General features: G+C 64.5%; 103 protein-coding genes and 4 tRNA genes (2 of these 107 cut by a window edge). 53 read left to right on the top strand and 54 right to left on the bottom strand.

Features of this window, described 5'->3' with window-relative positions:
* Both purH and U0023_RS09640 read right to left on the bottom strand, forming a co-directional pair.
* Window positions 1–520, bottom strand: the 5' portion of a protein-coding gene (gene purH, locus U0023_RS09645; RefSeq protein ID WP_009493507.1) for a bifunctional phosphoribosylaminoimidazolecarboxamide formyltransferase/IMP cyclohydrolase. The gene continues 1073 nt to the left of window position 1, outside the view; 520 of the gene's 1593 nt are visible here — the first part of the coding sequence; its start codon is at window positions 518–520; the stop codon falls past the left edge of the window.
* 97 nt (window positions 521–617) lie between these two features.
* On the bottom strand, window positions 618–1448 hold the full coding sequence (locus U0023_RS09640) for a class I SAM-dependent methyltransferase (RefSeq protein WP_009493510.1): 831 nt from the start codon (window positions 1446–1448) through the stop codon (window positions 618–620).
* 195 nt (window positions 1449–1643) lie between these two features.
* Between U0023_RS09640 and U0023_RS09635 the strand changes: the two genes are divergently transcribed.
* Window positions 1644–2093, top strand: a complete 450-nt coding sequence (locus tag U0023_RS09635; RefSeq protein ID WP_009493512.1) for a cupin domain-containing protein — start codon at window positions 1644–1646, stop codon at window positions 2091–2093.
* 4 nt (window positions 2094–2097) lie between these two features.
* Here U0023_RS09635 and U0023_RS09630 read toward each other — a convergent pair whose 3' ends face one another.
* The 3 genes from U0023_RS09630 to htpX all read right to left on the bottom strand — a co-directional run bounded on the left by U0023_RS09630 (window position 2098) and on the right by htpX (window position 6219).
* Complete coding sequence (locus U0023_RS09630) at window positions 2098–3855, bottom strand: heparinase II/III family protein (RefSeq protein ID WP_009493514.1); 1758 nt, start codon at window positions 3853–3855, stop codon at window positions 2098–2100.
* Between the two features lie 86 nt (window positions 3856–3941).
* Window positions 3942–5255 (bottom strand): 16S rRNA (cytosine(967)-C(5))-methyltransferase RsmB, encoded by a 1314-nt coding sequence (rsmB, locus tag U0023_RS09625; RefSeq protein ID WP_009493516.1) that lies wholly within the window; start codon window positions 5253–5255, stop codon window positions 3942–3944.
* Window positions 5256–5268: 13 nt separating this feature from the next.
* Window positions 5269–6219, bottom strand: a complete 951-nt coding sequence (gene htpX / locus U0023_RS09620) for a zinc metalloprotease HtpX (protein WP_009493518.1) — start codon at window positions 6217–6219, stop codon at window positions 5269–5271.
* A 102-nt stretch (window positions 6220–6321) separates the two neighbouring features.
* Between htpX and U0023_RS09615 the strand changes: the two genes are divergently transcribed.
* From U0023_RS09615 to U0023_RS09600, 4 genes are all read left to right on the top strand, one after another.
* The gene (locus U0023_RS09615) at window positions 6322–6552 is read left to right on the top strand and encodes a DUF1674 domain-containing protein (protein ID WP_009493520.1); all 231 of its coding nucleotides are present in this window, start codon (window positions 6322–6324) and stop codon (window positions 6550–6552) included.
* Between the two features lie 138 nt (window positions 6553–6690).
* Complete coding sequence (locus tag U0023_RS09610) at window positions 6691–7101, top strand: carboxymuconolactone decarboxylase family protein (protein WP_407667413.1); 411 nt, start codon at window positions 6691–6693, stop codon at window positions 7099–7101.
* Window positions 7088–7966: a sigma-70 family RNA polymerase sigma factor gene (locus tag U0023_RS09605; protein WP_009493523.1), complete on the top strand. Its 879-nt coding sequence runs from the start codon at window positions 7088–7090 to the stop codon at window positions 7964–7966. The genes U0023_RS09610 and U0023_RS09605 overlap by 14 nt, the downstream gene beginning before the upstream one ends.
* A 98-nt stretch (window positions 7967–8064) precedes the next feature.
* Entirely contained in the window at window positions 8065–9375 is a 1311-nt protein-coding gene (locus U0023_RS09600) for a class I SAM-dependent methyltransferase (RefSeq protein ID WP_009493525.1), read from the top strand.
* 274 nt (window positions 9376–9649) lie between these two features.
* Here U0023_RS09600 and folD read toward each other — a convergent pair whose 3' ends face one another.
* From folD to U0023_RS09585, 3 genes are read right to left on the bottom strand one after another with little or no spacing between them, the layout of a single operon-like run.
* Window positions 9650–10555 carry a bifunctional methylenetetrahydrofolate dehydrogenase/methenyltetrahydrofolate cyclohydrolase FolD gene (gene folD, locus U0023_RS09595; RefSeq protein ID WP_009493527.1) on the bottom strand — a complete coding sequence of 302 codons (906 nt, stop codon included), beginning with the start codon at window positions 10553–10555 and terminating at the stop codon, window positions 9650–9652.
* Window positions 10552–10869, bottom strand: coding sequence for a DUF167 family protein (locus tag U0023_RS09590; protein ID WP_009493528.1), 318 nt, complete (start codon window positions 10867–10869; stop codon window positions 10552–10554). Before U0023_RS09590 ends, folD begins: the two co-directional genes overlap by 4 nt.
* Before the next feature lie 13 nt (window positions 10870–10882).
* Window positions 10883–11173 carry a YggT family protein gene (locus U0023_RS09585; RefSeq protein ID WP_009493530.1) on the bottom strand — a complete coding sequence of 97 codons (291 nt, stop codon included), beginning with the start codon at window positions 11171–11173 and terminating at the stop codon, window positions 10883–10885.
* Window positions 11174–11356: 183 nt separating this feature from the next.
* Here U0023_RS09585 and U0023_RS09580 point away from each other — a divergent pair.
* Window positions 11357–11432, top strand: a tRNA-Ala gene (locus U0023_RS09580).
* A gap of 114 nt (window positions 11433–11546) precedes the next feature.
* Here the strand turns inward: U0023_RS09580 and U0023_RS35525 are convergent.
* From U0023_RS35525 to U0023_RS09570, 3 genes are all read right to left on the bottom strand, one after another.
* The gene (locus U0023_RS35525) at window positions 11547–11951 is read right to left on the bottom strand and encodes an MAG6450 family protein (RefSeq protein WP_407667392.1); all 405 of its coding nucleotides are present in this window, start codon (window positions 11949–11951) and stop codon (window positions 11547–11549) included.
* Between the two features lies 1 nt (window position 11952).
* Complete coding sequence (locus U0023_RS09575; RefSeq protein ID WP_009493532.1) at window positions 11953–12420, bottom strand: Panacea domain-containing protein; 468 nt, start codon at window positions 12418–12420, stop codon at window positions 11953–11955.
* A gap of 248 nt (window positions 12421–12668) precedes the next feature.
* Entirely contained in the window at window positions 12669–14231 is a 1563-nt protein-coding gene (locus U0023_RS09570) for a hypothetical protein (protein WP_009493534.1), read from the bottom strand.
* Between the two features lie 269 nt (window positions 14232–14500).
* On the opposite strand from U0023_RS09570, the gene U0023_RS09565 reads away from it, so the two are divergent.
* The 3 genes from U0023_RS09565 (at window position 14501) to U0023_RS09555 (ending at window position 19817) form a co-directional block, all read left to right on the top strand.
* A complete protein-coding gene (locus U0023_RS09565; protein ID WP_009493536.1) occupies window positions 14501–15049 on the top strand; it encodes a recombinase family protein in 549 nt (182 codons plus the stop codon).
* A 2222-nt stretch (window positions 15050–17271) separates the two neighbouring features.
* The gene (locus U0023_RS09560; protein ID WP_009493545.1) at window positions 17272–18951 is read left to right on the top strand and encodes an IS1182 family transposase; all 1680 of its coding nucleotides are present in this window, start codon (window positions 17272–17274) and stop codon (window positions 18949–18951) included.
* A gap of 254 nt (window positions 18952–19205) precedes the next feature.
* Window positions 19206–19817, top strand: a complete 612-nt coding sequence (locus U0023_RS09555; protein WP_154661262.1) for a hypothetical protein — start codon at window positions 19206–19208, stop codon at window positions 19815–19817.
* A 1548-nt stretch (window positions 19818–21365) separates the two neighbouring features.
* Here U0023_RS09555 and U0023_RS09550 read toward each other — a convergent pair.
* Complete coding sequence (locus tag U0023_RS09550) at window positions 21366–22340, bottom strand: DUF4238 domain-containing protein (protein ID WP_009493551.1); 975 nt, start codon at window positions 22338–22340, stop codon at window positions 21366–21368.
* A 162-nt stretch (window positions 22341–22502) separates the two neighbouring features.
* Window positions 22503–23777 carry a hypothetical protein gene (locus U0023_RS09545; RefSeq protein ID WP_009493553.1) on the bottom strand — a complete coding sequence of 425 codons (1275 nt, stop codon included), beginning with the start codon at window positions 23775–23777 and terminating at the stop codon, window positions 22503–22505.
* A 451-nt stretch (window positions 23778–24228) separates the two neighbouring features.
* Here U0023_RS09545 and U0023_RS09540 point away from each other — a divergent pair, with 451 nt between their 5' ends.
* Window positions 24229–25092, top strand: a complete 864-nt coding sequence (locus tag U0023_RS09540; RefSeq protein WP_154661316.1) for a GIY-YIG nuclease family protein — start codon at window positions 24229–24231, stop codon at window positions 25090–25092.
* Here the strand turns inward: U0023_RS09540 and U0023_RS09535 are convergent.
* A complete protein-coding gene (locus U0023_RS09535) occupies window positions 25079–26401 on the bottom strand; it encodes a tyrosine-type recombinase/integrase (protein ID WP_009493559.1) in 1323 nt (440 codons plus the stop codon). The genes U0023_RS09540 and U0023_RS09535 overlap by 14 nt on opposite strands.
* 618 nt (window positions 26402–27019) lie before the next feature.
* Between U0023_RS09535 and U0023_RS09530 the strand changes: the two genes are divergently transcribed.
* Window positions 27020–27184 (top strand): hypothetical protein, encoded by a 165-nt coding sequence (locus U0023_RS09530; RefSeq protein WP_154661263.1) that lies wholly within the window; start codon window positions 27020–27022, stop codon window positions 27182–27184.
* 11 nt (window positions 27185–27195) lie between these two features.
* The gene (locus U0023_RS09525) at window positions 27196–28323 is read left to right on the top strand and encodes a calcium-binding protein (RefSeq protein WP_009493567.1); all 1128 of its coding nucleotides are present in this window, start codon (window positions 27196–27198) and stop codon (window positions 28321–28323) included.
* Window positions 28324–28525: 202 nt separating this feature from the next.
* On the opposite strand, the gene U0023_RS09520 is transcribed toward U0023_RS09525, so the two are convergent.
* Entirely contained in the window at window positions 28526–28834 is a 309-nt protein-coding gene (locus tag U0023_RS09520; protein WP_009493568.1) for a hypothetical protein, read from the bottom strand.
* A gap of 304 nt (window positions 28835–29138) precedes the next feature.
* On the opposite strand from U0023_RS09520, the gene U0023_RS09515 reads away from it, so the two are divergent.
* The gene (locus U0023_RS09515) at window positions 29139–29873 is read left to right on the top strand and encodes a hypothetical protein (protein WP_009493571.1); all 735 of its coding nucleotides are present in this window, start codon (window positions 29139–29141) and stop codon (window positions 29871–29873) included.
* A 167-nt stretch (window positions 29874–30040) separates the two neighbouring features.
* Here U0023_RS09515 and U0023_RS09510 read toward each other — a convergent pair whose 3' ends face one another.
* The 3 genes from U0023_RS09510 to U0023_RS09500 form a co-directional block, all read right to left on the bottom strand.
* A complete protein-coding gene (locus U0023_RS09510; protein ID WP_040639284.1) occupies window positions 30041–30328 on the bottom strand; it encodes a hypothetical protein in 288 nt (95 codons plus the stop codon).
* Between the two features lie 160 nt (window positions 30329–30488).
* Window positions 30489–30689, bottom strand: a complete 201-nt coding sequence (locus tag U0023_RS09505) for a hypothetical protein (RefSeq protein ID WP_009493573.1) — start codon at window positions 30687–30689, stop codon at window positions 30489–30491.
* Window positions 30690–30821: 132 nt separating this feature from the next.
* Window positions 30822–31394 carry a PRC-barrel domain-containing protein gene (locus U0023_RS09500; RefSeq protein ID WP_009493574.1) on the bottom strand — a complete coding sequence of 191 codons (573 nt, stop codon included), beginning with the start codon at window positions 31392–31394 and terminating at the stop codon, window positions 30822–30824.
* 256 nt (window positions 31395–31650) lie between these two features.
* Here U0023_RS09500 and U0023_RS09495 point away from each other — a divergent pair, with 256 nt between their 5' ends.
* Window positions 31651–31905, top strand: coding sequence for a hypothetical protein (locus tag U0023_RS09495; protein ID WP_040639285.1), 255 nt, complete (start codon window positions 31651–31653; stop codon window positions 31903–31905).
* Window positions 31906–31944: 39 nt separating this feature from the next.
* Here U0023_RS09495 and U0023_RS09490 read toward each other — a convergent pair whose 3' ends face one another.
* The 14 genes from U0023_RS09490 to aceA form a co-directional block, all read right to left on the bottom strand.
* On the bottom strand, window positions 31945–32283 hold the full coding sequence (locus U0023_RS09490; RefSeq protein WP_009493578.1) for a hypothetical protein: 339 nt from the start codon (window positions 32281–32283) through the stop codon (window positions 31945–31947).
* Between the two features lie 387 nt (window positions 32284–32670).
* Window positions 32671–33066 (bottom strand): YbaN family protein, encoded by a 396-nt coding sequence (locus U0023_RS09485; RefSeq protein WP_009493582.1) that lies wholly within the window; start codon window positions 33064–33066, stop codon window positions 32671–32673.
* A gap of 64 nt (window positions 33067–33130) precedes the next feature.
* A complete protein-coding gene (locus U0023_RS09480) occupies window positions 33131–34429 on the bottom strand; it encodes an amidase (RefSeq protein ID WP_009493583.1) in 1299 nt (432 codons plus the stop codon).
* Between the two features lie 99 nt (window positions 34430–34528).
* Window positions 34529–36667 (bottom strand): sensor histidine kinase, encoded by a 2139-nt coding sequence (locus tag U0023_RS09475; RefSeq protein ID WP_009493586.1) that lies wholly within the window; start codon window positions 36665–36667, stop codon window positions 34529–34531.
* Window positions 36668–37717: a sensor histidine kinase gene (locus tag U0023_RS09470; protein ID WP_009493587.1), complete on the bottom strand. Its 1050-nt coding sequence runs from the start codon at window positions 37715–37717 to the stop codon at window positions 36668–36670.
* Between the two features lie 8 nt (window positions 37718–37725).
* Window positions 37726–38175, bottom strand: coding sequence for a response regulator (locus U0023_RS09465; RefSeq protein ID WP_009493589.1), 450 nt, complete (start codon window positions 38173–38175; stop codon window positions 37726–37728).
* Entirely contained in the window at window positions 38176–40416 is a 2241-nt protein-coding gene (locus U0023_RS09460; RefSeq protein WP_009493591.1) for an ATP-binding protein, read from the bottom strand. It abuts the gene before it with no gap.
* Window positions 40413–40979, bottom strand: a complete 567-nt coding sequence (locus U0023_RS09455; RefSeq protein WP_009493593.1) for a biliverdin-producing heme oxygenase — start codon at window positions 40977–40979, stop codon at window positions 40413–40415. Before U0023_RS09455 ends, U0023_RS09460 begins: the two co-directional genes overlap by 4 nt.
* Window positions 40976–41731: an ABC transporter permease gene (locus U0023_RS09450; RefSeq protein ID WP_009493594.1), complete on the bottom strand. Its 756-nt coding sequence runs from the start codon at window positions 41729–41731 to the stop codon at window positions 40976–40978. Before U0023_RS09450 ends, U0023_RS09455 begins: the two co-directional genes overlap by 4 nt.
* Window positions 41728–42666: an ABC transporter ATP-binding protein gene (locus tag U0023_RS09445; RefSeq protein WP_009493597.1), complete on the bottom strand. Its 939-nt coding sequence runs from the start codon at window positions 42664–42666 to the stop codon at window positions 41728–41730. Before U0023_RS09445 ends, U0023_RS09450 begins: the two co-directional genes overlap by 4 nt.
* Entirely contained in the window at window positions 42663–43829 is a 1167-nt protein-coding gene (locus U0023_RS09440; RefSeq protein WP_040639533.1) for an ABC transporter permease, read from the bottom strand. Before U0023_RS09440 ends, U0023_RS09445 begins: the two co-directional genes overlap by 4 nt.
* Window positions 43830–44136: 307 nt before the next feature.
* Window positions 44137–45051: a glycine betaine ABC transporter substrate-binding protein OsmF gene (gene osmF, locus U0023_RS09435; protein ID WP_009493600.1), complete on the bottom strand. Its 915-nt coding sequence runs from the start codon at window positions 45049–45051 to the stop codon at window positions 44137–44139.
* Window positions 45052–45230: 179 nt separating this feature from the next.
* Entirely contained in the window at window positions 45231–45440 is a 210-nt protein-coding gene (locus tag U0023_RS09430) for a DUF4170 domain-containing protein (protein WP_040639534.1), read from the bottom strand.
* 38 nt (window positions 45441–45478) lie between these two features.
* Window positions 45479–46798 (bottom strand): isocitrate lyase, encoded by a 1320-nt coding sequence (aceA, locus tag U0023_RS09425; RefSeq protein ID WP_009493604.1) that lies wholly within the window; start codon window positions 46796–46798, stop codon window positions 45479–45481.
* Window positions 46799–46985: 187 nt separating this feature from the next.
* Here aceA and U0023_RS09420 point away from each other — a divergent pair, with 187 nt between their 5' ends.
* Window positions 46986–48419: a helix-turn-helix domain-containing protein gene (locus U0023_RS09420; RefSeq protein ID WP_009493607.1), complete on the top strand. Its 1434-nt coding sequence runs from the start codon at window positions 46986–46988 to the stop codon at window positions 48417–48419.
* Window positions 48420–48422: 3 nt separating this feature from the next.
* Here the strand turns inward: U0023_RS09420 and U0023_RS09415 are convergent, their stop codons facing one another.
* Window positions 48423–49163, bottom strand: a complete 741-nt coding sequence (locus tag U0023_RS09415; protein WP_009493610.1) for a glutamine amidotransferase — start codon at window positions 49161–49163, stop codon at window positions 48423–48425.
* A gap of 411 nt (window positions 49164–49574) precedes the next feature.
* On the opposite strand from U0023_RS09415, the gene U0023_RS09410 reads away from it, so the two are divergent.
* From U0023_RS09410 to U0023_RS09380, 7 genes are all read left to right on the top strand, one after another.
* Window positions 49575–49964 carry a response regulator gene (locus U0023_RS09410; protein ID WP_040639286.1) on the top strand — a complete coding sequence of 130 codons (390 nt, stop codon included), beginning with the start codon at window positions 49575–49577 and terminating at the stop codon, window positions 49962–49964.
* A 174-nt stretch (window positions 49965–50138) separates the two neighbouring features.
* A complete protein-coding gene (locus tag U0023_RS09405; RefSeq protein ID WP_009493614.1) occupies window positions 50139–53795 on the top strand; it encodes a FecR domain-containing protein in 3657 nt (1218 codons plus the stop codon).
* 1 nt (window position 53796) lies between these two features.
* Window positions 53797–55773, top strand: coding sequence for a CHASE2 domain-containing protein (locus U0023_RS09400; RefSeq protein WP_154661264.1), 1977 nt, complete (start codon window positions 53797–53799; stop codon window positions 55771–55773).
* 190 nt (window positions 55774–55963) lie between these two features.
* A complete protein-coding gene (locus U0023_RS09395; protein WP_009493618.1) occupies window positions 55964–56851 on the top strand; it encodes a cation diffusion facilitator family transporter in 888 nt (295 codons plus the stop codon).
* 215 nt (window positions 56852–57066) lie between these two features.
* Window positions 57067–58134 (top strand): tryptophan--tRNA ligase, encoded by a 1068-nt coding sequence (trpS, locus tag U0023_RS09390; protein WP_009493620.1) that lies wholly within the window; start codon window positions 57067–57069, stop codon window positions 58132–58134.
* 319 nt (window positions 58135–58453) lie between these two features.
* Window positions 58454–60151: a methyl-accepting chemotaxis protein gene (locus U0023_RS09385; protein ID WP_009493622.1), complete on the top strand. Its 1698-nt coding sequence runs from the start codon at window positions 58454–58456 to the stop codon at window positions 60149–60151.
* A 213-nt stretch (window positions 60152–60364) separates the two neighbouring features.
* Window positions 60365–62056, top strand: a complete 1692-nt coding sequence (locus tag U0023_RS09380) for a methyl-accepting chemotaxis protein (RefSeq protein ID WP_009493624.1) — start codon at window positions 60365–60367, stop codon at window positions 62054–62056.
* A 611-nt stretch (window positions 62057–62667) separates the two neighbouring features.
* Here the strand turns inward: U0023_RS09380 and U0023_RS09375 are convergent.
* The 7 genes from U0023_RS09375 to hemC form a co-directional block, all read right to left on the bottom strand.
* Window positions 62668–62742, bottom strand: a tRNA-Gly gene (locus tag U0023_RS09375).
* Window positions 62743–62765: 23 nt separating this feature from the next.
* A tRNA-Ala gene (locus U0023_RS09370) sits at window positions 62766–62841 on the bottom strand.
* Window positions 62842–62956: 115 nt separating this feature from the next.
* Window positions 62957–63032 (bottom strand) — tRNA-Thr (locus U0023_RS09365).
* Between the two features lie 79 nt (window positions 63033–63111).
* Window positions 63112–64707, bottom strand: a complete 1596-nt coding sequence (locus tag U0023_RS09360) for a heme biosynthesis protein HemY (protein WP_009493626.1) — start codon at window positions 64705–64707, stop codon at window positions 63112–63114.
* A 15-nt stretch (window positions 64708–64722) separates the two neighbouring features.
* Window positions 64723–66462 carry a hypothetical protein gene (locus U0023_RS09355; RefSeq protein ID WP_009493627.1) on the bottom strand — a complete coding sequence of 580 codons (1740 nt, stop codon included), beginning with the start codon at window positions 66460–66462 and terminating at the stop codon, window positions 64723–64725.
* A 207-nt stretch (window positions 66463–66669) separates the two neighbouring features.
* Window positions 66670–67368, bottom strand: coding sequence for a uroporphyrinogen-III synthase (locus tag U0023_RS09350; RefSeq protein WP_009493629.1), 699 nt, complete (start codon window positions 67366–67368; stop codon window positions 66670–66672).
* Complete coding sequence (gene hemC, locus U0023_RS09345; protein ID WP_009493632.1) at window positions 67365–68291, bottom strand: hydroxymethylbilane synthase; 927 nt, start codon at window positions 68289–68291, stop codon at window positions 67365–67367. Before hemC ends, U0023_RS09350 begins: the two co-directional genes overlap by 4 nt.
* A gap of 120 nt (window positions 68292–68411) precedes the next feature.
* On the opposite strand from hemC, the gene tsaD reads away from it, so the two are divergent.
* The 8 genes from tsaD (at window position 68412) to U0023_RS09305 (ending at window position 76412) form a co-directional block, all read left to right on the top strand.
* Window positions 68412–69467 (top strand): tRNA (adenosine(37)-N6)-threonylcarbamoyltransferase complex transferase subunit TsaD, encoded by a 1056-nt coding sequence (tsaD, locus tag U0023_RS09340; RefSeq protein WP_009493633.1) that lies wholly within the window; start codon window positions 68412–68414, stop codon window positions 69465–69467.
* 148 nt (window positions 69468–69615) lie between these two features.
* Window positions 69616–70611, top strand: a complete 996-nt coding sequence (locus U0023_RS09335) for an NAD(P)H-dependent glycerol-3-phosphate dehydrogenase (RefSeq protein WP_009493635.1) — start codon at window positions 69616–69618, stop codon at window positions 70609–70611.
* A 30-nt stretch (window positions 70612–70641) separates the two neighbouring features.
* Complete coding sequence (locus tag U0023_RS09330; RefSeq protein WP_009493637.1) at window positions 70642–71055, top strand: EVE domain-containing protein; 414 nt, start codon at window positions 70642–70644, stop codon at window positions 71053–71055.
* 169 nt (window positions 71056–71224) lie between these two features.
* Complete coding sequence (locus tag U0023_RS09325; RefSeq protein ID WP_009493640.1) at window positions 71225–71551, top strand: ATPase inhibitor subunit zeta; 327 nt, start codon at window positions 71225–71227, stop codon at window positions 71549–71551.
* Window positions 71552–71708: 157 nt separating this feature from the next.
* The gene (locus U0023_RS09320; protein WP_009493642.1) at window positions 71709–72002 is read left to right on the top strand and encodes a hypothetical protein; all 294 of its coding nucleotides are present in this window, start codon (window positions 71709–71711) and stop codon (window positions 72000–72002) included.
* Between the two features lie 233 nt (window positions 72003–72235).
* Complete coding sequence (gene acs, locus U0023_RS09315) at window positions 72236–74194, top strand: acetate--CoA ligase (protein WP_009493644.1); 1959 nt, start codon at window positions 72236–72238, stop codon at window positions 74192–74194.
* A gap of 239 nt (window positions 74195–74433) precedes the next feature.
* On the top strand, window positions 74434–74940 hold the full coding sequence (locus U0023_RS09310; protein ID WP_009493649.1) for a L,D-transpeptidase: 507 nt from the start codon (window positions 74434–74436) through the stop codon (window positions 74938–74940).
* Between the two features lie 92 nt (window positions 74941–75032).
* Complete coding sequence (locus U0023_RS09305; RefSeq protein WP_009493651.1) at window positions 75033–76412, top strand: MFS transporter; 1380 nt, start codon at window positions 75033–75035, stop codon at window positions 76410–76412.
* A 7-nt stretch (window positions 76413–76419) separates the two neighbouring features.
* On the opposite strand, the gene U0023_RS09300 is transcribed toward U0023_RS09305, so the two are convergent.
* The 3 genes from U0023_RS09300 to U0023_RS09290 form a co-directional block, all read right to left on the bottom strand.
* On the bottom strand, window positions 76420–76740 hold the full coding sequence (locus U0023_RS09300) for a heavy metal-binding domain-containing protein (protein WP_009493654.1): 321 nt from the start codon (window positions 76738–76740) through the stop codon (window positions 76420–76422).
* A 174-nt stretch (window positions 76741–76914) separates the two neighbouring features.
* The gene (locus tag U0023_RS09295; RefSeq protein WP_009493657.1) at window positions 76915–77958 is read right to left on the bottom strand and encodes an aldo/keto reductase; all 1044 of its coding nucleotides are present in this window, start codon (window positions 77956–77958) and stop codon (window positions 76915–76917) included.
* A 64-nt stretch (window positions 77959–78022) separates the two neighbouring features.
* Complete coding sequence (locus U0023_RS09290; RefSeq protein WP_009493658.1) at window positions 78023–78706, bottom strand: arylesterase; 684 nt, start codon at window positions 78704–78706, stop codon at window positions 78023–78025.
* A 65-nt stretch (window positions 78707–78771) separates the two neighbouring features.
* Between U0023_RS09290 and U0023_RS09285 the strand changes: the two genes are divergently transcribed.
* The 3 genes from U0023_RS09285 (at window position 78772) to U0023_RS09275 (ending at window position 83086) form a co-directional block, all read left to right on the top strand.
* Window positions 78772–79470, top strand: a complete 699-nt coding sequence (locus tag U0023_RS09285; protein ID WP_009493660.1) for an ABC transporter ATP-binding protein — start codon at window positions 78772–78774, stop codon at window positions 79468–79470.
* Between the two features lie 13 nt (window positions 79471–79483).
* Window positions 79484–82072, top strand: coding sequence for an ABC transporter permease (locus U0023_RS09280; RefSeq protein WP_009493663.1), 2589 nt, complete (start codon window positions 79484–79486; stop codon window positions 82070–82072).
* A gap of 231 nt (window positions 82073–82303) precedes the next feature.
* Complete coding sequence (locus U0023_RS09275; protein WP_009493665.1) at window positions 82304–83086, top strand: Bax inhibitor-1/YccA family protein; 783 nt, start codon at window positions 82304–82306, stop codon at window positions 83084–83086.
* Window positions 83087–83144: 58 nt separating this feature from the next.
* Here the strand turns inward: U0023_RS09275 and U0023_RS09270 are convergent, their stop codons facing one another.
* On the bottom strand, window positions 83145–84620 hold the full coding sequence (locus tag U0023_RS09270) for an MFS transporter (RefSeq protein WP_009493667.1): 1476 nt from the start codon (window positions 84618–84620) through the stop codon (window positions 83145–83147).
* Between the two features lie 113 nt (window positions 84621–84733).
* Here U0023_RS09270 and U0023_RS09265 point away from each other — a divergent pair, with 113 nt between their 5' ends.
* On the top strand, window positions 84734–85270 hold the full coding sequence (locus U0023_RS09265; protein ID WP_009493669.1) for a GNAT family N-acetyltransferase: 537 nt from the start codon (window positions 84734–84736) through the stop codon (window positions 85268–85270).
* Between the two features lie 8 nt (window positions 85271–85278).
* Window positions 85279–86523, top strand: a complete 1245-nt coding sequence (locus U0023_RS09260; RefSeq protein WP_009493671.1) for an MFS transporter — start codon at window positions 85279–85281, stop codon at window positions 86521–86523.
* Window positions 86524–86622: 99 nt separating this feature from the next.
* Here the strand turns inward: U0023_RS09260 and U0023_RS09255 are convergent, their stop codons facing one another.
* Window positions 86623–87003, bottom strand: a complete 381-nt coding sequence (locus U0023_RS09255; protein WP_009493673.1) for a DUF2794 domain-containing protein — start codon at window positions 87001–87003, stop codon at window positions 86623–86625.
* 513 nt (window positions 87004–87516) lie between these two features.
* Window positions 87517–88533 carry a zinc-binding alcohol dehydrogenase family protein gene (locus U0023_RS09250; protein WP_009493675.1) on the bottom strand — a complete coding sequence of 339 codons (1017 nt, stop codon included), beginning with the start codon at window positions 88531–88533 and terminating at the stop codon, window positions 87517–87519.
* 95 nt (window positions 88534–88628) lie between these two features.
* Here U0023_RS09250 and U0023_RS09245 point away from each other — a divergent pair, with 95 nt between their 5' ends.
* The 7 genes from U0023_RS09245 to U0023_RS09215 all read left to right on the top strand — a co-directional run bounded on the left by U0023_RS09245 (window position 88629) and on the right by U0023_RS09215 (window position 97302).
* A complete protein-coding gene (locus U0023_RS09245) occupies window positions 88629–88970 on the top strand; it encodes a winged helix-turn-helix transcriptional regulator (protein WP_009493677.1) in 342 nt (113 codons plus the stop codon).
* Window positions 88971–89087: 117 nt separating this feature from the next.
* Complete coding sequence (locus U0023_RS09240; protein ID WP_009493680.1) at window positions 89088–93911, top strand: NAD-glutamate dehydrogenase; 4824 nt, start codon at window positions 89088–89090, stop codon at window positions 93909–93911.
* Between the two features lie 151 nt (window positions 93912–94062).
* Entirely contained in the window at window positions 94063–94599 is a 537-nt protein-coding gene (thpR, locus tag U0023_RS09235; RefSeq protein WP_009493682.1) for an RNA 2',3'-cyclic phosphodiesterase, read from the top strand.
* A 36-nt stretch (window positions 94600–94635) separates the two neighbouring features.
* Window positions 94636–95226, top strand: a complete 591-nt coding sequence (locus U0023_RS09230) for a histidine phosphatase family protein (RefSeq protein ID WP_009493684.1) — start codon at window positions 94636–94638, stop codon at window positions 95224–95226.
* Window positions 95227–95509: 283 nt separating this feature from the next.
* Entirely contained in the window at window positions 95510–96526 is a 1017-nt protein-coding gene (locus U0023_RS09225) for a YeiH family protein (RefSeq protein WP_009493686.1), read from the top strand.
* A 65-nt stretch (window positions 96527–96591) separates the two neighbouring features.
* The gene (locus tag U0023_RS09220) at window positions 96592–96894 is read left to right on the top strand and encodes a 4a-hydroxytetrahydrobiopterin dehydratase (RefSeq protein ID WP_009493688.1); all 303 of its coding nucleotides are present in this window, start codon (window positions 96592–96594) and stop codon (window positions 96892–96894) included.
* 3 nt (window positions 96895–96897) lie between these two features.
* On the top strand, window positions 96898–97302 hold the full coding sequence (locus U0023_RS09215) for a GFA family protein (RefSeq protein WP_009493690.1): 405 nt from the start codon (window positions 96898–96900) through the stop codon (window positions 97300–97302).
* A gap of 6 nt (window positions 97303–97308) precedes the next feature.
* On the opposite strand, the gene U0023_RS09210 is transcribed toward U0023_RS09215, so the two are convergent.
* Complete coding sequence (locus tag U0023_RS09210) at window positions 97309–98094, bottom strand: SDR family NAD(P)-dependent oxidoreductase (RefSeq protein ID WP_009493692.1); 786 nt, start codon at window positions 98092–98094, stop codon at window positions 97309–97311.
* 81 nt (window positions 98095–98175) lie between these two features.
* Between U0023_RS09210 and U0023_RS09205 the strand changes: the two genes are divergently transcribed.
* The 3 genes from U0023_RS09205 to rlmN all read left to right on the top strand — a co-directional run bounded on the left by U0023_RS09205 (window position 98176) and on the right by rlmN (window position 101012).
* Window positions 98176–98562, top strand: a complete 387-nt coding sequence (locus U0023_RS09205; protein WP_009493694.1) for a YkvA family protein — start codon at window positions 98176–98178, stop codon at window positions 98560–98562.
* 300 nt (window positions 98563–98862) lie between these two features.
* Window positions 98863–99558, top strand: a complete 696-nt coding sequence (locus U0023_RS09200) for a hypothetical protein (protein ID WP_009493696.1) — start codon at window positions 98863–98865, stop codon at window positions 99556–99558.
* 140 nt (window positions 99559–99698) lie between these two features.
* On the top strand, window positions 99699–101012 hold the full coding sequence (gene rlmN / locus U0023_RS09195) for a 23S rRNA (adenine(2503)-C(2))-methyltransferase RlmN (protein WP_009493698.1): 1314 nt from the start codon (window positions 99699–99701) through the stop codon (window positions 101010–101012).
* A 171-nt stretch (window positions 101013–101183) separates the two neighbouring features.
* Here the strand turns inward: rlmN and U0023_RS09190 are convergent, their stop codons facing one another.
* Entirely contained in the window at window positions 101184–101690 is a 507-nt protein-coding gene (locus U0023_RS09190) for a hypothetical protein (protein ID WP_009493700.1), read from the bottom strand.
* Window positions 101691–101905: 215 nt separating this feature from the next.
* On the opposite strand from U0023_RS09190, the gene U0023_RS09185 reads away from it, so the two are divergent.
* From U0023_RS09185 to U0023_RS09165, 5 genes are all read left to right on the top strand, one after another.
* Window positions 101906–102823, top strand: coding sequence for a YiiG family protein (locus U0023_RS09185; RefSeq protein WP_009493701.1), 918 nt, complete (start codon window positions 101906–101908; stop codon window positions 102821–102823).
* A 98-nt stretch (window positions 102824–102921) separates the two neighbouring features.
* Window positions 102922–103278 carry a hypothetical protein gene (locus U0023_RS09180; protein ID WP_154661266.1) on the top strand — a complete coding sequence of 119 codons (357 nt, stop codon included), beginning with the start codon at window positions 102922–102924 and terminating at the stop codon, window positions 103276–103278.
* Entirely contained in the window at window positions 103275–103661 is a 387-nt protein-coding gene (locus U0023_RS09175; protein WP_009493705.1) for a hypothetical protein, read from the top strand. The genes U0023_RS09180 and U0023_RS09175 overlap by 4 nt, the downstream gene beginning before the upstream one ends.
* Complete coding sequence (locus tag U0023_RS09170) at window positions 103658–104080, top strand: hypothetical protein (protein ID WP_009493707.1); 423 nt, start codon at window positions 103658–103660, stop codon at window positions 104078–104080. The genes U0023_RS09175 and U0023_RS09170 overlap by 4 nt, the downstream gene beginning before the upstream one ends.
* A 7-nt stretch (window positions 104081–104087) precedes the next feature.
* Window positions 104088–104588 carry a hypothetical protein gene (locus U0023_RS09165; protein ID WP_009493709.1) on the top strand — a complete coding sequence of 167 codons (501 nt, stop codon included), beginning with the start codon at window positions 104088–104090 and terminating at the stop codon, window positions 104586–104588.
* A 791-nt stretch (window positions 104589–105379) separates the two neighbouring features.
* Here U0023_RS09165 and U0023_RS09160 read toward each other — a convergent pair.
* The gene (locus U0023_RS09160; protein ID WP_009490852.1) at window positions 105380–106021 is read right to left on the bottom strand and encodes a LysE family translocator; all 642 of its coding nucleotides are present in this window, start codon (window positions 106019–106021) and stop codon (window positions 105380–105382) included.
* A gap of 146 nt (window positions 106022–106167) precedes the next feature.
* Here U0023_RS09160 and U0023_RS09155 point away from each other — a divergent pair, with 146 nt between their 5' ends.
* Genes U0023_RS09155 through U0023_RS09145 form a run of 3 tightly spaced genes read left to right on the top strand, consistent with a single transcriptional unit; the run spans window position 106168 to window position 108205 of the window.
* Complete coding sequence (locus U0023_RS09155; protein ID WP_009490851.1) at window positions 106168–106773, top strand: LemA family protein; 606 nt, start codon at window positions 106168–106170, stop codon at window positions 106771–106773.
* Window positions 106774–106777: 4 nt separating this feature from the next.
* Window positions 106778–107593 (top strand): TPM domain-containing protein, encoded by an 816-nt coding sequence (locus U0023_RS09150; RefSeq protein ID WP_040638250.1) that lies wholly within the window; start codon window positions 106778–106780, stop codon window positions 107591–107593.
* Window positions 107594–108205, top strand: a complete 612-nt coding sequence (locus tag U0023_RS09145) for a TPM domain-containing protein (protein ID WP_009490849.1) — start codon at window positions 107594–107596, stop codon at window positions 108203–108205.
* Window positions 108206–108294: 89 nt separating this feature from the next.
* On the opposite strand, the gene U0023_RS09140 is transcribed toward U0023_RS09145, so the two are convergent.
* The 5 genes from U0023_RS09140 to U0023_RS09120 all read right to left on the bottom strand — a co-directional run.
* Window positions 108295–109032, bottom strand: coding sequence for a DUF1223 domain-containing protein (locus tag U0023_RS09140; RefSeq protein ID WP_040638343.1), 738 nt, complete (start codon window positions 109030–109032; stop codon window positions 108295–108297).
* 70 nt (window positions 109033–109102) lie between these two features.
* Window positions 109103–110035: a lipid A biosynthesis lauroyl acyltransferase gene (locus tag U0023_RS09135; RefSeq protein ID WP_040638249.1), complete on the bottom strand. Its 933-nt coding sequence runs from the start codon at window positions 110033–110035 to the stop codon at window positions 109103–109105.
* Window positions 110036–110166: 131 nt separating this feature from the next.
* Complete coding sequence (locus U0023_RS09130; RefSeq protein ID WP_009490846.1) at window positions 110167–111189, bottom strand: zinc-binding dehydrogenase; 1023 nt, start codon at window positions 111187–111189, stop codon at window positions 110167–110169.
* A 306-nt stretch (window positions 111190–111495) separates the two neighbouring features.
* Window positions 111496–112242, bottom strand: a complete 747-nt coding sequence (locus U0023_RS09125) for an SDR family NAD(P)-dependent oxidoreductase (protein WP_009490845.1) — start codon at window positions 112240–112242, stop codon at window positions 111496–111498.
* Between the two features lie 3 nt (window positions 112243–112245).
* Window positions 112246–112749, bottom strand: the final stretch of a protein-coding gene (locus U0023_RS09120; protein WP_009490844.1) for a beta-ketoacyl-ACP synthase. Its footprint extends 777 nt past the window's final position; the window shows 504 of its 1281 coding nt (coding positions 778–1281); the start codon falls outside the window, past its right edge; it ends in the stop codon at window positions 112246–112248.

The raw sequence follows: 112749 nt of genomic DNA, 5'->3' as shown, positions 1-112749 counted from the left end.
GCAGGGTATACGTGACCGAGCCGTCATGCTGGGCGAGGTCGTCCAGCACGGACGCGTAATCGGCGCCGTCCACCACCACGGCCACGTCGCCGTGGTTCTTGGCGGCGGCGCGGATCATCGCGGGACCGCCGATGTCGATGTTCTCGATGCAATCGTCGTAAGGCTTTCCGGCCGCGACCGTCGCCTCGAACGGATAGAGGTTCACCACCAGGAGATCGATGGGCTGGATGCCGTGGGCGAGCATGGCCGCCTGATGCTCGGGATTTTCACGGATGCCGAGCAGGCCGCCATGGACCGACGGGTGGAGCGTCTTCACGCGCCCGTCCATCATCTCGGGAAAGCCCGTGAGCTCGCTCACGTCCTTCACGGGCAGGCCCGCCTCGCTCAAGGTTTTGTGCGTGCCGCCGGTGGACACCAGCTCGATGCCCCGCTCGGAGAGCGCGCGGGCGAAGTCCACGAGACCCGACTTGTCGGATACGGAAAGCAGAGCGCGGGACACACGCTTCAGGTCGCTCGGCATGGCGGCCGCTCCATTCAAGGAAAAAGATGCGGGCGCGATACCACGGCTGCCTAAGGATGGGAACCTGTTGTGGCTGCAGGGGATGGATGTCCAGCCGTTATGGCCGTCCCTCCTGCCGGTGCCGCCCGTCAGGCACGATTCCGCGGCAGGCCAAGGCGGTGGCCGTGAAGGACCGGGGACCGTCGGGCTCGCCCGCCTCGTAGGCGGCACGCAAGGCTCGCTCGAAAGCTGCAAGGCGGCCGCCATCCAGACCAGTCACGTATTTCCCGAGAGGCGATTCCCCGTTTGCAATGGGACGCCAGAAATCCTCGAAGGTATCGAAATCCATGCGGATCGCGAGCTCCGTCTCCGTCACGTCCCGAAGGCCGGTTTTCTTCCAGAGCGTTTCCATCTCGCCCCGTCGCGTCAGCGGCTTGAAATAGTTTTCGCCACGTATCTTCGCCGCCGAAGGATCCAGAGCCGCTGCGGTATCCCAGAACATGCGCTGGACCGGCATGCCGCCGAAGCTGTCCCAGACGGCGGCGGCCACGACCCCGCCGGCTTTCGTCACCCGGCTCATCTCGCGCAGAGCCTGCTCCGATTCCGGGACGAAATGAAGAACGAGCAGAGCAAGAGCCCGGTCGAATGTGCGATCCTCGAACGGGAGCTCGCAGACATCCCCCTGGGCGATAGTAATTCGTGGGTCGGTGTTCCGCGCCCGTGAGGCTTCCACATAGACGTCGGAGTAATCGATCGCGTCGATGCGGGCGACGTTCGCCACCTGGGGAAGGGTGAAGGTCAGGCTGCCTGTGCCGCACCCGACATCGAGCACCCGCTCGCCCGCTTCGAGCCCTGCAAAGTCGAGGAACGGCCGGGCCAGCCTCCGGCTCCAGCGGCCCATGAGCCGTTCGTAGGCGTCGGCACTTTTCGCATGGAACTTGGAGGACATGAGCGGCTCCCATCGCAACGAGGGATCGGAACGCAACGCCGCCGGATCATACCAGAGCGGCAAGGCCTCTGGTGAGTGCTCTTGCGGGGATGTCCCGACGCTGCCGGGCCGATCTTACCCCGGATGCCCATTTGCGTGCGGAATCGCAGTGGTCATGCTGCCGGAGCATGACCGTCAAACAAGAAGGGGACAACGATGAGCGACCTGGAAAAGGGGATCACGCGGGTTGGCGAGGGATATCAGGGCAAGTCCTGGAACATCCTGGGCCAGCAGTATTTTCCGAAGGCTTCCTGCGCCTCGTCCTTCGCATTCGAGACCAACAGCGATCCGGGGCAATACGTGCCCGTTCACATCCATCCGACGCAGGATGAGTTCATTCTGGTCCTCGAAGGCGAGCTCGACTTGAAGCTCGACGGCGTCTGGAGCAAGGCGAAGGCGGGCGACCTCGTGCGCATGCCGCGGGGCGTTCCGCATGGTTACTTCAACAAGTCGGACACTCCGGCGCGCGCCCTGTTCTGGGTGTCTCCCGCAGGCAGGCTGGAGGCCCTGTTCGACGCCCTGCACGACCTGACCGACATCCCGCGCGTCTTGCAGCTCTCCGCCGAGCACGAGGTCGACTTCCTGCCGCCCGAGGCGAACGAGTGAAGGGTCAGATCAGATCCGGCCCCTGCTCGGCCAGCTGCTCGGCGCTGTAGCTGCGCGCCAGGCGCTCGAAGCGCCAGCGCACGGAGGGCATTTCGCCGGGCCGGACGGTGAGCACGATCTGTTCCGTGCGGCGCATGCCCTCGGCGGTGGCGAGGAACACGCTGTCCTCCAGTTCCGCCTCGACAGGAGCGGCGGAGAACTGCCAGGCCTCGCGGTTCGGCAGGACCAGCATCACCACGCGGCCGTTCTGCGCGCGGCTCGCCCTGATTCCAGGCGCCAGATGGAAGCGGATGATGGCCTGCACTGTCCCGGCCTGGCCGCCTTCGCTCCAGAAATTGTCCTCGCCCTCCAGCACGTTGCCCTTGGGGGCGAGCTGCCAGCGCCGCTCATGGGTGATGCCGTAGCGGGCCTTGTAGCCGTCGTGGCTGGCCCCGAGGATCTGGACGTGCTCCCGCTCGCTGCGTTCCGCCGCCACCCGTTCGGGCCCGCTGAGGACCACGGGGCCGACCCGGCGCAGGATCCAGGCCGAGATCCGGCGCTGCAGCCAGTTGCCCTTCTTGTCGACGATCTGGCAGGACGAGACGTCGTCGATGGACGCGGTGGAATGGGCCACCGTCGAGCGCGAGGCCTGGATGATCGGATCGCCCGCGATATAGGGCGTCCCGCAATTGACCACGATGCGCTGCGCGGCGCTCGAGAACTCGAAGGACAGGCACCCGGCGCCCGCATCCTGCGACAGCGGGCGCGGCGGCGGGGCGCCGACATCGGCCACGACCAGCGTGCGCCCTGCCTCCAGGCGCTCGTAGCCGGAATGCGGCGCGTGGTGAATCGGCTGGCTGCGCATGTCGTCATAGGTGAGCAGGGTCGCCAGATGGTCGGCGGCCGTCACGCCCATGCCGTTGAAATGGGAGAGCGTGCCGTCCCCGTGCCGGAACAGGCGCACCATCGGGAGCATCCGGTCGACCGCATGGAGCAGGGCGTCGGGCGTATCGACCTCGCGGCTGGCGAACATCTGGCGCAGGGGTAGGAGATCGAACAGGAGATCGACCATGATTCGCGGATTGCGGCTCACATGCCCGCCATCGGCCAGGATCTGTCGTTCGAGTTCGCGGGCGAGCAGGCGGCTCGCGCGGCGCAGGTTCCGGTCGAGGCCCTCACAGCACAGGCCCGCATAGCAGAGTGCGATGGCCGCCATGAGCTGCTGGAACGGAAGGGCGCCCGCGCGGACCTGGCGCTCCAGGGTGCGGACATGCTGGCCGATGAGCTTCAGGAAGCGCTGATAGAAGGCGTGGTCGGCACCTTCCAGAATCAGCGGCGACTGGCTGATGAAGGACATGAGCCGGCGTGCCGTGATCTCCGGGCTGCAGGCGATGCGCTTGTCCCCGAGCTTGGAGGTGACGAACTCGTCCACCAGGGAGCGGGCATTGGCCTGCGCAAGCGCCGTGCCGGCCGCCCGCAGGTGGCGCAGCCAGCCGAAGCCGTAGAGCGCCTGCCCCCAGGCCCGGCTCGGCGGCGCGAATGCGAAGGGCGAGCGCCCGCCCGTGGTGATGGCGCGGCCGGAAAAGGCGAAGAAGCCGGAATAGATGTCCGTCGCGATGGTGGGGTCGGCCGTGCGCAGGTCCTGCGGGGCGAAGAGCAGGCGCGTGGGCACGGGCGCGCTGGAGAGCTTCGACAGGCTCCAGACCGCGCTTTCGCGCACGGCACGGCCGGCCTCGCGTGCGGCAAGCCCGTACAGTCGCCAGCGATCCGGCCCGAAATCCACCCGTGGTGCTCCCCTTGTTCGCTCAAATCCCAGCCAACTTAGGTGAGGAGTTCCTGCTGACCGGTTAACAACAGGTAAGGGATCGTTCACCCTGTTGACGATCCCTTGTGCATAAACCGTGCGACAAAGAAGCCGTCGAGGCCGCTCCGGTCATGTTCCGTAAGGGTCAATTGGCTCGGCAGGGTGCGAAGGTCGCCGTGCGGGGTGATGCACTCGGTCAGGCCGCCGATCTCGTCGGCTGCGATGGGCTTGCGGGTGAAGTCGGGATGGCGGGCGAGGAAAGCCTCCGCCTGACGCTCGCCTTCCTCGGCTTCCAGTGAGCAGGTGCAATAGACCAGCCGTCCGCCGGGCTTCAGCAGTCTCGCCGCCTTGTCGAGCAGGCGCGACTGAAGCCCCGAGAGCTTGCGGATGTCCTCCTCGCTCTTGGTCCAGGCCACGTCCGGATGGCGCCGGATGGTGCCGGTGGCCGAGCATGGGGCATCGAGCAGGATGGCGTCGAAGGGCTCCGCATCGAGCTTTTCCGCGTCGAGCGCACGGGTCTCGGCCTTGAGGCCCAGGCGGGCGAGGTTCTCCTCCAGCCGCTCAAGCCGCTTCGCCGAGCGGTCGACGGCGAGAACCTCGGCGCCGGCAGCGGCCAGCTGCGCGGTCTTGCCGCCGGGCGCGGCGCAGAGGTCGGCGATGCGCTCGCCGGGCTGCGCCTGGAGCAGCCGGGCCGGGAGGGCCGCGGCCGCATCTTGCACCCACCATTCGCCGTCCTCGAAGCCGGGCAGCTCGCGGATGGCAGTGCGCTCCTTGAGGCGGATGCTGCCGGTGGGCAGGAGAACGCCCCCGAGGCGCTCGGCCCAGGCTTCCGGCTCCCTCTTCACCGTTAGGTCGACGGAGGCGAGCGACCGATGCGCTTCGGCGATTTTCGTCGCCAGCGGCTCGCCGTATTGCGCGATCCAGCGCTCCTCGAGCCAGGTGGGCGTGTCGAGCCAGGGATCGTTCTCGGCGAGGATCTGTTCGCGCTCCCGGGCGACCCGGCGCAGGACCGCGTTGATGAACCCGCCGGCGTGATGAAGCTTGGGGTCGCCCTGGGCGAGTTCCACGGCGCTGTCGACGGCCGCATGGTCCGGCACGTCGAGGAACAGGATCTGCGCCGCCCCGATGGCGAGGAGATGCATCAGGCGCTCGTCCTTGGGCGGCTTGTTGAGCCGTTCGCGCAGCGCATGTCCGAGGGTGCCCAGACGCCGGAAGGTCACGATGGCGATGGCGCGGGCGAGCGCCTCGTCGCGGGCCGAGAGGTTTTCCGTCCGGGACAGATCCTCCATGACGTCGTCGAGCGGCACGCGCCGCTTCAGGGTCTCGGTCACCGCCATCCAGGCCAGGCGGCGGGGCCCTAGGCCCGCCTGTTCACTCATTTGATCCAAAATCTTAACCCCAAGGCCCGCGGCGGGTGCCGGCCGGGCCGCCGCCAGGGCTCCTGGCGGAACCCCACGGGCTTGATGAACTCTGCGCGAAGAAGCCGGGAGGCTCAGCCGACGCGCCCATCTCCTGCGCCAAAGCGTGCAGGGCCGCAATCCGGTTTTCCGTCGCGGGATGGGTCGAGAACAGGTTGTCCACCCCTTGGCCCGAGAGCGGGTTGATGATGAAGAGCGACGCCGTGGCGGGACGGCGCTCCGCATCCGGGTTCGGGATCTGCGCCACGCCGCCCGCGATGCGCGCCAGCGCCGAGGCGAGCGACAGCGGCTGGCCGCAGATCTCAGCGCCCATCCGATCGGCGTCATATTCGCGCGAGCGGCTGATCGCCATCTGGATGATCATGGCGGCGAGCGGCGCCAGGAGGGCGGTGCCGATCATCACGATCGGATTCGGCCGGTTCTCACCCCGGCCGCCGAAGAGGAAGCCGAACTGCGCCAGGGTCGCGATGGCACCGGCGATGGTGGCGCTCACGGTCATGATGAGCGTATCCCGATTCTTGATATGGGCCAGCTCGTGCGCCATCACGCCCGCGACCTCGTCATGGGAGAGCATGTGGAGAAGGCCCGTGGTGGCGGCGACCGCCGCGTTCTCCGGATTGCGCCCGGTGGCGAACGCGTTGGGCTGAGGATTGTCGATGAGATAGACCCGCGGCATGGGCAGGCCTGCACGGACCGCGAGGTCGCGCACCATCCGGACCAGTTCGGGTGCGGTCCGCTCGTCCACCTCGACGGCGTGATGGGCGGCCAGCGCCAGCCGGTCCGAGTTCCAATAGGCGAAGAGGTTGGTCGCGAGGCCCAAACCCAGTGCGATCATCATGCCGGTTCCGCCGCCCAGGACATAGCCGACGACGCCGAACAAGGCCATCAGGCCCGCCAGCAGCATTCCGGTCTTGACGGTGTTCATCGGGGTCTCCACCTCGTGGTCAACGCGAAATCCATCCTTCGCCCACCTATGTGGGAACGGTCCAGCTCCCTCCCAAGAGGACAATCTGGCATAAGGCCTCTCATGAGCACGAACGACAACACCCCTCAGCCCCAGCCCGCCGAAGGCGCAGCCCCCGGCAAGAACCTGTCCCCCGCCGCCCGGCGAGCCCTGGAAGAGGCCGCCCAACGCCGCCTCGACATCGATGCCCGCGCGGCCGAGATCGCGAAACAGAAGGAACTCCTGGGCCGCGGCGGCCTCGAGCCGGTCCGCTATGAGGATTGGGAAGTGAAGGGCATCGCGAGCGATTTTTAGAAGAATTTCGCACCGGCATGTCACATCCGGCATCGCCGCCTCGTCTTGGCATCGTCAGCAACATGAGACACGAGGACCACGACGATGTTGAAAGCCCGGTTGATGCCCTTCGAAGTCGCCCCCGGCTCCCTGAAGCCGATGGTGGAGCTGGAGAAGATCCTGAAGAACAGCGGGCTGGAGCACAGCCTGATCGAGCTGGTGAAGACCCGCGCCTCGCAGATCAATGGCTGTGCCTTCTGCCTCCACATGCACACCAAGGATGCCCGCGCCGCCGGCGAGACGGAGGAGCGGCTCTATCTGCTCAATGCCTGGCGGGAATCGCCGCTCTACAACGACCGCGAACGGGCGGCGCTCGCCTGGACCGAGGCCCTGACCCTGGTGGCTCAGACCCATGCTCCCGATGAGGATTACGAGGAGCTGAGCAGGCACTTCACCCCTGCCGAGCAGGTCAACTTGACCCTGCTGATCGGCGCGATCAACACCTGGAACCGGCTGGCCATCGGCTTCCGGTCCATCCATCCGGTCGAGACAAGCCGTGCTGCCGCCTGACGGCGACGCGGCGGACCGGTTCCAGCCCCTCAGGCCGGGGCTGGTCCGCCTCGCTTATCGCATGCTCGGCTCCATCACGGAGGCCGAGGACGTGGTGCAGGAGGCCTATATCCGCTGGCACCAGACCGACCGGAGCGTGATCCGCGAGCCGGGCGCCTTCCTGTCGAGGACGGTCACGCGCCTGTGCCTCGACATCCTGAAATCGGCGCGTGTCAGGCGCGAGACCTATATCGGGCCCTGGCTGCCCGAGCCGGTCCTGGAAACGGCCGGGGACGAGGACGTGAGCGAGGACCTGTCGCTGACCCTGATGATGGCCCTGGAGCGGCTCTCCCCGCTGGAGCGTGCGGCCTTTCTCCTGCACGACGTTTTCGGGCTCGGCTTCGAGGAGGTCGCCGCGACCCTCGACCGGGATCCCGCCGCCTGCCGTCAGCTGGCCGCGCGGGCGCGCAAGAACGTGCGCGCCGACCGGCCGCGCTATCCGGTCGACCGGGAGGAAGGGGAGCGGATGACCGATGCCTTCTTCGCCGCCTCGCGCAGCGGCGATCTGACCGCGTTGCAGAACCTTCTGGCGGAAAACGTCGTCGCCTACACGGATGGCGGCGGCGTCCGGAACGCGGCTCTCAACCCGCTCTTCGGCTTCCGCCGGGTGTCGGGCCTCTTCATGGGTGTGGCGCGCAAGGACGACGGCCGATTGCCCCCGGTGCTCTACAAGGGACTGATCAACGGCCTGCCCGGCATCGTCACCCTGGAGAAGGACGGCATCGTTCAGACCATGACCCTCGACATCGAGGACGGCCGCATCGTCGGGGTCTATATCGTGCGCAATCCCGAGAAGCTCCGGCACCTGTCCGGTTTGGCGAACTGAACCTCGGCGAATTAAGCGTTGAAGGAGGTCCGGACGGCGAAAAGCACCGGTTGTTCCCGGGCCGCCCTCCCGTTACCTTGCCCCGAAAGGGAGAGCTCATGGCTGTGACGGGCGAGACCGCGCGACTGGAAATATTCCGGGATCTGTTGGGCGACGCGCATCGCGCGCTTGAGCTCCAGTTCGGCTTCGAGTTATGGGACGGCTCGACGGTTCCGGCGGACCTGCCGTCCTACGCCATGCGCCTCCTCATCCGGCGCGAGAGCGTGATCGCCGCTCTCCTGCGCCGCCCCAATCTCGATACGGCGCTCAATGCCTACGTGGCCGGCCTGCTCGATCTCAAGAACGGTACCATCTTCGATCTCGCCTCCCAGCGCCCGCAGAAGGCCGGCCGGCGCCTGAAGACCTTGAGTAAGCTGAAAGCCCTCAAGACCGCCTACCACTTCCTGCGCGCGCCCGCCGATATGCCGCGCCCGCTCGCCCGGGTCGAGGACAAGCCGGACGCCCGCGACGGTAAACCTCAGACCAACAAGCAGAACGTCGCCTACCATTACGACGTGTCGAACGCGTTCTACGAGCTCTTCCTCGACCCGGAGATGGTCTATACCTGCGCGTATTTTCAACCGGATTGGCACGACGACCTCGCCCGCGCGCAGCGGGACAAGCTCGACATGATCTGCCGCAAGCTGCGGCTCAAGCCCGGTGAGCGCCTGCTCGACATCGGCTGCGGCTGGGGAGCGCTCATCTGCCACGCGGCGCAGCATTACGGCGTCAAGGCCACCGGGGTGACGCTCGCCGAGGAGCAGGCTGCGCTGGCGCGGGCGAAGGTGCAGCGCTTAGGGCTTCAGGATCGCGTCGAGGTGCTGGTGAAGGACTTCACGCAGATGGAGGGTGAGTTCGACAAGATCTCCTCGATCGGCATGTTCGAACACGTGGGGATCAGGAACCACCCGGCCTATTTCAGCGCCGTGCATCGCCTGCTTCGACCGCGCGGGCTCTACCTGCACCACACCATCGCCAGACGGGCGAAGAAGAGCGACAGGGCGTTCCGTAAGCTCAAGCCCGAGTACAAGGCGCTCACCCGCTACATCTTCCCCGGCGGCGAACTCGATCACCTCGGCATGTCGGTGGCCAATCTCGAACGCCACGGCTTCGAGGTGCACGACGTGGAGGCCTGGCGCGAGCATTACCAGCGCACGACGCGCCTGTGGTGGGAAAACCTCAATGCCCGCCGCGCCGAGGCCGAGGCGCTCGTCGGGCCGGAAAAGACCCGCATGTGGCTGCTCTACCTCGCCGGCTGCTCGCTGGCCTTCGAGCGCGCCGCCGTGGGCGTGAACCAGACCCTCGTGTCCAAGCGCACCCGCGGCCCCTCAGGCCTGCCGCCGTCGCGGGCGGATCTTTATCGGCCATAGCCGCCATCGCACCCTGCGCTCATCCTGATGGGTCTCGTGGGATACGCGCTGTCCGCGTCTCTTGCGTCATCACCGGCCTTGTGCCGGTGATCCCGATGGATGGAACCACCGTGCTCTTCGGATCGGTATGGCCGGCACAAGGCCGGCCATGACGTGGGATTGAGCCTGTCGGCCAGACCACCGCGGAGGCTGCGGTCGTCTTCAGCGCGCTCTGAATTCTCTTCCGGGCCACGAGCAGGCCCGCCGCAAAACCGGATGTCCGCAGGCGCCTCGCTCAGGGAGCGGCGAAATCCACCGCCGGCATCGGCAACCCGCGCCGCAGGCACGCGGCCTCCAGGGTATTGCGCAGCAGGCAGGCGATGGTCATGGGGCCGACGCCGCCGGGCACCGGCGTGATGGCGGACGCGACCGGGGCCGCTTCCGCATAGGCGATATCGCCGACCACCCTGGTCTTGGCCTCCCCGGCGGCGGGGTTCGGCACCCGGTTGATGCCCACGTCGATGACGATGGCGCCGGGCTTGATCCAGTCGCCACGCACCATTTCGGGGCGCCCTACGGCGGCCACGAGGAGGTCCGCGTTGCGGCAGACTTGCGGGAGATCACGGGTTTTCGAATGGGCAACGGTCACGGTGCAGCTCTGGGCGATGAGCAGCTGCGCCATCGGCTTGCCGACGATGTTGGAGCGCCCGAGCACCACCGCGTTGAGCCCGGCGAGATCGCGCCGCACCGATTGCGCGAGCAGGAGGCAGCCCAGCGGCGTGCAGGAGACGAGGCCCGGAACGCCTGTCATCAGACGCCCGGCATTGATGGGGTGGAAGCCGTCCACGTCCTTGGACGGGTCGATGGCCTCGATGACCTTCTGGGCGTCGATCTGCTTCGGCAGGGGCAGCTGCACGAGGATGCCGTCCACCGCCGGATCCGCATTCAGCCGGGCGACGAGGTCGAGCAGCCCCGTCTCGCTGGTGGTGGCCGGCAGCTTGTGCTCGAAGGAGCGCATGCCGACCTCGACGGTCTGGCGCGCCTTGTTCTTCACATAGAGCTGGCTCGCCGGGTCCTCGCCGACGATGACCACCGCGAGACCGGGCGTGACGCCCTGGCCGGCCAAGGTCCCGACAGCCCCGGCAATCCGGGACCGCAATCCCTCGGCATAGGCTTTTCCGTCGATGATGGTGGCGCTCATGAATGGGTCCGTCCTGTCAGTGCGGCAAGGGCGGCGGCCAGCGCCTCCCCCTCGCCCGAAATCGAAAACGTTTTCAGCCGGGCCGTGGCTCCCGCCTCGAGGCTCACCGCCGAGGCGGGAATCTTCAGGGACTTCGCCAGCAGGCGCCGGACGCCCTCGTTGGCGGCCCCGTCCTCCGGCGCGGCCCTGACCCGGACCTTCAGCACCGGCCGGCCGTCCGAGAGAACCTCGATGCCGTCGATGGCATCCCGTCCGCCCCGGGGCGTCACGCGAACCCGGAGGTCGAGCCCATCGGGACGGATGCTCCAGGCCAATCCCGGCACCTTTCTAGAAGGCGATCGGCATCAGGTAGTCGACGATCAGGTTCTGGATGAAAATGATCAGCAGAATCAGGATGATGGGCGAGATGTCGACGCCCCCGAGATTGGGCAGGATGTTCCGGATCGGCCGCAGGGCCGGCTCGGTCACCGCATCGAGGAAATTCCAGATCGAGCGGACCACATCGTTGCGGGTGTTGACCACGTTGAAGGCCACCAGCCAGCTCAGGATCGCCGAGGCGACAATGAGATAGGTATAGAGCTGCAGGGCCAGCAGAATGACGTTCAGGAGCGCGCGCATGGGAAACCTGTCGGGGGATCGGCTTCGCTCATGTAGCGATTGAAGCGGGGCTGAACAACCCATAACCGCTTCGACCCATGGCCGAATCCCGCCGGAAAGCCCTCTCCCGCCCCGCACGGGCCGATTGACAGACCGAAGCCGAGAGGCCTAAAACGTCCGCCACTTGGCTCGATTCAATCGACCGGGGCTGTAGCTCAGATGGGAGAGCGCTGCAATCGCACTGCAGAGGTCAGGGGTTCGAATCCCCTCAGCTCCACCAAGCCTCTTTTATATCTAAATTCCCGTTATTTTTCATGGCATTAGGATGATTGGGGCGCTACGTGCGTACCCCATTTCGTACCCCTATCGCGTACCCGCCCCAAACTCGGCGCAGTTATTTGCCGTCTGGGAAGACCTCATGCACACGGTCGAGCCATACGAGATAGAAGGTGTTTTCGAAAATTGCACCGTGCACTCGGGCTTTGCCAGACACACGCAATTCACAGAGTTCGATATCCTTGGATAGGGCTGAAGGTCTTGAAAAGCCACGCGCGGGGGGACCCTTATGCTGCTTCCAATATAGACCATTGTCATTCTTGATTTGACTGGGGGTCAGACCTTGAACTTTGTCTATAAGCTTCCGCAAATTGGCCAACTCCTTGTGCTGCCAATCGGACAAGCACTGAGCACCCGAGTGCCAATACTTTAGAGAAATCGAGACCGGCTTCTCTTGAGCCTTCAAGCTTACCGGCTCAGGTCCCTTGTCGGCTGAGGGAATCGCAAAATTTTTAGGAGGCACGTTACGGCTTCAGGTCAGCGAAGTACTTCTTTATGGAAGCCTTAGCGATTATCGCATTGCAACGGGCTTCGGGAGGCAAATCACCACGGGTCTCTTTCCATGGGTCTTCACCGTGCGTCATCTGCTCCAGCTTCTTGGCCGAATAGATTCCATACCGTTCATTCACCGACTGCAAGAGTAGCAGCGCATCGCCGGTTATCCGCCGAGTGACTTTCTGCTCCGGCAAAGACTGGTATCCCTGCCCCTTGAACTGCTCCCAAACAGAAACAGCAACGGGACCGTGTGCCCAAGCCTGCAATTCCTCGTCGAAGAGAGGCTTCTCAAAATAGGCGAGTGCCCACCCCTGTGCGTAATAGAGTAGCTTCTGGACCTTGAGATGCGTGATAGCGTCGCCAGACTCTCGGTCTGTCGAGTTGATAAACCACTTCGCTATATCAAGGGCCGTGTAGCCCAGTGATTCCTTCACCATCTCATGCCCTGAATTTTTCGTTCTTGTTCTGTTCGAAGGCATACTTTGTACCACAGAGTTAATTCCTCGTCACCTTCGATTATGGTCGAAACGTCCAGCTTTAATTCCCGTTCCCCTCCATGCGTTTCTCTGCCCGCTGCCATCCTAAGGGAGCGCCAATGAAAATTTGGGTCGCCCATGTGAGAGGTACCCCACGTGGCAGCGGAGCGGTGTTCCCCCCATACCCCTTTCCTAATTTATGAGGCAATTTACTCCGGGTGTTGAATTGCTAGGGTGATCGTACTGGTTAGCCCAGTCTCTGCTTTGGCTTTCTCCACAAATTCCTGAAAGTCTGCTGGATTGCCACTTAATGCCTGAACCCGGTTGGGTTCCATCTTGCTGGAAGTCCAGCGAATGCGGCCATCCTCTACACTCGTAACCATCTCAGTCACAGCACTATAGGCAACAACCGAGTCTCCTAGCTCTATGACGTTACAGTAGAGGCATTGAACTCTTTCTGGCAGTTCAGCGCCCTCAACAGGACCGGCCATAAAAGTAATAGGGTCTAAGTCCGTAGCACCGCCAAGCAAACGACCAGCATACTTAATGTGCTCCGCCTGTTCAGCCAGATGCTCGAAAGTGAACCTGCCCGAAGTTGGAGCACCAGCTAGCACCAAAAGGCCAGACAATCGATCAACAACATCCTGGAAGTAGGCCCCCTCCCCTGGAACTGCCTCCTCAATCTTCGCTTCGATTGGGAACGTAAACTCGGACCCCTTAGTTGGCTTAATAGCCATGGTCCCACGTCCGGACGCCAAGATTGTCGCGAGCCGGAAATAGGCCGCCCATTCATCAAGTGTATATGCCTTGGAATTGATGGCTTCTGCGTTGTTCGCGAAAGTCATCTTCTTACCCTCAAACGTCAGGGTGAAGAACTCTGAGCGGATGATAGCCTTGAGGAAATCCAACTCCAATGCAGGAATTCCTGGGAACAGCGCCTCACCCTGAAACACTGCGGGTGGCGTGATGCCTGTCCCACGCACTGTTATTTTGCATTGGTCCGCTGGGGTGGGCTCAATGCGGAGCACTCCGCGAGTAATTTCACCATCATTGATGGGGAGCTTTATCCCGAAACGAGTCTCAAACATCCGAAAGTCAGTGACTTCTATTTCTCGGAGACCAAGGAAAGCATCGACAAACTCCCCCTTGCTCGAAACAAGCATATTTACCTTTGCTTCGTAGCTAAATGGCTCATACCCTAAGCCTTTAATCTGCCTCTTCTTTTCTTCGACGTACACCTGGATATCGGGGCCACATAGGCGCTCAAGCGCTTGGCGAAGAGCGGCCCCTGTCGGCTCAAGCCTCTCCCCAGCAGAGTGCGCTGTCATTGAGATTGTTTTCTGGTTGATTGCTAGCTCACCCTTCGATTGCTCCGCCCGCAACCGCTTCAGAATGGTGCCTAGATTGTCCCCCAAGACGTGAATGAGGTATGCCTCTACGGGCTGCAGTTTCTCATCGATCTTCAAAACATAAACGAAAGAAGGTTTTAGCTCTTTGGCAAGTCGCTCGGCTGAGGATAGCCGCATTTTGAAGCTTTCACTTGTCTCCCACATGGTCTTCATCTGGATATGGCAGGAGATAGGCGTAGACCGCTTATCCAGGGTATGTTGGCCCTCAGGCTTCGAAAACGGGAATTCCACTATAAAATCCCAGCCCGTTCGGTCGCGATTGGACGCATTACAGACAAGCTTGGCATCGGCGCACATTTCGCGAAAGCGGTTCTCCCCCTTTTCGCCCAACTGGTCAGAATCAAGCTGGTCAGAATCGTCCATATTGTGTGTTCTCTTCGGTTAGGAGCCAGTCTGGGCATCGCTCACATGATCGGCAAGCCTGTAGCACACCCTGAGCAATCGATTGCGTCCATCGGATGGGGAATCCTCTCGACAAAATCAAGTCTCCCCTGCTTCCGTTCACTTTGGGTGCACCCGTAGTGAACGTCTACGGTCACGCTGAAATGTGTTCACTATGGGTTGATATTGGGATTTAGTTAACAGTTATACTCAAGGTCTAAGACCCAAAGTGAACACATCGGGATACGGCCATGAGCAAGATCGGATACGCCAGAGTCTCCACCGCCGACCAAGACACCGCCACCCAAATAGAGCGATTGAAGGCGGAGGGCTGCGCCGTCATCCGCGAGGAGAAAGCATCGGGCGCAAGCCGCGAGGGCCGCACCGAGCTAGAGACCATCCTCACCTTCCTGCGACCTGGAGATGAGTTAATGGTGGTCCGCCTGGACCGCCTAGGGCGTGATACTCGGGACGTGCTCAACATCGTGCACGAGGTGAAGCAGCGGGGTGCGTTCCTCACGGTGCTTGAGCCCTACGTCACCACCCGAGGCGAGACCGGGGAGATTGTCCTCACGGTCCTTGGCATGGTCGCTAAGATGGAGCGCCAGCTCATCCTTGAGCGCCAAAAGGCAGGCATTACGAGGGCCAAGGCGGATGGGGTCTACAAGGGCCGCCCCGTCACCCTGGATCATGCCCAGGTAAGAACCCTAGCGGCCCAAGGTGTGGGTGCCACCGCTATTGCCAAGCAACTGGGGTGCTCCCGTGGGGCGGTCTACAAGGTGCTCAATACTCAGGCATAGGGGTGTGTCTGGTGCAAGAGATATGGTGGGAGTTTCATGCCCCCACTCACCCACCGAACCACCTACACAATCACGAGGGTAATGCTAGGGTTATAGCATAAGTTGGCTAAGTGGATGAGCACGAGGATGGCCGCCACTCACCCAAGACGTTCGACCCACATGAAGTATAAAGATAACTCGGCACGGCACTGAGCACCCCGAACACCCTACAAGCACTGTGGCACGTATTCACCACCACCATCGCCTTACATTCCACGACGTGGATAAGAACTGCGAATTTGTTGTCTGATATCTTGCTCGCCTCTACCACGACACCCTAGCACTCTTAGTGTCAACTAAAGTGAAGGGGCAAACACATTGACCAAGCGCTAGAGCATTTAGAAGGAAGAGATCTTCGGACCCAGATTGAACGCGAGGAAGCTAGGCTAGCAGCATCCCAAGCGCGTCTTCAGGCCCTCAAAGATGTAGCGGCCGGTCGCGCCAATGAGCGGCAGTTGGCCATCAACGTTGTTTGGCACCGCAGGAGCCCACGCCGCATACACGGTGCAGCCCTATATAGGTTCCAAGACCAAAACGGATACCAAGCCATGTGCTGTGAGGAGCCGGTGGAATTGTATGGCTGGGCCTTCATGTTGGGGTTGTTGAAGGTGGCGGGGAAGACAAGAGGTTTGGATGGCTTGGTGGTCCGCACCCCGAAACTGCCCAACGCACGTACCCTGTGGCACCTCTTTGAGGAACCGGGATTCTGGGCAGAGCGATTTGGCCCAATCGGGATGATGGTTGGGACGCACCTCTCCACGATGGTGCCGAAGGGGCCTCCGAGATGTCGCCTGAGCCCTCTCCCCCAAGACGAGCAGCGGCGGTTAGACCTCATGGCGAAACAGGCACGACATCTCAAGTACGGGCAGTGTGCGACAGACCTACCGGAGAGCGCATTTGAGGCGTACTTCAATGAGCCCCTGAGGAAGCTTCAAGGCATCGCCGCGCCCGCTCCTTTGGCGACAGCGGCCTAGTGGTCGCTTTCGGCTTGAGACGCATCCCACCGGGACGCACCGTTGCAAACGCCTAAGGCCAAGCTACAGTGCGCTCCCGTGCGGCGGCGTAGAATCCCTACCCTGAGGTCTGCCCATGTGGCGTGAAATCGAGTGGATCATATCCGCAGCCATCATCCTTACCCTTGTCGGCATGGTGGTGGTTCTTGTTGGCCAAGCAGTCGGAGGTCTTTGGGACAGCCCTAAAGTCCCGCGCTGGCAGATATACGCGATGTTGACGGTAATCGGCTTCGCGGTGGTCTACGGGAGCCGGTGGGCTCGTGTCTGAGGCGCTTATCAATTCCGGGGGTATAGAGAAACTACACGAGGGCCTCCCGTGTAACTCTGTATAATAGATATGGTTATGAGGAAGACCGCTCCAAGTTGGCTTGAAGCTCCCGACTGTGAGGCGTTGGCGGCTTAACTCACGGCAGGAAACAGTGGGACCCGTATTGAGAAGCCCCGCGCCTCCTCCAGACAATAGGCACCGTTATAAGCAACGGGCCGCCTCCAAGACAATACATCCCGTTATGAGAGACCGCTCATCGCAATAGCCGCCTGAATGATAGAAGCCCTGCGCGGAAACATTAGGGCCAAGTTATGAGAGCCACCTAGAACACCCGCATAAGCTCTCATTGACAGAGAACTCCTGAAGACTGGCTCCTATCTCCAATATCCCTCCATCACCGTAGCGGCTGCGAGGAGCTTGAAGCAGAGCTTTATGTAACAATAAACAATAGGTGGAATATATGAAGTGGCAGGCTCCTTTAGGTGGTGCTTGAAGCCACTACCAATGCAACATTGTGCAATTCCCTCCGTATATGAGAGGGGGAGCCCTAGGTTATACTTCAAGCAGCAGTGTTCAGAGAGCGGCCTCAATCAATTCCCTTCGTAAAGAGAAGACCTCAAGCTTCCCCTACAGGAGCCTATGCTGTCCGCAGGGTATGGGGGTAGGCTCCTATAGGTGGACCTAAGGGTATGGAGGTGAAGATATAGACCCCATCGCCACCTATCCACCTTATGGACTCCCGTGAGGGATACCATCAGTAGTCATCTAGTCGGATACTTAGTGCACCCTCCCTCACATAGGGGTCTCAGCGCATTAGATACTGCTGGCGAATGGGTTGGAGCGATTGAGGTGGGGTCAGCGTTCAGGCTGTAGGGGCTTGGGTTCAAACCTGGAGGGTTCCCATGTCGCTCCACCCGATCGTGAGCGGTGAGGTTCCAGCTTCAACCGCAACCGTTGCCCGTGCGGCCTTTCCCCGTGGCAATCCCTATCTGCTCTTGCGCGACCGGCTTGGGACGATTTTCACCGATGCCCAGTTCGCATCTCTCTTCGCCCACTGCGGCCAGCCGGCGGAATGTCCCTGGCGCCTGGCGCTGGTGACCCTGCTCCAGTTCGCCGAGAACCTGTCCGACCGGAGGGCGGCCGAGGCCGTCCGAGGGCGCATCGACTGGAAGTACCTGCTGGGGTTGGAACTGACCGATCCTGGCTTCGATGCTTCGGTTCTCAGCGAGTTCCGCGGCCGTCTTGTCGCCGGAGGCGCGGAAGAGCATCTGCTCGACACCCTCCTGACCCTCTGCCGTGACCTGAAGCTCCTGAACGCCCGGGGCCGGCAGCGCACCGACTCCACCCATGTGCTCGGAGCCGTCCGCTTCCTGAACCGCCTCGAATGCGTGACCGAGATCCTGCGGGCTGCCCTGAATGCCTTGGCGTCCGCGGCCCCCGCGTGGCTGCGCAGCCAAGCCGATCCTGCCTGGCTGGAGCGATATGACCGGCGGGCGGGCGATCACGAGGTGCCGCAAGGCGAGGCGAAGCGGCGCGCCCATGCCGAGCAGATTGGTCGCGATGGTCATCAGTTGCTTGCGGCCATCCTGGCTCCTGGTGCGCCAATATGGCTGCGGCAAATCCCGGCTGTTGAGTTGTTGCGGCAGACCTGGGTCCAGAACTTCTGCCTGGTGGACGATGCTCCGACCACAGGGACGGAGGCGCCACTTCAGGTGCGGTGGCGAACTGACCAGGAGGGGTTTCCCCCCTCCCTGCTGATGGTCGCCTCGCCCTACGATCCGGAGGTGCACTACGCCAGGAAGCAATCAACGATCTGGATCGGCTACAAGGTGCATCTGACCGAGACGTGCGACGAAGGTGGACCACACTTGATCACCCATGTGGAGACCACGCCGGCACCCGTCGTAGATCGCGATGCGCTCGGAGACATCCATGAGGCGCTCGAAGCCAAGGGCCTGCTGCCCGATACTCATCTGGCCGATGCCGGTTATGTTGCGGCCGATCAGCTTGTCGCCAGCCGGAAGAAAGGCGTCACGCTTTTAGGGCCGGCTCCCAAGGATTATCAGTGGCAAGCCCGTTCAGGAGAAGGCTTCAGCGTGCAAGACTTCCTCCTCGATTGGGATAGGGAAGTCGCGACCTGCCCGGCAGGGCATCAGAGCAAGAGCTGGAGCCCCGACGATCATCAGGGGCGAACCGCGTTCAAAGTTCGCTTCTCGACAACAGATTGTCGACCGTGTCCCTTGAAGACACAGTGTACCCGAAGCGGACGGCGCCTGCTCACGCTGCGACCACGCGAGGAGCACGAGACGCTGGAGGCGGCTCGCCAGCGCGAGGAGCAGCTTGCCTTCGCCAAAGAGTACCAGAAGCGCGCCGGCATCGAGGGAACGATTTCGGCAGGCGTCCGGGTCCTGCATCTGCGGCGCTCGCGCTACATCGGACTGGCGAAGACGCATCTCCAGCATGTGCTGACGGCGGCAGCCATGAACCTCATTCGGCTTAGTGCCTGGTTCGCGGGTGCGCCGCTTGCACGAACCCGGCAATCCGCCTTTATCAGGCTCATGATGGCTCCCATCCCAGCATGATGAATTCGCCAGCAGTATCGCATTAGTGCTCACACCCTTTAGGTAGCCACCAAGGCACCCACCCCAGGCACTACACCCCTACCCCACCAACACCAAGCCACACACCCCAATGCCAACCTGATGCCCCACCCAAAGCATCGGGACGGAGGAGGTGTGTCTTGGATCATCAACACCCAACGACAACCGAAAGGCCGAACCCAATGAGAAGACGTATAGTTTATCCCCCCATGCCCTCCGCTTTGTTTGATGCTCGTATGAGCTACCTTCGAGCCGCTAAGGTTCACCATAAGGACCCGGACGCACCGGAACCGAACAGCGCCGATCTAACCGGATCTCATGGCCCCTTCAGGTCTATTTCCGCAGATGTAGACCCACTGGATGTTTCACCGTGCATCCGCTTCGAGGTTCAAAATGGGGTCTATAAGCCGCGATATGTGCCACCCATCCCGTTCCTCGTGATGGACCTGCTGTTGGCGTTCGGCGGTGGCTGTAGCGTCAATGACAACTACACGGGGCTTTCTTACGTAAGACTTTGGGGTGGGAACGATAAGCAGATGCTTGATCGGATATTCCTCAATGCCGAGCCCGGCACCATCGTGAGACAATCCAGGACTGCCGATTACCGGAACAATAGCCCGGCATGTTTCTCCAAGACCAGTGCCAGCGTGATGAAGGCGGAGGGGAAGCCAATGCGAGCCACATACAAAGGGCGGCAGCAAGCAATCGCGACGGCACTCCGGTACTTCCAGAGGAACGCGCATAGGTCTGGAATCAAGATCACGGAGGCGGAATACCTCGCGATCCTTCATGACGCCTTTGCGCTCCTTGACGCAACGCACCGCCACTTCCACGCGGCCGCCGCTTAAGACCTAGAGTTTCCTCCGCGCGTGAGGACCGGGGCGGTGAGAGCTTAAAGTAAGAGGTTCGGCAGGCTCTCCCGCCCCACCACTAACTCCAAACACACATCAATACCGCCGCTCCTTTCACACTGGGCAAAGCCGAACCCCGCCCAGTGCACGTGCGAGCGCGAACACACCTTAAGGAACCCAGCCACAGCCCGAGAGCCTTACAGACCTATTGAAGACAACGTAGCCCTTGCCCCCCAAGCCGCTCCCGTGGAGAGCTTCGTGCGTGTCGCAGAGCCGCTCTGCCTACAAGGCGGCTCAAGGCAATGTCTACGGCTATGACCGGGAGCAGAAGTTCAACACGCGGCCGACGATGCGTGGGGAACACTGCTGGGGCGCAGTTAAGAATCCTGCCTACCGTTACACGTGAGGCAAAAATCGTCCCCGTAACTGCTTTTAGCTATTACATTTCCCTTACAATTTATGTCAGAGCAATCTTGCCGAGATACGAAATGATCTTGGTCACATACTATACAATGGATATTTGTTGATGTCGGAAGATTAGGAACCAATTGCGCGGTCTCGATATCCGATACATCCGCATCCCCACTATTAGACTGACAGTGGGGACAAAGGTACCAACGCTGACGCTTGTTCGCGCCAAAAATTGACTGGAAGTCCTGAGGCGAAAGTTCGGAAAATAAGGCCTCAAATTCAAACATTAACTTACTAGGCACATGGTCATTTGAGTAGAGCGTGGCTAGCGGATCATCGGACAGATAGTCGTCTCTCTTTGCAAACCAATTGTTGCCTAGATGCAACCATGTGAACGTCCTTAGGATATACCTCAGCACATCTCCCGCAGTCAGTGGCTGGCTGGACCCGTGGTGGACAATGATATTGCGGTGGCTCCGAATCTCCTCGAACAGGGCCTTCTGCTCCTCGGTCAAGCGCGGCAAGCAGACTGTATCGTGAATTTTTGGTAAATCTCCCGCATCAACCGTTCTGAATGTCGAGAATGGTAAATCTTGCTTATCCGATCCCCTAGGCCAATCCCTGGGCTCTTTACTGATTAGCAAGTACGGACTCACCGACGCTATGCGGCCCTTAAGTCCCATCTCTTGCGCCTGTTGAACAAGTGTTAGCGCGTTCGACAGTGTCGGCTGGGTCCTCTGCCAGTAAGCTTCGAGGGTTTCCTCGTCATGCTCGTATCCCCAGCTTTCCGTCTGGTGGACCAGCTCAAAACACATAGATGCAGCGAGGTGCAAGAGGTTCTCACTACGCTCTGGATAATAGGCGGAAGTTGGAAGATCTATAATCATTGTAAAAGCTGGTTTGGTTCTGTGTTTCTGGCAGTAGGCCTTGATATTGCCAACTGCTCTATCATTTAGCGATTCTTGAACCTACTCCTTCATTAGCTACCACGGCAGTTCTACACAAAGTTGTAGATTGCGCCCCCTAACGGCTACGCGGCGAACGTGTAAAATGCTATTGCCTTGCTCCCTTTCCCCCCTGCGTACTCATGGGCTTGCAGTGATCCACCTCAGCAGAGGAGGCCTAGAGCCTTCACTAAATTCCTTCGGCGTTCCCATATGGGCGCTTGAAGATTCGGTCATCAAGCAAGCGGCTCGCTTTGCGAGGAATCTCCCCATAGTCACTTAGGAATGTGAAGTGGGTGTCACGCGCATAGACCTGCCACTCTGCATTAGAAATAATGGCGCTATTTACCGAGGCAATGCTCTCGGCGGACAGAACAAGCTCTCTCCCCTCCTGAAACTCAAAGGCTCCAGCTATTGCTAGTTTGGGCGAAAGCGGGAATAGAACTTCCGTACCGAGAAGACCATGCCCTGGAGGATGGCGACCAGACCTTGGCCTTGACCACGCAAGACGCAAAGGGTGGTCGGAAGTGACAAAGCCACCCGAATCTGGGGCCGCCCTTAGGATAATCCATTTTCGAGCGAAGAAGGTCTCTAGCACCTTGTCGAAAGCGCCAAATTCGATATCGACGTGATGCTCAGTTGGAACCTCGACGCTGTAATTCCCCTCGTCGATGAACTCCTTCATAGCCTCGTATGTGACATCAGTTCGGCTAACGTATCCCGCCTCCCGCGCTTTCCGCATTTGGCTGGCATACCGCTCTGGGGTTGCCAGAACGATACCCATAATCGCCTTGGAAATCCGTTCTCGAAAGTCGCGGTAAGTCTCCCTGTGGCGCGGGTTGCGGATGGCTATCAAACACATAAAGTTCAGAATGATAGCCCGATCCTCAATGTTCTTGAGGTTCCCTGCTTCAAGAACTCGCACCAGCGCTGGCCCGAGCATTCCCTCAAACCCAGCCAGTGCTTTCTCTAAGGCATCCGGCTCATGCCCCTCAACATCGATGCGATTGAAGTCTAATTCTACCGCAACATTCTTGATGTTCGTGGGATAGGTCTTACGCCCCCGTGCATCAAACACGATGGTTTGAAATGTTTTCTTTCGAGGGACGGCAAACGCCTTGAGGTAGCATTGCGGTACATAATGGTGGCGTCGGGTTATGCTCATCGGCTGTCACAGCCCTCGTTCGGTAATTTACAGTCCCCGGGCTCCGCCACGCCTATCCCATAAGTGGCCCCGCCGAGTACCGTCCCTTTGCGATTATGGCCTACGCCTGTCGCGGTGATGGAGGCCAGTTAGTCTGGTCACAAGAGCTTTCGCATTTCGGAGCTAGTTTGCCCCCTCACCGGCCTTAATCTGCTTAATGCTCTTCCGATCTAACGACACCTCATTGCCGTTGAGGTTCATCTTGAGATTGGAAGCGGAGCCTAGAATGCTTGATGCCAATGCCTCAAGCGGTGAATACTCGGGGGTCTCCCCATGTGGATGGTCGAAGAGGTGCTTAGTGATACCCGTGAGAAGCGCATCCGGCATTTGTTCGCCTTGGATGTTCTTCCACTCTAAAGCGGCTTCAACTGCCCACGTTGCTCTATTGATGTCGATTTCGAATTGCTTCGTGTGGAACTGGGCATCGGCGTGTTTATCAAACCACCGATTCATCCAAGAGATGTAAAGACCCGCACTGGTAAGGAAGCCAAACGTAAAGACCGCCGTTTTGACTGCACTGGTAACCGTCATGGCTCCCCACGCATCGGTGGGGTTGGTGCCCCAGACATAAAGGGACCACACGGCACCGGCCAAACTGCCCAGAAGCAGCACGATGAATACCACGTGAATTGGCCACCGAAGGCTGCGGGTCTCTGGCGATATGGTGAAAGACCTCTGGCGACCTTGAATGGTCTGGATCAGTTCGCCGCGTATCGCTCGTCTTGCGTGAGTATTGCTGCGATCATCCAAGTCCTTCTTGAGAGTCTCAAGCGCCTCTCTCTCAGACTTGAGTGCTTCCTCCTTGGCTGCAAATTGCCTTTCGAGCGTTGAGGCTTGATTGCGATATGTTTCTTCAAGTTCGCGGTTCTTGGTGTCGAGCTTGTCAGTCAGGTCGATAAAGAACTGATTCACCCTAGCAATCTGATCGGAAGCGGAGGCTTGGATTGCGGACAGCAGCGCAACATTATGGGATAAGTCACCTTCGCCACGAGCACCGTTTGTAATATGTCTAATGGGAAGCAGACCATTTCCAACCAAGAACCTATTAACTACGATCTGAATATCAGCAATAAAACCATCATTTGGACGACCGTTATCCTGCACGTCTAACTGGACTACGCTGTAAAATGAGTGCCCCTCCATCGAGGAAATACTGGTCGAACGGCGATTTGCCCAGTACGAGACACCTATCCCGCCGCCATTGATCGTTGCGTAATTTATAGCAGAGGCATTTGTATCTATAATTCTCTCAAGAATTTCGTTCTCGCGGCCAACCGTGCCCGAAAAGCCATTAAGTTGGATTTGCGCTGCCCCTGAGAGGAGTGGTGCCAGTTCATCAAAAAGCTGAAGAAGCACTCGATCCGAGGGCGGAACGATTGTGGTGTGGTATTGAGCCATGGTTCTCTTGCGCCAACTGACCTAGGCTTTTTATTCAATGGCGCTGCAAGTTCCTAATAAACTTTGGCATAGATACCTGCCTGATCCGATATGGTATTACATCAATTGATGAACGTAGACGCTGATTAACATCAATGTCTCGCTATAGCTCATCTCAGAACCCGCAACCGCCTCAGGCACCTGAAGCTTCTCCACGGCCTCCGCCAGTGCCCTCAACCGAAAGCCCCCGCCGTAGCTCCTGCCGACCCCTCCGCCCGTATGCCCAGTGAGAGCGTCGTGCATCTCCTCCGATAGTCCCGCATCCCTCGCCATGCGCTTGAAGGTCTTGGGCGGGTGACGGCTATACGCTAATAGCGGAACCGAAACCGAGAGGGCAGAACCAGTGCAGGGCCGTAGCGTACGTTTGTATCTCGTGGATGGATCGCCTACAGGGATCCTCACGGCTGAGATTATGAATTGGACAGGGCACGTTCTTGTGGCTCCTCGGTCCCGTCTTGTGGAGGCTCTTCAAAGAGATGAAGCGAGCCGAACCGGAGTCTATTTCCTCGTAGGGGACGACCCGGACCAGCCAACTAAGTCGAGGGTCTACGTGGGAGAAGGAGATAGCGTCGTAGATCGCATCAAGTCCCACGCTAAGGATAGCTCTAAGGACTTCTGGACTAGGGCTTGTCTCGTCACTTCAAAGGATATGAACCTCACGAAGGCACACGTCCGCTACCTTGAGAGCCGGTTCGTGGAGCTTACAAAGGGTGCAGATCGAGCCAACGTTGCCAATGGTAATGAGCCTGCCCGAAAGTCGCTGCCAGAGAGCGACATAGCCGACATGGAGTTCTTCATATCTCAGGTGCAAGTGATCCTGCCAGTCGTGGGGTTTGACTTCTTGCGCCCTAAAGCGAAGCCCGTTCCGTCCATAAAATCCGCTGAGACCCTCGCATCAGAAACCTCCCAATTGGAGCTTGTGCTTTCGAGCGGGAAGTACGGTTATACAGCAAGGGCCGTTGAGGTGGACGGCGAGGTGACAGTCCTTGCGGGCTCTCAGGCCACCGCGAAATCCGACTTTGGTGAGAGCGTTTATAGTTCGCTCCGGCAGCAGTTGATTAAGGATGGCCGAATCGTGCAAACCACCGATCCTAACTTCCTTGAGTTTGCCGAGAATGTAACGTTCCAAAGCCCAAGTGCGGCGGCAGCGGTTATTCGCAACAGAAATACCAACGGCCGAACATCATGGCGGCTTGTATCTACAGGGCAAACCCTCAAGGATTGGCAGGATGCCCAACTCAGCAAACTCGCAGACTCCTTGGCTACTGAAAGTTAGTGGGCAAGCTCACGGCCTCCACGCACCGCCTTGCCTGTTCCATGAGAGGCCCCGCAGAGTACCGACCTAATGTCATCCCCTTGCGCTTGTGCCCGACCACAGCCGCTATGATCGACTCGGGTTGGTCCGCTTGCTCCGCCTTCGTGATGAACCATCGCCGGAACGAGTGGAAATTCACCAGGGACCGGCGCTTGCCGGGAACTATGTGGTCCACTCCAACAGACCTCCTGTAGTCCGTAAAGGCATTGGAAGCCTTGAAGCTCCGCTCACGTTGAGACCCCACTTTCCTAGGTGCAGGCCATTCCGGGAATAAGTCATCCCCCGCCTCCTTACCCTCAGTGCGCCGCTTGATGATTTCCTCCAGGTCCGGGTGGACAGGCACGGCGCGGGGCTTGGTCTCCTTCTTCTGGGGCTTGAAGACGAATATGCCGCCCTCGCAGTCGCCCACCTTGAGGTCCACGATGGCATCCAATCGAGCCCCCGTAAGCGCCCCTATGCGCATGAGGTCTTGCATCCGTTGAGTGGCAGGCCCCTCCAGGAGGTCCTTCACCTCCGCATCCGTGAACGCCCGCTCCTCCTCATCGTGAGGTCTCGGTGGTGCCTGTATCTTGAGCCTCGCCCAAGGGTCTAATTCGGCATGCTCCCGCAAGACCAACCATTGCCAATAGCGCGAGAGACGCCCCAGGTACTTGTTGAGGGTGATAGGACTATGCCCGCCCGCTACCTTATGCAGATCATCCATGAACCGGACAGCGGCCTTGCGAGTAATCGCCTGGATCATCGGGCGCACCCGGTTCTGCTCACACCATTGCTTGAGGTAGGCGATGGCGCGGCGGTCGTCCGCTTGAGTGCGGGCCTTGGTCTTGGATTGCGTTACGAACGTCTCATGGTGAAGATCAATCGGTGTCGCTTGGCCATGCGCAATTTCGGCATACTGCCGTGCCGCGTCAGGGTCTTTGCCTGCGATGATTTCCGCACGGCTCTCAATCTCAAGGTTCAAATCGTTAAGCCTTGCGTACTCTTCACCTGTCTCCGCTCTTGAGCGAATGGCGGCTATCTCCAATGCTTCTCGAATGAGGGGGTCCCTACCGCCACCATTCTTCTTGCGGGTCTGCTCTATGACCGCCTTTAGCTCACCCACGACTTGCCACTTGAGGACGTTGGCAACCGCAAGGCTATCCGTATGAAGGGGCTTCTTGAGGCGCGTTCCAAGCTCGCCGTGGAGGTCTCGCGGCACGGCTACAGTCACCCGCCACTTGCCGCTTTTCAGTTCAAGGAAACGCTTATCCGTGGCCGTCGATCTTGCCATATGCAGCCTGTGAGTACCCCTCTGCGTACCCCAAGTGCGTACCCCAGACCGCTTTCTAAGTCTATGATTTCTTTGTTTCCTTGGGTTCGATGCGCCCCAAATGGAGCCTCCCCTCAGCTCCACCAAGTCTAAGTCTCTGACATCGATGACGGTTACCGAGCAGTTCATCCTTTCCTGACCGCCGCGCGAGCCAGCCCGCCATCGCAGGGTGGAAGTGTGCCGGTCATGGGACTTTCCTCCCCAAGTTCCGCACGTCGAGACCGCCTCCTGGCCGAAATCCCTCAGTTACCGGCGAGCCTAGATGCGAAGCCTCAGGGAGCGATCATCGCGGCGGCCACGATGGTGGCCGCATAGGCCGACAGGGTAACGAAAGGGACGAGCACTGTCGCAACCAAAGCGAGGCCCAGGGACGTCTTGAGGGTTTGCATGGAGGCTCCTTGAAGGTTCAGCTTCAAGACTGCCCTCAGAAGGCTAACCTGCGGTTAACCTTGAGACGAAAACAGGCAACGGCGTCGGTGGGACAGCAACATCGCTCCTGCGCTGAACGCTTCCATGGCTATCGTGAGAATTCCGAATCGAGGTTGCACTGCGGTGCTTACCCTTCCCGGAAACGAGCCGATGATCGCTGGCTATGGCCAGAACAGGATCGAGACGCCGGCAACAGGCAGGACGCGTGAAACCGGCCAAGGCGCCTTCGGGGGCGACCAATGGAACAGCAAGGCTACCAGCGAGGTTGATGATTTCGCCGCCCCTCGCGGCCTCGGGATTGCCGAGTTGTTTTGAGGAATCGCTCCATGCCCACCGTCATCGCCATCGAAGCCAAGCCGGTCGAACTTGAAAACGTCAACAGCAACTTTCTCCACCTTTACCTCGTCAAGACCGAGACGGACGACCAGGGTAATGTCCTGTCCGAGAAGGTGATCCGAGGCTCCGTCAAGAACACTGACGACCTTCGAACGATTGCCGGCGCGGACCTCGCATCCTCCCCGGACAGGCGTGGATCGGATACTCCCGAGGAGCGGCATCGCAAGATCCTCGACCTCGGCGGACGGGATGCCAACGATGTCTGGCAGGTCATGGTCCAGCATGCGGCCGACATCGACAAGGCCGGCCTGCGCTACAGCTACGATATTACCAAGAGCCTTCCCGGATATGATGTCAACAGCAACTCAGTCGTCGCATCCGTCCTTCACTCGGTCGGACTGGATCTGAGCACCAGTCTCCCGAGCGATGTCAGCCGATCGGAAGTCCCGCTCTACGGTCAGCTTCAGTACATGAATGTGAACGACGCCCTCTTTGGAACGGCGGGCAACGACTGGATCCTGGGAGGCGTCGGAAACGACCGGCTTTACGGTCGGGGTGGCGATGACCGCCTCTATGGAGAGGCTGGCAACGACCGTCTTCACGGCAGCGACGGCAACGATCTTCTGAGCGGCGGCAGCGGCAACGACAATCTGGACGGCAGGGTCGGCAACGATAGCCTTGATGGCGGGAGCGGCAACGATCGTCTCTATGGCAGCTTCGGGGACGATGTCCTGAACGGCGGAGCCGGCGACGACCGTCTCTACGGGGAGTCGGGTGCCGACATTCTTCGCGGCGGCTCGGGCAAGGACGCCTTCGTCTACAACACGGTTCCGAAAAGCCCTGCGGACGTGGACACCATCCGGGACTTCTCGGTCGCCCATGATACGTTCTGGCTGAACAACAAGGCGTTTACGGGCCTGGGAAGCGATGGACACTTGAAGTCCTCGGCCTTCTGGACGGGAACCGCGGCCCATGACGCGACCGACCGGATCATCTACGACCGTGCCAACGGCGTCCTCTATTACGATCAGGACGGCAACGGCGCGGCAGAGCAGGTCGTGGTGGCAAAGCTTTCCGCAGGCCTGAAAATGACCCACCTGGACATTCTGGTCATCTAGTCCTGCCCGAATCCGAAAGGGGCCATCCAGATGCCTCAGCCGGTTTGATCCCCGGCTGAGGCTGCTTTTCTTTTGACGGGACGGAGGCCATCGCCCCATGACACGACAGCGCCCCAGTGGGCGCCTCTCATTGAGCGTCAGCGCGTCTGCCGCATTCGGCGTGACGTCCGGAGGACCTCAGACGTCCGTGCGTGCCGCCATCTCACGCCCCACGGCTCTCGAGATAAATCCTCGCGGCCTTGATGGCGGCGTCGCATTGGGCCGATGTGCCGCCGAGAACCTCCTCGGGGGCCGTACGGCCGGTCCAGACATCGAGCGTGGCCTTAACGACCCAGAGCGGGTCGGCGAGCGCCCGGTCGGCCAGCTTCGGCAGGGAAGCCTCCGCGCAGGTGCGCATGTCGGCGATCACTGTTTGAGGAGCGCGGATTTGGGCCAGCCTTTCGCTCATCTCCGCCTGGAGCGGATCGACGATCAGCGCGCTGACGATGGCAGCCAGGATTTCTTGAAGCATTTTCACCTCTGCGCCGGCGGTCGGACCGGAAGAGATCCGACATCACGCGAGGGCCGGCATGGCTCGCGTCAGAGGGGCCCGGATCGGGGACGTTCCAGGATCTAAGCATGACACGGCCTGGTTCAAGGCCACGCCGTCCGGATCGGCTGCCCACGGCACCTTGGCAATTCTGGCCGCGAGACAATATTCCCCTGCGACCAAAGGTACTTACCCGGCCCTAAACCCGAGCCTCAAAGTTGCCTGGATTGACCTTGTATGAACTGAACAACGTCTCAAACGATTTGCGGATCGGATCATCACCCTCATGAGCAGCCCGCCTCAGCGCCGAAGTGAGTTCACCTTTCCCTGGTCCGTCGATCACCAGCCGCAAGACGGTCTCTTCGAAAAACTCGAGCAGTTCTACAGGCTGAGCCTTCTGCGCTGGCGTTTCTTCGAGATATGCAGGCAGGCGGCACGTCCCAGGCTTGTCCAGGCCGGCGCGATGCTCGACCAGACCCTGCTCGCCACGGCCCTGATCGTGGTGCCCAAGGTGATGGCCGGTTGGGACGCCCTGCGACCGGTGCTGGTCTCGCACTCGCGGGCGCTTCTGCCGTTCCTCCCGATCCCCAGCGAAGAGGACGAGGCGGTGGCAGCCGATCCGGCCTGGGCGCTTCTCGGCGAATTCCAGGCGCTCTCCCCCGACCAGCAGGACAAGGCGGCCAGGAACCTCGCTCTCCTGTGGGATCATTTCGAGCATATGTTCGGCGGCCTGAGCGGCTTTCTGGCAGAGCCGGCCATGGAGCAATCCATCTATCTCGACAAGCTCACGACGGCTTCGCGGCGGATGAGGCTGGCCCGCGGGTCGGAGGTCGCTTTCCACTATGTCACGGTCGAGCTGATGCGGCTCTACGTCTCTTACCTGCAGCTCGGACGGTCGGATCGGGCCGCACTGGCGCTCGCCGCCAACGTGGTGGCCCTGATCAGCCGTGGACGCATGGTGACGCCGGCGATCACATCCGAGGTGGAATCCGACAGGACACCTCGTGCTGTTGCGGCTTAGAGCTGCTCCCCCTCGCGTGGTATCACCGTCTCTTCTTCACCGAGCCGCATTGTTTGACGGCGAGCCGGGTCCACTTCGCCGAAAAATGCTCCACCGCAGATGGATGTCATGAGAAAGGTCCGGGAGGCTGGACTCCTCCCGGACCTTCAGGGAAGCAGTCTTGAAAATTAACGGCAGCGGCGAATGCGGCGGGTGACGGTGTCGCCGTCGTCGTTCTCCTCGCGGATCACCACGGTCCGGCAACGGTCGATGCTGCCGGTCGACAGGTCGTCGCGATCATAGACGCGTCGGCGCTCGATATAGCGGCGCTCGTAGCGGTCACGATCCGGTCCGACGCGGACGCTCGGGCCATCGGGGCCGACGCCGAACTGTACTTGAGCGGACGCAGGCGCCGAGACGACGACACTCGAACCGATCAAGGCGGCCGCCAAAAGCCAAACTGACTTCTTCATCATTCCATCTCCACGTATTGTCGCTGGGGGACAAACGCGTTACTTCGCTTTACGTTTCATGGAATGAATTCAGCCCCCGAATTCATGACGGAACATGGCATAAGGGTGGCATACTGGAAAACAACTACCATCAACGATACGCATTGCGAACGAATACCGGGCCCTAACCTGGTGCCGCTTCGATCTCGCCTTGCTCGACGACGCGTTCGATCATGTCCGCAGGGCTCTTGATGCAGTAGAGCGGCACGCCGCCGGCCGTCGACGGAAGAAGGCGGAGCACCTGGAAGAGATCGTTCGGCAGATTGCGGCAGGTCGGTCGGGGCCGCACGACCTGGCCGACCTTGAACGCATGCTGGACCATCATGGCACCCCTCCGGAAACCAGACCATTCTTCAGCGAAGCGGATTCCGTTCGCCGTCGACGTGAGGCACTTCGAAGAACAGGCACGAGGGCATCGTACCAGCCTCGCGTCTTTCCCGTGAGGCTTGGCCGGCGGTCAGATCGGCCCTCTCGGGATGTCGTGCCAGTAATCCCGCAGTTCCTGTTCCCGCTTGCGGTCTGGCCAGACCTGATCGTCGCCGTAGAAGGCGGGCGCGCCCTGGACCTGGGCTGCGGTCACGTCCGTGCGGTAGCCTTCGAGATCCTTGTCGTAGGCCAGCTTGTCCCAGGGAATCGTATGATGGTGCACCCCGATTCCCAAGAAGCCGCCGAACGTCATGTCGACATAGAGAACCTTTCCGCTCACCTTCTCGATCAGCAGGCGCTTGATGGTGCCGATCTGCGTGCCCCGCGGGTCGTAGACGGCGGTGCCTTCCACGCGGTCGCTCTCGATCACCGGGTGCCAGGCCGTCGTCCGGTTGATCGGTCCCCACAGATAGAAGCCGTTCTCGATGATTCCCGCTGCCACCACCGCCCGGCTCACATCGAGCGTCCATTCGTCGTCGGGATCGATCCGGCGGTCGAGCTCCCAGGGGCCCTGATCCGCCGGCAGGGTCTCGCCCGCCTCATCGTCGGCGAAGCCGCGCAGCTCCGGAGTCGTCGTGGACCGGAACACGTAATACGTTCTCATGCGCGCCTCCCCTTGGACAGGATTCGCTACGCACCCCTTCCCTCACGGCGGCGAGCGCCAATGAGGCGATTACAGGTTCAACCTCAAGGTCTTGAGCCCGGTTCCTCGCACCTGCGAAAAACCCGGCGGATGCACCCTTTTGCCGCGTGCGTTACGGCGTTGGAGCGCGGGTCTTTCGGTGGTAGGCTTCTCCTTCAAGCAAGACGCGCTTCGGAGTTCAGGGAAAGAACCGGCAGTGGCAGACTTGGCAATATCCTTGCTCGTCGTTCTGGCTGGCGCCATCGGGATGCTCCTGCTGCTGCTCACATGGTTCGGCGGCAGAACCATCACGCCGGAGATCGATGACGATCTCGATCCGATTCTGGGCGCGCGCGACCCGATGGCGATCTACGAATCCCATGGCCCGTTCATCCCCATGCCCGCCCATTTGAAAACCAGCGATCAGATGGTGGACTGGATGACCAAGGAGCTTCCCAAGCTCACGGCGGAAATCGCGAATCCGCGCGCGTGATCCCTGGCAGACATCGGCATCCGAGCATCGGGATGGTCGTCAGTCGCAGCGGCGGACCCGCCGCGTGACGATGCGGCCCCAATCGTCCTCTTCGCGAATGATGATGTTGCGGCAGCGGCGCTCGTATTCGTTGTAGCGGCGCTCGTCACGCAGCGCGTCCCGGCGTCCCTCCTCATAGGCGCGTGCGCGTTCCTGCTCTCGACGCTCGCGCCAGCGGTCGCGGCGTTCGTAACTCTCCTGCTCGGGATCACGCACGCCGACCTGCGGTCGACCGTCAGGCCCAATGCCGAATTGGAGCTGAGGCTGGGCCGAGGAGGGTAAAGCACCAAAGAGGCTCGGGCCCATTGCGGCAAGGGCCAACACGACAATTCTGCGCATCGGACAAAATCCTGTTCGACAATCGCATTCCAACGCCCGCTCCTAGACGCGGTTCCAAACGGGAAACTGTATGTCTGACGGCAATTGCATGATGAAAACGGGAGAAGCGACAGAGTTTCAGGGGAACATCAAAGCTGAAACCAAGATGCTGACAGCATAGGCCATCGCGATCAGAAGCGGTGCAAGCATCGCGGCGGAAGCGAGCAGGAAAACTGACAGGCTGAGGCTGCGCATGATCTGGCTCCTTCAATCGTACAGCTTGCAGCCTAACCGGAACCTGGGCCGCAACATGGCACAACCTTGACCAAACATGACAAGCGTTGCACAAACATCGCTCTTATATAGCCTTGCATCCCACGGCGTTTCTGTCGAATACGACGTGGAACTCTATCGGTCGGACGATTCCGTGAACAGGACATCCGCACCGTCCCGCGGAGCCGGTCGTGTCGCGATGTAGAGCGCGACGCTGCCCATGATGGCCGCGAGTACGACGGGAAGGACGCGGCTTTCCGTCAGCCAAAGGATCAGCGCATAGGACAAGGCGAGTGTCGTCAGCGCATAGATCTTGGCGTGACGCGGGATGGCCCTTTGATCGCGCCACGTGGTGAGGAGCGGGCCGAAGCGAGGATGGCTGTACAGCCTCTCGGCCAGAGCAGGATTCGAGCGCGCGAAGCACCAGACCGCCAGGAGCACGAACGGCGTCGTCGGCAGAACCGGCAGGAAAATGCCGATGATACCGAGCGCGAGGCTCGCATAGCCGAGGCTGAGGAAGAAGAGCCGCATCGTCGTGTCTCTCGCCGGACGGATCGGAACGGGCAGAACGCGCCGTTCTCCGGTTTCGTGCCGCTCACACCCCTTGAGCCAACATGGTCTCGACGCTTGCGGCAATGTCGAGGAGCCGCTGGTCATGGCCGTGGCGCGCCACCAGCATGAGACCGACCGGCCGCTCGGTACCGGGGATCGGCAGGGAGATGCCGGTGAGGTCGAACTGGTTGCCGAACGTGGTGTTGCGCAGGATCAGGTCGTCGGTCTTGTTATAGAGCTTGATGTCGGCCTCGAGCGGAGCGATCAGAGGGGCGGAGATAGCGGTGGTGGGCAACGCCAGCACGTCGAGAGGCGCCAATCGCTCGTCCATCGCGGCGACGAGGGTGCGTCTGCGGCGCAGCATGCGGATATAGATCGGCGCCGGCACCTTGCCGCTGCGCGCGATCCACCAATGCACGCGCGGGTCGATCTCGGCGACCTTCGCCTCGAGCCAATCCGCGTGAACCTCGGAGGCTTCGATGGACGCGATCGAGGATGTGACGGTGGTATCCGCCATGGCTTCGAGCAGATCGTCGATGCCATGATCGACGATCCGCGCGCCGGCTCCCGACAGATGCTTCAACGCAGCCTCGAAGGCCTTCTCCACCATGGGCTCCGTCTGGGCGAACAGGCGTCCGCGCGGCACGCCGATCCGCAGACCCACCAGGGGATGCGCATTCAACAGGCGTGGCTCCTCGCCCGCCATGATCGCATCCGCGAACGCGCAATCCTGCACATCGCGCGCGAGGGGCCCGATGGAATCGAGGCTCGGCGCGAGCGGAAACGCGCCGTCGAGCGGAACGCGATGGGCGGTCGGCTTGAACCCGACGACGCCGTTGAGAGCCGCCGGAATGCGCACGGAGCCGCCGGTATCGCTGCCGATGGAAATCTCGCTCGTCCCTTCCGCCACCGTCACGCCCGCTCCCGAGGACGAGCCGCCCGGAATGCGCGAGGGATCCGCCGCATTGCCGGGCGTGCCGTAATGAGGATTGAGCCCGATGCCGGAGAACGCGAACTCCACCATGTTGGTCTTGCCCAGGATGACGGCGCCCGCCTGACGCAGGCGGCGAACGATGGTCGCGTCCTTGTCGGCGGGCGGCGCGTCGCGCAGGGCGATCGAGCCTGCGAGCGTCGTCTCGCCCGCCACGTCGAACAAATCCTTGATCGACACGATGACACCGTCGAGTGGGCCGAGCGTGAGACCCGCGCGCTGCCGTGCATCGGCGGCATCGGCGGCGATGCGCGCCGCGTCCTCGTAGATGCGCAGAAAGACCCGCTCCTCGTCCTTGCGCCCGGCAAGGCGCGCCAGAATGGTTTCAAGCTTGTCTCGGGTCGTGGTCATGAAGGCACCGGATGAGGGGACGATGGTTCGAGGGTTGGACAGGAAGGGCACGGGCCTTGTGCCGGTAATCTCGATTGGAAAGGCGGTGCGTCTTCCGCGTCACGACGCATAGCGCTCCTGGGTCTCGGCCACGCCGGTCTGGTCCGCCGTCATGGTCGAGATCGGAAAGGTGATGACGCAGCGAATGCCCGCGGGGGCGAAATCGAGCTTGATCTCGCCGCCCAGCTGCTGCGCGAGGCCGCGCTGGATCAGCTTGGAGCCGAAGCCCTGGCGTTCGGGCTTCTTCACCAGCGGGCCACCGCTTTCGACCCATTCCACGAGAAGCGCGGATTGACCACTCCCCGGCGTGAGGGCCCACATCACATGGACCTTGCCTTCCGGGACCGAGAGCGATCCGTATTTGACCGCGTTCGTCGCCAGCTCGTGGACGGCAAGTCCCAAGGCGAGAACGGCGCTCGGCTGCAGGTTGATGCGGGGGCCGCGCAGGCGGATGCGCTGCCCCATGCCGTCCTGGTAGGGCTCCAGCTCGTTCTTCAGCACGTCTTCCAGGAGCGCGCCCTGCCAGTGGGTGGCCGTGAGAAGATCGTGTGTCTTGGCCATCCCGTGCAGCCGGTCCATGAAGGCGCTCCAAGCAGCGGGATCGCTGTTGTCGGCGGAGCGCCGGGTCAGGGAGGCAATCGACTGAACGGTCGCCAGCGTATTCTTGACCCGGTGGTTGAGCTCGTGCAGCAGAAGCGCCTGCCGCTCTTCGGCAAGCCGACGCTCGGTGATGTCCTGTGACACCCCGACCATGGAAGGCTGTCCGTCAGGACCGCTTCTCATGCGGCCGCTCACCCGGATCCAATGCTCGCTGCCGTCGGGCCAGATCACGCGGTATTCCGCGTGAAGATCGGCACGGGCTGCAATTGCCCGCGCGACCGCCTCAGCCTGCATGGCGCGGTCGTCGGGATGGATCTGAGCGACGAGATCCGCATAGGAGAGCGGCTCGTCCATGCCGCGCCCGAAATGCGCGCGGCATGTGGGCGACGTCGTCAGTCCTCCCGTCGAGGGCGTGTATTCCCAGGAGCCGAGATTCCCCGCGTTGAGAGCCAGGCGCAGGCGTGCCTCGCTCTCGGCCATATGGGCGAGAACCTCTTCGCGCTCCCGCTCATGGTTGCGGATGCCGGTGGCCGCTTCCACGAGGGCCTTCTTGATCATGTCGAATTCGAGCACCCGCGTGGTGGCCCGATCGGTGACTTCGTTCCCGCGGCCGAGGGCTTGGGCCGCCGTCACCAGCCGGTCGACCGGCTTCGAGATGGAGCGAGAGAGCAGAACGGCCAGGAGGATGCCGCAGAGGATGACCGCTCCGAGAACCGTGAGCCAGAAGAGCGAGCGCTGGGCCGATTTCGCAAGCTCCGTCTCCGGGATGCTGATGACGAAGGACCAGCCATAGGTTGGCGACTGGCTGAAATAGGTGCGCACCGGAATGCCGTCGAGCGTCACGCTCCGGAGGAGTCCTTCCGGCTGTGCCGCGAGGGCTTCCTGGATATTGGCGCTGGCGGGCTGTCCGACGAAGCGCTCCGGCGACCGGGAGCGCGCCACAAGCCTCCGGCTCCGGTCGAGAACCGCGGCGTTCCAGTTGTCGGCGACCCTCTGATCGCGGATGATGTTCTGGAAGACGTCCGGCGTGATCGCGAGCGACAGGATGTAGGCGACCCGCTCGTCGATGATCACCGGGACGTTGACGGTGATGAGCCGTTGCCCCGTCAGCGACCCCGCATAGAGATCCGATACATACGGCTTCCGGGTTTCCTCGACGCGCCGCAATACATCCTGGCGTTTGCTGTTCTCCAGAATAACGCCGTAGGGCACGCGGGTATTGAGAAGAATGCGCCCGCCGGGTTCGAACAGAGCGATCCAGGAGGGGGACGCGAGTTCGGTGCTTTCCGCTAGGCGATAGAAGGCCTCGTAGTCTCCTCGGGCGAGGCTGGGCGCCCGCGACAGAACCCGCAGCGCCACCACGAATTTCTCGATTTCGCGATCGAGCGACAGACTCAGCGCGCGCGCCGTTTCCTGCATGCGCAGGTCGGTGGCCTCCCGCTCGGATTGATGGGCGGAATAGAGCCCCGCGGCCGCCACCAGGATGGTCGGCAGGGCGAGAACCAGCACCAGGCCCCACAGCACCTGCCGCAGGGAGGTCCGGGCGCCCTGGGACAGGTCCCCGGTCGATGGCACGGAGTATGATCTTCGGCCGATCATCTAACTGCCATCCTGAACCGGCATGGCGACACGCACCAGGATGGCGGGATCGTCGAGCGGCCATTCGACGGCCGCGTCGAGCTGGCGTGCGAGGGCTTTCAGGATCCTCCCGGAGGCGCTGTCCTTCGCGTGCTGCTTCTCCTGCGGGCTGAAGGCATCGTCGGCGATCTGGAAGACCAGCGTGCCATGCTCGATCCGCAGCAGGAGCTTCAGTTTCCCCTGCCGCTCCTTGTAGGCATGGGTGAGCGCATTGACGACGATCTCATTGAACAGGAGCGCCATGGGGGCCGCCTTGGCGGCTTCGACTTCCACGGTGTCGGTCTCGAATTCCGGCGTGATCCTTACGCCCGGAACCGAGGAGGTCAGTTCCTCGCACAATCCTCTGGCGAAACGCGACGCGTCGAAACGGGTCGAGCCCTGCCCGTCGTAGAGGTCGCGGTGAGCGGCGGCGAGCGCCTGCATGCGCTCCTTCATGCGTCCGAGCACCTGGCGCGCGGGTCCGTCCTCGGCCTGGCGGTACTCGATGCCGATCAGCGAGAGCAGGAGCTGGAGATTGTTCTTCACCCGGTGGTCGAGTTCGTGCAGGAGCGCCGTGCGCTCGTCGAGCATCTGACGCAGGGCATCCTGCGCCCGCTCCTTCTCGCCGCGCTCGCGAGCCTCGGCCAGAGCGCGCAGCACGGTGGGAGGCAGCCGGTCGAGCTTGTCCTTGAGCACGTAATCCGTCGCACCGCGCTTCAGGGCCTCGACGGCGACCTCTTCGCCGAGGGCACCGGAGACGAAGACGAACGGCGTGGCGCGGGACATCTCCCGGGCGATCTCGAGCGCATGCAGGCCGTTGAAGGCGGGCAGAAGGTAATCGGCAAGGATAAGATCCCAGGTCTCGTCGCGGACGGCCCTGGTGAACTCGTCCGCCGAGACCACGCGCTCGACCGAGACGGACAGCCCGGAAGCGACGAGGGTTTCCGTCACCAACTCGGCGTCGAGCGCGCTGTCCTCCAGAAGGAGGATGCGCAGCACCCGGTCGGATGAGATGACGGAAGCCCGGTCCATCGGCAGCCTTAAATGCCGTTGCGCCGCGGCGGCGGCTCGTTGAGGATCGCCCAGAACACGCCGAGGTCCTGGATCGCGTCGAAGAACTCGCGGAAGCCCACGGGCTTGACCACGAAGGCGTTCACCCCGAGCTCGTAGCTGCGCACGAGATCGCTTTCCTCCCGCGAGGAGGTGAGCATGACGACCGGCGTCTGCCGAAGGTGCGGATCCGCCTTGACCTTCTCCAGCACCTCGAGCCCGTCGACCTTCGGCAGCTTGAGGTCGAGCAGGACCACGGCCGGGTCGCTGGTGTTGCGGCTTTCATGGGCGCCGCGGCGGTAGAGGAAGTCGAGCGCCTCCTCGCCGTCGCGCACCACGACGACCTCGTTGGCGAGCTGGCTCTGCTCCAGGGCGGCCAGCGTCAGTTCGAGATCCTTCGGGTTGTCCTCAACCAGAAGAATCGGTTTCAGCTCCGCCATTCACGCGGCTCCTTCGTTCTGATCCGGCAGGGCGATGGAGAAGGTCGCTCCCTTGTCGAGCGCCCCTTCGGCCCAGGCCCGGCCTCCATGTCTTTCGACGATCCGGCGGACATTGGCCAGTCCGATCCCCGTCCCCTCGAATTCTTCCATCCGGTGCAGGCGCTGGAACACGCCGAACAGCTTGTCGATGTACTTCATATCGAACCCGACGCCGTTGTCGCGCACGAAATAGACCGTCTCCCCATCCTTGCGGCTGGAGCCGATCTCGATGCGCGCTTTCTCCCGGGTGCGGGTGTACTTGACCGCATTGTCGAGCAGGTTCTCGAAGACCAGCCGGATCAGCACCGGATCGGCGTTCACCGGAACGAGATCCCCGACGACCCACTGGATCCGGCGGTCGCCCTGTTCCGCCGAGAGCTTCTGCCTGATCTCGTCGACCAGCTTCGCGACGTCCACCTGTCGCGGCTTCAAGGCCGTGCGGCCCATGTGAGAGAAACGCAGCAGGTTGTCGACCAGGGTCCCGGCCGTGTAGGCGGCCTCGATGATCGTGTCGACGTAGCGCTTGCCCTTCTCGGACATGTCGCCCGCTTCCTGCTTCTTCAACAGCTCGGAATAGCCGACGATGTGGCGGAACGGGGCCCGCAGGTCGTGGGAGACCGAATAGGAGAAGGCCTCCAGCTCCTTGTTGCTGCGGCGCAGTTCCTCCGTGAGCGACGCCATCTCCTCGGCCCGGCGCAGCACGATGCCCACGATGGCGTTGCGCAGCTCCTTCACGGCCTCGACCTCGCTCCGGTCCCAGGCCAGGGAGCGGTCCCGCACCGTCTCCTTCCAGATCTCGAAGGAGCGCCGGGGGTGGAGCCTCAAGGATCCCGCCTCCTCCTGGACCGGCTTCTGCGGATTGCCGCCCCATTTCACGGTCTGAACCACCTCGGGGCGGAACCAGAGCACGTAGCTCGAATGCACCTTCGACACGGAGATGGACAGAAGGCCGCTCGCCCGGTCGGCAAAGGCCTTCGCCGCCGGATAGACCTCCGACAGGTTGTCGGTGGCGAAGACGTCCTCCTGATGATGTTCGGAGAGCCAGTCGAAGAGCGCCCTCACCTGCTCCTTGGCCGGAGCCTGGCCGAGGCACCAGCAATGGTCCTGGGTCAGGACGGCGGCGCCCTGCGCGCCGGCGAGCATCATCAGGTCGTCCGGATGGTTCACGAGGCCCGCGATGAAATGCTCCTCGGCCGCCATATGGGCGAGGAGCCGCGTCTGCACGGCACCGAGACGCACGCGGTTCTCGGCCAGCATCGTGTTCTCCCGCGCCTCCAGCTGCAGCGAGAAGATCTGCGTGAGGAAATCGCAGGCGTTGCGCACCTGGAGCGAGACCCGCTTCGGGTCCTTGTTGTGGCAGGAGATCAGGCCCCACAGCTGGCCCTCGCGCAGGATGGAGATCGACATGGAGGCGAGCGTCCCCATGTTGCGCATGTATTCGAGATGCACGGGCGAGACGCTGCGCAGCACCGAGTCGCTCAGGTCCAGCGGCGCCGGATCGTGCGACTGAATGGGAACGGGCGTGTAGCCGGCATCGGGAATGATGCGCAGCCGGTTGCGCCGATAGAGCTCCCGCGCCTGGGCCGGGATGTCGGATGCCGGAAACCGCAGGTCGAGATAGGACGGCAACACCTCGTTGCGGCTCTCGGCCACGACGGTGCCGTTCCACTGGTCGTCGAAGCGATAGACCAGCACCCGGTCGAAGCCGGTCATGCGGCGGACGTCCTGCGCGGCCAGATCGCACAGGACGTCGATGGACGACGCGTTCTGGAGCTGCTCAACGAACCGGCGCAGAGTGGGATAGAGCGCATCGATGCTGGAGACCGAACCGACGGGGGGCTCCTCCAGTTCGAGAAGCGCGCAATCGCCCGAACGGGAGATCGCCGTCTCGAACATCCGTTCCTCCTGGACCGTCCTTATCCGGATGGTCCGAACGAAGCGGGTATTTCCCACCGTCGGCGGATCGTCCAGCTGCGTCTCGAACTCCGCGCTCAGGGCCGGCAGAACCTGGGCGAAGGGCCGGCCGAGCGCATCGGCCGCCTGGAAGCCGAAGACCTCGGCGACGTTGGCGCTGGCATAGGCGATCGTCCTGTCGGACAGCCTGACCGCGAGGAGGATGCCGTGCGGCTGGATGTTGCCCGGAATGTGGATCGGCTCGCGCTCGCAGGCGGTCAGGTCGATATCTTGCGTTTGCAGGGTCATGGGGTCTCGCACAGCCAGTCATGCATCACGGTGAAGGTATCCTGTGCGGCCCCGACGATCAGATCGTCGGCCTCCGGCGACGAGGCTTCCAGGAGCACTGCGCCGAACGACTTCCACATGGCTGCAACATTTCGTCCATAGCTGCGGAAATAGGCACACCCCGTTTCCGCCGTCAGTCCAAGCCGGTTCTCCACCTCGCGTGCGATGATCGCGCCGCCGAGCGTGGAGCCCTCGACCACATACATGCTTCCCAGCACCGCCTCCGGGGCTGGCAGGGGCATCAGAGGACGGCATTGTGGCAAACCCATGATGTCGTCAGATTTTAGTCCTAGGACCTCGAGATCCTTCGCAAGAAGCCGGGTCTTGCAGCGGCTCTGAAAGAAGGCCCGGTCGGGCGCCCGCTCGGCGGCCTCGCTTTCCCACGCCGCGTGAAAACCATGGAAGCGGATCAGCAGATCCCTGTAAGCCTCGCGCGACGAGATGCGGCGGTCGAGATCCATGGCGGTCTCGATCCGGTCGTGGGCGTCACGGGTTTCGATCTTCAATCGTTCGAGAAGCGTCATGACACCTCGTCTGCACGGCGACCCAGTTTCACGGCGACGAGCCGTTCGACCATTCCCAACCCGTCGTGGATCAGAACGGCGAGCAGCGCAACCACCAATCCGCCCTGCAATACGAAAGCAACGTTGTTGGACTGAAGGCCCGCGATGATGACCTCGCCCAGCCCCTTGGCCGCCACCGTCGAGCCGATGGTGGCCGTCCCTAAGCTGATGATCACCGAGAGGCGGATTCCCGCCAGGATCACCGGAAGCGCGAGGGGCAGCTCCACCTGGAACAGGCGCTGGCGCGGGTTCATGCCCATGCCCTTGGCGGCTTCGAGCGTCTGCGGCGACACTTCCATCAGGCCGGTGAGCGTGTTCTCGAAGATGGGCAGGAGCCCGTAGAGAAACAGCGCGATGAAGGTCGGCTTCTCGCCGAAGCCGACGAGCGGCACGGCGATCGCCAGAACCGCGACGGGCGGGAAGGTCTGGCCGATATTCACCAGACTGCGCGACAGCGGCAGGAACTCGCGGCCCGACGGCCGCGTGACGAAGATGCCGAGCCCGAGCGCCAGAACGGTGCTCGCCAGCGTCGCCAGGAACACGATCCGCAGATGCGAGAGGGTCAGGGAGAGCAGGCTGCCCTGGTTGTAGATCGCTGGCGCGCCGTTCGTGGTCATCGGCCTGAAGGCAAAGGCGAAGAGCTGCGGCGCGGTGATGAAGAGCACCAGCAGGAGCAGCGCCGCCGCGCGCCAGAGCAGCGAACGGGCGCTCATGGTACGGACCGCCCATGCGCCACGATGCCCCTCACGCTGACGCGACCGACGAGAGCGCCCGATGCATCCGCGACGGGCAATGCCTCCCGTCCGGCCCAGATCAGCCGCGAGAGAGCATCCCGCAGGGAATCGGTGACGAGCACGGGCTCGCCCTCGGCATGTCCTGGTTCGAGGGCCTCCCGCACCTTCAGCAGGGAGAGGAGCCGGAATGGCCTTTCCGCCGTTCCCACGAGCTGCTCGACGAAGGCCTCCGCCGGCCGCGTCAGCAGCTCCGCGGGCGTTGCGTATTGCAGGAGCCGCGCCTGATCCATCACGGCGATCCTGTCGCCGAGCTGGAACGCCTCGTTCATGTCGTGCGTGACGAGAACCACCGTCGTGCCGAGACGGCGCTGGATCGCGACGAGATCGTCCTGCGCCTTGCTGCGAATGACCGGATCGAGCGCGCCGAACGGCTCGTCCATCAGCAGGACCGCGGGCTTCGCCGCCAAGGCGCGCGCGACGCCGACGCGCTGCTGCTGTCCGCCGGAGAGTTCATGCGGAAACTTCTTCGCGAATTCCGCCGGGTCGAGCTGGAAAAGGTCCAGCAGCTCCTCGACGCGGGCTGCGATCTTTCGTTTGTCCCAGCCGAGAAGACGCGGCACGGTGGCGATGTTCTCGGCGACATCGCGGTGAGGAAACAGCCCGTAGCCCTGGATGACGTAGCCGATTCGGTGCCGCAGCTGGTCCTCGGGGATCGCCATGGTATCTTGGCCGTCGATGAGCACACGGCCCTCGCTCGGTTCCACCAGCCGGTTGATCATGCGCAGCAGGGTCGACTTGCCCGCGCCCGACGTGCCGACCACGACGGTGATCGTTCCCTCGTCGACCCGGAGGGACACGTCGTCGACGACGATCGTGGCGCCGTAGCGCTTGGTGAGATGCTCGATCTCGATCATGGAGAGCCCCGTCTGGTCAGATCGATCAAGGCATCGAGGATGATGGCGGCGGCGAACGACAGGGCGACCGTGGGAATGGCGCCCAGAAGCACGAGGTCGATCGCCGTCTGGCCGATGCCCTGGAACACGAAGGTGCCGAAGCCCCCTCCCCCGATCAGCGCCGCCACGGTGGCCAATCCGAGGTTCTGCACCAGCACGATGCGGATGCCCGCGAGAATGACCGGCAGCGCGAGCGGAAGCTCCACCTGCCACAGGCGTTGGCGCGCGGACAAGCCCATGCCGCGCGCAGCGTCGGTCACGGCCGCCGGTACCTGCTTCAACCCGGTGACGGTGTTGGCGACGACCGGCAGCAGCGAGTAGAGAAAAAGCGCGATGAAGGCGGGCGCGGCCCCGATGCCGCGAATGCCCAGGGCCGCCGCCAAAGACACGTGGGCGGCGAGATACCCGAGCGGCGCGATCAGGATGCCGAAGAGCGCGATGCTCGGAATCGTCTGGACGATGTTGAGCACCTGCAGGATCGCATTTCGCAAGCGCGGGACGCGATGGCCGAGAATGCCCAGCGGCAGACCGAGCAGGCAGGCGGCGATCATCGAGCCGAAAGCGAGCCACAGGTGCTCGCGCGCCTCGCGCCAGAAGGTATCCGCCCGGCTCGCATATTCCTTGAGCAGCGAAAGGTTGTCCCAGGCCCCCGAAACGAGCAGCAGCGCCGTCGCGCCCGCCGCCACGGCCAGGGCGGCGAGCCTCGCCCAGGGCCCGAGGCGCATCCGCGTCAACGCATCGGCCGCAAGCAGCGCGAAGGCCAAGGCCAGGAGCCAGAAGCCCAGGGCGGGCGAGACGCGGGCGAAGGTGTTGCCGGGCGGCGTGACGAAACCTGCCGAGTATCCGACCGCGGGGAAGATTGCGCACAGGCCGATGGACGCGGCCGCGAGGCGGATCAGCGGCGCACGGACCAGGGCCGCGCACAACGCCACGGCGAGCGCCACGACCATCATGCCGACGGCACCGGGCGTCGGCAGCGCATCGGTCAGCATCCGCCCCACGCCGGCCACGATGCGGTTCGCCCGGTAGATGACGAAGGGCGAGGCGAAGAGCGCGACGCCGATCAGGACGGCGATCACGCTCCCGAGCCGGTCCGGGGACAGGGAGGAACGCAAGGAGGACATGCCGGGCGCGGTCGTTCGGGAAGAGATCGTCGTCACAAAGTTTCCGGCCCTTATCGCACCGTATGAATTCCGAAAGTATGGCTCATCGAGCCCTCCATCATCCTGCCTCGTCATCACCGGCCTTATTGTCGGTGATCCCGATGGGAAAGGCGCGGCGCTTCACACAATCGGGATGGCCGGCACAAGGCCGGCCATGACGGGAAGGTCTCACTTTCGAGCCGGACGCCGGGGAGCAGCCTAGCCGCGTCTCGCAGGAGGATCCAGCGCTCCCAGGAACGCCCTCGTCGGTCGAAACCAGAACCTCAGATCATTTCAAGAAACCCTTGGACTTCAGGTAATCCGTCGCCACCGCCTTCGCGGGCTCGCCGCCGACCTGGACCCGGGCATTCAGCCCCTGGAGCGTGGTGAGGTCGAGGGATGCGAAGACGGGCTTCAGGATCTCGGCGATCTTCGGGTTCTCCTTCAGGACGGATTCGCGGATGATCGGCGCCGGAGCATAGACCGGCTGCACGTTCTTGTCGTCGTCCAGCACCGTGAGGCCCGATGGGGCGATGCCGCCGTCGGTGCCGTAGACCATGGCCGCGTTGGCGCCGTTGGTCTGCTCGGCCGCCGCCTTGATGGTCGCCGCCGTGTCGCCGCCGGAGAGCACGATGAGCTGCTCCGGCTTCATCTTGAAGTTATAGGTCTTCTGGAAGGCCGGCAGGGCCGCGTCCGAATTCACGAACTCGGCGGAGGCCGCCAGCACCACCTTGCCGCCCTTCGTCACCCACTGGCCGAACTCGGACAGGGTCTTGAGCTTGTTGGAATCGGCCACGTCCTTGCGCAGCGCTATGGCCCAGGTGTTGTTGGCCGGCGAGGGATCGAGCCAGACGATCTTGTTGGCGTCGTAATCGAGCTTCTTGGCCGTCTCGAAGCCCTTGGCCGCATCCTTCCAGACCGGGTCGTCCGCCTTGTTGAAGAAGAAGCCCGCATTGCCGGTATATTCGGGATAGATGTCGATCTCGCCCGCCGTGATCGCCTTGCGCACCACCGGGGTGGCGCCGAGCTGGATCCGGTCCTGGGTCTTGATGCCGTTGGCGTCGAGGGTCAGCAGGATGATGTTGCCCAGGACCGAGCCTTCGGTGTCGATCTTGGACGAGACGACCACGTCGGCCTTGGCGGCGCCCGCCCCGGCGAACGCCAGCGCGGCGGCAAAGGTGAGCGATGTGAGGACGGTCTTCATGCGAAACCCCTTGAGAATCCTTGCCCTGCTGGTTCTAGGACAGTCGGGCGGTTTCGGCAGGGGGGTGGCTCCGGAAGAATGAAACCGGAGGTTAAAAACTTCATGTGGCGGCAAAGGATCCCGCCGGAGGAACGCTCGTCCTCCGGCGGGGCTGGCCGTGAGCGTCCGTGATGGCCTCTTCAGGCGCTCAGGGTCGACGGGGGCTCCTGGGCGATGGTGAAGCGGACCTGGGCCTGGGGACGATGATCCTCGGACAGGCTGCGCCAGGTGCGCTCGGCCTCGGTCCGGCTGTCGAAGGGACCGACCACCCGCTCGGTGCCCTGGACGATGGTTTCGCAGTCGCAGGAGGTGTACTCGCCGCCGACCACCCAGAAACGTGACTTCATCATGACGGTCTCCATTGGTGCAAAGGGTTTGAGGGATTGAATCATTCGGCCGCCTGGAGCTTGGCCGAGGTCTGGAACTGCGCGGTCTCGGTAGATTCCGCCATCGCCGTGGTGGAGGACTTGCCGCCGGTGATGACCACCGAGACTTGGTCGAAATAGCCGGTCCCGACTTCGCGCTGGTGGCGGGTGGCCGTATAGCCGTCGGTCTCGGCGGCGAATTCGCGGACTTGGAGCTCGGAATAGGCACCCATGCCGCGGTCGCGGTAGCCGCTCGCCAGATCGAACATGCCGAAATTGAGCTGGTGGAAGCCAGCGAGCGTCACGAACTGGAATTTGTAGCCCATGGCGCCGAGCTCGCGCTGGAACTTGGCGATGGTGGCGTCGTCCAGCTTCTTCTTCCAATTGAAGGAAGGCGAGCAATTGTAGGCCAGGAGCTTGCCCGGATAGCGCTGGTGGATCGCTTCGGCGAATTTGCGCGCATCGTCGAGATCGGGATGCGAGGTTTCCCACCACAGAAGATCGGCGAGCTCCGCATAGGCGAGGCCGCGGGCGATGCAATGGTCGAGGCCGGTGCCTTCCTTCAGGCGATAGAAACCTTCCGGGGTGCGGCTGTCGGGCTCGATGAAGGGCCGGTCGCGCTCGTCCACGTCGGAGGTGATGAGCTTGGCCGATTCTGCATCCGTGCGGGCCATGATCAGGGTCGAGGTGCCCATCACGTCGGCGGCGAGCCGTGCGGCGATCAGGTTGCGCTCATGGGCGGAGGTCGGGATGAGCACCTTTCCACCGAGATGGCCGCACTTCTTCTCCGAGGCGAGCTGGTCCTCGAAATGCACGCCTGCGGCGCCGGCCTCGATATAGGCCTTCATGATCTCGAAGGTGTTGAGCGGCCCGCCGAAGCCGGCCTCCGCGTCCGCCACGATGGGCAGGAACCAGTCGCGCTTGGCGCCGCCCTCCGCATGCTCGATCTGGTCGGCCCGCTGGAAGGTGCGGTTGATGCGCCGGCACAGTTCGGGGCCGGAATTGGCCGGATAGAGCGATTGGTCGGGATACATGGCGCCGGCCACGTTCGAATCCGCCGCCACCTGCCAGCCGGAGAGATAGATCGCCTCGAGCCCGGCGCGGGCCATCTGCATGGCCTGATTGCCGGTCATGGCGCCCAGCGAATGGACGTAGGGACGCTCGTGCAGGAGCTGCCAGAGACGCTGGGCCCCGCGCTCGGCCAGCGTGTGGGCGATAGGGAAGGACCCACGCAGCCGGGCCACGTCCTCGGCCGAATAGGGCCTGCGGACACCATCGAAACGCCCCGTGGGAGCGGCGGGGATCAGGTCCTGCAGGGAACCCGGGTTCGGCTGGCTGGTCATGGCGGTCCTTTCTTTTACATTTCTTGACAAAACTCTTCTGCTGGCCAGAATTGTTGCAGAGCAGCAGGACGTCTTGAGGGTATAATCCGCGAAGAAACGTTTGTTTCAACGCCGGATTTCAAAAGAAAAGTCGCCTTGTAAAGCTTTGACTCGACTGATCGTGTAAAATTGTAAAAAGATTTACAACATGGATGAGAGCAGAAAGCTTTTCGTTGGCCCCCGGCTCAAGCGGCTGCGGCGGGAACTCAACATGAGCCAGTCCCGCATGGCCGAGGAGCTCGGCCTCTCACCGAGCTATCTGAACCTGATGGAGCGCAACCAGCGCCCGATCACCGCCCAGGTGCTGATCCGCCTTGCCCATGCCTATCAGCTCGACCCGCGCGAATTCGCCAACGACGATCGCGAGCGCACCGTCTCGGAACTGGAGGAGGTTTTCGCCGACCCGCTGTTCCGCTCGACCCCGGTCGCCCGGCTCGAATTGCGCGAGACCGTGGAGAGCGCCCCCTCCCTGGTCGATGCCATCAACCGGCTCTACCGGGCCTATCAGGCCATGCGCGGCGCCCGCGAGGCCGTGCCCACGAGCCTCAGCGACCGGGACCGGGCGGAGGATGCGCCCCAGGTCAACCCGGTCGACCGGGTCAGGGAGCTGATCCACGAGGCCAAGAACCATTTCGCCGAGCTGGACGAGGCCGCCGAGACCCTGGCGTCGGACCTCGCCCTGACGGGCCACGAGCCCTTCTTCGCCATCGCCGAGCGCCTGCACGCCCGGCACGGGATCCGCGTGCGCGTCATGCCCATCGACGTGATGCCGGATTCCTTACGCCGCTACGACCACCACCGGCGACAGCTCCTGATATCCGAGCTTGTCGATCCATCTGGCAGGACCTTCCAGGCCGCCTACCAGCTGGCTTTCACCGAGATGCGCGAAACCATCGACGCCCTCGCGGCCCGTCTCGAGCCGGTGGACGGGCCCGCCCGGCGGCTGCTGCGCGTCTCCTTCGGCAATTACTTTGCCGGCGCCCTCATGATGCCCTATGGCAAATTCCATGCGGCTGCGGAAGCGCTCGGCTACGACGTGGAGGTGCTGGGCGCCCGTTTCGGCGCGAGCTTCGAGCAGGTGGCGCACCGGCTCACGACGCTGGCCCGCCCCGGTGCCCGGGGCATTCCGTTCTTCCTGGTGCGGGTGGATTCGGCCGGCAACGTCTCGAAGCGGTTCTCCTCCGGCCGTTTCCCGTTCTCGCAATTCGGCGGCACCTGCCCGCTCTGGAACCTTCATTCCACCTTCCGGACCCCGGGACAGGTGGCCACGCAGGTGATCGAGCTGCCGGACACCTCGCGCTGGTTCTCCATCGCCCGCACGGTGAAGCGCGCCTTCAACCCTTGGGGAGCGCCCGATCCGCAATTCGTCGTGGGCCTCGGCTGCGAGCTGAAATACGCCCATCGCCTCGTCTACGCGCGGGGGCTCGACCTGTCCTCGGCGGATGCGACCCCCATCGGCATCAATTGCCGCCTGTGCGAACGCGTCGCCTGCCCGCAACGCGCCGCCCCGCCCCTCATGCACGCCCTGATCGTCGACGAGATGAAGCGCGGCGTCTCGCCCTTCGAGTTCGACGCGACGTGACCGTCAGGTCCGCAGGCGCTTCGGCATGGGGTCATCAAGCCAATGGTCGAGGAACCGGTCGAGCCAGCGGGAGACGTGCGGATCGTGCTGGAAGCGCCCGGCGAGCTGGCGCACCCGGTCCTGCGCACCCGGCATCTTCAGCCGCTCCTCCGCATGAACCGTCCAGCGGCACATCATGGCGTGGGTGACCTCGGGGTGGAACTGGAGGCCGAAGGCCTTCTCGCCGGCCCGGATCGCCTGGGTCGGAAAATCGTCTCCCGTGGCCAGGGTCTCGGCACCCGTGGGGCAATCGAAGCCTTCCCGGTGCCAGTGATAGACATGGCTCGGCCAGGGCACGCCCCAATCTTCGCTCAATGCCTCGCCGGCGGCCGTAGGCAGCAGGGGATAATAACCAATCTCAGCCCGGCCTTCGGGGTGGGACCAGACGCGACCGCCGAGCTGCTTCGCCATCATCTGTGCACCCAGGCAGAGGCCGAGATAGGGCTTGTTCTCCTTGAGCGGCACCTCGATCCAGTCGATCTCAGCCTTGATGAAATCGTCCGGATCGTTGGCGCTCATCGGGCCGCCGAAGATCACGGCTCCCGTGTGCTCGGCGAGCGTCTCGGGCAAAGAATCCCCGAAGCGCGGGCGGCGGATGTCGAGGTGGTAGCCGCGCTCCAGGAGCAGGCGCCCGACCCGGCCGGGCGTCGAGTGTTCCTGATGCAGGACGATGAGAATGGGTGCTTTGGGACGCCGCCTAGGCATGGTTTCGACCCGATGCGGAGGCGTTCATGACGAAAGGTAGGAGATCACGCGAGACCATAACCCGATTATTCGGGATAAGATGCCTTCTCCGCAAGGGGCATCGGCAGCCCGCGGAGTCGCAATTCCCAGGCCGGAGACGGACCGGGAGACCAGGCGCATGACGGAACTCAGATCAAGACCGGAAACGGAATGGACGCGTGGGTTCGATCCTCTGGGCGAAGCTTGCCGCCGACCCAGGATCGGTCCATAACGATATTATGTACGATTGCGAGCGTGCCCGGTTTTTGCACGGATCCTCAAAAGTGATAGAAGCACCTGATTCCAGCCTTGAAGTCCGGAAGATCCGGCGCATCTTGTTCCGTGTTTTGCTGGCTGATCAGCCAGCATCCGAGCGTGAAAGAAAGTGAACCCGTGACCGACAGCGTAACGAGCGATGGAGATCTCAATGGCCTGCGTATCCTCGTCGTCGAGGATGAAGCCGCGATCTCCCTGCTCCTGGAAGACATGCTTCTCGATTTCGGCTGCGAGGTGATCGGTCCGGCAGCCCGCCTGTCCGCGGCCCTGGACGCCGTGGCGCGCGAACAGGTCGATCTGGCCATCCTCGACGTGAACGTCGCCGGCGAGCCCATCTATCCGGTCGCCGAAGCCCTGGCGCAGCGTTCGATCCCCTTCGTCTTCTCGACCGGCTACGGCAGCGCAGGCATTCGTGACGCCTTCCGTGATCGTCCGGTCCTGCAGAAGCCCTTTGCCCAGCACGATCTGAAGCAGAAGCTCCTGATTGCCTGCGGCAGGACGGCCTGACCCCAGAATTTGATCGTCGCTCGGGAGGCTGAGTCTGTGGCCCTAATGCCGCAGTCGTTCACCTTGTGCTGCAAAACACATCATTCATGATGTGAATCGGCTTTGTTCCCAGGGACATCCTGCTAAGTTCTCGTAACGTTAGAGCAGGTAACCCTTCGTTCGAGCCGGTCTCCCATGTCGTTCCGATCCGTCACGCTTCTGGCCGCCACAAGCGTCCTGGCGCTCTCCTGTGCCGCCGCGCGGGCCCAAGTTCCCGTGCCGCGCCAGGCACCCGCCGCAGGCGCCATCGTGGCGGCCAAGGGCGGCGAGGAAATGCGCTTCGTGCGCGAGGATCTCTGGCGCGCCGCCCAGCTGCAGCAGAGCCTCGTCGGCGGCGATACCCTGCGCACCAACGCCGTCGGCAACCTGGCGATCCTGTTCAACGACCAGACCCAGATCCGCGTCGGGCGCAACTCGACCCTGAGCGTCAACGAGGTGGCGAGCGGACCGACCGACGCGACCCAGCTCAGCCTTCAGGGCGGCAACATCTGGGCCCGTGCCGCCCGCGGCGGCTCGGGGGTCGACGTCAAGACGCCGGCGGCGGTTGCGGCGATCCGCGGCACGGACTGGTCGCTGGCGGTGGATGGCACCGGCAAGACCTCGCTCGTTGTGCTCGAAGGCATCGTCGAGCTCAAGAATCCGCAAGGCGCGGTGACGGTTCGTCAAGGCGAGGGAGCCGTGGCGGCCGTCGGCCAGGCGCCGACGAAATTCGTTCTCGTCAGCCCGAACGACCGCGAGCAGATGCTCTTCTACATGTCGATGCGGGAGGTGTTCATCAACCTGCCGACGACAACCCTGAGCAATACACAATTCGAGGCTGAAAAAACCCGGATCGAGGCCCTGCCGTCCGCGAGCCGCACGACGGAAGACTGGCTCACCCTTGCCGAAAGCCTCATGAATGCGGGTAACAGGCGCGCGGCGGCAATCCCTCTCGCGGAAGCCAGGAACCGCCCGATGACCAAGGCACAGCGGGCTCGCGCCGATTATCTCGAAGCTCTCATGGCCGGTGCGGATCGCCGCTGGCAGGATGCGATGAGGCTGTTCGAGCGTGCGAAGCCGGGCCTCGATCCCCGGCGGCGCGGCTGGGCCGAATACGGCCGCTATGCCGCGGCCTCCCTGGCGGATCCGAAGCGGGTGCAGCCCGCCCCGAAGGTTCCGGTCCGGGATCCGAGGACGGCGGAAATCAACGCCTATCTCACCGGTTTCCGCCAAGATCTCAAAGCCGCCGCCGCCGAGGCCGCGGCATCCGAGAAGCTGTTTCCGAAAGATGCCGGGCTTGCCCTGCTCTCGGCCTCCCTCGCCCAGGACCTCGACCATCGCGAGGACATGTACGCAGCCTATGAACGCGCCAAGGCGATCGACGCCGCGGATCCGGACGTGGTGGCCTTCGGGGCGACGATCAAGGCGGATTATGCCCGCGACATCGACGGAGCGCTGGCCGATCTCTACAGGGTTGTGAAGTCCGATCCGAGTTTCTCGCTCTTCAACCAGATCGGCCTTCTCGAACAGGGCCGGGGCGCCTTGATCGAGGCCGAGGCCGCCTTCCGGCGGGCCATCGAGATGGAGCCGCAGAACCCGATTCCCTACGTCAACTTGGCCATCCTTCTCCTCGATCAGAGCCGGGTGGAAGAGGCAGGCATTCTCATCGACAAGGCGCTGGCCCTCGACCCACCCACGGCCTACTCGGCCCGCGGGCGCTATCTTCTGCAGAAGGGCAAGATGGCTCAGGCCATCGAGTCCTTGCTGGCCGGATCCGCCGTCAATCCGGCCCGTTCGAACGATCAGCTCATCCTGGCCGATGCCTATTTCCAGAACGGCGATTACGAACTCGCCTGGCAGACCCTCGACAATGCCGACCGGCTCGATCCCAGGGCCCCCATCGTGCCCATCCTGCGCACGGCTTTCGCCCTCGATCTCTACATGGCCGACGAGGCGATCCTCGCCGCGCGCGAGGCCCTGCGGCGCTACCGGGATCGCGGCGGGGACTATGCGGGCCTGTCAGTCACCAAGCAGACCGGCTCATACCCGGTGGAGGCCTACCGCTTCATCAACCTGCATGACTGGGCGCGCTTCTATGCCGACCGGACCTTCGATCCCTTCGAGGCGCAAGGCTATTTCGACCAGGCGATCGCCAGCAGGCCGGGCCTGTTCCCGACGGAGCCTACCCTCGATGCGGCAGAAGGCACGGACCTCAACAGCGCGGCCCTGAATCTCTCGATTCAGGGGTTGCTCCTCGACCCCCTGGCCGTTTCCGGCCGCATCGGGCGCTTCGACCCCATCCGCAGACCGTTTCTCGATACCGAGATCGGAGGCGGTCCCGTGGTGCGCGGCGGCAAGGTCGGCTGGGACGCGGGCGTGCTGGTCAACGGCTTCTCCAACGAGCCGGTGCCGACGAGCTTCAGCCTGTCCGCGAGCGCCGGCGAGGCCAAAGGCAACCTGACGGCCGACAACGAGAGAGCAAAAGGCATCACGCTCAGCATCGGTTCGGCACCGAGCGCAGCCGACCGGTTCATGTTCATGGGCTGGGCGACCGAGGGCAGGCCGGGCCTGACGGATGTCAACCGTCTCGATCTCACCGAACATATCGATCGGGACGAGACGACCCTCTTCGGCGTGGCCGGCTGGAGCCACACGTTCGGCTACCGCAATGTCCTCTCGGCTGCCGTGTTCGCGACGCGGAATGAGACGCTCGACCGTGGGAATCGATGGGACTATTCCGCACCGGCGGAGTTCGGATTTCCTGATGTCATTCACACGTTGTGGACCGAGAAGCAGCGCGTCGACGGCGTCGTCGGGGCGGTGAGCCACGCCATCGGGATCGGCGACTTCAATCTGCGCTACGGCCTGGAAGCTCAGGCTGGCCAGCTGCGATACAGCGGCCTCAGCAACAGTCACCTATCTTGGTTCTCCGGATCAGAGGACGATCTGCAGGACGCGACGGCCTTCGACAGTCCCTTCCGGGGCGGCCGTGCCTACGCCGATCTGTCGTGGCGGCCGAACGATCGGTTCGAGGCTCAGGCCGGCATCCATCGCACCTTCCTCGACGTGAAGAACGCCGATCCCGATGTCTGGGTGTCGCCGCGCTTCGGTATCGGCGTGTCGCCGCTGGAAGGGCAATGGCTGCGCGCGGCCTATATCGAGAATGCCGATACCTATCTGAGCTACTCTCTCGCACCTGCGACCACGGTCGGGCTGATCCCGAACGACACGCCCGCGAGCGGACCGACGAAGAGCATTGTTCTGCGTTGGGATGCGGAATGGACGCCGCACGTCTTCACGGCCCTGGAATATCAGCGGCAGACGCTGAATGACCTCAACGTCCCGAGAATCAACACGCTGACCAGCTTCGACGATATCGAGAAGGCGCGCGCCGAGTGGCTCGCCGCCACGATCAATGTCTGGCTCGGTCACGGCATCGGCGTGTTCGGCTCCGTCGGCGGAGCCACTTCGAAAATTCTGGCGACCGCGGCGTTCCGAGACGGTCAGGGCGTGGGTGAGCCGATCCCCTATGTTCCGGAACGCTTCGCACGGTTCGGGATGACGTTCGTGCATCCGAGCCGCCTGCGGTTCACGCTGACCCAGAACTACATCGGCGAACGGTCCGGCTCCTACGACAACGACCGGCTGGCAGCCTATTGGACGACGGACGCGGCGATCACCTGGGAGACGCCCGACCGGCGCTTCCAGTTCGGCGTGACGGCGCTCAACCTGTTCGACCAACGCTACGATTTCGGCTTCGACATTCCGGCTCCCGGCCGCACGGTCGCGGCCTCCGTCAAGGCTCGGTTCTAGAGTGAGCGGCGAAAGGCCGGCAGCGGTCGATCACGGGCGCGAGCCTCTCTGGCGCCATTTCGTCATGGCGGGGCTCATCGCGGCGCTGCTGATGCCGGTCCTCTATTTCCCACCCTTCCATCTCATCGAAGCGCGGCTCTACGACATTCTCTCGGTCGTCTCGCCGCCCCTGCCGACGCGGCCTGGCGCCGTGATCGTGGCCATCGACGAACCGTCCATCGGGGAGATCGGCCAGCGCTGGCCCTGGTCGCGGGAGCTTCACGCCAGACTGGTCGAGAGTCTGCGTGCCGCGGGCGCGAAGGCGATCGCTTTCGACGTCATCTTCGCCGATCCCACTACGGAGGAAGCCGATGCGGCTTTCGCGAAGGTGCTCGGTCCCGACGTGGTGCTGGCCGCCGACGACGTGACGACGCTCCTGTCTCAAGGCGTTCAGGTGACCCGCGTCAGTCCGCTCGATCCCTTCCTCGATGCCGGTGCGGCCACCGGCGTGGCCTCCGTAGATCTCGACGGGGATGCCTATCTGCGCCGCATGCCGCAGATGCAGGACAGCTTCGCCGCCGAAGCGCTGCGCCTGAAGGGCGAACCGCAGGCCGTAGCTCCCTCGGGCGCGCTGATCCAGTTCTTCGGGCCGGCCCGCTCCTACCCGACCGTCTCCTATTATCAGGCTCTCGATCCGACGCATTTTCTGCCGCCCGGCTTCTTCAAGGATCAGGTCGTCCTGGTGGGCCTGAGCCTCAAGCAGGCGACCACCGCCGATATCGGCGCGCCCGATACCTTCCCGACGCCCTATACGCTGACCGAAGGAACTCTTACGGCCGGCGTGGAAGCACAGGCCACGATCCTCGATAATCTTCGCCATAATCTCTACGTTCTGCCCGTGCCGCGGCTCGTCATGGCGCTTCTGGTGATTGCTGGAGCCCTGCTCGCCGCTGCCTTCTCGGCCCATGGTGTCTCCTGGCGGACCGGGCTCGCGGCAGCCTTCCTGCTCGCCTTCTTCATCGCGGGATCCTGGGTCGTGCTCCGCTTCGGCCGAGTCTGGATGCCGCCCGCCATGCCGGCGGCAGCAGCGCTGGCGGTGTTCGGCGCGCGGTTCGGTCTCGACTACGCTCGCGAGCGCCAGCTGCGTCGCACGGTGTCGGAGGCCTTCTCGCGCTATCTCTCGCCGGACCTCGTGGCGCAGCTCGCGCGCGACCCGGCCGCCTTGAAGCTCGGAGGCGAGCGCCGCAATCTCTCGATCCTGTTCTGCGACGTGCGCGGCTTCACGACCCTGTCGGAGAAGCTGAAGGACGAGCCGGAGCGGCTGACGACATTGATCAACCGCCTGCTCGATCCGTTGTCCGCCGCCGTGCTCACGGAAGGCGGCACCATCGACAAGTATATCGGCGACTGCGTCATGGCGTTCTGGAATGCGCCGCTGCCGAGCCCCGACCATCCTCTGCGCGCCGCCCGCGCGGCCATGGGCATGCTGGATGCGGTCAAGATCCTGAATGCCGAACTGCGGCGCGAACAGGGCGAGGATGCCCCCTCCTTCGCCATCGGCGTCGGTATCAATACCGGCGATTGCGTGGTCGGCAATGTCGGCTCGCGCTGGCGCTACGATTACTCCGTCCTCGGCGATACGGTGAACCTCGCTTCACGCCTGGAAAGCCTGTCGAAGGAATACGGCGTCTCCATCGTGCTCGGTCCCGCAACGGCAAAAGCGCTGCAGGACCATTTCGTGCTGATCGAGCTCGATCGCATCGCCGTGAAGGGGCGTGCCGAGAAGACGGCGATCTTCACCATCGTTGCGCCCGCCTCGCAGCGCCAAGATCCGGCCCTGGTGGAGCTGATGGATCTGCATCGCACGCTGCTCGACAGCATCCGCGCCGGCCGGCGCGTGGAAGCGCTCGAACTCGCCCGCCGCTGCCAGACGCTCGTCCCCTCCCTGTCGGCGTATTACGGGAAGCTTCTGCTCAAGGCGACCGCCCTCCCGGAATGATCGGTCCGCCGCGGCCATGATCCTCACTGTCTCTGCTTGGCCGATCTCAGGCCCGACCTGCACAGGAAACACTTTTCCCTGACATGATTTTGCAAACGAATTGCAAGTAAAAACAAGATCTTGCGCCTCGCAGAACACGGTCTATAAGAGCGCCTCGTTTCCCGCCGCACTCTCAGTTACGTATCGCGCCATGGACAAGATTCAGAAACTTGCCCTCGGCAGCATATTCATCGGCGCCGTTGTTTTCGGCCTGAAATATGCCGCCTATTACATCACGGGCAGCATTGCGCTCTATTCGGATGCGCTGGAGAGCGTCATCAACGTGGTGACGGCGGTTGCGGCCTTTCTGGCCGTGCGCGTGAGCGCTGCACCGGCGGATGCGAACCATCCTTACGGACATCACAAGGTAGAATATTTTTCCGCCGTTCTCGAAGGCGTGCTGATCATCGTGGCGGCGCTGGCCATCCTGCGGGAATCCTATTACGGATTCCTCTCGCCGAAGATGATCGATGCTCCCATGGAGGGCCTTGCGATCAATGCGATCGCCGGCGTCATCAATGCATTCTGGTCCTGGGTGCTGATCAACCGCGGACGGCGGATGCGCTCGCCCGCCCTCGTGGCCGACGGACGCCACCTCTTCACGGATGTGATGACCTCGGCGGGCGTCCTGATCGGTCTTCTGCTCGTTCCCTTCACCGGATGGCACTGGCTCGATTCCGCCCTCGCGGCCCTGGTTGCCGTCAACATTCTCTGGTCCGGCTGGGGCCTGATGAAGGAAAGCATCGGCGGCCTCATGGACGAGGCTCTTCCCGAGACCACGTTGAGCCGCGTCCGCGAGATCATCGCCGTCAATGCGCAAGGCGCCATCGAGGCCCACGACCTGCGCACGCGTCATGCCGGCCGGATGACCTTCATCGACTTTCATCTCGTCGTGCCGGGCCAGATGAGCGTGACCGACGCCCACGACATCTGCGACCGCCTTGAGCGCGCCCTCAAGGAGGACGTGAAGGACGCGCTCATCACAATCCACGTGGAGCCCGACAACAAGGCCAAGCACGCCGGCATCGTGGTGCTCTGAGCCGTCAGGGCTCTTGCGGGAGTGCCGCGCCCGTGGCATTCCTTCGCCCATGATAGACCGTGCGACCACGACCGCAATTCTTTGGTGGCGCTCCTGACAGGAGCGGCACGTCGTCATGTCTATCACAACGAACGTAGCCGCCGTGTACGGCAGGCATCGTTCGTCATTTTCCGATCCAGTCCTACGTCACGGCGGCTCTCATCTGGAGAAGCCCCATGTCCGTCGACATCGACCAACGCCCCGTCATTCTGACCGGAGACCGGACCACCGGCCCGCTTCATCTCGGCCATTATGTCGGATCCCTGAAGAACCGCGTCGCCCTGCAGCATAGCCACAGGCAGTATCTGCTTCTGGCCGATACGCAGGCCCTCACCGACAATGCGTCCGACCCCGCCAAGGTGCGCCGGAACGTGCTCGAGGTCGCGCTCGATTATCTGGCCGTCGGCATCGATCCGGACCAGACGACGATCTGCGTGCAATCGGGCCTGCCGGCGCTTGCCGAACTGACCCTGCTCTATCTCAACTTCGTCACCGTCGCGCGCCTCGAGCGCAACCCGACGATCAAGGACGAGATTCAGGCTCGCGGCTTCGGGCGCGATATTCCCGCAGGCTTCCTCTGCTACCCGGCCGCGCAGGCGGCCGACATCACCGGATTCAAGGCGAATGTCGTTCCCGTGGGCGAAGATCAGGCTCCGCTGATCGAGCAGACCAACGAGATCGTCCGTCGTCTCAACCGGCAGGTCGGCCGCGATGTTCTTCCCGAAGCGCGGGCCCTGATCCCTGCCGTCGGGCGCCTGCCCGGCGTCGACGGCAAGGCGAAGATGAGCAAGTCCCAGGGCAATGCCATTTCCCTGTCCGCCACGCCCGATGAGATCCGCGACGCCGTGCGGCGCATGTACACGGACCCCAACCACCTGCGTGCTTCCGACCCGGGCACGGTGGAAGGCAACGTCGTCTTCACCTATCTCGACGCCTTCGACGACGACCGTGCAGCGGTCGAAGATCTGAAGGCGCGGTATCGCCACGGAGGCCTCGGGGATGCTGCGGTCAAGCGCCGTCTGGAGGATATCCTCCAGAGCCTTCTCGCGCCGATTCGGGAGCGCCGCTCGGCCCTGGAGCGCGACGCCGGCTATGTTCTGGATCTGCTGCGGACCGGCACTTCGGCGGCACGGACCCGGACCCAGGCGACCTTGGACGAGATCCGCGCGGGCCTCGGGTTGTTCACCTTCGCGGAGGCGAGGCTCGGGACGCATCGTCAAAGACAGAGTATAGCCGCGTCTTAAAGCTCCAATACCTGCCTGATCTCGGCACCGCATCCAGTCTGGGTCGAGATTATTCAAGCAGGATGTATCTGTTCTCTCCTCAAGGAGAGAACAGGCCGGCAGAGACTGCGTCTTTAACCTGCGGCATCATTTAGATATGAAAATATGATTAACGACCATCAGAAAATTCAAGATATTTTACTACAAAAAACCCATCATCTAAGTAATTTCCCGTAATGCGACACGTAACAGACAACGCTATTAAGTAAAAAGGCCTGCTGTAAGCGCGTCGTGGGGGCGCGCGCCTTCCGCGGGGTTGCGGGCAGGCTGTCGAGGGACCATGCGTTTTCTGAACAACTTGAAATTGATCGTCAAACTGGCGATTCCGACAACGATCTTTGTCGCTATCACCATCGGCTTGATCGCGGTTGCGAAAAACGGATTGGACACCCTCAGTGCCGACGCCAAGAAAGTGACGGATGTCGAAACGGCCCGTCTGGTCGCCATCCTGAGCATCAACGCCGAAGTGAACGAGGCCAGCATCCAGGAAAAGAACCTGATCCTGTTCTCCTCGACCGAGCAGGACCGGCTCAAGAGCGCGGAAGCCGTCTATCAGCAATACAAGAAGCTCGCCATGCAACGTGCCGACGAGCTGATTGCCCTTTCCGAGAATGCGGAGCGCCGTGCCGTCAACGAGGACATCAAGGCGACTCTCGGCAAATACTTCGCGCTCATGGACAAGAGCGTCGCTCATGGCATGCAGGACGACGATTTCTCCGCCCTTCAGATCTCCAACGGCGAAGGACGCGATCTCCGCATGAAGGTTCGCGACCTTCTGAACGAGCGCATCGCCGTCAATCAGAAGGCGCTCGACCAGGCGTCGGAGGACGCGGAAGCGCTGGCATCCAGCACCTCCACCACGCTCATCGTGTCGTCAGTCATCGGCCTGAGCATCGCCATCGCTTTGCTCGGCTCCATCGTCGTGATGGCCATTACGCGTCCGCTGAACCGGGTTACCGGCTCCATGGGACAGTTGGCGAACGGCGACCTGTCGGTGAGCGTGAGCGGCACGGAGCGCAAGGACGAGGTCGGGGCGCTCGCCCGCTCGCTGCAGGTGTTCAAGGACAACGCCGTCGAGGCGCGCCAGCTCGCCGCCGCGCAGGAGGCCGAGAACCAGGCCAAGATGCGCCGCGCCGAACTCCTCGATCAGCTCACCAAGCGCTTCGAGCTCAACGTCTCGGCCCTGACGCAAGGGCTGTCCTCGGCGGCCACCGAGATGGAGGCCACCGCCCAGTCCATGACCGCGATCGCCGGACAGACCACGCAGCAATCCGTCACTGTCTCGTCCGCTGCCCAGCAGACTTCGGCCAACGTGCAGACGGTGGCGGCGGCTACCGAGGAGCTGTCGATCTCGATCCGCGAGATCGCCGGCCAGGTGGCGCAGTCGTCGCAGATCGCCGACAGGGCCGTCCAGGGAGCGCGCCGCACCGATGCGGCGGTGCAGGATCTGGCCTCGACCGCGGCCAAGATCGGCGACGTGGTGCAACTCATCAACACCATCGCCGGGCAGACGAACCTGCTGGCGCTCAACGCCACCATCGAGGCGGCCCGCGCGGGCGAAGCCGGCAAGGGCTTTGCCGTGGTGGCGACCGAGGTCAAGGAGCTGGCGAGCCAGACGGCCAAGGCGACCGACGAAATCTCGAGCCAGATCGCCTCGGTGCAGCAGGCGACGCAGCAGACGGTCGCGGCCATCCAGGAGATCGCCCGCACCATCACCGAGATGAGCCAGATCTCGACGTCGATTGCGGCCGCCATGGAGGAGCAGGGCGCGGCGACCGCCGAGATCGCCCGCAACGTGCAGGAGGCGGCACGTGGCACCGAGGCGGTCACGGGCAGCATCGAAGACGTGCAGCATGGCGCCGGAGAGACCGGGGCAGCGGCCAGCCAAGTGCTCGGCGCCGCTCAGGAACTGTCGCGCCATTCCCATGATCTGGGCCGCGAGGTCGAGACCTTCCTCCAGGGTGTCAAAGCCGCCTGAGGCGCCGGATACATCCTCGCAGAATCAGAGGGCCGCTGCGAACAGCGGCCCTTTCGTTTCATGGCGAGCCCTTACCCGCCCTCCGGCGACAGCTCCATAAAAAGCTCAGCTTGGCACAAGCTCCAGGAGCTAATTCCTGACAGGCTGAAATTTCTGCGCGTCGCAGGACGCATGCACCGTCCGCGGGAACGTGGACAGGATAGCGAGAAGACAATGAGAGCTCTCAACAATTTTAAGCTGATTACGAAACTGACCATTCCGGTGGCATTGTTCATCGCCGTGACGATCGGCTTGATCGTCTTTGCCAAATCCAGCCTCGACACGCTCGCCAGCGCGACCCAGCAGATCGTCGACGTGCAGGCTGCCCGCCGCAGCACGGCGCTCAGCGCCAAGGCGAATGTCAACGAGGCGGCGATTCAGGAAAAGAACCTGATCATCGAGACGCGGATCGAGCAGATCCTCATCTATGACCAGCACTTCAAGAATGCCAAGGAAGCGACGCTCAGGGACTTCGACACTCTCATCGCTTTGTCCGATACGCCCGAGATCCGCAGCTCCAACGAGGCGCTGAAGAAGACCGTCGAGGAATACTTCGACGTCATGGGGCGGAGCATTGCCCACACGCAGCTCAACGAAAGCGACGAAGCTTTCAAGCTGTCGACGGGCGAGGGACAAGCCTTGCACGACAAGGCGATGCAGATGCTCGACCAGAGGATCGAGGCCAACGTCCAGGCTCTCAACCAGGGGAAAATCCACGCAGCCGATCTCGCGTCGTTCACCTCGACGCAGCTGATCGTCGCTTCCGTCATCGGCCTGACGCTCGCCACCTCGCTGCTGGCGGCCATCATGGTCTATGGCGTTGCCCGTCCATTGAACGGCGTTGCCGGTTCCATGAACCGGCTGGCGAACGGCGACCTGTCGGTGAGCGTGAGCGGCACCGAGCGCAAGGACGAGGTCGGGGCGCTCGCCCGCTCGTTGCAGGTGTTCAAGGACAATGCCGTCGAGGCGCGCCGGCTCGCCGCCGCGCAGGAGGCCGAGAACCAGGCCAAGATGCGCCGCGCCGAACTCCTCGACCAGCTCACCAAGCGCTTCGAGCTCAACGTCTCGGCCCTGACGCAGGGGCTGTCCTCGGCGGCCACCGAGATGGAGGCCACGGCCCAGTCCATGACGGCCATCGCCGGGCAGACGACCAACCAGTCCGTTGCCGTGGCCTCGGTCGCGCAGCAGACTTCGGCCAACGTGCAGACGGTGGCAGCGGCTACCGAGGAGCTGTCGATCTCGATCCGCGAGATCGCCGGCCAGGTCGCGCAGTCCTCGCAGATCGCCGAGCGGGCCGTCGAAGGGGCTCAGCGCACCAACGGGACCGTCCAGGAACTCGCCTCCATGGCGGACAAGATCGGCGACGTGGTACAGCTCATCAACACCATCGCCGGGCAGACCAACCTGCTGGCGCTCAACGCCACCATCGAGGCGGCCCGCGCGGGAGAAGCCGGCAAGGGCTTTGCCGTGGTGGCCTCGGAGGTGAAAGACCTGGCCAACCAGACCGCCCGGGCGACTGAGGAGATCTCGGGCCAGATCGCCTCGGTGCAGCAGGCGACGCAGCAGACGGTCGCGGCCATCCAGGAAATCGCCCGCACCATCACCGAGATGTCGCAGATTTCCGTCTCCATAGCGGCCGCCATGGAGGAGCAGGGCGCGGCGACGGCCGAGATCGCCCGCAATGTCCAGGAGGCGGCTCGCGGTACGGAAACGGTTACCGGCAACATCGTCGATGTGCAGCATGGCGCCGGGGAAACCGGTTCGGCCGCCTCCCAGGTGCTCGGCGCCGCTCAGGAGTTGTCGCGCCACTCCCACGACCTCGGCCGCGAGGTGGCGACCTTCCTCCAGGACGTCAAGGCGGCCTAGGATCTAGAGCATCGAACGCAAAAGTGGGAACCGGTTTTGCGCGGAAAGATGCAAAAATCAAAACCTTAGAGCATCGGACGTGAGTTCGATTTCACGTCCGAAGCACGAGACGAAACCCATTCCCTCCCTTCGAAACTTACCTCCGAAGCCCGGCCATCGCGTGCCGGGCTTTTTTTCTTTTCCGCTACGCTGAAACAAGCAGGGTGCGAGCGTTTTTTACTTCCCGACGGGACGTGATCTCGCTCCTGGAGAAAGCCCCGTCGCAGAGAGCGGAACGGCATGCTTGTTCGAGCGGGTTCCTCACCGAAGCCTGTTCCGCGATATCGATGAACCGGGCACCCGCCCCGGCTTGAACGGATGGAGGCTCGCATCGCGATATCGCCTGGGCTGAAGACCCCCTCCGCTCCGAGATGCTGAGCTTTGGAGGCACCCTTCGGCTCGACATTCTGTATTCCTTGACCGGCTGAGCCGGATGAACGTCAATGACGTGTGACTTCGAGTCACCGCGGGCCCGCTCCACCTACGGAATGGGCCCGTTTCGTTGCGCCGGGCCAAAACGCGAAAGGCGCCCCGAAGGCGCCTTGTCGATTAATCTTCGCAATGGAAGGAATTGGAGCGGGCGAAGGGATTCGAACCCTCGACCCCAACCTTGGCAAGGTTGTGCTCTACCCCTGAGCTACACCCGCACGCTCCGATACCTCGTCAGATTTGGTGGAGCCAGGCGGGATCGAACCGCCGACCTCTTGCATGCCATGCAAGCGCTCTCCCAGCTGAGCTATGGCCCCTGATCTGACAGGACAGCACGCTCATCGTCGTGCGTCCCTGGTCCTCCCGAAGACATAACTGCAACCTGCCACAAGGGCAACCCACTTCTAAGTCCTTGTCGATCAAGGAAGAAGATGGTGCCGCAAGAGGGATTCGAACCCCCGACCCCCTCATTACGAATGAGGTGCTCTACCAGCTGAGCTATTGCGGCATCGCGGCTCTGCGATCCGAGAGGCGCCCTCTTACCCGCTCCCCCGCCGCTTGGCAAGGGAGGGAAGGGCCGGAATGGCCTACCAGACCGAAAAAACGCTGCGACGCGCGGACGCCTGTTCCTTGGGCTTCGGCACGTCGGGCGGCGTGGTCGGGAAAACCACGGGCTCAGGCTGAGGAGCGGGGATCTCCTCCTTCACCTCTTCCTTGACGGGCCCGGCGACGACGGCCTCGGTCCTGATCCCGGCCGGCAGAGGCTCGGAAGCCGGCACCGGACCAGACTCGCTCACCGGAGCCGGAGCGGGCTCTTCCGCAGCCGCGATGGGCAGCACCCTGACCTCGTCGTCGAGATCCGCCGTCACGTCGTCGTGCAGGGTCAGTTCGGGCGCGATCAGCACATCCGGGGGCGCCTGCCAGACGAAGGCGTCGAGACGGCCGGTGACCGGCGAGACCGGGGCCCAGTGGTCCGAGACGACCCCGTCGGCGATCCAGGCCGGGTCGCGCGGCGCGCGAGTGGCGCGGGCGAGCCATTCGCGTCCCTTGCCGGTCGAGCCGTGCTCCGCCTGTTCCAGGTCGGACATGAGCAGGCACACCCGCATGGTCGGCCTGTCCTGCAACAGCGGTTCCAGGGCGTCGCGGGCCCGGTCGAACTCGCGGGCTTCGAGGGCGGAACGCGCCACGGCGAGCCGGCCCTCCGGCGCCCCATTGGAGAGGCGGGAGAGCGTCTCGGCGCGCTTGAGGCGGTCGAGGCCCGAATCACCCGGACGCAAGTTCAGGTAGACCTCGGCCAGATCCGGATGCGGCAGGCTGCGCCAGGCGGTTTCCACCACCTTGGCGGCCTTGCGCAGATCCCCCTTGCGCGAGAGCAGACGGCCGGCGAGCGCCGCGGCGGGCACGAGGTCGGGCGCGAGCCTCACCGCGTCCTGGGCGCTTCTCAGGGCGCCGTCGGGATCGCGATCCGCCCGTTCCAGGGCGTCCGCCGTGAGGAGGACGGCCCGGTGGCGCCTAGCGGTTTTCTTGTCGAGAAGGCCGAGCGACGTCCGCCGCTCCACGGTTTCGAGAGCGCCGCGCCAATCCCCTTCGGCGCAACGGGCCTCGAGGACCGCATCGCTTGCCCAGGCGGCCGCCGGCGCCAGACGCACGGCCTCGGTGGCATATTGATGGGCCGAGGCCGCATCGCCCCGGCGGCGGGCCTCGACGAAGAGGCCGCGCAGGCCCAGAACCCGGGTCTCGTCCTCGTCCATCATCTGCAGGAACGCGGCCTCGGCCACCTCCCGGTTGCCGGACACCTGGGCGGCCTGCGCCTTGAGGAGGAGCGTCAGCGGCTCCTTGCCGAGAAGGCGTTCCGCCTCGTTGGCATAGCGGCGGGCCGCGATGGTGTCGCCGGCGCCGACCGCCACCATGCCCCGGGAAACGGCCTGGTAGCCCCGGGAGCGGCGGCGCGCCCGTGAGGCGAAGGTCAGGCGGGAGGGAAGCTGGATGAGGCCGGTCACCAGGGACCAGAGCAGGGCCAAGGCCAGGGCAAGGCCTGCCAGCGCGATGGCCGCCACCGCCACCGACATCTGGATTTCGTAACCGCCGAAGGTGATCAGGACCGTGCCCGGCCGGTCGGCCAGCCAGACCGCGCCGAAGGCCGCGACGCAGAGAAGACCGATGAAAACGAGTGCGCGCCACATGCGGGGCAGATCCTTTTATTGCGTCGTACGGTTGAGGGTGGCGAGGGCGTCCGAGCTGATCGCCTGCGCGGCGCGATGCGCCTCGGCGACCGCCTTGACCTGCCGGCCCCATTCCTCGGAGAGCCGCCGCGACGGCTCGGGCAGGGCATCCCAGGCGGTCGCGGCCTCCACCACGTCGCCGCGCTCCAGGGCCTGCCGGATGCGGACGACAAGAGCCGAAACGCCCGTGGTCCCCTGTTCGTTCACCGGCTTGACCGTCACCACCCGGTCGGCCATGCGCAGGAGCCGGTCGGACCAGCTGTTCGTCGGACCGCGGCTTTCCCTCAGGATCGCCGTTTCCACCGGATCGAAGCTTCGGGCGAGCGCCGCCGCCGTGGGGGCGCCCTTTTCGGCAAAGGGCTCCAGGGGCGCGACGCGGCTCGGATCGGCCCCGGCCTTCTTCACGCCGTCGAGCACCTCGGCATAGGGGGTGCCGCTGTTCAGCGCGTCGTTCAGGCGGCCGGCGAGAACGACCTTGGTGCCGGTCTGGCTCGCCGCCTCGGCGTTCCGGGTGTTCTCCGCCGCCTGCTGCGAGAGGGTCGCAAGGCGCTGTTCCTGCTCGGAAATCCGGCGGTCGGTGTCCGTGAAGCGGCGCTCCGTTTCGGAGAAGCGCCTTTCCGCCTCGCCGAACCGGCGGTCCTGGTCGGCGAGACGCCGGTCGAGATCCGCGATCCGGCCGTCGAGCTGCTGGGCCGCATTCGCAGCTTTCTCCGCGCCCTGGGCGTTCGCCTGGGCCTGTTCTTCCAGGCCCGACAAGCGGCCGGATAGGCCATTGGACAGCTCGGTCAGCCGGTTGGACAGGTCGGTCAGCGCCGCCTCGTTCTGGGCCGGCGGCGGCTGGGGCGCCTCAGGCATGGGACGGTTCAGGGCTTCCTGGGCCTGACTCGCCGCCTGGCGGGCCGTGTCCTGGATAGCCTGGAGGCGCTGGTCCAGCTCGCCCCGAGCCGACTCGAGCGTCTGGAGGCGCTCCGTCAGAGCCTGGACATTCCCCTGCGGCTGACCGGAGGGGGAGGGGGCCGGTTGCCGGAGAGCGCCGACGCGCTGTTCAAGCTGAGCCAGGCGCAGTTCCACCGGCTGGTTCTGGCCCGGATTCTCCTGCCAGGTCTGCAATCCGTAGAGCAATCCTGCGCCGATGACGCCGCCGAGCAGGCCGGATCCGATCAGCGCGCCGGCGGAGCCGCGACGCTCGGGAACCGGGCGCGGAGGGACGGCCTCGTCGCGCGCGTTCGACGCGGTAGACTCCTGGTAGGAGCTGTCAGATAGACCGGCATCCGGCCTGCCAGCCTCCCCGATAGCAGCGCTGGACGGGAGCGTATCGGTCCCGGCCCCTGAATCGAGCGTGGCCTCCGGCGAGGCGACCAGGTCCTCGGCCGGGGGCTCGTGGCCGGCCGCGATGGTCTCGTCGGGCTTCACCTCAGGGACCGCACCTCCGGTGATCGTCTCCGGGGCGGGAGCCCCGGCCGCGAGAGTGTCCGGCCCAAGGGTGTCCGGCCCAAGGGTGTCCTTACCCAACGTGTCCTTGCCCAACGTGTCCTTGCCCGACATGTCCTGCCCCAAGGTCTCCTGCCCCAGCGTGTCCTGAGTCCCGGCGCCCGGACTGGCGACCGGGGCGGAACCCTCGTCGATCACGGTCGCTTTCAGGTCGATGGTCGCCGGCTCACGCGAGGGCTTCTTGCGGGACGATTTCGGGCGTCGGGGATCAGATGAATCGGTCACGGGTCACTCTTGCACGGGTCGCGTCAGGCGCGGGATCTTCAAAAGGTCAGTGTGAAATGCAATTGAGGCAAGCTTGGGCGCAGCGTTTCGTTCCCTTCCTGCGGTACGTTCCAAAAACGAATGGTCCATCGGACCACGATTGTCCTCGTATGGCAAAGCTCCGTCGGCGGGCTCCAGGCCGGACCGTCGACGACCCGGCACCGGATTTCAGGGGAGCGAATCGAGAAGCCGGAGAAGCGCATCCTCGGAAGGCCCCTCCGCCACCCGGACCGCGGCGCCGACCGCCATCAGGGGCGCCGCCACATCGGCCGAGAGGCAGAGATGCGGAAAGGCCTGGAGGTTGGACGCCAACCCCGCCTCCCTGACCAGCCGGACGACGAGATCCGCGCTCCGCCGTGAATAATGGAGCGCGGCGCCGATTTGGCCAGTGCGCAGGGCCTCGACGGCGGCCTCGGGCAAGGTCTCGACGGCTTGCGCCTCGTAGGCCTCCCATTGCAGCACCGTGAACCCGGCCTGGCGCAGGGACAGGGCGGGCTCCTCCTTGTGGTGCCGGGCCGTCACGTGGAGCAGGACAAGGCCTGGCGGCAGCTGCTCGCGAATCAGCCGCGACAGGGACACCGCGTCGCCGTCCGCCACGATGACCCGGGTGTATCCTTGTGGGCGGATCACCTCGGCCGTGTGCTCGCCCACGGCGAAGACGAGCTTCAGCCGATCCAGGCCCGCGAGAGCATCCGCCGCATGGGCGCTGGTCACGATGAGAGCATCGTAAGGTGCATCAGGAGCGGGATCGCCTGTCGGGACGATCCGGGTGACGGGTGCCTGGCACGCATCGAACCCAAGCGCCTTCAGCCTCTCGGCGGTGCGCGCCGCATCCTCGGGCGAGCGGGTGACGAGGATCCGGGTCATGATGTCAGGAAGTCCGGGGGCATGCGGGAGCGCAGCTCCGATCCGGCTTCGCGCCCGAGCGCCGCCGCATCGTCCGGCGAGCCGCGGCGGATGGCCTCCAGGCATTCGGATCCGTCGGGGCGCAGCACCAGGCCGCGGATTTCGAGTTCGCCGCCGACGAGCCGCGCATGGCCGGCGATCGGCGTGCGGCAGGAGCCGTCGAGGATGGTGAGGAAGGCCCGCTCGGCCGCGAGCGCGTGGGCGGTGGCCATGTCGAGGATGGGCGCGAGCGCCGCCCGCACCCGCTCGTCCTCGGCGCGAATCGCAATCGCGATGGCGCCCTGCCCCACGGCCGGGAGGAAATCGTCCGTTTCGAGCACGGTGGTCACATGGTCGGTGAGACCGAGGCGCCTCAAGCCCGCCATGGCGAGCAGCGTCGCGTCGACCTCGCCGCGCTCGAGCTTGGCGAGCCGCGTCTGCACGTTGCCGCGCAGGAGCGTGACCTGGAGGTCCGGCCGCAGGCGGCGAACTTGAGCCTGCCGCCGCAGGGAAGCGGAGCCGACCACGGCGCCCTGCGGCAGGTCGCTCAGGCTCCTGTAGCGGTGGCTGATGAAGGCGTCGCGCACGTCCTCGCGCGGCAGGAAGCCCGCGATGACGATCCCCTCCGGCAGGGCCGTCGGCAGGTCCTTGGCGGAATGGACCGCGAGATCGATGGAGCCGTCGAGGAGCGCGATGTCGAGTTCCTTGGTGAAGAGCCCCTTGCCGCCGGCCTCCGACAGGGGCCGGTCCTGGATGGCATCGCCCGTGGTCTTGATGATCGAAAGGGGCAGGTGCTCCACGGTCCAGCCATGGGCGGCGACCAGCCTGTCTTGCGTCTCGTGGGCCTGGGCGAGGGCCAGCGGGCTTCCTCGCGTACCGATGACCAGGGTGGGTGATGCGGCCATTCTGCCTGAGTGCTCCTGTCTTGAACGATCTGGTTTGATCTTGTGCGGCGCGGCGGACTATAGGGGGAGGAGCGCCGGGCCGGAAGCCCGGACAACACCTTAATCGAGCGGCCCCCGATCATGCGCATTCTAGGCATCGAGACCACCTGCGACGAGACCGCGGCCGCCGTGGTCGGCGTCGGCTTCGACGGACGCGGCGAGATCCTCTCCAACGAGGTCTTGAGCCAGATCGCCGAGCATGCCCGCTATGGCGGCGTCGTGCCCGAGATCGCCGCCCGCGCCCATGTGGAGGTGATCGACCGGCTCGTGGCCCGGGCGATGAAGAGCGCCCAATGCTCCATGAAGGACATCGACGGCATCGCCGTGGCGGCGGGCCCCGGCCTCATCGGCGGCGTGCTGGTGGGGCTGACCACCGCCAAGGCCATCGCGCTCGTGACCCGTAAGCCCCTGATGGCGGTGAACCACCTCGAGGCCCACGCGCTCACCGCGCGGCTGACCGACGGCATCGGATTTCCCTACCTGCTGCTGCTCGCCTCCGGCGGCCATACCCAGCTCGTCGCGGTGCGCGGCGTCGGTGATTACGTGCGCCTCGGCACCACCATCGACGACGCGATCGGCGAGGCCTTCGACAAGGTCGCCAAGATGCTCGGCCTGCCCTATCCCGGCGGGCCGCACGTGGAGCAGGAGGCCGCCAAGGGCAATCCGGAGCGCTTCGCCTTCCCGCGCCCGCTGCAGGGCCGTGCGGAGCCGAATTTCTCGCTCTCCGGCCTCAAGACCGCCGTGCGGATCGAGGCGGAGAAGATCGCGCCGTTGACGGCGAGCGACATCGCCGATCTCTGCGCCAGCTTCCAGGCCGCCATCGTGGACGTGGTGGTGGACCGCACCCGGGTCGGGCTTCGCGCCTTCCGCGAGATCGCCGGCCACCCGACCGCCCTCGTGGTGGCGGGCGGCGTCGCGGCGAACCAGGGCATGCGCCAGGGGCTGCAGCGCCTCGCCGTCGAGGCCGGCCTCAAGCTCGTCGCCCCGCCGCTGGCCCTGTGCGGCGACAACGGCGCCATGATCGCCTGGGCGGGCCTCGAGCGGATGCGCCTCGGCCTCATCGACGACATCACCGCCCCCGCCCGCGCCCGCTGGCCCCTCGACACCAGCCGGGACGAGGCCGGAGCGAAGGCGTGACAAGGACGTCGTCAGAAGCTGGCACATCAACACGGCCGATTCACTGCAAGGCATGGCGATCGTCTCCCTCCCCCTTGGGGGGAGGAGGGCTGGTCCCGCTCTAAGGCTCAATCTCTCGGGATGATATCCATGGAGGCAGCGCTCTGACATGACCTCACCCGCCCAAACCATCGGCATCGCCGGAGCGGGCGCCTGGGGAACGGCGCTCGCCAACGCGGCCGCCATCGCGGGCAACGACGTGGTGCTCTGGATGCGGTCGCCCGAGCACGCGGCGGCTCTGGCGGCGGCGCGCACCAACGAGCGCTTCCTGCCCGGCGTGAAGCTCCATGACCGCATCCGGCCGACCGCCGCCCTGGCCGATCTGGCGGCCGCCCGCGCGGTGCTGCTCGTCACGCCCGCCCAGACCACCCGGGAGATGGGCGCGGCCCTCGCCGACGTGCTGCCGCCCGGAACGCCCCTGGTGCTCTGCGCCAAGGGCATCGAGCGGGAGAGCCGGGCCTTCCTCTGCGACGTGGTGGAAGCCGTGCGCCCCGGCTCGCCCGTCGGAGTGCTCTCGGGACCCAGCTTCGCCGACGACGTGGCCCGGGGCCTGCCCACCGCCGTGACGCTCGCCTGCCGGGACGCGGCGCTGGCCGAGGCGCTGGCCACCGCCCTCTCCGGCCCGACGCTGCGGGTCTATCACCGCACCGATCTGCGCGGCGTCGAGATCGGCGGGGCAGCCAAGAACGTGCTCGCCATCGCGTGCGGGGCCGTGGCCGGCAAGGGCCTGGGCGAGAGCGCCAAGGCGGCCCTGATCGCCCGTGGCTTCGCGGAGCTCCTGCGCTTCGCCCGCGCCTATGGCGGCGAGGCGGAGACCCTGATGGGGCTCTCGGGGCTTGGAGACCTGGTGCTCACCTGTTCCTCGGCTCATTCCCGCAACTTCGCGTTCGGCCAGCGCCTCGGGCAAGGCCTGAGCGTCGCGGAAGCCGCCGGCGGCAAGCTGGTGGAGGGCGCCGCGACGGCGAGCGCCCTCGTGGCCTTGGCGAAGGCGAAGAACATCGACATGCCGATCGCGGAAGCGGTCGAGCAGGTCCTGTCCGGCGCATGGTCCCTCGATCAGGCGGTCGATGCGCTGATGAACCGTCCCGTCAAATCCGAGCAATAAGCAACAACGAAAGGGCGAGAGCAGAAGACCATGGCCCATTGGCTCTACAAATCCGAACCCTCCGTCTGGTCCTGGGACCGGCAGGTCGCCGAAGGCGGCAAGGGTACGCACTGGAACGGCGTCCGCAACCACGTGGCCAAGCAGAACCTGATGGCCATGAAACTAGGCGAGCAGGGCTTCTTCTATCATTCCAACGAAGGCAAGGCGGTGGTGGGCATCGTCGAGGTCATCAAGGAATACTACCCCGACCACACGGACGAGACGGGCAGGTTCGGCATGGTGGACATCAAGGCCGTCAAGCCCTTCAAGCGCCCGGTGACCCTCGACGAGATCAAGAAGGAGCCGGGTCTCGAAAAGATGATCCTGGTGAACAATTCCCGTCTCTCGGTGCAGCCGGTGACGGACGAGGAATGGGCCATCGTGTGCCGGATGGGCGGACTCTGAGATCAGAGTCCATCCCTTGACCGCCGTTTTTTGCCATTTCACGCTGTCGTCGCCGCTCTCGTTGGCGTACCCTATTCCAATGGATTCATCTCAAGGACGAGATCCGTCCGGGCTCCGAAGCCAAGGGGCCAGAGAGGGCATTCCACGATCGGCAATGGGAGAATGTCGCATGGCCAGCGTCGACGATGGGGCAAGGACGATCCTCCGCAACAAGCTCCTCGGCCGGTGGGCCGCCGAAAAACTGGGAATGACGGGCCGGGACGCCGAAGCTTATGCGGATTCCCTCGCCAGGAAGGCGCTCGATCCCGCGCACAGCGACGTGTTCAGCAAGATCCGCAAGGACTTCGACGCCGCAGGCATTCAGGAATCGGACGCGTGGATCCTGCATGTCATGACCGAACTCACGCTCAAGGCCGGAAACCTCATGCCGACGGCAACGGGAGGTTCCACCGATGCCGCGGCGGTGACGCTCGCACGCAATCTCATGTCGCGGTGAGGCCGGCAGTCAATCGTCCGTACCGCGCGGCCTTATCGCCTTCGCTGTTCCCGAGCGATAGTTGTGGACGTGCAATGACTGAAGGCGCACAGTCGACGTGCGGGCCGGGGCATTCGTCTGTGTCATTCGCAGGAGACGCTTAACGGAGGACTGAGCCATGCACGCCGTGATCAGAACCTATTCCGGTGAAGGAGCCAAGGATCTCTTTGATGTGCTGGAGCAGCGCAAGCGGGATGTCGAAAGCCTGATGCGAACGGTCAAGGGATTTGTCGGCTATTCCCTGATCCGCACTGGCGATGGAGGCATCTCCGTTACGATCTGTCAGGACAAGGTTGGCGCGGATGAGAGCGTTCAGAAAGCCAAGGATTGGATCGGGCAGAATGCGTCTAATATTGGCGCGAGCGCACCGAAAGTGTCGGAAGGTCCGGTCATTCTTCAAATGAAAGCGTAAAGGCGACCGCGCGATACCGTGACTTCGTGTAAGCACGATGCGGCAACGGGACGGTACCCGGGCACTCTCCTGTTGACTGCCTGAAAGCCCAGGGGAGTGGGAACACCTCTCCCCCACTCTGCCCCCCAAACAAGCCGCGACCAAAGTGCGATCGCGATCCCGCTTGCCCCGCCCCACTCTCTTTCCGTAAACCTAGCTCTAAATCCATCATGGGAGCATCTGGGAGAAGCGCCATGGACGAGAAGATCTACGACGTGCCGGCGGAATGGCGGCATCGGGCCTATCTGGACGATGCGGGCTATCGCGCGAAGTACGAGGCCTCGGTCAAGGACCCGGAGGCCTTCTGGGCGGAAGAGGCCAAGCGCATCGACTGGTTCAAGGCCCCGACCCGGATCAAGAACACCAATTTCGGCCCCGACAACGTGGCGATCCGCTGGTTCGAGGACGGCGTCACCAACGTGGCCCATAACTGCATCGACCGGCATCTCCACACCCGGGGCGATCAGGTCGCCATCATCTGGGAAGGCGACGACCCGTCGGAATCCAAAAAGATCACGTACCGGGAGCTGCACGACGAAGTCTGCCGCATGGCCAACATCATGCGCAACCGCGGCGTCGCCAAGGGCGACCGCGTGACGATCTACATGCCGATGATCCCGGAAGCCGCCTATGCCATGCTAGCCTGCGCGCGGCTGGGCGCCATCCACTCGGTGGTGTTCGGCGGCTTCTCGCCGGATTCGCTGGCGAGCCGCATCCAGGACGCGAAATCCGCCTTCATCGTCACGGCCGACGAGGGCCTGCGCGGCGGCCGCAAGGTGCCCCTGAAGGTGAACGTGGATGCGGCCCTCGAGCGCGTCGGCGCGGGCGTGGTCGACCACGTGCTGGTCGTGCGCCGCACGGGCTCTCCCGTCAACATGGTGCCGGGCCGGGACGTCTATTACCACGAGGCCGCCGAGCTCGTGTCCGACGAATGCCCCTGCGAGGAGATGAACGCTGAGGACCCGCTCTTCATCCTCTACACCTCGGGGAGCACCGGCACGCCGAAGGGCGTGCTGCACACCACGGGCGGCTATCTCGTCTATGCGTCCATGACGCACCAATACGTGTTCGACTACCACGACGGCGACGTCTATTGGTGCACCGCGGACGTGGGCTGGGTCACGGGCCATTCCTACATCCTCTACGGCCCCCTGGCGAACGGCGCCACGACCCTGATGTTCGAGGGCGTGCCCACCTATCCGACGATCTCCCGCTTCTGGGACGTGATCGACAAGCACCAGGTCAACATCTTCTACACCGCCCCGACGGCCATCCGCTCGCTCATGCAGGCGGGCGAGGAGCCGGTGAAGAAGACCTCGCGCAAGTCGCTGCGCCTGCTGGGCTCGGTCGGCGAGCCGATCAACCCGGAAGCCTGGGAATGGTACCATCGCGTGGTCGGCGACGGCCGCTGCCCGATCGTCGACACCTGGTGGCAGACCGAGACCGGCGGCATCCTGATCACGCCTTTGCCCGGCGCCACGAAGCTCAAGCCCGGCTCCGCCACCCGGCCGTTCTTCGGCGTGAAGCCGCAGATCGTGGACGCGGACGGCAAGGTCCTGGAGGGTGCGACCGAGGGCAATCTCGTGATCGCCGATTCCTGGCCGGGCCAGATGCGCACGGTCTACGGCGACCACGAGCGCTTCGTGCAGACCTACTTCTCCACCTATCCGGGAAAATACTTCACCGGCGACGGCTGCCGGCGCGACCAGGACGGCTATTACTGGATCACCGGCCGCGTGGACGACGTGATCAACGTGTCCGGCCACCGCATGGGCACGGCGGAGGTCGAATCGGCCCTGGTGGCGCATCCGAAGGTCTCGGAGGCCGCCGTGGTCGGCTACCCGCACGACATCAAGGGCCAGGGCATCTACGCCTACGTGACCCTGATGGCCGGCGAAGAGCCGTCCGAGGAGCTGCGCAAGGAGCTGGTCGCCTGGGTGCGCAAGGAGATCGGCCCGATCGCCTCGCCGGACCTGATCCAGTTCGCCCCCGGCCTGCCCAAGACCCGCTCCGGCAAGATCATGCGCCGCATCCTGCGCAAGATCGCCGAGGACGAGTTCGGCTCCCTCGGCGACACCTCGACGCTCGCCGATCCCGGCGTCGTCGACGACCTGATCACCAACCGGCAGAACAAGCGCACGCAGGCGGCGTGAGCCGGTCGCTTATCCTCCACGTCATGGCCGGCCCTGTGCCGGCCATAACGAGAAGGGTGTCATCCCCGGCGGCCGAAGGCCGGGAAGGGGATCCATGGCGTTGCGCCTGATCGTGGATTCCCTTCCCCTCCGCTGTGCTCCGGCCGGGAATGACACCAATGACATGAAAGGCTCGCCGGAACCGTAGCCTTATCTTTCGCGTCTCACCCTCGTGCATCGTTCGCAGGAGGGTTCGGGACATGGGCGCGCGCGCCGCATTCGCCATCGTGGCCGTCATCGGCATCGCTTTCACCGCGACAGCCGCATCGGCCCGCGAGATCGTGCCCTTCGAGGGGCGCGTGTCGCCGGGGACCATCGTGATCAAGACAGGGGAGCGGCGGCTCTATTACGTGCGCGGCGACGGCACCGCCCTGCGCTACCGGGTGGCGGTCGGCAAGCCGGGCAAGCAATGGTTCGGCGAGGCGCGGATCGACGGCAAATACGTCCGCCCCGCCTGGGCCCCGCCCGCGGAGGTCAAGCGCGACAACCCGCGCCTGCCCGACGTGATCCCCGGCGGTGCGCCGAACAATCCCATGGGCGCCCGGGCGCTGACCCTCGATCTCGACGAATACGCCATCCACGGCACGAACCGCCCGAGCTCCATCGGCACTTACGCGTCCTATGGCTGCATCCGCATGCTCAACGAGGACATCGTCGACCTCTACGAGCAGGTGAGCGTGGGAACCAGGGTGGTGGTGGAGCGGTAGGCCGACCGCAACGAAACGGAACGGCAAGGCCTCCTGTCGCAGAGTGTTTCGGTGCTAGAAGGGCACCGACCCTCAGCCTGGAAACCGACGCCTTGAAAACCATCGACCCCCTCTCGCCTTCGCAGAATGCCTCGCGGCCGGCGATCCTCGGCTGGCTGCTGTTCGACTGGGCCTGCCAGCCCTTCTTCACCCTGATCACCACCTTCGTGTTCGCCCCCTATTTCGCCTCCGCGCTCGCGCCCGATCCGGTGAGCGGGCAGAGCCTGTGGGGCTATGCCACGGCGGCGGCCGGGCTCGTGCTGGCCTTCCTCTCGCCGGTCCTCGGCTCCATCGCCGACGCGACGGGGCCGAAGAAGCCCTGGATCGCATCCTGCGGCCTGGTGCTGTTCATCGCGTCCTTCGCCCTGTGGTACGCGGCGCCGGGGCAGCCCCATGCCATCGCGGTGGCCCTCGTCGGCTTCGCCTTCGGGACCATCGCCGTGGAGGTCGCGGCGGTGTTCAACAATGCCATGATCCCGCATCTCGTGCCGCCGGAGCGCTACGGCCGCCTCTCGGGCACCGGCTGGGCGATGGGCTATCTGGGCGGTCTCGTGTCGCTCGTGATCGTGCTCGGTTTTCTCGCCGCCGATCCCGTGACGATGAAGACGGTCTTCGGCCTCAATCCCCTGTTCGGCCTCGATCCGGCGGCGCGCGAGGGCGACCGGATCACGGGACCGTTCTCGGCATTGTGGTTCCTCGTCTTCGTGCTGCCGCTCTTCCTCGTCACGCCCGACATCCCCCGTTCGGGCATGAGCCTCGGGCAAGCGGCCCGGCAGGGGATCGATCAGGTGCGGAGCACCATCGCGGATGCGCGGCGGCACGAGAGCGTCGGCCGCTTCCTGATCGCCAACATGGTCTACCAGGACGCCCTGGTGGCGCTCTTCGCCTTCGGGGGCATCTACGGGGCCGGCGTGTTCGGCTGGCAGGCCATCGAGCTCGGCATCTTCGGCATCCTGCTCACCGTCACGGGCACCCTCGGGGCACTGATCGGCGGGCGCCTCGACGACCGCATCGGCGCAAAGCCCGTGATCCTGGGCGCGATCCTGATCCTCGCCCTCGTCTGCCTGGGCGTGCTGTCGCTCGGGCGCGAGCATATCCTGTTCGTGGTGCCGACCGCGCCGCCCGGGCCCGATGACGGCCTCTACGGCTCCACGCCCGAGAAGCTGTTCGTCCTGCTCGGCCTCGTCATCGGGGCCGTGGCGGGCCCGCTTCAGGCCTCCTCGCGCAGCCTGCTGGCCCGGCTCGTCCCGGCCCGGGAGGCGGGCCGCTATTTCGGCCTGCTGGCCCTGTCGGGCAAGGTCACGTCCTTCATGGCGCCGCTCGCGGTCGCCGTCGCGACGGCCTTGTTCCAGACGCAGGCCGCCGGGCCGGCGGTGCTGATCCTGTTCCTGCTCGTGGGGTTCTGGCTGTTGAGCGGCGTGAAGCGCGTGTGAGCGCTTCTTATTCCAGCGTCACCGCCGTGCCGCTGACCGAGACCATCATCATGCCCTCGTTCTTGCCGAGGGCGCCGTAATCGAGGTGCACGCCCACGATGGCATGGGCGCCGAGGCGCTGCGCCTCCTCGATCATCTCCTGCAGGGCCGTGTCGCGCCCGTCGCGCAGCACGCGCTCGTAGGAGCCGGCCCGTCCTCCGACCACGTCGCGGATGGACGCGAAGAAATCGCGGAACACGTTGGCGCCGAGGATCGCCTCGCCCGAAACGATGCCACGATAGGAGGCGATGCGGCGGCCTTCGATGCTCGGCGTGGTGGTGATGATCATGAGCGTCTCCTTCTGCTCCGCTTCATATGGGACGGGGCAGGAGGAACGTCATCAGGGAAGCAACCCGCCACGGCATGGCCGGTCTTGTGCCGGCCATCCCGATTGTGTGAAGCGCGGCGCTCCAAGGCATCTAGATCACCGGCACGAGGCCGGTGACGACGTGAGACTTCGACCTTACGGGCACGGATTGCAGTGTTCGACGTGGATCGCGTTGATGCGCTCTTCCAGTTCCGGCGTGATCGTCACGTCGATGGACGCGATGTCCGTCTTCAGCTGCTCCATCGAGGTCGCGCCGATGATGTTCGACGTGAGGAAGGGGCGGGAATTGACGAAGGCGAGCGCCATCTGGGCCGGATCGAGGCCGAATTCCTTCGCCAGCGCGATGTACTTGCGGATCGCGGCCTCGGCGGTGGGGTTCTCGTAGCGCTGGCCCCGGTTGAACAGGGTCGTGCGCGTTCCCGCGGGCCGGGCGCCGTCGAGGTACTTGCCGGTGAGATACCCTTGAGCCAGCGGCGAATAGGCGAGCAGGCTCACATTCTCGCGCAGGGAGACCTCCGCCAGCGCCACCTCGTAGGTGCGGTTGAGGAGGTTGTAGGCGTTCTGCACCGATTGCACCCGAGCCTGCCCCTTGGCGTCCGCGTGCTTGAGGAAGGTCATGGTGCCCCAGGCACTCTCGTTGGAGAGGCCGAAATGGCGGATCTTCCCGGCCTTCACCAGGTCGGTCATGATCTCGACCGTCTCGTCGATGGGATGGGAAGGGCCCTCCTGGTGGCGGTAGATGGTCGGGTTCGAGCCCCAGGGCATGGGGCGGTCGGGCCAGTGGATCTGGTAGAGGTCGATGTAGTCGGTCTGGAGCCGCTTCAGGCTCTTGTTCACCGCCTCCTCGACCTGGGCCCGCGAGAGCTCGCCCTTCGAGCCGTCGTCCCGGAACCAGGTGTTGTCGGAACGGCCGATCACCTTGGTGGCGAGGATCACCTTGTCGCGGCTGCCCCGGGCCTTGAACCAGGAGCCGATGAACCGCTCCGTGGAGCCCTGCGTCTCGGGACGGGGCGGGATCGAGTAGAGCTCGGCCGTGTCGAAGAAGTTGATGCCCTGATCGAGAGCGTAGTCCATCTGCGCATGGCCTTCGGCCTCGGTGTTCTGCTGGCCCCAGGTCATGGTGCCGAGGCAGATGAGGCTGACATTGAGATCCGTGCGGCCGAGGCGGCGGTATTCCATGGGGTAAGCTCCTCGCAGCGAAGTGATCCGCCGCGTTCAGGCAAGAATGAGGCGCTGAAGGGGTTCAGCGTTGGGAAATGCGGGCGAGAAAGCTCTCGACGCTGGGCAGGATGCGCTCGACGATGACCTCGACCCCCTTGGCCGTCGGGTGCATCCCGTCGGACAGGTTGAGAGACTTCTCGCCGGCGACTCCGTCCAGGAAGAAGGGATAGAGCACAAGGTCGTACTTCTTCGCAATGTCCGGATAGATGCTGTCGAATTTCTGCACATAATCCGGCCCGAGATTGCGCGAGGCGTACATGCCCGCGAGCATCACGGGGATGTTGCGGCTTTTCAGGCGCTCGACGATGGTCTCCAGGTTCTTGCGGGTCCCGGCGGGGTCGAGGCCGCGCAGCATGTCGTTGGCGCCGAGTTCCAGGATCACCCCGTCGGTGCCGTCGGGCACGGACCAGTCGAGCCGGTCGAGGCCGCCCGAGGAGGTGTCGCCGGAGACGCCCGCGTTGGCGACCTCCACGTTGTGACCCTTGGCCTTCAGGGCCTTCTCCAGCACGACCGGGAAGGCCGCCTCCTGCGGCAGGTTGTAGCCGGCGCTCAGGCTGTCGCCCAGGGCCACGAGGCGGATCGGCTTGGTTTGGGTAGGGGGCTGAGAGGGAGTCTGGGCCCGGGTCGGGAGGGGGGCGGCCAGAGCGGCAAGGGCCGCCGCACACGCAAAAATGATCGTCATGAATGGGCCGGATTGGCGCTTCATCGATAGGCTTCCCATCTAGGCAGAACTACACGGACGTCTCTGACAGTTTCCAACAGATCGGGTGAATGGGTATGCAGGACAAGGCCATCGCGCTGCACGATGTGGATTTGAGCCTCGGGCGCGGGGCTGCGCGGGTGCATATCCTCAAGGGGATTTCCCTTGGCGTCGACCGGGGCGAGGCCGTCGGGCTGATCGGCCCCTCGGGCTCGGGCAAGTCGACCCTGCTCATGACCATGGCCGGCCTCGAGCGCCCGGATTCGGGCAAGGTGATCGTGGACGGCACCGACCTGTCGGGCCTGGACGAGGATGCGCTCGCCCGTTTCCGCGGCCGGCGGATCGGCATCGTGTTCCAGTCCTTCCACCTCGTCCCCACCATGACGGCCCTGGAGAACGTGGCCCTGCCCCTGGAACTCGCCGGCGAGGGCGAAGCCTTCGAGCGGGCCGAGGCCGAGCTGCAATCCGTGGGTCTGGGCCATCGCCTGCACCATTACCCGGCGCAGCTCTCGGGCGGCGAGCAGCAGCGCGTCGCCATCGCCCGCGCGATCGTGCCCAATCCGGCGATCCTCGTGGCCGACGAACCCACCGGCAACCTGGACGAGACCACCGGCCAGTCCATCGTCGACCTGCTCTTCGCCCTGAAGCGCGACCGGGGCGCGACTCTCGTTCTCGTGACCCACGATCTTGCCCTCGCCCGCCTCTGCGACCGCATGGTGCGCCTGCGCTCCGGGCAGGTCGAGACCGGCGCGGCCTCGGCCGTGGCCTGAGGGAATTTCAGCCATGCACGGTTCCCTTCCCGCCACGCCCCAGCGTCACCCCGCCTCCCCGTCGCGCCTGCCGCTCCTGCTGCGCCTCGCCTTCCGCGAGCTGCGCGGCGGCCTGAAAGGGTTCGGCATTTTTCTCGCCTGCATCGCGCTCGGCGTCGCGGCCATCGCCAGCGTCTCGACCCTGTCCCGCTCGCTCACGGAGGGCATCTCCCGCGAGGGCCGCCGGATCCTCGGCGGCGACATGGCCTTCTCCCTGCTCCAGCGGGACGCGACGGCGCCCGAGCGGACGTTCCTGGAATCCAAGGGCCGGGTCAACGTGATCGCCACCTTACGGGCCATGGCGGTGGCCGGCGAGAAGGGCTCGGGGCTCGTGGAGATGAAGGCCGTCGACGGGGGCTACCCGACCGTCGGTGCCCTCGAGACCGATCCGCCCCTGTCCCCCGCCGACCTCTTCGCCGAGAAGAACGGCGCCTTCGGGGCCGCGGTCGATCCGGCCCTCCTCGCGCGCCTCGACCTGAAGGTGGGCGACCGGGTGACGGTCGGCGCGGCCAACATGGAGTTGCGGGCGAGCCTCGTGTCCGAGCCCGACAAGATCGCCGACGGCATCGGGTTCGGCCCACGCCTCCTGCTCTCGCAGGAGGCGTTGAAGGCCACCGGCCTCGTCCAGCCCGGCAGCCTCGTGCGCTGGACCTACCGGCTGACCCTGCCGCCGGAGCTTTCGACCGAATCGGGCCTGACGCAGATCGAGGCGGAGGCGAACCGCGTCCTGCCGGAGGCCGGCTGGAACATCCGCACGCGCCTCAACGCCGATCCGCGCTTTGCCCGCAACATCGAGCGCTTCACCCAGTTCCTCACCCTGGTCGGCCTCACGGCGCTCCTGGTCGGCGGCGTCGGCGTCGCCAATGCGGTGCGGGGCTTCGTCGACCGCAAGCGCGCCTCGATCGCCACGCTCAAGAGCCTCGGCGCGCCGGGCGGGCAGGTGGTGCTGCTCTACCTCACGCAGGTGATGCTGATCGCCCTGGTCGGCATCGCCTTGGGGCTGGCCTTCGGGACCATGCTGCCCTTCGTGGTCACCGGGCTCTTCGGCCATCTCCTGCCGATCCCGATCCAGCCGACCCTCGCCTGGAGCGAGCTCGGCATCGCGCTGCTCTACGGGGTCCTCACGGCCCTGGTCTTCGCGCTCGCCCCCTTGGGGCGTGCCCACGACGTGCCGGTGTCGGGACTGTTCCGCGACCAGATCGACCCGGAGCGGCGCTGGCCGCGCAAGCGCTACGTGACGGCGCTCGTCCTGTCCGTGACGGCCCTCGTGGGCCTGTCCCTGCTCGCGGCTTACGACCGGCGCATCGCCCTCATGTTCGTGGGCGCGGCCACCGGGTCCTTCGTGCTCCTGCGGCTGGTGGCGATGGGGATCATGGCGCTCGCCCGCCGCCTGCCGCGCCCCCGCCGCACCGCCCCTCGGCTCGCGCTCGCCAACATCCACCGGCCCGGCGCGCTCACCCCGTCGCTGGTGCTGTCGCTGGGGTTGGGCATCACGCTCCTCGTGACGCTCTCGGTCATCGACACCAACCTGACGCGCCAGCTCACCCAGAGCCTGCCGGAACGGGCGCCGAGCTTCTTCTTCCTGGACATCCCGAACCAGCAGGCGGATGCCTTCGAAGGCTTCCTGAAGCAACAGGCGCCCGAGGCCCATATCGAGCGCGTGCCGATGATGCGCGGGCGTCTCGTGACCCTCGGCGGACGGCCGGTGGCCGAGGTCAAGGCCCCCGAGGACATCTCCTGGGTGCTGGAGGGCGACCGGGGCATCACCTACGCCAACAAGCCGCCGGAGGGCTCGAACGTGGTGCAGGGCGAGTGGTGGCCCGAAGGCTATCGGGGCAAGCCGCTCGTCTCCTTCGACCGCAAGATCGCCGAGGGCCTCGGCCTCAAGATCGGCGACGAGATCACCGTGAACGTGCTCGGGCGCAACATCAGCGCCACCATCGCCAACCTGCGCGAGATCGAATGGCGCTCCATGGGCATCAACTTCGTCATGGTGTTCTCGCCCAACGCCTTCGCGGGCGCCCCGCACACGCATCTCGCCACCGTCACCTTCCCGCACGGCTCGGACGCGGCCCTCGATGCCCGCATCCTGCGCAGCTCCGCCCAGGCTTACCCCATGGTTACGAGCGTGCGGGTGAAGGATGCCCTGGAGGCGGTGAACGACGTGGTCTCGCAGCTCGTCATGGCGATCCGGGGCGCGAGCTCCATCGCGCTGATCGCGAGCCTCCTGGTCCTGGCCGGGGCGCTGGCGGCCGGCCACCGGGCGCGGCTCTACGATGCGGTCGTTCTGAAGACCCTGGGCGCGACCCGCGCGCGGCTGGTCTCGGCCTACGCGCTCGAATACGGCCTCCTCGGTCTCGCCACGGCGGTATTCGGGATCTTGGCGGGAACGCTTGCGGCCTATTTCATCATCACCCGCGTGATGTCCTTAAGCTTTACCTTAGACTTGTCGGGAGCCGTCCTGGCCTCAGCGCTCGCGGTTCTGGTGAGCGTGGGTCTAGGCCTCATGGGCACATGGCGGATCCTAAGTCAAAAACCGGCGCTCTACTTGAGAAATCTTTAAGGCTCCGCTCGCGCGGCGGCGTTCCGAATGAGCGCGGAAAATGGAACGAGGGGCAGCATCAACTCTGCTCCTCATTTTTCTTCCATCACGAAGACTTGAAGCTTGGCGTTGCCCCTTGCGCAACGCAGGCCCGCCCCTCATATTTTGCATGTCGCCGGATTCAGCGGCGGCCGAAGGCTGGCTTTTCGGCTTTTCGAGGAAACACACGGGACACCGCGAGAAAGGACTCCGATGCAACCGTATGAGCAAAACCAAAACGCCTATGGCACCGGCTTTGCCCGGACGGCGGCACAGGTCGACCAGGGCCTGCGCGCCTTCATGCTCGGCGTCTACAACAACATGGTCCTGGGCCTTGCCATCTCGGCCCTGGTCGCGCTTGGCGTCAACATGCTCGCCACGACGAGCGATCCGTCTCAGGCGGTCGCCCGCATCGGTGGCGTCGGCCTGACCCAGTTCGGCGTGACGCTCTACACGTCGCCGCTGATGTGGATCGTGGCGCTGGCGCCCCTGGCGTTCATCTTCTTCTTCTCGTTCCGCATGGACCGGATGACGGCGGCCTCGGCCCGCGGCACCTTCTTCGCCTTCGCGGCGGTGATGGGCGCTTCGCTCTCGACGCTTCTCATCCGCTACACGGGCGCGAGCGTCGTGCAGGTGTTCTTCATCACGGCGGCGGCCTTCGGCTCGCTGTCGCTCTGGGGCTACACCACGAACCGCAGCCTGTCGGGCATGGGCTCGTTCCTGATCATGGGTCTGGTCGGCCTGATCCTGGCCTCGATCGTGAACATCTTCGTCGCGTCGAGCGCCCTGCAGTTCGGCATCTCCGTGATCGGCGTGCTGATCTTCGCGGGCCTGACCGCCTACGACACGCAGAAGCTGAAGGAGATGTATCTCTACGGCAACTTCGATAGCGAAGCCGCCGGCAAGGCCTCCGTGTTCGGCGCCCTGACGCTCTACCTGGACTTCATCAACATGTTCCAGTTCCTCCTCGCTCTCGTGGGCAACCGCAACGAGTAAGGACGAACGGATCGGACGATCCCGAGCCCCGGCCGAAAGGCCGGGGCTTTTGTTTTGGTCACCCCTGTGCCGAGCGGTAGCCGAACCAGGCGCTCGCCATGGCCGCGGCGGCGCAGATCAGGGCCACGAGCCCGAAGCCGCCGATCATGGCCGTGGCATAGACGTCCCCCGACGGGCCGGGCGGCAGCCCCGCCATCGGGGGCCTCGCGCCGAAGCTCGCCTGCGCGAAGAGATCCGCCAAGTCGGGCCTCGCCCAGGCGGCGGCCTGCCGGAAGCCCAGTGTGGCGACGATGCCGAGGCCCGCGACGGCGACGAGGCCGGCGACGCGCGAGATCGCGTTGTTGACGCCGGACGCCACGCCGATGCGCTCGTCGGGCACGGCGTTCATCACCGTGGTCGAGAGCGGCGCGACCGTGATGCCCATGCCCAGCCCCATGACGGTCATGGCAGGCACGACCGCGACCCAATACCCGCCATGCAGGATGGCCGGGGCCAGAAGCGCGAAGCTCAGGCCCGTGACCAGCGGCCCCACGGTCAGGAGAAGGCGGGTCCCGAACCGGTCGGCCATCACGCCGCCGAGCCGGGACAGCACGGCCATCACCAGGGTGAAGGGCAGGAACACGGAGCCCGCTTTCGCGGCCGAATAGCCATGGGCCTCGATCAGCGCGGTCGGCAGGAAGAACAGGGCCCCACCGAGGGCGAAATAGAGCAGGAGGGTCAGGACGTTGACATTGGCGAAGGCGGAGACTCGGAACAGGTCGAGCGGCATCATGGGGGCGACGCAGCGTTTCTCGTGGCGCAGGAACAGGCCGAGGAGCGCGAGGCCGGCGAGGGTCAGCAGGACGGCGACGATCCGGTGGCTGCCCCGGTCGCCGAGCGCCGTCAGCCCATAGGCGACGAGGCCGAGCGCCGCGACGGCCAGGACGGCGCCGAGCCAATCCATGGCGGCCTGCCCCGACACGGGACTTTCCGGCACCTGCCGCCAGCACAGCCAGAACGCCAGCACGGCGACGGGCACGTTGATCCAGAAGATCGCCTGCCAGGGACCGACATCGATGAGCCAGCCGCCCAGGATCGGCCCGAGCGCGGCCGCGATGGCGGAGGCGGCCGCCCAGGTGCCGATGGCCTTGCCCCGTGCCTCCTTGGGGAAATGGGCGCTGATCAGGGCGAGCGATCCCGGCACCAGCAGGGCGCCGCCGATCCCCTGGAAGGTCCGGGCCGCGATCAGCATTCCGGCCGAACCGGACAGCCCGCACCACAGGGAGGTCAGGCCGAAGCACGCGATGCCGATCATGAAGACCCGCCTGAGCCCATAGGCATCCCCGGCCGCGCCGCCCAAGAGCAGGAAGGCGGAGAGCGTCAGCGCGTAGGCGTTGGTGATCCACTGCATTTCCGGCAGGGACGCCTGCAGGCTCTCACGCATCTGCGGGATCGCCACGGTCACGATGGCGCCGTCGGCAAAGACCATGCTGGAGGCCAGGATCGCGGTCCAGACCACGATGGTTTGCGTCCTGCCCGGGCTGACCTCGCTCATGCTCCAGCCTTTCTCGTGATGCATCATGGTCGAGCAGGAGAGAGATGGAAAGACAGTCTTCCCAGGCCGGAATGCTATTCCCTCCTTCGCCTGAGTTGATCTAGAAAAATCCCATGAGCATTCTCGTCCGCCCTTCGTCCGAATCCGATCTCGAGGCCGTCACCGCCATCTATGGCCATGCGGTGAGGCATGGCACGGCCTCCTTCGAGCTCGATCCGCCCGACCGGGCCGAGATGGCGCGCCGCCGGGCCACGATCCTCGAGGGCGGCTATCCCTACCTGGTGGCGGAACAGGACGGCGCGATCCTCGGATACGCCTATGCGGGCGCCTACCGGACGCGCCCGGCCTATCGCTCGACGGTGGAGGATTCGATCTATGTCGCCCCGTCCGCCCAGGGACAGGGCATCGGACGCCTGCTGCTCGCGGCGCTGATCGAGGAATGCGAGGCGCGGGACTTCCGCCTCATGGTGGCGGTCATCGGCGACGAGGAATCGAAGGGTTCCATCGGGCTGCACCGCAGCCTGGGCTTCGAACCCGTCGGCATCCTCAAGGGCATCGGCTACAAGCACGGCCGCTGGCTCTCCACCGTACTGATGCAGCGTCCCCTCGGACGCGGCACCAGGGAGGCGCCGACGCGGCCTATCGCCTGAGATGATCGATGAAAGCGACGGTCATTCGTCTGCCGGAGACGGGTCTCTGGCAGAATCCCGACTTCCTGCGGCTGTGGGGGGCACAGACCCTTTCGGCCATCGGCTCACGCTTCACGCGCGAGGGGTTGCCGATCATCGCAGCCCTGACGCTCGACGCTTCCGCAAAGGATCTCGGCCTGCTTGTGGCCTTTAGCCTTCTGCCGGGGGTTCTGCTCAGCCCGTTCATCGGGGCTTGGATCGACCGGACGCGGCGCCGGCGCGTGCTCATCGTGGCCGATCTCCTGAGAGCCGCAGCGCTCGCGACGCTTCCGGCCATGGCCTGGTTCGGCTCCATCACGATCGGACAGGTCATGGGCGTATCGGCCGCCGTGGCTTTTCTGTCCATGTTCTTCCAGACTGCGGACAACGCCTATCTGCCGACGTTGGTGAACCGCGATCAGCTTCTGGAAGGCAACGCTAAACTCGCCACGACGGACTCGCTGGCGGAAATCGCCGGCCCCGCTCTGGCGGGAACCGCGATCCAGCTGGTCACCGCGCCTGTTGCGATCCTGTTCGATGTCTTGTCCTATGTCTGGTCGGCCCTGCTCCTGGCCTCCATCAAGCGGCGGGAGCCGCCTCTCGTCACCGGAGAGCATGCGCCCGATCTGTGGCGGGAAACGGGGGAAGGCCTTCGCTTCGTGTTCGGGCACCCGGTCCTCAGGCCGCTGACGCTGTGCTCCGCCAGCCTCGCATTCTTCATGAGCTTCTTTGCGCCGCTCTATGTGCTGTTCGCGGTGCGCGACCTGAGCATTCAGCCAGGGATTCTCGGCCTCGTCGTGGCGCTGGGCGGGATCAGCGCCTTGATCGGGGCGCAGTTCGCGGCCTGGGCCGGACGGCGCTTTCGGTTACGCACTCTCCTGATCGGGACTCTGCTGATCTACGGCCTCATGATCTGCTTTATTCCGCTGGCTCAGGGGCCCCTGTGGATGGCCGTCGCATCCTTATGCATCGCACAGCTCCTGAGCGACGGGCTCTATGTCGTCTTCGCCACGAACGCGACCGTATTGCGCCAGAAGGTGACGCCGGACTCCTTGCGCGGACGGGAAGCGGGAACATTGCACCTGCTCACCGGCGGCCTCGGCTTGGTGGCTGCCTTGGGCGCGGGCTTCGCGGCCGATTGGATCGGAATCCGAGCGGTCCTGTGGGCCGGAGCGCTCGGAGTGGTCGCTTCGACCCTCTGGCTTCTGGCCCTGCCTCAGGATCTCGAACCCTGAAGCATCGAACGCAAAAGTGGGAACCAGTTTTGCGCGTCAAGAGGCAGGAAAACCGGATCCGCTTTTCACTGACGTGACCCTGCGGGTCCGCACGATGCCCTAGGCCGACACGACCTTCGGCTTGTCGAGCACCCGCAGCACGCGGGCGAGCTCGTGCCCGCGCTTGAGGATCAGGCCCGTCGAGACGATGACCGAATAGGCGCCCTGCTTCTTGGCAAGCTTCGGGTCCTTCTCGATCCGGTAGAGGGGCATTTCGGACGTGCGCCGGAAGATGGAGAAGACGGCTTTTTCAGGCAGGAAATCGATAGCGTAATCGCGCCACTCGCCAGCAGCGACCATGCGGCCGTAGAGATTGAGAATGGCCTGCAACTCGGAACGGTCGAAGGACACCTGTCTCGGCGCGGCGGGGAAAGGAACGATGTGGGCCGAACCCTGCACCGAGCCGCCGCGCAACGGCTCCGCGATGTCACCTTCGCTCATGAAGCCTCCCATGTCTCGTTTCCATGGCCTGATGATGGGCTTCGACGGCTAAGGGATCAACCCATAACGACATAATGAATCACGGGATCTTGAGGGCATCGCGCGGAAAAGTGGATTTGGTCTTCCGCTAAGATCCTATGCCAACTCGGAGATGCGCATCGAGAGGGTTTCGAAAGTGCATTCCACTTTCGAATTCCACGCTCGCGAATCCCAGGCTCGTGCAAATCTTATTCCTGCCTCAATCGCGCCGTGATGGAGCCTCACTGAATGCCGTTAATGCTTAAGTTGCCTCGACGGCCCGGCTCATCGAACGGCTTGGACACGTCAGCCCCCCAGCCCTCCGAGTCGTACGGAGGGCCGGGCCACCCTCGAGACACAGGGCTGCCCTTCAAGGCAGCCTTTTCTCTGTTCTAAAGGGCTTTGCGATGGTCCAGATCGCAAAGCCCTCTTTTTTTGGTTAACGCGAGATCACCGGGACAAGCCCGGTGACGACGTGTGAGAGTTGGAACGCACTCAAAATCCCGACAGGACGAGCTTGCCCCGCGTGCGGTTGCTCTCGACGAGGGAATGCGCGCGCTTGAGATTGGCGGCGTCGATCGGCCCGACGACCTCGGCCAGCGTGGTCCTGATCGTGCCCGCATCCACGAGGCGGGATGCTTCGTTCAGGATCTCGTGCTGCCGCTCCATGTCGGCGGTCTGGAAGGTCGAGCGGGTGAACATGGATTCCCAGTGAATCGACACGCTCTTGCCCTTCATGAGGCTGATGTCGAGGAGCGTCTTCGGATCGTCGATGAGGGCGAAACGGCCCTGCGGCGCAAGGGCTTTCGCGATCTCGGCGAAATGGTTCTCCGTGTGGGTGATCGAGAACGCGAAGGCCGGCGCGCCGATGCCCAAGGCCTCCACCTGCGCGGCGAGCGGCTTGCCGTGATCGATCACATGATGAGCGCCGAGCTCCGTGACCCATGCCTGCGTGTCCGGCCGCGACGCGGTGGCGATCACGGTGAGATCCGTGAGCTTGCGCGCGAGCTGGACCGCGATGGAGCCGACGCCGCCTGCGGCGCCCACGATCAGGATGGCGTTGGCGGCGCCCTTCACCGGACGCCGGACCTCCAGCCGGTCGAACAGGGTCTCCCAGGCGGTCAGCGTGGTCAGCGGCAGGGCGGCGGCCTCCTCGAAGCCGATGGATTTCGGCTTCGCGCCGACGAGCCGTTCGTCCACCACGTGGAATTCCGCATTGGTGCCCTGCCGCGTGATGGCGCCGGCGTAGAACACCTCGTCGCCTTCCTTGAACAGGGAAACGTCCCGTCCCGTCCCACGAACGATCCCGGCCGCATCGAAGCCAAGAACCTTCCAGCCGCCCGGCTCGGGTTGCGCCCGCATGCGGACCTTCGTGTCGACCGGGTTCAGGGACACCGCCTTGATCTCGACGAGCAGGTCACGCGGGCCGGGTTCGGGACGGGGCAGGTCGACGTCGACGAGGGAAGCGTCCTGATCGATGGCAAGGGATTGCTGGTAACCGACGGCGCGCATGGCATGTCTCCTGTTGACGGAAGCATAGTTGGGCATAGTGTCGAAAGCCGCAAGAACGCACAAAAACAGCCCATAGTGTCGAAAAGGATACCGTGATGCCGCAGAAGGCGCCAAGAATGCAGGGCTGCTCCGTCGAGAGGACGATGAGCCTGATCGACGGCAAGTGGAAGATCATCGTGCTCTACAAGCTCCTGCGCGGGACCTTGCGCTTCAACGAATTGCGCCGGCTCATCCCGTCCATCACGCAGCGGATGCTCACCCACCAGTTGCGCGAGCTGGAGGCCGACGGCCTCATCGTGCGGACCGTCTATGCCCAGGTGCCGCCCCGAGTCGAGTACACGCTCTCGACGCGCGGACGGTCGCTCGAGCCGGTGCTGATGGCCATGAAGGAATGGGGGGACGCGAATCTGTCGTCGGAGGAGGCGAAAGCAGCGTAAATTGGCTGTGCGATGCAACAACTTTACCCTACTTTGTTCAGAACCTTATGCTCTTGTTGCGCAACCTGCCGCACTGTGGCAACGCTCCCGCAACTAGACATGTGAGAGGATGCGCGCATGAAGCTGGAAACCCCCACCAGCGGAAGCGAGTTGACGGCGGAAGCCGTCGCCGTGCTGGAAAAGGGCCATAAGGCCATTCCACCCACCTTCGTGCGCGACCTGTACGGGCGCGTCCCGTCCGAGGATCTCGCGCCCTATTCGCCGAAGACCCTGGCGGATCTGGCGGCGGAAGCCTTCGAGCATCTCAAGGCCTCCCGCACCGGCGACGGGGCCGATATCCGCCTCTTCGACTTCGAGATCGAACGCGAGGGCCGGCGCCAGGACGTGACGGTGCTGGAAATCGTCAACGACAACATGCCCTTCCTGCTCGATTCGACCCTCTCCGAGGTCGTGGACGAAGGCTACGAGCCGCTGCTCGTCGCCCACCCGATCCTGGCCGTGGAACGGGATGCGGGCGGTGCCCTCGTGCGCCTCGTGGGCGAGGCCACGGCCGCCCTGCGGCTCGGCGTGAAGCGCGAAAGCTTCATCCATATCCACCTGCCGCGCCTCGACGATCCCGAGACCCGCACCCGCCTGATCGAGGCCATGCGCCTCGTTCACCGGGACGTTTCCGTGGCGGTCCACGACTGGCCGGGCATGCGCTCCCGGATTGCCGAGATCGTCCACGATTACCGCCTCAATCCTCCCCCGCTGCCGGAAGACGAGGTGAAGGAAGCCATCGCGTTCCTCGACTGGATCTCGCGGGACAACTTCACGTTCCTGGGCTTGCGCGAATACCGGCTGCCGTCCGGCGACACGGCGGCCAATCCCGTCGAAGGCTCGGGCCTGGGCCTCCTGCGCGACCCTTCCGTGCGCGTGCTGCGCCGGGGCCGCGAACTGGTCGCGATGACGCCGGAAATCCGCGCCTTCCTGGCGCGTCCCAAGGCGCTCATCATCACCAAGGCGAACGTGAAATCGCGCGTCCACCGCCGGGCGCATCTGGATTATATCGGCGTCAAGCTGTTCGACGACAGCGGCCATCTGCGCGGCGAGCTGCGCATCGTGGGCCTGTTCACCGCGAGCGCCTACACCAACACCACCGGCGAGGTGCCCTACCTGCGCCACAAGGTGGAAAAGATCGTCGGCCGCGCGGGCTTCGACCCGGCGAGCTATGCGGGCCGTGCGCTCCTCAACGTGCTCGAAAGCTATCCGCGCGACGAGCTGTTCCAGATCGACGAGGACACGCTCTACCACTTCGCTATCGAGATCATGAACCTGTCGGAGCGTCCGCGGGTCAGGGCCCTCGCCCGCGTGGACGAGTTCGACCGCTTCGTCTCGGTGCTGGTCTTCGTGCCCAAGGACCGCTACGACACCCAGGCGCGCCAGCGCATCGGCCAATTCCTGGCCAGCATCTATGGCGGCCGCGTCTCCGCCTCCTATCCGGACTACCCGGAGGGCCCGCTCGCCCGCACCCATTACATCATCGGGCGCGACGAGGGCGAGACCCCGGACGTGCCGCGCGAGGCTCTGGAAAAGGGCATTTCCGCCATCGTGCGCACCTGGAGCGACGCGCTGCGCGATGCGCTCGACGCCAGCGTCGGCGGCGCCCGCGCCAGGGCCCTGGCGTCGCGCTACGGCGAAGCCTTCAGCGCGGCCTATCGCGAGGCCTTCGGGGCCGAGCAGGCCATTGCCGACATCGCTCTCCTGGAACAGCTCTCGGCGGCCCGGCCCCGCGCCGTCGACCTCTATCGCCGCGAAGCGGACGACGAAACCCGCGTGAACCTGAAGCTGTTCTCGCTCAACATGTCGCTGCCCCTGTCGGAACGCGTGCCGCTTCTGGAAAATCTCGGCTTCCGCGTCGTCAACGAGCGAACCTACCGGGTCGCCTTCAGCGCCACGGACCGGGTGTGGCTCCATGACATGACCCTGGAGCGCGCCTCGGGCGGCACGATCGAGATCGACGAGATCCAGGCCCTCGTCGAAGCGGCGCTGCTCGCGCTCTTCCGAGGGCTCGCGGAATCGGACGGCTACAACCGCCTCGTCCTGGAAGCGGGCCTCGGCTGGCGCGACGTCGCCATGGTGCGGGCCTTCGGCCGGTACCTCCGCCAGATCCAGGTGACCTACGCGCAGGATTACATCGCCGAGACGCTCGCACGCCACGGCACGATCACGGCCGATCTCGTCAAGCTGTTCTACGCCCGCTTCGATCCCCGCAAGGACGACGGACGCGCAGCCGCCGAAGCGGCCATCCGCGAGCGCATCGAGAACCAGCTGAAAGAGGTCACGAGCCTCGACGACGACCGGATTCTGCGCCGTTTCGTCAACCTGATCGAAGCCGCGATCCGCACCAATTTCTTCCAGCTCGAAGAGAACGGCCTGCCGCGCCAGACCATCGCGTTCAAGTTCGAATGCGCCCGGGTGGAAGGCCTGGCCCTGCCGAAGCCGCTCTACGAGATCTTCGTCTATTCGCCGCGGGTCGAGGGCGTGCATCTGCGCTTCGGCAAGGTGGCGCGCGGCGGCCTGCGCTGGTCCGACCGTCCGCAGGACTTCCGCACGGAAGTGCTGGGCCTCGTCAAGGCCCAGCAAGTCAAGAACGCCGTCATCGTGCCGGTGGGCGCCAAGGGCGGCTTCGTGCCCAAGCACCTTCCGCCAATGAGCGACCGGCAGGCCTGGCTGGCGGAAGGCACCGAGAGCTACCGCATCTTCGTGCGGACCCTGCTGCAGCTCACCGACAACATCGTCGGCGACAGCATCGTGCCCCCGGCGGACACGGTGCGGCACGACGGCGACGACCCTTACCTCGTGGTCGCAGCCGACAAGGGCACGGCCACCTTCTCGGACATCGCCAATGCGCTCTCCATCGAGAAGGGCCATTGGCTCGGCGACGCCTTCGCGTCCGGCGGCAGCCAGGGCTACGACCACAAGAAGATGGGCATCACGGCCCGCGGCGCCTGGGAAGCGGTGAAGCGCCACTTCCGCGAGATGGACATCGACATCCAGGCGACGCCGGTGACGGTGGCGGGCGTGGGCGACATGTCGGGCGACGTGTTCGGCAACGGCATGCTGCTGTCGCGGGCGCTCAAGCTCGTGGCGGCCTTCGACCACCGCGACATCTTCATCGATCCGGACCCGGATCCGGAAGCCTCGTATGTGGAGCGCGAGCGGCTGTTCAACCTGCCCCGGTCGAGCTGGCAGGATTACGACAAGGCGCTGATCTCCAAAGGCGGCGGCGTGTTCCCGCGCAATGCGAAGTCGATTCCGCTCTCGGACGAGATCCGCACGCTCCTCGACATCGACAAGCCGCAGGCGACGCCGGCCGAGGTGATGAACGCGATCCTCAAGGCCCGTGTCGACCTGCTCTGGTTCGGCGGCATCGGAACCTATATCCGCTCGTCCATCGAGACGGACGAGCAGGTGGGCGACCGCGCCAACGACGCGATCCGCATCACCGGCCCGGAGGTGCGCGCCAAGGTGATCGGCGAGGGCGCCAATCTCGGCGTCACGCAGCGCGGGCGCATCGAGGCGGCGCAGAGCGGCGTTCGCCTCAACACGGACGCCATCGACAATTCGGCGGGCGTCAACACCTCCGACGTGGAGGTGAACATCAAGATCGCGCTGACGACGCCGGAGCGCGACGGACGCCTGACGCAGGAGCAACGCAACGAGCTCCTGGCGGACATGACCGATGACGTCGCGGCTCTCGTGCTGCGCAACAACTACCTCCAGACCCTGGCGCTCTCGCTCTCCGAGCAGCGCGGCGCCGCCGATCTCGGCTTCGCGCGCCGGCTCATGCACATGCTGGAGGCTCAAGGGCGCCTCAACCGGACGGTCGAGTATCTGCCCGACGACAACAACCTGACGGAGCGTGCCCGCCGGGGCGAGGCCCTCACCCGTCCGGAACTCGCCGTGCTGCTCGCCTATGCCAAGCTGGCGCTGCACGACGAACTGCTGGAAAGCGCCGTGCCCGACGATCCCTATCTCGGCAAGGAGCTCGACCGCTACTTCCCGGCCGAAATGCGCGAGCGCTTCCCGGATGCGATCGCGACCCACCGCCTGCGCCGCGAGATCATCGCGACGCAGCTCGCCAACGCCATCATCAACCGCGGCGGGCCGACCATCGTGGCCCGCCTCGTGGACCAGACCGGCGCGGACGCGCCGACCATCGCGGCGGCCTACGCGGCCACGCGCGATTCCTTCGGCCTCACCGAGATGAACGTCGCCATCGACGCGCTCGACGGGATCGTGCCCGGCAAGATGCAGCTGCATCTCTACGGCGAGCTCCAGGATTTGCTGATGAACCGGATCGTCTGGTTCATCCGCAACGTGGATTTCGTGAACCATTCCCTCGACGAGATCATCGGTACCTACCGGACCGGAATCGCCGAGGTGGAGCGCAGCCTCACCGACACGCTGTCGCCCGAGGCCCAGGAGGCGTGGAATGCGCGCACCAGGGCTCTGGTGGATGCGGGCACGCCGGAGGAGCTGGCACGGCGCATCGCCGCGCTTCCCGACCTCGTCGCCGCGCCCGATATCGTGCAGACCGCGCAGAAGACCGGGAAGCCCGTCAGCGACATCGCCTGCACCCACTTCGCCCTCGAAGCGTCGTTCCGCCTCGGGGCGCTCATCGGGGCGGCGCAGGAGATCACCGTCAGCGATTATTTCGACCGGCTGGCCCTCGACCGCGCCATCGACAGCATCGCCTACGCCCATCGCGGGCTGACGGCGGAGGTCGCGTCGCAAAACCTGTCCGGCGCCGAGGCCGTGCAGGCCTGGAGCGACAAGCGCGGCGCCGACGTCAACCGCATCCGCAATGCGGTCGACGGCATCGTCTCGTCGGGCCTGAGCCTGTCGAAGATCACCGTCGCGGCAAGCCTCCTCGGCGATCTGGCGCGGATGAGCTGAGCCGATAGGAAGGCGAGAGCGGTGAAGCTGGGTTAGCCCTTCCGACGTCATCACCGGCACGAGGCCGGTGATGACGTCGGGGCTTGGTTCCACGCGGAACAAACCTCCTCACCAGTCGTCTCAATCACAGCAGCAGCCCGGGAGGTGTCGCATGCCCCGCCTGTTCACCGGCATCGAGATCCCGGCCGAGATCGGCTTGGCCCTTTCGAGCTTTCGCGGCGGCCTTCCTGGCGCACGCTGGGTCGATCCCGAGAACTATCACCTGACCTTGCGGTTCATCGGCGACATCGACGAGCGCATGGCGGACGACGTCACGTCGATCCTCGGCGAACGGCGCCAGCGCGCTCCGCTCATCATCACCATCGACGGGCTCGACACCTTCGGCGGCGGGAAGCCCCGCGCGGTCTTCGCCCGCGTTGTCGGCAACGGCGACTTGAACGAGCTGCAGGCGGAGCAGGAACGCCTCGTGCGCCAGGTCGGCTTAGCCCCGGAGACGCGCCGGTTCACCCCGCACGTGACCCTGGCGCGGCTTCGCAATGTGTCCCCCGTCGATGTGGCGGACTACATCGCCACCCGGGGCCATTTTCCGAAGCTGACCTTCACGGCCGACCGCTTCGTCCTGTACTCGTCCCGGAACTCCGTCGGCGGCGGCCCCTACATCGTCGAGGCGGCCTATCCCTTAAGCTAGCTCGACGACGGCGGCGGATTTCGTTACGTCTCGCCCATGGCTTCGCTCATCTTCATCACGCACCCCGACGTGGTCATCGACCCCGCCCGACCCATTCCCGAATGGCCCCTGAACGCCACCGGCCGCGCCCGCATGGAGCGTTTCGCGGAAATGCTCGCGGACCGGGACGTGTCCGCCGTCTATTCCAGCACCGAGCGGAAGGCCATGGACGGAGCCGCCATCGTGGCGGAGGCCCTCGGCCTCTCCTATGAAACGGATGAAGACCTGGGCGAGAACGACCGTTCCGCCACGGGCTACATCGCGCCGCCCGAGTTCTGGGACGTGGTGCGCGAGTTCTTCGGCCGCCCGTACGAGAGCATCCGCGGCTGGGAGCGCGCCATCGACGCGCAGACCCGCATCGTGAACGCCATCCGCCGGATCCTGCGCGAGGACGAGACCGCCGACGATATCGTCGTCGTCTCCCACGGGGCCGTCGGGTGCCTGCTGACCGCTTATCTCCAGAAGGTCGAAATCGGCCGGGAAAGCCGCCCGCAGCATCCGGGCGGCGGCTGCTTCATCCTCATCGACCGCGATTCGTTCACGCTCACCCAGGACTGGCGCGCCATCGAGGACGGGTTCGGGGGCTGAGCGTCCGACTGGAAATCGGCGCACCCTTCGGCTCTCGTTGGAACCTCCTGCAAGACTGGCGATGCGCTGCCTGTCCCTCGCACGTCATCACCGGTCTCGTGCCGGTGATCCCGATAGAGTGAGGCGCTGCGCTCCTCCAGTCGAGATGGCCGGGACAAGCCCGGCCATGACATCGGCGGTTTGTGGGCCAGACCTCAAGGCATGGCCGTTCCCTTGTTTCCCGCTTGCATCCTGCCGCCCTTGGGACTAGCCCCTGGGCGAAACTCAGGACTGAAGCGTCTCCATGATCCACCCCCGCATCGCCCAACTCGCGCCCGGCGTCGTTCTGTGCGCGGCCGTCGCGTTTGCGGCCATGGGCCTGCAAGCCATCGAGGAGCATTGGACCGGGCGGCCCTGGCTCGAGGCCCTGGTCATTGCGATCCTCATCGGCACCGTCGTGAGAACCTTCTGGACGCCGGACAAGCGCTGGGCGCCCGGCATCGGCTTTTCCGCCAAGACCCTGCTTGAATTCGCCGTGATGCTTCTCGGCGCATCGATCAGCTTCCAGGCCGTGCTCGATGCGGGTTTCGGACTCATCCTCGGGATCGCCGTCGTGGTGGCACTCGCCATCGGGGCGAGCTACGGGCTCGGGCGCTGGCTCGGGCTCCCGAGACGCATGGCGATCCTGGTCGCCTGCGGCAATTCCATCTGCGGCAACTCGGCGATCGCCGCCGTCGCGCCGGTCATCGGTGCCAAGCCGGAGGATGTGGCCTCTTCCATCGCGTTCACGGCCGTCCTCGGCGTGATCGTCGTGCTCACCCTGCCCCTGCTGGTGCCCGTGCTCGGCCTGTCGGCGACCCAATACGGCGTGCTTGCGGGCCTGACCGTCTATGCAGTGCCTCAGGTGCTGGCCGCGACCGTGCCGCTCGGCCTCGTCAGCACGCAGCTCGGGACCCTGGTGAAGCTCGTGCGCGTGCTGATGCTGGGGCCGGTGGTGATCGCCCTGTCCCTCGTGGCGGGACGCGGCACGGCGGATGCGAAACCGAGCCTCGCTTGGAACCGGCTCGTGCCCTGGTTCATCGTCGGTTTCCTCGGCCTCGCCTTGCTGCGCTCCATCGGCCTCGTGCCCGATGCGATCCTGCGCGCCATCGTGCCGACGGCCACGCTGCTCACCGTCATCTCCATGGCGGCGCTGGGCCTGGGCGTCGACCTCAAGGCGCTCCGGACCGTCGGCGCCCGGGTGACGCTGGCGGTCACGCTCTCGCTCCTGGTGCTGATCGCGATCAGCCTGGGGCTCATCCGGCTGCTCGGGATCCTGTAGCCCTTGAAACCGCGCTGCCGTGCTTCATCAATAAGGCGATCCTTTCCTTACGATGAAGCATGCCCATGCCCCGCCTGACCGACTCGGAACGTTCCGAACTCCTGCCCACCCTTGACGGATGGGCGCTCGTGGAGGGCCGGGACGCGATCACCAAACGTTTCGTCTTCGGCGATTTCAACGCGGCCTTCGGTTGGATGACCCGCGTGGCGCTCGTGGCCGAGGCCATGAACCACCATCCGGAATGGTCGAACACCTACAACCGGGTGGAGGTGACGCTCGCCACTCATGACGCCAAGGGCCTGACGCGCCGTGACATCGAACTGGCGCAGCGCATGGACCAGATGGCCGCCGGCCTGGTGAAGGGATAGACCATGACCGAAATGCGCATCCGCCAGGGAGGCTGCGCCTGCGGCCAGCTGACCTTCACGGCGCGAGGCGAGCCGAAGCGCGTGGGGCTGTGCCATTGCATGACCTGCCGCAAGATCAGCGGCAGCCCCTTCAGCGCCTTTGTGATCTTCGCCGCCGATCAGGTCACGATCTCGGGCGAGTTCCGGGGCTGGTCCGCGACGCCCGCCGTCGAGGACTGCTTCTGCCCCGTCTGCGGCTCTCAGGTCTTCGACCGGGATTGCGACAGCGAAATCGAGATCAGGCTCGGGGCCTTCGACGAACCGAACCTCTTCACGCCGACCTACGAGGCCTGGGCCAAGCGCCGGGAGCATTGGCTGCGCACGCCGGATCTCGAGAGCTTTGCCGAGAACCGGAGCGCCGAATCCTGAACGCCGCTATTTCGGCTGCATGCGCAAGGCGCCGTCGAGGCGGATGCCTTCGCCGTTGAGCATGTCGTTCTCGATGATGGCCTTCACCAGGGTCGCATATTCCTCCGGCCGCCCGAGGCGGGAGGGGAACGGCACGTTGGCCTCGAGCGCCTTGCGGTAATCTTCCGCGATGCCCTCGAAGAGAGGCGTGTGGAACAGGCCCGGCATGATCGTCATCACGCGGATGCCGAAGCCCGACAGGTCGCGGGCGACGGGCAGCGTCAGCCCGAGCACGCCGCCCTTGGATGCCGCGTAGGCGGCCTGCCCGATCTGGCCGTCCTGGGCGGCCACCGACGAGGTGTTGACGATGACGCCGCGCCCGCCGTCGGGAGTGACCGGGTCGAGCCCGGCCATGGCCGTGGCGCATTTGGCGATCATCGCATAGGTGCCGATCAGGTTGATCTCGACCGCGCGGCGGAAGCTCGCCACGTCGTGGGGAATCAGCTCGCCGGTCTCGCGCTTCTTCGTGACCGTGCGCCGCCCGGGCGCGATGCCCGCGCAATTGACCAGAATGCGCTCGATGCCGTTGGCCGCGCGGGCTGCGGCCAGCGCCGCATCGATGGAGGCCTCGTCGGTCACGTCGGCCCTGCAGAACACCGCGCCGATCTCGCGGGCAACCTCCTCGCCGCGCTCGGCGTTCATATCGAGGATGGCGACCTTCGCGCCGCTGGCCGCCAGCATGCGCGCGGTCGCCTCGCCGAGGCCGGAGGCACCTCCGGTCACGACGGCCGCCATCAATTTGTCGAGCTTCATGGCTTTTCTCCCTGTATCCGGAGACGTCTTAAGCTATCCTCGACGCGACGGGAACGCACACGATTGTAAGGAGCACAGGTTATGAGCGCACCCTTCATGAAGCCTTTCACCAAGGCCGAGATGGAGGCCATACGCCAGGAGACCCGGGACGAGGAAGGCCTGAAGCGCCGATTCTGGGCCAAGCTGAAGCGGGTTGCCGGCAAGATCCCCTTCGCCGAGGACCTCGTGGCGGCGTTCTTCTGCGCCACCGACCCGTCGACCCCGCGCCGCGTGAAGCTGATTCTCTTCGGAGCCATCGCCTATTTCGTCTTCCCGGCCGACGCGATCTCCGACTTCCTTCCGCTGCTGGGTTTCGCCGATGACGCAGCTGTTCTGGCCGCGGCGATCACCCAAGTGGCTGGTTCCATTACGGAAGAGCACAGGGAAAAGGCGCGGGAGGCCCTCGCGGGTACTCCGGACCAAGCTTAGCTTACGCTTCATAGGACCATATTCCAAAGAAAGAATATTGACTTATTGCAATGTTATTATAATTACCTTACAAAGATCCCGTTGCGTTGAAGTCATTTTCCATCTCCTGGCAATTGAAAGACGAACAAGCCTTATTCGTCCAACTCAGGGTCGCTCCGGCGACCCTTTTTATTGGGTCGCAGGTCGGGCGGGGCGCCATTCTTGTCCCACCGCCACGTTTCGACGCATCGCCAATCCCCTGGCCGAGCCTTAACGGAGATGGTGAAAAGTTCTTAACCATCCGCCTGTATGGTCCAGCCCATGATTACTGCATCTTTCCAGCGCGGCATCGCCGCGGGCATCCTTTCCGCCTTGTTCGTCATCGGAACAGGGCCTGCCGCACTGGCACAACCCCAGCGTGGGCAGCAATCGACACGTCCGGCTCCCGCGAAGCCGGCCGCCAAGCCTGCCCCCGCGGCCAAGACCAGCCCGGCGAAGCCCGCTGCGGCCGCGGCCGCCGGAGCCGCAGCAGGTGCGGGCGCCGCGAAGGCCACGCAGGCCGCCACGGGCCCGGGCGGCGCCTCGCTCCTCACGTCCTATGGCGATTGGGGCGTCTATACGGCCCAGACCGGGCGCTCCAAGATCTGCTATGCCCTCAGCCAGCCCAAGGACCGGCTGCCGAAGAACGTGAACCGCGACCCGGCCTATCTCTTCGTGTCCTTCCGCCCGGCGGAGAACGTGAAGAACGAGGTCGCCCTGGTGCTCGGCTTCGCGGCCAAGGAGAACGGCTCGGCGGAGGCCGCCGTGGGCAATGCCTCCTATGCCCTGATCACCAAGGCGTCCAATGCCTGGCTCAAGAACCCCGCCGAGGAAGGTCAGGCCATCGCCACCATGGCACGGAGCGGAACCGTGACCGTGAAGATGCAATCGGCCCGCGGCTCGAGCCTGACCGACCGCTATTCCCTGAACGGCTTCAGCAAGGCCCTCGAGCACGCCCGCAAGGAATGCGCGTCCTAAAAGCCCCTGACCGTTGAAAAGAGACAGCTGAATGACCATGTTCCGGGCCTCGCGCCCGGAATTTGCTTTTGAGGCTCACGGTTTCGGCGCAATCGTGCTATAAGGCACGCCGACTCCCAACAACGAGGCACGAGATTTCCATGGCGACGGTGCTCGACATCGCCAAGCGCAACCCCAATGCGGCCCCCGTGGCCGTGAGCGATGCCGCGCGCGCGGCCGGGTTCATCGAAAAGACCGCGGAGCTGAGCGTGGCGGCCGGAGCCGCCCCCGGGGGCGCGTCGCTCGTCGGCTTGACGCGCGACCAGCTCAAGGATTCGCTCAGCGCCATCGGCGTGCCCGAGCGCGAGCTCAAGATGCGCGTCGCCCAGCTCTGGCACTGGATCTATTTTCGGGGCGCCCGGGATTTCGCCGAGATGACCAATGTGGGCAAGGAGCTGCGCGCCAAGCTGGCGGCCGCCTATACGCTCGCCCGCCCGCAGGTGGTCTCCGAGCAGGTCTCGAAGGACGGCACCCGCAAGTGGCTGATCCGCATGCCCTCGACGGGCCCGCTCGACAAGGGCGCCGAGATCGAGTGCGTGTACATTCCGGAAGTCGACCGGGGCACGCTCTGCGTGTCGAGCCAGGTCGGCTGCACGCTGACCTGCTCGTTCTGCCATACGGGCACCCAGCGCCTCGTGCGCAACCTGACCTCGGCCGAGATCGTGGCGCAGCTTATCGTGGCCCGCGATTCCATCGGCGACTGGCCCGACGCCACGCCGCCGGAAGGTGCCTTCGTTCCCACGGACGGCGGACGCTTCGTGTCCAACATCGTGTTCATGGGCATGGGCGAGCCGCTCTACAACATCGGCGACGTGATCGCCGCCATCGACGTCATGTCGGATGGCGAAGGCCTCACCCTGTCGCGCCGCCGCATCACGGTCTCCACCTCCGGCGTCGTGCCGCAGATGGAGCGTCTCGGCGCGGAAGCGAACACCATGCTGGCCATTTCGCTCCATGCGGTGCGGGACGAGCTGCGCGACGAGCTGGTGCCGATCAACCGCAAATACGACATCAAGCAGCTGCTCGACGCCTGCCGGGCCTATCCGGGCCTGTCGAACGCGCGCCGCATCACGTTCGAATACGTGATGCTGAAAGGCGTGAACGATTCGGACGCCGATGCCCGCGAGCTCGTGCGCCTGCTGAAAGGCATCCCGGCGAAGATCAACCTGATCCCGTTCAATCCCTGGCCCGGCTCGAAATACGAGTGCTCGGACTGGGAGCGGATCGAGCGCTTCTCCGAGATCGTCTACCGGGCCGGCTACGCCTCCCCGGTCCGCACCCCTCGCGGGCGCGACATCCTCGCGGCCTGCGGCCAGCTCAAGAGCGAGACCGAGAAACTCCGCGCCCGCGCCCGCATGATGGCCGAACAGGGCATCGGGGCCGAAGGCGTCTACGCGGTGGGGAACGGGGAATAGGCTCCTCGTCTACATGCCCCTCAATCTTTCCGTATTGAGAGGCAAAAATCTTCAACTCCTCCCATGTCATGGCCGGCCTTGGGCCGGCCATCTCGCTTGGAGAAGCGCTGCGTCCCAATCCATCGGGATCACCGGCACAAGGCCGGTGACGACAGAGGGGAGTGGAATTCACTAAGCGTTGTCCCGCACCGCCTGCGCGCGCTTGCCCGCCTGCGAGATGCGTCCGGCATCCATCGGATTGACGATCCGGTCGCGGCGGCTGCTCGCAACTTCGCGCATGCCGCTCCGCGACGTCCGGCCGGAATCGGGGCGTACCGATGCCTCCCTATCCTGACGCAGGGCGAATGCGCGGCGGGCGTTGGCGCGCAGCTCCTCCGCTTTCCGGTGGGTGCGCTCGCTGTTGATCCGGGTCAGCGCCTCCGCCAGGATGCGCGCCTTCCGGCGGTTGCCGGCATCCTGCTTTTCGAAGGCTGTCGTCCGTCTCCCCTTGCCGCGCACCTCGCGGCGCTGGCGATGGGCGATGTCCCTGGCCCGGTCGCGCCGCTCCCGCAGGCGCTGGGTCAGGTCCTTGAGCGCTGCATCCTCCAGCTTGCCCAGCACGGGATAACGGGTCTGCTCGACGAGGGTATATTCCTCGTCCGTCATGAGCCGCCGCTCATCCAGCTTCGACGTCGCCATGGTGTTCCTCTCCTCCATGCGTGCCCGCCGCCCGGGATCTCTAAGTAGTGCGTTTTTCTGGCCGGGGAACGGCGCGCGCATGATGGCGGGCGACGGCTGCGATTGGATTTGCAAGTGGATTGCCATGATCAATGCGAATTTGTTATGTTGTTTCATTGGCCGGTGCCGCCATTCGGCAGGTCAGCCACCACTGCACCCTTTCGCGAGACCAAGCCATGATCCGCACCCTTGTCCTCGCCCTCGCTCTCATGAGTGCCGGAACTCTGGTCCAAGCCCAATCTTCGGGTGCAGCCCAGCAACAGCAGGCGGAGGAAGCGGCCCTCGAAGCGGTGACCGCCAAGATGAACGCCTATGTGGCGCTGATGAACAGGACTCTCCGGGCCAGGGAATCCATCGAGCGCTACAAGAGCTGGGTCGACATGGACAAGGGCCCGGTCAACAAGAACCGGGCCTTCGGCGTCTACGAGCTCTACGATGTCACGGATCTGATCGCTGAGGCGTCGGACGCCCTCGGCAAGGAGCCGAAACTCACCGGACTGGATGCCAGCATGAAGGCCTATATCGAGGCCTATTCGCAGCTTGCTCCCATCATCGACGAGGCCAACACCTATTACGAGCGCAAGGATTACCTCGACGACAATCTGGCGCGCGGAAAACAGATCCATACGCGGCTCGTGCCGGCCGCGAAAGCCTTTCTGGCCGCCCGCGAGAAGGTGGAGCAGGATTTCCAGGTCGAACGGTCGAACCTTGTCCAGAAAGAGCTTGCGGCCATCGAGCGGCGCGAGGGCCGAAAGGCCAACTGGCACCGCACCAACCTGATGCTGGCCGCCCGGCGCGTCGTCGATCGCCTGCCGGGCAATGAAAATCCCATTGTCGATATGACCACTTTGGGTGCCGACGTGACCCTCTTCGCCGAGGCCTCCGGGGCGTTCGACGAATACAGGAAGTCCGACTCCAAAGCGCTCGAAAGCCTCAAGGGTCCCTTGCGATCGTTTCTGGCGGCGTCCCGCGAGTTTCGCGATACGCTCAGGCCCGTGAAGGGCGATCTCCGTCGGGCCGGAGGGCAGCAGGCGCAGGCGCTCGTGAACGCCTACAACGCCCTGGTCGGGTCCGCCAACAACGCGGCGGATTGATGAAGCGGGCCATCCTGGCACTCGTTTTGAGCACGATCAGCTATCCTTTCACATGGTGTTTCATGGTCCTGCTGTCTGGAGGACGTTTGGGAGGCCAAATGGCGCTGGGTCTGTCCGACGGCGTCCGTGACCTGCCGGACTTTCTCGAGTGGGGAACGTTTGGCGTGATGTTCTTCGGTATCCCCATTCTGGCCTGCATGGGCTTGTTCGCGCTCATGATGTTCGCGCTGCAGATTCGTTCGGCGTCGATCGTCATTGCCTTCGGAGCAGCTACGTCTTTCGCAATCCTCGCGGCTGGCGTCGCACCGAAAGGTGACTTCGTGAACTGGGTCTACCGCGACATATCCGAGATCATGGGATCCATTGGCGCCGGTGCGATCTCGGCGTGGCTCTATTGGCTGACCGCTCTGCATCGTCCATCGACGAAAACAGACGATGGTGCAGCGTCGCCATGAAGCGCCAGATCCTTGGCATCCTCACCGTGTCCGTTACAGCTCCGTACCTGGAAGCCGCCATTCTTTGCGCCTTCATACAAGGCCGACTGACCAGTCTATCAGATCTTGCCTGGGGCATTTACTTCATGGGCACCGTCGGCCTTCTGAAGTACGGATTTACCATTGTCGTTGTATCTCTTTCAGCGGCTTTGACTATGAAAAGCCTCGCTGTGAGCGCACCTGCGATCACAATCAGTGCGTATTCGTTCTTGGGTCTTTGCTTTGGAGGCCATGTCCTAGCATCCTTTGTCCAAAAGCAGTGGTGGCTGCTGCCCAGCTTCGGGATTACGGGAGCAATTTGCGGCTGGATCTACTGGCGGGTTGTGATGGGCAGGCCGTCATGAAGCGAAATATTCTGGGCGCTGCCATCGCATCCGTGGCTGCCCCTTACTTGGTGACCGTCTTTTCATGGATGGTTTATGTCCTTCAGGGGGACAATGATATTCTCCCTCGTTTGCTGGAATTCCCAGCTACTCTGATGATAGCAACGCTAGGCGTTCTTCTGTTCGGTCTTCCCATTTTTCTCGTCTCCCTGCTTCTCACTTTCCTGTTGCGATACGCACGTGCCGATACATGGTGGGCCGCAATCATCTCAGGAGGATTGATGGGTTTCTGCTTCTCGCTGTGGTTCAACATGGGCTCGGACCCAGCGCCGGATGCGCTCGTGTTCTTTTATCTTCCCTATATCCTTGCGGGGCCTATTTCAGGCTGGATCTGCTGGCGCATCGCTTCATGTGAGCGGCAGGGGACCTTTACAGAATAGAGCGTGCATGATCCGCTGGCTTCTCCTCATCCCCTTCGCGCTTCTCATCGCCATCGGCGCGAGCGGCACCTTCTTCCTCGTCGCCAGCATCGTCGATCCGGTCATGGCGTTGCTGACGGGGGACACGCTCTTCGTCGGCTTCTGGTCGCTGCTGGACGCCGTGTTCTCGGCGGAAGACCCCGGGCCCATCGTGGCGGACGCGTTCCTGGCCGTGGGCCGGATCGCGTTCACGCTGCTCGTCTTCCCGCCGCTCATGATCGCAATCATCAGCGAGGTGCTGGGGATGCGTAGCCTCGTCTGGTACGCGCTCGCCACCGGCATCCTGACGGCCGCCGTGCCGTGGATCCTGCGCGGCGCCGCGCGGGTCGGCTCGCCGGCGGAACTCCATGTGAGCCTCGTCCTCGGCCTCACCGGCGCGGTCGCCGGCTTCGTTTACTGGGCCATCGCCGGACGCGACGCGGGAGGGCGCAACGCAGCACCGTCCCTCCCCGGTGCCGCCAAGGAGTGAACGAAGACCAACGACGTAGGCCCGCGTCATGGCCGGGCTCGTTTCGGCCATCCCGCTTGGCAGAGCAGCCGCGGTGTCCTTCCCGGAAGGACGCATCAGCGGACGGGAAGGGACGTCATCGCGCAGCGCGTGATCGTGGACCCCTTCCCTCGCTTCGCTCAGCCTGAGGATGACACCCGCCGCGCGGGGGCCGGGAACGACGCCCCCATCGTCATGGCCGGGCTTGACCCGGCCACCCACGTCTTGCTTGCCACCGCTCCGTCCTGGTCCTGAGGAGCGGCGCCGCGGCGGCTCGAAGGATCGTCCTAACAAGCGCGGGGATGACCTCTCCCACGTCATCACCGGCCTTGTGCCGGTGATCCCGATCTCTTGAAGCGCCGCGTCTTTCCGACCGGGACGGCCGAGACACGCCCGGCCATGACGGCAAGGCTCCGAGAGCAACGTTATGTTCTAACTTTGTTCTTGACAGGGGGATGAACCTTGGCTATATCGTTGCACAGCCTGATCCGACGAGGGGCGCGCTTCGCGAGGCGTCGCACGGTGTGGGAGCAGGCACGGTCCTGTCCGCCGGTCACGCAGCCGGCGGCAGGAGGCCCTTGGCAGCCCTGTGCTGGTCCAAGTCGAAACGCCTAAAAGAACCGTGCGCGAAGCGGCCTTCCGGCTCTTCTAGCTAACTTAACACAGCGAGCCGGACGGCCCGTCGCGCCACCCTCGATCCCTGAAAGGCTCGCAGCGCAAGCTGCGGGCCCCAAGGTGCTGCTCTTTGACATCGACAGCGGAAGGCCGCGGCGCTACCGCGCCGACGCCGTCAGGATCTTGACGGCGAAGGCCGAGAACAGGCCGGCGAAGGAATAATCGATCCCGCGCATCAGCTTCGGATGTCCGCGCAGAAGCGCGATCACCTTGTCGGCCCCCAGGATCAGGAGAGCGCCCATGGGGGCGGTGAGCACGATGAAATAGAGGCCGAGGAACAGCAGCTTGTCGGCCGCGTGCGGATCGGCCGGGTCGACGAATTGCGGCAGGAAGGTCACGAAGAACAAGACGACCTTCGGGTTCATGAGATTGATCCCCACGCCCATGAAGAAGGTCTTCCAGAACGAAACCTCCGCCCGCCCCTCCTCCTTCACATGCAGGGCCGAGCCGTTACGCACGGCATCGAACGCCATCCAGAGGAGGTACAGGGCGCCGACGATCTTCAGCACCGTGAAGGCTGTAACGGAAGCGGCCAGCAGAGCCGACAGGCCGAGCGCCGCCAGGAGCGTATGCACGCCGCATCCCGCCATCGCGCCCAGCATCGAGGCCATGCCGGCCCGGCGCCCCCCGGCCATGGTCTTCGCCAGGAACAGGCTCATGTCCGGCCCCGGCGTGATGAAGAGCAGGGTCGCGGCGAGCGTGTAGGTGAGCAGGGTGCCGATATCGGGCAGGAAGGTCATGGGACGGATCCGGGCGGTGCAACAGGCGGATCATGCCTCAATCCCGTGTGCACGGCCACCGAAAAGCCGCTTGTTGAAAGGCCGCCTCTGCTCCATCTGTTGATCCCGGCAAAGGTTCGTGGAACCGAATCGCGAGAAGGACAGACATGAAGGCCGTGCTCTTACCCACCCGGATCCGCGTCGCCCTCACGGGCATGCTTCTGGCGTTCGGGCTGTCCGCCTGCGGAGTCAACAATGTTCCGACCCTGCAGGAGCAGGCCAAGGCCGCCTGGAGCGAAGTGCAGAACCAGTACCAGCGCCGGGCCGACCTGATCCCGAACCTGGTCGAGACGGTCAAGGGCTTCGCCCAGCAGGAGCGCGAGGTGCTGACCCAGGTCACGGAAGCGCGGGCGAAGGCCACGCAGATCCATGTGGACGCTTCCACGGTCACCGACCCCGAAAAATTCCGGCAGTTCCAGGAGGCCCAGAACCAGCTCTCCGGCGCCCTCGGCCGCCTGCTCGCCACCGTCGAACGTTACCCGGAGCTGAAGTCGAACGCCAATTTCCTGGCCCTGCAGTCCCAGCTCGAAGGCACGGAGAACCGGATCGCGGTGGCGCGGCGCGACTACATCGCGAGCGTGCAGGCCTACAACACGGAGCTGCGCACCATTCCCGGCCGCTGGATCGCCGCCGTGGTCTATCCCGACGCCAAGCCCATGGAGACGTTCACCGCCACCGCCGGATCGGACCGGCCTCCCGAGGTGAAGTTCTAAGCGGATGACAAGCACCCGGTCTTTCCCTTCCCCCGGAAGGGGAGAGAGAGTTCAGGCGCTTGTCATGGCGTCGCTTCTTTTCATCCTCCTCTCCCTCCTCCCGGCTCTCGCCCAGACCTTCCCGCCCCTCTCCGGCCGGGTGGTCGATGCGGCCAACCTTCTCAAGCCCGAGGAGCGGGCGGCTCTCGAGGCGAAACTGAAGGCTCATGAGGACAAGACCAGCGACCAGGTGGTGGTCGCCACCGTGCGCTCCCTCGAAGGCTACCCGATCGAGGATTACGCCAACCGCCTGTTCCGGCACTGGCAGCTCGGGCAGAAGAAGAACAACAACGGCGCCCTGCTTCTGGTCGCGCCGCAGGAGCGGAAGGTGCGCATCGAGGTCGGCTACGGCCTGGAAGGCGCCCTGACGGACGCCCTCTCCAAGGTCATCATCACGACGGCCATCGCGCCCCAGTTCCAGAAGGGCAATTTCGCCGGCGGCATCGATGCGGGCGTCGACGCCATGCTGTCGATCCTCACGGGCGATGCGGAGGAATGGCATCGCCGGGCGGAGGTGCGCGAGGACGACACCACGGGTTTCGATCCCTTCGTCGCTTTCGTGATTCTCGTGATCCTGTTCTTCCTGATCTCGCGGATGATGGGCGGGGGCCGGGGGGGCGGAATCCAGCGGGGACGCCGTGGCCCCTGGATCGTCACGCCCGGCGGATGGTCGGGCGGAAGCGGATGGTCCGGCGGGGGCGGCGGAGGCTGGTCCGGCGGAGGCGGGTTCTCGGGAGGGGGCGGCTCGTCGGGCGGCGGCGGCGCTTCGGGGAGCTGGTAGATGATTTCATCCGATGATCAGGCGCGTCTCGCCCAGGCGATCGGCGACGTGGAGGGCGAAACCTCCGGCGAGGTCGTCATCGTGCTGGCCGAGCAGGCCGGCCATTACCGCGAGATCCCGCTTCTCTGGGCCCTCCTCGCGGCCCTGATCACCCCTTGGCCGCTGATCTGGTTCACATCGATCGGCACGTCGCGGATCTTCCTGATCCAGCTCGCGGCGGCCCTGGCCCTGAGCCTCGTCCTTTCCTGGCCCAGGCTGCGCTATGCCCTGGTGCCGCGCTCCATCAAGCATGCGCAAGGCCACGAGGCCGCCTCGCGCGAGTTCCTGCGCCGGGGCCTCACCCGCACCCGGGAGAAGACCGGCGTGCTGATCTATCTGGCGCTTGCCGAGCATCATGCGGAGATTCTGGCCGATACGGGGATCTCGGACCGGGTCGATGCCCAGACCTGGGCTGACATCGTGGCCGATCTGACCGGCGCGATCCGGGACGGGCGCATGACGGAAGGACTCCTCGACGCCATCCGGCGCGTCGGCGCGATCCTGGCGGAACACGCCCCTCCCCGCCTCGACGACCTGGACGAGCTGCCGAACAAGGTGATCGTGCTGCCGTAAAGACAGGATTCTTCATGCGGGTGGGAGCCGGTTTCGCGTGAAGCGACCCGCGAAGCCGAAAGCCCGGCGAATCGGGCATGGGCTCGGATTTAAAGGCCCGGGCCTTTCGCAGCCCCCAGGATGATGCCGGGACGGGCCGAATCGGTGCTCTGCAGCAGCACCACATAAGCATCCCCGCCGCTGCGGGCGGTCTCCAGCGGCACCTCGAACCGGGCGGAGCCGCCGAGCCATTCGCCGACGCGGTTCAGGCCGCGCACCACGTTGGCATAGGTGATCGTCTTGCCCCGGTTCTCGCCGCGCTCGATCGGCACCGTCTGGGCCTTCAGGACGGGCAGGACCCACAATTCGGCGGCCCGGTGCATCGTATCGGGAGTCTCCTCGACGACGATCGCGACCCGGCCGTTCTGCTCATGGACGGTCACGTTCACCGGCAGGGTTCTGCTGCCTTTCGACGTCGCCTGGATGGCCTTCTCGATCTGGTTCCGGTCGGAGCCGATGCAGGATTTCTTGCCGTTGACGATCATCTGGGGCGTGAAGACCTGCCGGTCGCTGCGGGAGTGGGCATAGGCCTTCTGCCGCTCGGTGAAGGCCACATGCGCGAGCGTGTCCTTCCAGCCGAGATAATCCCAGTAATTCACCGGCAGGGACAGGGCGATGATGTCCGGCTGGCGGGAATACTCGACGAGGAGCTCGTCGGCCGGTGGGCAGGAGGAGCAGCCCTGGCTTGTGAACAGCTCCACGACCGCGCGCGGAGGATCGGCCAAAGCAGGCTGAAGGAAAGCGGCCAATCCGAGGGCCGCCAAAGTCAGTGTCAAACGGGACGCCATGGTGCCGCTATCGAACACGAAATCGACCTTAAGGGAAACTCACGTTACGTTGAGCGCCCGTCAAGAGGGTCTAATCCGACGCTTTGGCCGGAACCCGCCAGCGGCGGTGCATCCACAGCCATTGCTCGGGATATTCCCTCGCCCATTCCTCCACCACGGCCGTCATGGCCTGCATGGCACCCTGCACGTTGATCTGCCCGTCGGGATCGCGGGGCAGATCGAGCGGCGGCGTGAGCTGCAGGCGGAAGCGATGGTTCGGCAGGCGAATGACGCGCACGCCATGGACCGGGCAGTCGAACCGGCGGGCGAACTTGCCGAGAATGGGGTTCACCAGGGCCGGTCGGCCCATGAAGTTCACGATGACGCCACGGGTGAAATGCTGGTCGATCAGCATGCCGAGATGGCCGCCCTTCTCCAGGGCGCCCTGCATGGCGAAGGCCGCGCCCTGGCGGGCCGCCTCGAGGTTGCCCATGGTCTCGCTGCGGATCTCGTGCAGGACCCGGGCGATGGCCGGATCGTTGGGCGCGCGGAACACCGCCGTGGTGTCGAGCCCGAAGCGCGCCGCGCAGATGGCCGGCAGTTCCCAATTGGCGAGATGGGCCGAAAAGATGATCCCGGGCTTGCCGTCGTCCCTCAGGGACAGGAAGTGATCGATGCCGTCGACCTCGGTGCGGCCGGGCACCGTGCTGTCCGGGTCGAAATCGAACAGGCGGCCGAGATGCGGATATTCGCCTCCCGTGCGACCGAGATTGTCCCAGGCGGAGAGCGCCAGGGCCCTCACCTCGGCCTCGGACTTCTCCGGATAGGCTGCGCGGATATTGGCGAGCGCCGTCCTGTGCGCGCGCAGCAGCGGACCGAAGGTGCGGGCGAGCGCGGCCCCCAAGCCCCCCGAGCGCTCCGGGCCCAACAGCCGCGAGAAGGCGAAGACGCCGCGCACGACGCCGACCATGACCGTTCCGATCAGTCGCGAGACGAGGTTGCGGGAGCGGTGGGGTTGGTGCACGTCGTTTCGATTCCTTGCACGAAAAGCCGGCGGGGCCGGCTTGAAAAAGAAAAGGCCCCGCGTCTTTTTCGCGGGGAGCCCGTTTCGTCAAGATCTGCGGTCGCGGCGAATTGTTCTCGCCGTGCTCTCGCTCAGAACGTCACGATCACCTTGCCGAAGACCTTGCGGCCTTCAAGCCGCTCGAGACCCTTCTGGAACTCGTCGAGCGGGAAGACGGCGTCGATGACCGGGGTCATGCCGCCGGCCATCTTGTCCAGCGACTGGGCGATGTTCTCGATCCGGCACCCGAAGGAGCCGAAGATCCGGTATTGCTGCTGGAAGAGCTGCATCAGGTTCATGGTGGTGGAGACGCCGCTCGTCGAGCCGCAGGTGACGAGGCGCCCGCCGCGCTTGAGGCACAAGAGCGAGCCGTTCCAGGTCTCGGCGCCCACATGCTCGAACACCACGTCCACGCCCTTGCGCTTCGTGAGGCGACGCACCTCGCCCTCGAAGCGCTCGGTGCGGTAATTGATCACGTAGTCGGCGCCCAAGGCCTTGGCCTTCTCGCCCTTCTCGTCGTCGCCCACGGTCGTGTAGACCGTGCAGCCGATGGCCTTGGCCATCTTGATCGCCGCCGTGCCGATGCCGGAGCCGCCCGCATGGACGAGGATCGACTCGCCCGGCTCCAGCTTGGCGTTGTCGAACAGCATGTGCTGCACGGTGCCGAACCCAATGGGCGCGCAGGCCGCCTGCTCGAAGGAGACGCCCTTGGGCACCGGAATCACGAGCCGCTCGGGCCGGTTGATCAGCTCGCGGGCGAAGCCGTCGATATGGAAGCCCATGATGCCGGCGACGTTCTCGCACAGGTTGTCCCAGCCTTTGAGGCAGGCGCTGCAATGGCCGCAGGTTTCGGCCCCGTACATGGTCACTGGATCGCCGGCCTTGAACCGGGTCACGCCCTCACCCACGGCGGCGATCTCGCCCGAAGCCTCGACGCCCACGGCCTGTGGCATCTTGCGCTTGGCGAAGGCCATGCCGCGAAAGCCCCAGACGTCGAGGAAGTTGAGAGCGAGCGCCTTGACCCGCACCTGCACCTCGCCGGCGGCGGGCGGTGGAGGCGGCTCCATCTCGGTGATGCGAAGGTCACGGTCGCCGAAGAGCTGAAGGGAGCGCATGAAAACCAATCCTGGTCGTGTGGCCGCCGGCATCGCGGAGTGCAGCAGCCACGGAGAAATTCTTTTTCGGCGGCTTAAAGGGCAGCGAGGCCGATGACAAGTTTTGTGTCGTTCGCGGCCTTTCGGCTGCCGGACCCGACACCCACCACGTCATGGCCGGTCTTGTGCCGGCCATCCGATGCTGTGGAGTGCCGCGCCTCGATCGACCGGGATCACTGCCATGGATCCGCGGATCAAGTCCGGGGAGGTGATGACGTGGGAGGCGACATTCTCCGGCAAAGCATCGGCGCGGGTACGACAGGGGACCTACCGATGCACGCCGAGCATCGAGGTCAGCCCGCCATCGATGGGTAGCACCGTGCCGGTGATGTAGGCTGCGGGCTCGGACATGAGGAAGGCGGCGAGGCCCGCGATTTCCTCCGGCTTCGCGAAGCGTCCGGCCGGGATCTGCTTCTCCATGTTGTCGCGATAGGCCGCGTAAGGGGCCATCATGTCCGTGTCGATGAAGCCTGGGGCGATCACGTTGACGGTGACCCCACGCTTGGCGGTCTCGACGGAGAGGGTGCGGCAATAGGAGATCAGCGCGCCCTTCGAGGCCGCATAGGCGGCGTTGCCCGGATTGCCCTGGAGCGCCGCCACCGACCCGATGGCGACGATGCGGCCCGCCTTCGCGCGGATCATGCCGCGCATCAGGGCCTTGGCGATGCGGGTGAAGGACCAGAAGTTCACCTGCATGGCGGCTTCGGCCTTGTCCTGCTGCATCATGGCGGCAAGCGCGTCGTAAGGCTGGCCGGCATTGTGCACGAGGCCGAAGCAGCTCTCGCCCTCGATGGTCTCGCAGAAGGCTTCGAGAGCTGCCTTATCGGCGAGATCGACCTCATGCGCCTTGATGCTCCGGCCCGGATGGACCTGCATCAGCTCGTCGGCCAGCGCCTTCGCCGCCTCGCCCGAGGACCGATAGGTGAAATCCACATCGTGGCCGGCGGCTGAGAGCGCCCGCACGATGGCGGCCCCAACGCCCTTGCCGCCGCCCGTCACCAGAACCCGGGTCATCGTTCAAGCCCCTTTCGGCTCGGCCCCGAAGACGAGGCAGGTGTTCTGGCCGCCGAAGCCGAAGGAATTCGACAGCACGTAGTTCACCTTCGCGTCGCGGGCGACGTTCGGCACCACGTCGAGCGGAATCGCCGGATCGGGCACCTGATAGTTGATGGTCGGCGGAATGCGGCCCGTGGCCATGGTCAGGAGCGACATCACCGCCTCGACGGCGCCGGCGGCCGTGAGGGTATGGCCGATCATCGACTTGTTCGAGGAAATCGGAAGGCCTGCCATGCGCTCGCCGAACACGGCCGTGCAGCTCATGGCCTCCATCTTGTCGTTCTCCGGCGTGGAGGTGCCGTGGGCATTGATGTAGTCGATGTCCTCAGGGGAAACGCCCGCATCCTCCAACGCTTGGCGAATCGCCGTGATGGCCGGCATGCCGTCGGGCGAGGAACGGGTGCGGTGGAAGCCGTCGCCCTTCTCACCGCAGCCGAGCACGTAGCCCAGGATGGTGGCGCCGCG

Origin of the sequence: Microvirga lotononidis (genome assembly GCF_034627025.1) — a bacterium.
Lineage (GTDB): Bacteria > Pseudomonadota > Alphaproteobacteria > Rhizobiales > Beijerinckiaceae > Microvirga > Microvirga lotononidis.
This window is presented reverse-complemented; position numbering and strand designations above follow the sequence as displayed.

What these genes read in the sequence shown, in the direction of transcription:
- U0023_RS09640 (WP_009493510.1), bottom strand. Translation starts at nt 1,448, where the DNA reads ATGTCCTCCAAGTTCCATGCGAAAAGTGCCGACGCCTACGAACGGCTC.
- U0023_RS09635 (WP_009493512.1), top strand. Translation starts at nt 1,644, where the DNA reads ATGAGCGACCTGGAAAAGGGGATCACGCGGGTTGGCGAGGGATATCAG.
- rsmB (WP_009493516.1), bottom strand. Translation starts at nt 5,255, where the DNA reads ATGAGTGAACAGGCGGGCCTAGGGCCCCGCCGCCTGGCCTGGATGGCG.
- htpX (WP_009493518.1), bottom strand. Translation starts at nt 6,219, where the DNA reads ATGAACACCGTCAAGACCGGAATGCTGCTGGCGGGCCTGATGGCCTTG.
- U0023_RS09615 (WP_009493520.1), top strand. Translation starts at nt 6,322, where the DNA reads ATGAGCACGAACGACAACACCCCTCAGCCCCAGCCCGCCGAAGGCGCA.
- U0023_RS09610 (WP_407667413.1), top strand. Translation starts at nt 6,691, where the DNA reads ATGGTGGAGCTGGAGAAGATCCTGAAGAACAGCGGGCTGGAGCACAGC.
- U0023_RS09600 (WP_009493525.1), top strand. Translation starts at nt 8,065, where the DNA reads ATGGCTGTGACGGGCGAGACCGCGCGACTGGAAATATTCCGGGATCTG.
- folD (WP_009493527.1), bottom strand. Translation starts at nt 10,555, where the DNA reads ATGAGCGCCACCATCATCGACGGAAAAGCCTATGCCGAGGGATTGCGG.
- U0023_RS09585 (WP_009493530.1), bottom strand. Translation starts at nt 11,173, where the DNA reads ATGCGCGCGCTCCTGAACGTCATTCTGCTGGCCCTGCAGCTCTATACC.
- U0023_RS09575 (WP_009493532.1), bottom strand. Translation starts at nt 12,420, where the DNA reads ATGGTGAAGGAATCACTGGGCTACACGGCCCTTGATATAGCGAAGTGG.
- U0023_RS09570 (WP_009493534.1), bottom strand. Translation starts at nt 14,231, where the DNA reads ATGGACGATTCTGACCAGCTTGATTCTGACCAGTTGGGCGAAAAGGGG.
- U0023_RS09565 (WP_009493536.1), top strand. Translation starts at nt 14,501, where the DNA reads ATGAGCAAGATCGGATACGCCAGAGTCTCCACCGCCGACCAAGACACC.
- U0023_RS09560 (WP_009493545.1), top strand. Translation starts at nt 17,272, where the DNA reads ATGTCGCTCCACCCGATCGTGAGCGGTGAGGTTCCAGCTTCAACCGCA.
- U0023_RS09555 (WP_154661262.1), top strand. Translation starts at nt 19,206, where the DNA reads ATGAGCTACCTTCGAGCCGCTAAGGTTCACCATAAGGACCCGGACGCA.
- U0023_RS09550 (WP_009493551.1), bottom strand. Translation starts at nt 22,340, where the DNA reads ATGAGCATAACCCGACGCCACCATTATGTACCGCAATGCTACCTCAAG.
- U0023_RS09545 (WP_009493553.1), bottom strand. Translation starts at nt 23,777, where the DNA reads ATGGCTCAATACCACACCACAATCGTTCCGCCCTCGGATCGAGTGCTT.
- U0023_RS09540 (WP_154661316.1), top strand. Translation starts at nt 24,229, where the DNA reads ATGAATTGGACAGGGCACGTTCTTGTGGCTCCTCGGTCCCGTCTTGTG.
- U0023_RS09535 (WP_009493559.1), bottom strand. Translation starts at nt 26,401, where the DNA reads ATGGCAAGATCGACGGCCACGGATAAGCGTTTCCTTGAACTGAAAAGC.
- U0023_RS09530 (WP_154661263.1), top strand. Translation starts at nt 27,020, where the DNA reads ATGATCGCTGGCTATGGCCAGAACAGGATCGAGACGCCGGCAACAGGC.
- U0023_RS09525 (WP_009493567.1), top strand. Translation starts at nt 27,196, where the DNA reads ATGCCCACCGTCATCGCCATCGAAGCCAAGCCGGTCGAACTTGAAAAC.
- U0023_RS09520 (WP_009493568.1), bottom strand. Translation starts at nt 28,834, where the DNA reads ATGCTTCAAGAAATCCTGGCTGCCATCGTCAGCGCGCTGATCGTCGAT.
- U0023_RS09515 (WP_009493571.1), top strand. Translation starts at nt 29,139, where the DNA reads ATGAGCAGCCCGCCTCAGCGCCGAAGTGAGTTCACCTTTCCCTGGTCC.
- U0023_RS09510 (WP_040639284.1), bottom strand. Translation starts at nt 30,328, where the DNA reads ATGATGAAGAAGTCAGTTTGGCTTTTGGCGGCCGCCTTGATCGGTTCG.
- U0023_RS09505 (WP_009493573.1), bottom strand. Translation starts at nt 30,689, where the DNA reads ATGATGGTCCAGCATGCGTTCAAGGTCGGCCAGGTCGTGCGGCCCCGA.
- U0023_RS09500 (WP_009493574.1), bottom strand. Translation starts at nt 31,394, where the DNA reads ATGAGAACGTATTACGTGTTCCGGTCCACGACGACTCCGGAGCTGCGC.
- U0023_RS09490 (WP_009493578.1), bottom strand. Translation starts at nt 32,283, where the DNA reads ATGCGCAGAATTGTCGTGTTGGCCCTTGCCGCAATGGGCCCGAGCCTC.
- U0023_RS09485 (WP_009493582.1), bottom strand. Translation starts at nt 33,066, where the DNA reads ATGCGGCTCTTCTTCCTCAGCCTCGGCTATGCGAGCCTCGCGCTCGGT.
- U0023_RS09480 (WP_009493583.1), bottom strand. Translation starts at nt 34,429, where the DNA reads ATGACCACGACCCGAGACAAGCTTGAAACCATTCTGGCGCGCCTTGCC.
- U0023_RS09475 (WP_009493586.1), bottom strand. Translation starts at nt 36,667, where the DNA reads ATGATCGGCCGAAGATCATACTCCGTGCCATCGACCGGGGACCTGTCC.
- U0023_RS09470 (WP_009493587.1), bottom strand. Translation starts at nt 37,717, where the DNA reads ATGGACCGGGCTTCCGTCATCTCATCCGACCGGGTGCTGCGCATCCTC.
- U0023_RS09465 (WP_009493589.1), bottom strand. Translation starts at nt 38,175, where the DNA reads ATGGCGGAGCTGAAACCGATTCTTCTGGTTGAGGACAACCCGAAGGAT.
- U0023_RS09460 (WP_009493591.1), bottom strand. Translation starts at nt 40,416, where the DNA reads ATGACCCTGCAAACGCAAGATATCGACCTGACCGCCTGCGAGCGCGAG.
- U0023_RS09455 (WP_009493593.1), bottom strand. Translation starts at nt 40,979, where the DNA reads ATGACGCTTCTCGAACGATTGAAGATCGAAACCCGTGACGCCCACGAC.
- U0023_RS09450 (WP_009493594.1), bottom strand. Translation starts at nt 41,731, where the DNA reads ATGAGCGCCCGTTCGCTGCTCTGGCGCGCGGCGGCGCTGCTCCTGCTG.
- U0023_RS09445 (WP_009493597.1), bottom strand. Translation starts at nt 42,666, where the DNA reads ATGATCGAGATCGAGCATCTCACCAAGCGCTACGGCGCCACGATCGTC.
- U0023_RS09440 (WP_040639533.1), bottom strand. Translation starts at nt 43,829, where the DNA reads ATGTCCTCCTTGCGTTCCTCCCTGTCCCCGGACCGGCTCGGGAGCGTG.
- osmF (WP_009493600.1), bottom strand. Translation starts at nt 45,051, where the DNA reads ATGAAGACCGTCCTCACATCGCTCACCTTTGCCGCCGCGCTGGCGTTC.
- U0023_RS09430 (WP_040639534.1), bottom strand. Translation starts at nt 45,440, where the DNA reads ATGATGAAGTCACGTTTCTGGGTGGTCGGCGGCGAGTACACCTCCTGC.
- aceA (WP_009493604.1), bottom strand. Translation starts at nt 46,798, where the DNA reads ATGACCAGCCAGCCGAACCCGGGTTCCCTGCAGGACCTGATCCCCGCC.
- U0023_RS09420 (WP_009493607.1), top strand. Translation starts at nt 46,986, where the DNA reads ATGGATGAGAGCAGAAAGCTTTTCGTTGGCCCCCGGCTCAAGCGGCTG.
- U0023_RS09415 (WP_009493610.1), bottom strand. Translation starts at nt 49,163, where the DNA reads ATGCCTAGGCGGCGTCCCAAAGCACCCATTCTCATCGTCCTGCATCAG.
- U0023_RS09405 (WP_009493614.1), top strand. Translation starts at nt 50,139, where the DNA reads ATGTCGTTCCGATCCGTCACGCTTCTGGCCGCCACAAGCGTCCTGGCG.
- U0023_RS09395 (WP_009493618.1), top strand. Translation starts at nt 55,964, where the DNA reads ATGGACAAGATTCAGAAACTTGCCCTCGGCAGCATATTCATCGGCGCC.
- trpS (WP_009493620.1), top strand. Translation starts at nt 57,067, where the DNA reads ATGTCCGTCGACATCGACCAACGCCCCGTCATTCTGACCGGAGACCGG.
- U0023_RS09385 (WP_009493622.1), top strand. Translation starts at nt 58,454, where the DNA reads ATGCGTTTTCTGAACAACTTGAAATTGATCGTCAAACTGGCGATTCCG.
- U0023_RS09380 (WP_009493624.1), top strand. Translation starts at nt 60,365, where the DNA reads ATGAGAGCTCTCAACAATTTTAAGCTGATTACGAAACTGACCATTCCG.
- U0023_RS09360 (WP_009493626.1), bottom strand. Translation starts at nt 64,707, where the DNA reads ATGTGGCGCGCACTCGTTTTCATCGGTCTTCTCTGCGTCGCGGCCTTC.
- U0023_RS09350 (WP_009493629.1), bottom strand. Translation starts at nt 67,368, where the DNA reads ATGACCCGGATCCTCGTCACCCGCTCGCCCGAGGATGCGGCGCGCACC.
- hemC (WP_009493632.1), bottom strand. Translation starts at nt 68,291, where the DNA reads ATGGCCGCATCACCCACCCTGGTCATCGGTACGCGAGGAAGCCCGCTG.
- tsaD (WP_009493633.1), top strand. Translation starts at nt 68,412, where the DNA reads ATGCGCATTCTAGGCATCGAGACCACCTGCGACGAGACCGCGGCCGCC.
- U0023_RS09335 (WP_009493635.1), top strand. Translation starts at nt 69,616, where the DNA reads ATGACCTCACCCGCCCAAACCATCGGCATCGCCGGAGCGGGCGCCTGG.
- U0023_RS09330 (WP_009493637.1), top strand. Translation starts at nt 70,642, where the DNA reads ATGGCCCATTGGCTCTACAAATCCGAACCCTCCGTCTGGTCCTGGGAC.
- U0023_RS09325 (WP_009493640.1), top strand. Translation starts at nt 71,225, where the DNA reads ATGGCCAGCGTCGACGATGGGGCAAGGACGATCCTCCGCAACAAGCTC.
- U0023_RS09320 (WP_009493642.1), top strand. Translation starts at nt 71,709, where the DNA reads ATGCACGCCGTGATCAGAACCTATTCCGGTGAAGGAGCCAAGGATCTC.
- acs (WP_009493644.1), top strand. Translation starts at nt 72,236, where the DNA reads ATGGACGAGAAGATCTACGACGTGCCGGCGGAATGGCGGCATCGGGCC.
- U0023_RS09310 (WP_009493649.1), top strand. Translation starts at nt 74,434, where the DNA reads ATGGGCGCGCGCGCCGCATTCGCCATCGTGGCCGTCATCGGCATCGCT.
- U0023_RS09300 (WP_009493654.1), bottom strand. Translation starts at nt 76,740, where the DNA reads ATGATCATCACCACCACGCCGAGCATCGAAGGCCGCCGCATCGCCTCC.
- U0023_RS09295 (WP_009493657.1), bottom strand. Translation starts at nt 77,958, where the DNA reads ATGGAATACCGCCGCCTCGGCCGCACGGATCTCAATGTCAGCCTCATC.
- U0023_RS09290 (WP_009493658.1), bottom strand. Translation starts at nt 78,706, where the DNA reads ATGAAGCGCCAATCCGGCCCATTCATGACGATCATTTTTGCGTGTGCG.
- U0023_RS09285 (WP_009493660.1), top strand. Translation starts at nt 78,772, where the DNA reads ATGGGTATGCAGGACAAGGCCATCGCGCTGCACGATGTGGATTTGAGC.
- U0023_RS09280 (WP_009493663.1), top strand. Translation starts at nt 79,484, where the DNA reads ATGCACGGTTCCCTTCCCGCCACGCCCCAGCGTCACCCCGCCTCCCCG.
- U0023_RS09275 (WP_009493665.1), top strand. Translation starts at nt 82,304, where the DNA reads ATGCAACCGTATGAGCAAAACCAAAACGCCTATGGCACCGGCTTTGCC.
- U0023_RS09270 (WP_009493667.1), bottom strand. Translation starts at nt 84,620, where the DNA reads ATGAGCGAGGTCAGCCCGGGCAGGACGCAAACCATCGTGGTCTGGACC.
- U0023_RS09265 (WP_009493669.1), top strand. Translation starts at nt 84,734, where the DNA reads ATGAGCATTCTCGTCCGCCCTTCGTCCGAATCCGATCTCGAGGCCGTC.
- U0023_RS09260 (WP_009493671.1), top strand. Translation starts at nt 85,279, where the DNA reads ATGAAAGCGACGGTCATTCGTCTGCCGGAGACGGGTCTCTGGCAGAAT.
- U0023_RS09255 (WP_009493673.1), bottom strand. Translation starts at nt 87,003, where the DNA reads ATGAGCGAAGGTGACATCGCGGAGCCGTTGCGCGGCGGCTCGGTGCAG.
- U0023_RS09250 (WP_009493675.1), bottom strand. Translation starts at nt 88,533, where the DNA reads ATGCGCGCCGTCGGTTACCAGCAATCCCTTGCCATCGATCAGGACGCT.
- U0023_RS09245 (WP_009493677.1), top strand. Translation starts at nt 88,629, where the DNA reads ATGCCGCAGAAGGCGCCAAGAATGCAGGGCTGCTCCGTCGAGAGGACG.
- U0023_RS09240 (WP_009493680.1), top strand. Translation starts at nt 89,088, where the DNA reads ATGAAGCTGGAAACCCCCACCAGCGGAAGCGAGTTGACGGCGGAAGCC.
- thpR (WP_009493682.1), top strand. Translation starts at nt 94,063, where the DNA reads ATGCCCCGCCTGTTCACCGGCATCGAGATCCCGGCCGAGATCGGCTTG.
- U0023_RS09230 (WP_009493684.1), top strand. Translation starts at nt 94,636, where the DNA reads ATGGCTTCGCTCATCTTCATCACGCACCCCGACGTGGTCATCGACCCC.
- U0023_RS09225 (WP_009493686.1), top strand. Translation starts at nt 95,510, where the DNA reads ATGATCCACCCCCGCATCGCCCAACTCGCGCCCGGCGTCGTTCTGTGC.
- U0023_RS09220 (WP_009493688.1), top strand. Translation starts at nt 96,592, where the DNA reads ATGCCCCGCCTGACCGACTCGGAACGTTCCGAACTCCTGCCCACCCTT.
- U0023_RS09215 (WP_009493690.1), top strand. Translation starts at nt 96,898, where the DNA reads ATGACCGAAATGCGCATCCGCCAGGGAGGCTGCGCCTGCGGCCAGCTG.
- U0023_RS09210 (WP_009493692.1), bottom strand. Translation starts at nt 98,094, where the DNA reads ATGAAGCTCGACAAATTGATGGCGGCCGTCGTGACCGGAGGTGCCTCC.
- U0023_RS09205 (WP_009493694.1), top strand. Translation starts at nt 98,176, where the DNA reads ATGAGCGCACCCTTCATGAAGCCTTTCACCAAGGCCGAGATGGAGGCC.
- U0023_RS09200 (WP_009493696.1), top strand. Translation starts at nt 98,863, where the DNA reads ATGATTACTGCATCTTTCCAGCGCGGCATCGCCGCGGGCATCCTTTCC.
- rlmN (WP_009493698.1), top strand. Translation starts at nt 99,699, where the DNA reads ATGGCGACGGTGCTCGACATCGCCAAGCGCAACCCCAATGCGGCCCCC.
- U0023_RS09190 (WP_009493700.1), bottom strand. Translation starts at nt 101,690, where the DNA reads ATGGCGACGTCGAAGCTGGATGAGCGGCGGCTCATGACGGACGAGGAA.
- U0023_RS09185 (WP_009493701.1), top strand. Translation starts at nt 101,906, where the DNA reads ATGATCCGCACCCTTGTCCTCGCCCTCGCTCTCATGAGTGCCGGAACT.
- U0023_RS09180 (WP_154661266.1), top strand. Translation starts at nt 102,922, where the DNA reads ATGGCGCTGGGTCTGTCCGACGGCGTCCGTGACCTGCCGGACTTTCTC.
- U0023_RS09175 (WP_009493705.1), top strand. Translation starts at nt 103,275, where the DNA reads ATGAAGCGCCAGATCCTTGGCATCCTCACCGTGTCCGTTACAGCTCCG.
- U0023_RS09170 (WP_009493707.1), top strand. Translation starts at nt 103,658, where the DNA reads ATGAAGCGAAATATTCTGGGCGCTGCCATCGCATCCGTGGCTGCCCCT.
- U0023_RS09165 (WP_009493709.1), top strand. Translation starts at nt 104,088, where the DNA reads ATGATCCGCTGGCTTCTCCTCATCCCCTTCGCGCTTCTCATCGCCATC.
- U0023_RS09160 (WP_009490852.1), bottom strand. Translation starts at nt 106,021, where the DNA reads ATGACCTTCCTGCCCGATATCGGCACCCTGCTCACCTACACGCTCGCC.
- U0023_RS09155 (WP_009490851.1), top strand. Translation starts at nt 106,168, where the DNA reads ATGAAGGCCGTGCTCTTACCCACCCGGATCCGCGTCGCCCTCACGGGC.
- U0023_RS09150 (WP_040638250.1), top strand. Translation starts at nt 106,778, where the DNA reads ATGACAAGCACCCGGTCTTTCCCTTCCCCCGGAAGGGGAGAGAGAGTT.
- U0023_RS09145 (WP_009490849.1), top strand. Translation starts at nt 107,594, where the DNA reads ATGATTTCATCCGATGATCAGGCGCGTCTCGCCCAGGCGATCGGCGAC.
- U0023_RS09140 (WP_040638343.1), bottom strand. Translation starts at nt 109,032, where the DNA reads ATGGCGTCCCGTTTGACACTGACTTTGGCGGCCCTCGGATTGGCCGCT.
- U0023_RS09130 (WP_009490846.1), bottom strand. Translation starts at nt 111,189, where the DNA reads ATGCGCTCCCTTCAGCTCTTCGGCGACCGTGACCTTCGCATCACCGAG.
- U0023_RS09125 (WP_009490845.1), bottom strand. Translation starts at nt 112,242, where the DNA reads ATGACCCGGGTTCTGGTGACGGGCGGCGGCAAGGGCGTTGGGGCCGCC.